The organism is Streptomyces sp. NPDC005374, from assembly GCF_042872225.1.
Classification (GTDB): Bacteria; Actinomycetota; Actinomycetes; order Streptomycetales; family Streptomycetaceae; genus Streptomyces.
Map to the genome: position 1 here is coordinate 220076 of NZ_JBIAKA010000006.1, position 115343 is coordinate 335418.

A 115343-nucleotide genomic window follows, 5' to 3' on the forward strand; every position below is an offset into this window, starting at 1 on the left:
GTTGATGCCGCCGGCCGCCAGTGCCGTATGGGCGTCCTCCTTGGGACGCTTGCCGACGGCGAGGACGTCGATGCCGGCCTCGGCCAGTTCGATCGCCGCGCGCAGACCGGCACCTCCGGTGCCGATCACCAGCACCATGGTGGCGAGACGTTGTTCGGTGACAGCCACGGTCCCACTCCGATCGCTTGGGTCTTCATCAAGTACGACCGGGCAGTCCCGCGATCTGTGACACCCCTGCCGTGGCTTCAGGGGGCCGACGTGATGGTGGTCGGGGTGCCGTGCCGGGCCGTCCTCGCGCAGGGGCACAGTGCGTCGGCCCGCTGCGGGAGAGGAGTGGCGACGTCGGGGGTGGCGCCCGGCCGGCCGACGACCAGGTCGCTGTGCAGGACGTATCCGCCGTCCTGCGGACTTCGGCCCCCACGTCACGGTCGCCTCGACGGGATATCGCGGCGGGGTCGAGCGCGGCCTGTCGTGCGACGAGGCTCGGCGCGCCGTGGAAACAGGCCACGAACCCGGCGGCGAACAGCTGTCAGTTGCCCTGCGATGCCACGTAACGTGCCAGTTTCTCCGGGTTCATGACCCACAGGGCCCGCTCGATGCCGCGCTCCGAGATGTCGAGGGTCAGCAGGACCACGGGCGTCCCGCCGTCCGAGACGAGGGCGGCCGGTCCGCCGTTGGCCTCGACCCACTCGATCTCCTTGTGCGGCCAGAAGCGCGGGCCGAAGGCGGCGAGGTACCTGGAGACGTGCACCGGGCCGGCGACCGGAATCCGGGACGCCCCGCGCAGCCCGTTCCCGTCGGTGTAGCTGATGACGTCCTCGGTGAGAATGTCCTCCAGCACAGCCAGATCGCCGGTCTGTGCCGCGGTGAGGAACACCTCCATCAGCCGTCGGTGCTCGGTGGCGTCGACGGGCTTGCGGCGCTCCGAGGAGATGCGCTTGCGCGCGCGGCTCACCAGCTGGCGCGTGTTGGTCTCGCTGGTCTCCAGCATGTCCGCGATCTGCCGGTAGGGGTAGTCGAAGGCTTCCCGCAGCACATAGGCGGCCCGTTCCACGGGGTTCAGTCTCTCCAGGAGGAAGAGCACCGCCAGGTCGAGCGCCTCGGCCCGCTCGGCGCCCAACTGCGGATCCGCGCGCGTGTCGATCGGCTCCGGCAGCCAGGGACCGGTGTACGACTCGCGCCGCACCCTGGCGGACCGGGCGAGGTTGATCGCCAGGCGGGCGGTGACGGTGGCCAGGAACGCCTTCGGCTCGCGGACCGCGCCACGGTCGGTGTGCTGCCAGCGCAGCCACGCCTCCTGGAGGACGTCCTCGGCCTCCGCGGTGCTGCCGAGCACGCGGTAGGCGATGCCGAAGAGCCGGGGCCGCACCGCCATGAACACCCTCGTCGCCTCGTCGAGGGAGTCCGTACCGGTGAGGGAATCCGTGCCGTCATGGAACTCCGTACCGTCGAGGGAGTCCCTGCCGTCCCCCATACCCATGCGTGCCGCCTTCAGTTCCGACCGTTCGCGCAAGCGCTCGCCCATGGTACGCAGGCGGGTCACGACCGGGCGGAGCACGTCATGGGCGGGCCAGTCGTACGGCCAGAACGGACGCGTCCGGCCGTTCGGGCAGTGCGAGGAAACCCTCCTCCTCCAGTTCCGCGATCAGCTCCGCACGGGAGGCGGGCCACATCCAGAACGTCTCGGCGTGCCGACGCAGCACCCGCCCGTCGCCGCGCACCCAGTAGTCGAACCGTGCCCGGATCCGGTCCTCGTCGGCCGACGTCACCATGCGGCCGCCGTACTCGTGCCGGCCGACCGTCCGGGTCGGTAGCGCATGGGTGGTTCTGTGACGCGGCAGGCGGGCCGGTGGGAGCTGGACGAGCAGTACCCCGGTGGGCACGAGTGCCTCGGCGACGGCCGGCCACAGCGCCCGGCGCGACGTCGGATGCAGACAGGCGACGGTGTTGTGGCACACGGCCACGTCGGCGACCCTGCGCAGCCCTGTCTCGTCGAGGCCCTGCGGGTGCACGGTCACCCGCGCCGTGAACTCCGCACCCAGGGAGGTCAGGCGCGTCATCAGCGGGGTGCGCATGGAGCGGGCGGGCTCCACGGCGTGCACGGGGACCCGCGACTCCAGGAGGCTCATCAGCGTGACCCGCCCGGTGCCCGCGCCCACGTCGAGCACACCGACCAGGGCCCTGCGGACATCGTCGCCATAGAGCGTGCGCACCCGGACCTCGTCCCGCTCCCCCTGCAGGACGTCGTAGAACTCCGCACTGATCGCATAGGCGTCCTGATGCTGCCGGCCGGGCGGATCGACCGACGGCGCGTTCACGACGGTCACCCGCGCCATCCGTACCACTCGCGTGCCTGTCCGACCGCCTCCGAACTGACCGCGCCGACGCGCGCCAGCCGGTCCAGGGCGGCGACGACGATCGACTCGGCGTCCACGCGGAAGTAGCGCCTTACGGCGTCCCGGGTGTCGGACAGTCCGAAGCCGTCCGTGCCCAGCGACGAGTAGTCGTGATCGACCCACTGGCTGATCTGGTCGGGTACCTGACGCATCCAGTCGCTGACCGCCAGCACCGGTCCGGGCGCGTCCACCAGCGCTGCCGTCACGTAGGGGACGCGTTCCTCGCCCCGGAGCATCGCCCGGTCGGCGTCCAGCGCGTCGCGGCGCAGTTCCGTCCAGGAGGTCACCGACCAGACGTCGGCGTGGACGCCCCACTGGGACAGCAGCAACTCCTGGGCGGTCAGCGCCCAGTGGATGGCCGTACCGGAGGCCAGCAGCTGGATCCGTGGTTCCGTACCGGCGGGCTCGGCCGCCTGCCGGAACCGGTAGATGCCCCGCAGGATGCCTTCCTCGACGCCGGGTCCGGTGGGCATCGCCGGCTGCTCCTTGGGTTCGTTGTAGACCGTCAGGTAGTAGAAGACGTCCTCGGGCCGGTCGCCGTACATGCGGCGCAGCCCCTCCCGCACGATCACCGCGATCTCGTACCCGAACGCCGGGTCGTACGACACGGCGGCGGGGTTCGTGGAGGCCAGCAAGTGGGAGTGCCCGTCGGCGTGTTGGAGGCCCTCCCCCGTCATCGTCGTACGGCCCGCCGTCGCCCCGATGACGAACCCGCGCCCCATCTGGTCGGCGAGCGCCCAGAACTGGTCGCCGGTGCGCTGGAAGCCGAACATGGCGTAGAAGATGTAGAACGGGATCATGGGTTCGCCGTGGGTGGCGTACGAAGTCGCAGCGGCGGTGAACTCGGCCATGGAACCGGCTTCGGTGATGCCTTCGTCGATCAACTGGCCGTTCCTGGCCTCCCGGTAGTAGAGCAGCTGGTCCGCGTCCACCGGTTCGTAGGTCTGGCCGTCGGCCGAGTAGATCCCGGCCGACGGGAACAGGGACTCCATGCCGAACGTGCGGGCCTCGTCCGGGATGATCGGCACCCAGCGCGGTCCTGTCTCCTGGTCGCGCATCAGGTCCTTGACCAGGCGGACAAGGGCCATGGTGGTCGCCACTTCCTGAAGACCGAAGCCCTTCTCCAGGGTTTCGAAGGGGCGGGCCGGCGGCTGCTTCAGGGGTTTCGAAACAACCCTGCGCACCGGGGCCGGGCCGCCCAGCGCCGCCCTCCGCTCACGCAGGTACCGCACCTCCTCCGAGTTCTCGCCCGGGTGCCAGTACGGCACCAGATCGCCACTCAACGCGCTGTCGGGTATGGGGAGTTCGAGCAGGTCACGCATCTCGCGGAACTGCCCCATCGTCAGCTTCTTCATCTGGTGGTTGGCGTTGCGCGACTCGAAGGCCGAGCCGAGCGTGTGGCCCTTCACCGTCTGGGCGAGGACGACCGTGGGCGTGCCCCGGTGCTCGACGGCGGCCCGGTAGGCGGCGTAGACCTTGAGCGGTTCGTGGCCGCCCCGGGAGTTCCCGAACAACTCGGTCAGTCGGCTGTCGCCCAGCCCGGCGGCGAGAGCGGAGAGCGCGTCGCCTGTGAAGAAGTGTTCGCGGAGGTACGTGGCGTCCCGGGCGGCGTACGTCTGCAGCTGGGCGTCGGGGATTTGGCCAAGGCGGCGGACCAGGGCGCCGGTGGTGTCCTGCCGCAGGACCGGGTCCCAGGCCTCGCCCCAGAGGGACTTGACCACGTTCCAGCCCGCACCGCGGAACCTGGCCTCCAGTTCCTGCACGATCTTGGAGTTCGACCGCACGGGCCCGTCCAGGCGCTGCAGGTTGCAGTTGACGACGAAGGTGAGATTGTCGAGACGCTCACGGGCGGCGAGCGCCAGCGCGGCCGTCGCTTCCGGCTCGTCCGTCTCGCCGTCCCCGAGGAAGGCCCACACGCGCGATGCAGAGGTGTCCTTGATGCCCCGGGCATGCAGATACCGGTTGAAACGGGCCTGGTAGACGGCGGCGAGCGGGCCGAGGCCCATGGACACGGTCGGGAACTCCCACAGCCACGGCAGCCGTCGGGGGTGCGGGTAGGAGGGCAGTCCATGGCCGTCGGCCTCCCGCCGGAAACCGTCCAACTGCGCCTCACTCAGGCGCCCTTCGAGGAACACGCGGGCGTAGATGCCCGGTGAGGCATGCCCCTGGAAGTACAGCTGGTCGCCCGAACCCTGCCCGTCCTTGCCCTGGAAGAAGTGGTGGAACCCGATCTCGTACAGCCAGGCCGCCGAGGCGTAGGTGGATATGTGGCCGCCCAACCCGAAACGGGAGCCACGGGTCACCATCGCCGCCGCGTTCCACCGGTTCAGAGCGGTGATCCTGGACTCCATGGCGACGTCACCGGGAAAGGCCGGCTGCTCCGACGCCGGGATCGTGTTGATGTAGTCGGAGGTCAGGAGCCCTGGCAGGGACACACCGGACCGGGCGGCGAACTCGTGCACACGTCGCAGCAGGTACCCGGCCCGTTCCGGGCCCGCGTGCCGCACCACGGCGTCGAGCGACGCCTGCCATTCGGCGGTCTCTTCGCTGTCCTGGTCGGGCAGTTGGTCGAGCTCACTCATGACTGTGTCCTGTCGGGGCGTGGCACGGGAAGGCGGTCGGGTGCCGACGAGGTCATCACCGCGCGAGCCACTCGGAGAAGGTCTCGTGCCCCAGGTGGGCGTCAACCCCGGGCAGCAGCGCCCGCTGCCCGAGCGTGGCCCCGAAGAACGGGGTGTGGGCGTCGGAGACCACGGCCCGCAGGTAGCCGCGCGCGGCCAGCAGCTTCGCCGTGAGGTCGTCGAGGCGGTGCTCCTCGGGTCCTGCGACCTCCAGAACACCGAACAGCGGTACTCCTACGGCGACATGGGCCACCGCGGCGGCGACGTCGTCCGTCGACACGGGACGGATCAGGACCGGCGCGACATGGACGACGTCTCCGTACGTCGCCGCGCGCGACATGTACTCCACCGACTCGAAGAACGGCGTGGCACGCACGATGGAGTAGGGCATGGGCGAGCGTCGCACCTGCTCCTCCTGCAGCGCCTTCGCGCGGAAGTAGCCCGCCCGCAGATGCCCGGCCCCCACGATTGACAGGATCACGTGATGTTCGGCGCCCGCCCTCGCCGCGGCCTCCAGCAGGTTGTGGGTCGCCGTACCGAAGAACTCCAGGCTCTCCAACTCTCCGCGGGAGGGCGTGTCGGTGACATCCACGACCACATCGGCACCGCGCAGGGCCTCGTCGAGACCCTTCCCGGTCGTGACGTCGACGCCCTCACCGCGTGACAGCCGCACGACCTCCACGCCGTGGTCCCGAAGCCTTGCGACCGTCCTGGAACCGATCAGACCGCTGGCTCCTGCTACGACGACTCGCATTCCGGGCCCCTTTCCGTCGAGGGGTCGGTGACCCCGCTGTCGGCTTGGTGAGGTGGCGGTGATGCCGGGCCTCACACCACCTAGGACAGGGCTCGTACCCATGTTGTGACACTGATGTGGCCGCGGGTGTCACAGATTCGCCCGGAGCCCGGTCATCACTGGAGACGGTCATGGCAGCCATGGCCGGGTGCAGATCCGAGGGAGGCCGACACATGCCGGACAAGGACTCAGCGCAAGGGACCGGAGTACAGACCCGGTCGGAGGGATGGAAGACGGCGGCGAAGATGCTGCAGGACACCGCTCCGCTCACCGTCCCGGAGGGCGCTTCGGCGATGACCATCTGCGTCGAGTGGGAGCCGGGCGACCCGGGATCCCCGCCGCACCGTCACTCGGGACCGGCGTTCGGCTACGTCCTGGAGGGCGCCGTCCGTTTCGAGATGGAAGGCGAGCCCGAGCGTGTGATCGAGGCGGGCGGGACGTTCTGGGAGCCGGGCGGCGACCCGATCCACTACCAGGACGGCAACGCGCTGCCCGACGCCCGCACCCGGTTCGTCGTGACGATGCTGTGTGCGCCGGGCAAGCCCATGCTCGAACTGGTCGAGGAGGAGGAACTGGCCAAGCGGGCTCATCTTCGCGCCCCACGGCCCACCGACTGACCGACGGACGGTACCGACTGACCGCCGGACGGTTGCGCAGGGGCTCGTCCGCTCCCTGGGAGGGCGTGGTGAGGCATGAGCGCCACTGATGTCATGCACGCCATGCTGACAGCGCTGTTCGCGGCCGCGGCCGTTCACGCGCTGCGGCAGGCCGTGCTGACACGAGGCGCCGGATGGCGCGGCCGGGGCGACGGTCTCCTGCACACCGTCATGGCAGCGGCCATGACGGTGATGCCGTGGCACGGCATGGGCGACGGGCCGATGCCGGGGCAGACGGCCTTCTTCTTCGCCGCGGCGGCCCTGTGGTTCCCGTTGACCGCGGTTCCCGGGCTGAGTGGCCCCGGATCGGCCGACCTCGTGCGCAGGTCGCCGCACGCGGTCGGCATGGCCGCCATGGCGTGGATGCCGGTGCGGCACGGCGGCGTCACGGACGCGCGGACCAGCGACCTGGTCACCGCCGTGCTGACGCTCTGTCTGCTGGCCCACGCTCTCCGGTCGCTGACCCGGGACATGCCCACGCTGCGTGGTGCTCCGCGCAGCGTGGGCGTCCCCGGGGACCTCGGCGGTACCTGCGACCGCTTCTGGCAGGGATCGACGGCCATGGGCACCGCCCTCATGCTGCTCATGCACCACTGACGATCCGACACCCGGCAACCGTTTGTCCCGCAAGCCGGCACCCAACGGTGTCACACATCGTGTGGCAGCCCGGTCCTAGTGGGAGAACGAGTCCGATTCCGTGTCCATGGTGAAAAAGGTGGATCATGAGGGGAAACCCGGGAAACCCCACAGCGGCGGGTCTGGGCAGCCTTCCGCGTCCCGTGGCCGTGGTGGTGGGCGCCGGTGGCGTGCTCGGAGCGGCGCACATCGGTGCCGGGTACGCGCTGGAACGCCGCGGATTCGTCCCGGACATGATCATCGGGACCTCGGTGGGTGCCCTCAACGGGGCCATCGCGGCCGCCCACCCCCGCAGGGCCGCGCCGTGGCTGGACCACGTGTGGACCCAACTGCGGCGCCGTGACGTGTATCCGCTCGGCTGCCTGACCTCACGGAGCAGCGTCTTCACCGACCGCGGTCTGCGCCGACTGATCGCCCGAGCCGGACTCCCCTCGCGGATCGAGGAGTTGGCGGTCCCGTTCATCGCGGTGGCCACCGATCTGGTCACCGGTACCCCGGTGCTGCTCGACCGGGGAGACCTCGAGTCCGCGCTGCTGGCCAGCGCGGCCATCCCCGGGATGCTGCCCCCGGTGGTCCGTGCGGGCCGGACGCTCGTCGACGGCGGGCTGCTCGCCTACGTCCCGGTACTGGCGGCCCTCCAGGCCGGGGCGGCCAGCGTGGTCGTGGTGGCGACCGGGCCAGAGAGCTCGCCGTTGCGCCCCACCCTTGTGCGCCGACGCGCCGGCGCGATCGCCGCCAGGGCCGGAGTGCTGCTGTTTCACCATCAGATCGAGCGCGATCTGCACGAGGTGTCCCGGCACATCCCGACCGTCGTACTGCCGACCGGCATCGAAGCCTGGCCCGCACCGTGGGACTTCGGCCAGACCCAGCGGCTGATCAGCACGACTTGCCTGACGGCGGAGCGCTTTCTGGACGGACTGCGCATCAACGGCCCGGGGCTGTATCGGGTCGACGACGCCTCGACGGCCCCGGGGAGCCCGGGCGAGACATCCATTTCATCCATGACGGAGGCCGGCCTGTGAGCACCATCGCGTTCCTCGGTATCGGCATGCACGGGCACATCAATCCGACGCTGCCGGTCGTCGCCGAGCTCGTCCGCCGCGGCCACGCCGTCACGTACCACACCTCACCCGCGTTCCGTGAGGAGATCGAGGCGACCGGCGCGACCGTCCGCCTCTACCCCGGGGGCGACCGACCGCTCCCCGATCCACCCACGCCGGTCAGCTGGATGGAGTCGCTCGCGAGCACCGCCGTCCAGTTGCTGCCCCCGGTACTCACCGACCTGCGCCGCGACCGACCCGACCTGATCGTCCACGACAGTGCCTGTCTGTGGGGTGCGGTGGCCGCCCGCGAACTCGGAGTGCCGGCAGCCTCCTCGTTCACCACCTTCGCCCTGGACCGGCATGTCCCCAGCCCTACCCGGGGCTCCTGGGACCTGCTGACCGCGGCGACGGCTCAACCTCGCAGCGTCCAGGACTACTTGCGGTCCCGCTGGGCGCTGCACCGCCGCTTCGACGCGCGCGGGCTGCCCCTGCTCGACCTGGCGAACATCCGCCAGCCGCTCAACCTGGTCTACACCTCACGGGCGTTCCAACCTGCCGTCGAGGGTTTCGACGAGTCCTACCGGTTCGTCGGACCGAGCATCGGCGCCCGGCCGCCCGACCCTTCGTTCCCCGCCGACCGACTGCGGGACCCGGTGCTGTTCGCCTCGCTGGGTACGGTGTTCAACGCCGACCCCAAGTTGTTGCGCGCCCTGGCCACCGGACTCGCCCCGCTGGGCGGCACCGTGATCGTCTCCACCGGGCAGACCGATCCCGAAGCGCTGGGTCCGCTGCCGGCCAACGTGCTCGCCCGCCGTTTCGTGCCCCAGCCCGAAGTGCTGGCCCGCGCGGCGCTGTTCGTCACCCACGGCGGAATGAACAGCGTCAACGAGGCCATGTACGCCGGGGTTCCCCTGCTGGTGGTCCCCCAGGGTGCCGACCAGCCGATGGTGGCCCGGCGCGTCGTCGAGCTCGGCGCCGGCCTGTCGATACGTACCCAGGACGTCGCAAGGGGCTCGGTGCGTGTCCTCGCCCAACGGCTGCTCGACGACCCCGGGTTCCGGACGGCCGCACACACCCTGCAGGCCGCCCAGCGCGAGGCAGGCGGATACGAGCGCGCGGCCGACGAACTCGAGCGGTACCTGCACGCGGCCGGCTCGAACGGTCAACCGTCCCCGTCGGTCCGACACACCGGAGCCGAGTGATGTCCCCCACCGTGGTCGTCCTGTTGCTGTTCGCCGGGCTGTCGGAGGCCGCTGGGCGCATCCTGCCGCTCGTAGCGCGTCGCCCCGGTATGTCCAGGACCCTCGTGGCCGGATTGCTGCTGCCCGCGGGCCTGGTCGAGGGGGCGGTGTTCGCACTGTGGCCGCTGACCGCGTGGACCATGACCGAGTTGGTGGTGTCCTCTCCCGCGCCAGGAACCGGCCTGGTGTGGACACCGGGCATGGTCGCCCCGCTGGTGCTCGCCGCCATCCTCGCGTTCCCGTTGCTCGGACCTCTGCTCCACTTCTTTCTCTTCGTCGGGGTCGGGGCAGGTCTGGTCGGCCCGCTCGCCGAGGCGAGCGGGACGGGCTGGTGGAGCGCCGCCGGTTGCACAGCCGTCGCCGGGGCCGGGCTCGGTCTCGCGGTGGAGACCGTCCGACGGCTTGTCGTGAGGATCAGCGCCACCCGAGCACAGGAGGCGGCCGCATGAACGGGTTCGTGCTCTGGGCCTGCCTGGTCGGGCCCGCTCTGCTGGCCGAAGCACTGTTGGCCCGCTACGAGGTTCTGGCGTACGGCGCCGGCTGGCGGGTTCCTGCCACCGAACTCCCGGAGGGCGTTCCCTACGCCCGAGGTGCGGCCGCCGACAGTCCCCCGGGTGCCTACCTGGTCTACCTCGACGGCATCGGCAAACGCCGCGTACGTGACAGCCGGGACGGCGGCCAGCTGGTCGAGGCCCTGATCACCAGAGCACCGGAGCTGCGGGTACTGGGACAGGTGCAGCCCTATTCACCACTGGCCGACCCACTCGCCGACCGGCCGGTGTGGGCGTGGCTGCGCCGGCACATCGGGCTGCTGCTGTTCCTGCACAACGTCGTGCAGACCTTTGTGGCCGCCGACCATCGCTACCGGCCCCTGTACAACCGGGCCGTCGGCTCCCAGACAGCCACCCAGCTCCGGCTCGCGGGCTACCGGCCCGACAGCGGTACGCCGGTGGTACTGCTCAGCTACAGCGGCGGCGCCCAAGTCGCCACGGGCGCGGTCGACGAGCTGCACACCCAGCTGCGCTGCCCGCTCCTGCTGATCACACTCGGCGGGTTCCACAACGGAGCCAACGACCTCACCCACGCCGAGCACCTGCATCAACTCACCAGCGCGAACGACCGGATCGAGCAGATCGGCGCCTGGATCTTCCCTCAGCGCTGGCGACTCCTGCGTCGTAGCGGATGGAACCGGGCCGTTCGCGCGGGGAAGATCACCGTGCATCGGCTCGACCCGGCCACTCATTTCGGCCCGCAGAGCTACATCAGCCCAACGGCTCAACTGCCCGACGGCCGCAGCCACCTTGCCCGCACCGCCGACACCGTGATCGCGGTCATCCGCGCCCACCACGGCTCCAACCTCGCGCAAGGCAACCCGCTCCCGTGAGGGTACGACCGACCTCTGGGTTACCGCCGCCGCAGCTCAGTCGAGCGGCGCGTGGACAGGTGGACCGGGTTTTGTCGAAGACTGGAGACCGGCCTACGACGGCCGCGGCGCTTGCGGTGGGCAGGCTGCTCATCGGGCCGCGCGATGGTGACCTCGATCCCGTGTCGCCGCGACCCGGTCCGGCCCGAGGGAGCGCACCACCCACGTTGCAGACTCGATATCGAAGGGGCGGTGGTCAGGATCCGCCTCTTCCCAGCTCAGATGACCAGGGGCCGGCTCAGGAATCACCGCGACAGCCTGCGTGCCTACCTGTCACCCGTTTCAATCGAACTGCCGCGGGCACTGGCTGAGCCGACAGTTCCCGGTTGTTGGAACCACGGGGTCATACTTCTCGCAACCATTCGCGAGTTGTCCGTGCCTCCGCGGACAGCTGCTGGTCGATATCGACGTGAACCCCGCGCACCTGCAGCCGAGCCTTGAGGAACTCCATCTCCGACAAGGTCCCCACCAGGCCATCGCTGCTCAGCTCCCCAGCCAGCTCACGAGCACGCGACAACGAAGCCGCCGAAAGCTCCCGAAGGACTTTCAGAGCCGGGACAAGACTGGCGACCGGACCGACCAGCCGAAGCCTGACGGGTCCGTGCGCTGCGAGCAGGGCCTCCCGGACATAACCAGGTGCTGGTCCCTGACAAGCTTGTTCGCACAAGTAGGCGCCGCAGGACCCGCAAGAGAACTCCGAGTCCCAACACAGCTCATCGTGAAGGATGAACTGGTTCACCTGGCGCACCGCTGTGCCGCCGCACTCGCACCGCGATGTGATCTTTGCTGTCTCACCAGTCACTCGGACTCCCCTCCATTCCACTGTTCCACTCCTGCGGCAGACTCCTCCACGGTCAGACCAGAGACCCACTCTGCGCAGTCCGCTGCCGAGCGGATGCCCCGATCCTCACCAGCCACCTGGACGAGCGCCTTCAGCTCCGCTGGACCCACCTACCGATGAGTCCGCCCCCGCGTCTCCACACACACCAATGCAGCTGAGGACTGTCCGTATTGATCATCGCGGTGGTCGGGGCGTGGGGGATCTGGGGGCCGGTCGTGCGCTCCGGGTGGGCTGTGGCTAGTGCTCTGACCACATACCTTCGCCGGGGTGAGCGGATGTGTGTCGGCGTACACAAGTAGGTGCTCAGGCGGGTACACGTGAACGTGCCCGGGCGGATGGGAGGTAGCCGGGTGGCAGGGCCAACCTATTGGGGTGACAGGTCTCGACCTGCCGGGCATAATCGGTCAGTTGTTCCGTCATGTCTGACTATCGGGGGTCCGCCGCGTCCATCCACATCGAACGAGTCTGGTCGCTCCCTTGGAGCGCCGCCGATCCCAGCCGGAACCCTTTCGGCTGGGACGATGATGAGGCGGTACGGCTGACGGCGCTTGTCGTCCCGATGGTGCCTTCCGAGGCCGACAGAGCGGCTGATCCCGACCGGTTGGCGGGCTATCGGTTCATGGACAAGGTGACCGTGCTCCTGGTGTCCCGTTATGGCCGGTGGGCCTGCGGTTGGGAACGCTCGGTTCACTACGGTGGACCCGTCGAAGCCTGGTGCTGCGAGTCGCACTCGGTCACAGGTGCGCAGGAGACCGCCGAACGCGTCGTGACCTGCCTGCTGGAGTGGCGTGACTGGCTGGAGGACATGGCCGAGCGGTTCGAGCAACTTACACCGCACCCCGATGCGGACGCCGAGGACCGGAGCTGGCATCTGGAACGCGCGGTGACCCGACTGGTCACCGCGGTCGTCAGCAGCACCCACGCCGAGTCGTCCTGGTACGGACTCTGTGAGACGACGCTGACCTGGTTCCTCAATTCCACCGGCCTGGGGTCGGAAGAGGCGCAGAAGGCGGTGGAAGCCGCGATCGGCGGCCGGTTCAAGAGCCACGTTGCGCCCGCCCCAACCCTGGTCGACACGGTTGGAGAGGACTTGGCGATTCGCCTGACCGGTCGCGGGTTCTATCGTGAGCGATGACGCGCTGGCGGCGTGGTGCAAGGTCAGGGAGCAGGTCGACTGGTCCTCGGCCGCGGGCGTGGGCTCGGCACCGGTGTGCCCGGCCGTCGACGGACTCGCTGCCTGGTTCGACGGTCCGGTCCGCGTTCGCGACCGGGATCGTGCCGATCGACTGCTCGCTGCGATGGTCCTGTCCCGTGTCGCGGCCTCACAGGGAGAGCCGCTCACGCCGACCCTTCTCACCGGCTGGCAGAGGCTGGTCCTCGGTGTGAACGAGGTGGGTCTGCGTCAGAGCGATGCCTTCGCGAAGGGCGGCCGGGAACAATACGGGCTCACGCCCCATACATGGCAGGACTTCGCCGCCTGCCTGCACCAGAGCGCCGACCCGTCGGTTCCCCTGACCGCCCGCGCGGCCAGGGCATACCTCGACATCGCCTTCTTCCACCCGTACCCGGACGGCAACGCCCGCCTGGCACTACTGGTCCTCGCCCACGTCCTGGAGAGGGAAGGAGTACGCCTAGATGAAGTGGGGCCGCTCCAGACCACACGCTACGCGGACGACCCTGACGGCGCTCTCGACTTGGCGGCCCTGGTCGCTGTGCTGATCCGTGCCACTAGCCGTCGGGCGACTGCACGGTGAGTGAAGGCTCCCGCCAAAGCCAGCAGGTGAGTACGTTCAGCAGTACGCGGCTGAGCACTTACCCGTGTACGCCGACAATGTGGGACCGTTGATGGCGGCTACCTGGCCGAGGCATCCGCCTATGCTCGGCTCGTGCAGCCGCTTTCTGACAGCAGCAATCCGTTGATCACGGCGTTCCCAGCCGAGCTTGCAAGCGATGCCGAGGCAGTCCTGGCGGTGATGCCTGATTCTCGGCTCAAGCCGCATGCCTCGTTCTCAGTCGCTGTAGAGGGCCAGCAGGTTTTGATCCCCGAGCGCCTCTACAACGACGAGCCGTCAACTGATGCGGTGGCGTCGCTTTCGTGGCGCCAACAACAGCTTCTGCACTGCCTGTACTCAAGGCACTGCGACGGGGTGGTCAGACAGCGTCACCTGGAGAAGGTCGTTGGTTCCACGGACCCATGGGTCGTCCCCTTCGTCGTGCAGCTGGTTGGCGAGTACGTCTTGGAGATCCTGGTCGCCATCTGCGATGAGCTCCGTGATCTCGCCACGCCCGGCACATGCGGCCACCTCGCTTACGGGCAGTTCATCGTGGACAATCCGGCCTTCTTCGCGCGCACTCAACGGCGGGTCGTGAGCTACTGGAGCTGCTACTACCGGGGCACCTACGCGAGTTTTCAGGGCTACCCGGGGTGCGCTCTTCTTGACCTCCTACGATCCGCTGCCTCCGACAGAGCAGGGCATCCCTGGCCCAACCTCGCTCCAGCCGGCGCCAGGGTGGACGGCTACTGCTAGGACCGGCCGGGCAAGGTCGCCCGGGCCGGTCAAGCGGCATCGGCGAGGGGACGTCCGCCCCAACGGATGCCCTTCTCGCTGCGGATGCGAGCGCGCTCGCGGCGCTGGGCTGCCAGCACGTCGGGGTGACGGGCATTCGCGTTGCGCCAGCGCAGATAGGCGTGCAGGGCCCGGGTCTGCACGGGGTGGTTGCGGTGGTTGGAGTTGGCGATGGTGAACTGCCGCAGCGGCCCGAAGTGCGCCTCGATTGGGTTGGCTGGGCGGCCCAGACCGAGATCGGCGCCGTAGCGGTGGAACGGGGCGCGGGCCTGCACCTCGCCGCTTGCCGCGCTGCCGAGGTCGCCGAGGTCGCCGAGGTCGCCGAGGTCGCCGCCGAACGTCTCTTCCCCCGCATGACACGGTGAGCCGTCCCGCCCTGTGCGCGCGTCCACGACGGCGGGCGCTCGGCGGTGACAACCGCGCTCAGAAGCACGGCTGCTCGCGTGCTCGTCCGGACGGCGGACGAGCGGGCCGGGGCAATGCAGAGTGCGCCACGTTGGCGCGGAGGATCCCTTCGCCTCGAAAGGCCGCTCCCAGCACAACGGGGTCTCCTCGACCGTGATGGGAAAGGGCCCTCACTCAGCAGGGGTGCGTCTCTGACTCCAAGGGAGTTCCCACGGTGTTGGAGATCGTTTCCCTTGAGGTACTGGTGGGCCACGCGGGTACCGGATCACGTCATGCGGTGTCCGCCATCGACGTGCAGCACGGTTCCGGTGATGAATCCGTTGCGCATCACCGACGAGAACGCCTGGGCGATGTCGTCGGGTGTGCCGACACGTCGGGCCGGGAGCCGCTCGGCCAGGTGGGCGAAGGCCGCCTGTTTGTCCATGCCGAGTTGGTCCCAGATGGGGGTGTCCACCCAGCCGGGGGAGATCACGTTCACTCGCACGGGCGCCAGTTCGATCGCCAGCCCGTAGGCCAAGGACGCGAGCGCGCCGTTGGCCGCGGCCATGATCGTGTTCGATCCGTTCGGCCGGTACGCATTGATGCCCGAGGTGTAGGTGATCGAGCCGGTGACCCGCCCGGCCGCGTGCTTTCCGACCAGCCAGGCACCGAGCAGTTTGGTGTCCACGACGGCCCGTGCGGTCGCTGTGGCGACGTCTGAGGTTCGACCGTACGCACCGGTCGCGTCCGCCGCGGTGACCACCACATGATCCACTCGCGCCACTTGGGCGAACAGTTCGGTCACGTCCTCCTCCCGCCCCATGTCGGCCACGATCGTGCTGATCTTCCCGTGCGTGCGCTCCAGTTCGGCCCGGGCCTGCGCGAGCCGGTCCTCGGACCGGCCGACGATCGTTACATCCATGCCCTCGGCGAGCAGGGTCCGGGCCAGGGCAAGGCCCATGCCGGAGCTGCCACCGATGATCATTGCGTCAGTCATGATTCGAGGCTGCGCCGCCGGAGCGGCTCCGGGAAGGCCGTCTGGTTCCTAGGTGTGCCACGGCCACCCAGGAACCGATCGACTGATGGCAGACTCGAAGCCGTGAATGCGATGGCCGAGTTCCTCAAGATCCGGCGCGGGCGGATCGGCCCTGCCGAGGTCGGCCTGCCCACCGGGCCGGGCGCACGGCGCACACCCGGGCTGCGCCGAGAGGAGCTGGCCGCGCTGGCCGGCGTGAGCGTGGACTACTACACCCGGATCGAGCAGGGCCGGGAAACCGCGCCCAGCGACGCCGTACTGAGCGCGTTGGCCCGGGCCCTGCGGCTCACTGCCGACGAGCACGCCCACCTGCTCGGCCTCGCCGACCAGGTCTCCGGGCGGGCACCGCGCCGCCGGCCCGCCGACCCGAGACCGGCCGACCCTGGCCTGCGGTTGCTTCTGGAGTCGGTACGGCCCAGCCCGGCGTACGTACTCGACGAGGTCAACGACGTGCTGGCCGCCAACCCGGAGGGCCTTGCGCTGTTAGCCGGGCTCAGCGACTGGCCGCCCAGCCGGCGCAACACGATCCGGTACACGTTCCTGCACTCGGCCGCACGGACCCTTTTCGCCGACTGGGACCGGGTGGCCCGCAACAGCGTCGCGCACTTGCACACCGCCGAACTGACCGCCCCGGCGCAGACCGCCGCGCTGATCGCCGAACTGTCGGCGGCCAGCAGCGAGTTCGCCGCGCTATGGCGGCGGCACGAGGTATGGGTCAAGCGCGCCGGCGAGACGGCGTTCCGGCATCCGGCGATCGGCCCGATCACCCTCGCCAATGAGGTGCTCAGCTCCGCCGGCGGCAGCCAGCGCATACTCATCTACCAGGCCCCGCCCGGGACGGCCGAGCACGATGCTCTGATCCTGCTGGCGATGACCACCGAGGACGCGGGAACCCCGTGAAGTCGAGGACGCGATCCCTGACGGTCCGCATCCGCTGAACTTCGGCGGACCGATCGTCTGGTATCGCAGGTGAACCGGCGGTGCAGCCGACTGCCCGCCTTCACCGCGTGGACGACCGTGTCGCGGGGGTTCACCTGTGCCGCCGTCTTGTCGACAGGTCAGACGATGCAGAGAATTCTGAATGGAGATGCACGTAATTGTTGATTTATAGATGAAAAGGTACTGAAATATGCAGTGGAAGCCACGACGGGCGACCCCGTCCGTGGTTTCATGGGCACGCATACCACCGACAGAGAGCGACGGAGATGGCGACACCGCAGGCCAGGTGGAGCGCGCTGCTGGAGATGCTGACGCGGGACGGGCGTATCGAGGTCGAGGCGGCCGCAGCCGAACTCGCGGTGTCCGCTGCCACGATCCGGCGTGACCTCGACGAGCTGGCTCGCCAGCAGATGGTCACGCGCACCCACGGTGGCGCCGTGATCAACGCGATCGCCTACGACCTGCCGCTCCGCTACAAGGCGGCACGCCACGCCCCCGAGAAGGAGCGGATAGCGCACGCGGCAGCCGGCCTGGTCAAGGCCGGAGCGGTGGTGGGCCTCAACGGCGGCACCACGACCACCGAGGTCGCTCGGGCGCTGGCGACCAGGAGCGACCTGGGCTCCGAGGGCGGTGCCGAGCCGTCGCTGACGGTTGTCACCAATGCCCTGAACATCGCCAACGAGCTGGTCGTACGCCGCCATGTGAAGCTCGTCGTCACCGGCGGGGTGGCCCGCCCGGCCTCGTACGAACTGATCGGGCCCCTGGCCACTGAGCTGCTCGCCGAGATCACGCTGGACCACGTGTTCATCGGAGTGGACGCGATCGACGCCGTGCACGGCGCGACCGCCCATCACGAAGGTGAGGCCAGCATCAACCGGACACTTGCGCGCCGCGCCCAGCAGGTTGTCGTGGTCGCCGACTCCTCCAAGCTGGGCAAGCGGGCGTTCGCCCGGATCTGCCCGTTGGAGGACATCCATGTGCTGGTCACGGACAAGGACGCTCCCGCCGGACTAATCGAGCCGTTCGTCGCCGCCGGAGTGGAGATCGTCCGCGCCTGAACCGGCCTGTGCCGCACGGAGGTTGAGGGTCCCGCAGGGCGTCCGCGCGGACGGGCCGGCGGTGCGTCTGTGCGGCAAGGCCCTCCGGGGCGAGGTCCGGCCCCCGGCCACTCGACGGCGCCCCGCTCTCCGACAGTGCCCGCCCCGGTGAACCCGCTGTCTCACCCCTTGACGCCACCGGCTGTCAGACCGCTGACCAGATGGCGTTCCACGAAGATGAACAGCACCACGACCGGAACGACGGCGATCAGCGATGCCGCGAAGAGGTACTGCCACTGCTCCTGGTAGGCGGTGACGAACCCGGGGATGGCCTTGGTCAGCGTCGTGCGGTCCTTCGAGGACGTGATGGTGAGTGCGACGACGTACTCGTTCCAGGCGGCGATGAACGTGTACACCGCCGCCGTCACCACACCGGGCATGGCCAGCGGCAGGGTGATCCGGGCCAGCGCTCCCAGCCGGCCGGCCCCGTCCAGGTACGCCGCCTCCTCCAACTCCTTGGGGACACTGGCGAAGTACGCGTTGAGGATCCACACACAGAACGGCAGATTGAACGCCGCGTTGACCAGGATCAGCGCCTCGCCGGTGTCGGTCAGGTCGAGGCTGACCATTTCCCGGTAGATGCCGACCAGCAGTGCGGTGGGCGCGAACATCTGGGTGACCAGGACCAGCAGCAGGAACGCGCCCCGGCCGCGGAAACGGTGCCGTGCGGTGTAGTACGCGGCGGGCAGTCCGACGAGCAGCGCGAGCAGCGTCGACATGCCGGCGACGTACAGCGAGAAGCCCAGTGAGCCGGTGACCGGCGGGTCGTCGAGGGACCACACGTCGGCGAAGTTCGACCACTGCCAGTGCGACGGCAGATACGTGGGCGGGGACTTCATGAGTTCCGGCGTCGGTTTCAGCGCCGTCAACAGCATCTGGAGGTACGGGGAGAGGAAGACGAGGGCGACCAGCCAGCCGGCCCCGGTGAGCAGCACGGTGCGCGCTGTGCGTCCGGCCCGGGGTCCGGCGTGCGCGGCGGTCGTTGTCATCGGATCTCCTCCCGCCATCGCACGACCCGCAGATACGCGAGCACCACGACGAGGATCAGTGCGAAGTTCACGACGGCCATCGCCGCCGATTCGCCGACGGCCTGGTTGTCGAAGGCGAGCTTGTACATGAAGGTCGTCGTCGTGTCGGTGGCGAAGCCGGGGCCGCCGCGCGTCATCGACCAGATGATCGGGAACGAGTTGAACACGTTGATGATGTTGATGATCGCGGCCACCAGCAGCGAGGGCCGCAGCAGCGGCAGCGTGACGGAGAGGTACGTCCTGAGCGTTCCTGCGCCGTCCATGCGGGCCGCCTCGTAGACGTCCGCCGGGATGGTCTGGAGTCCGGAGAGGATGACGAACGCGGTGAACGGCAGGGAGACGAACACCGCCACGGCCATCATCGCCGCGAATCCGAGGACCGGGTCGGCCAGCCAGTTCACCGGCTTGTCCAGGAGGCCTACGTCCATCAGCAGGCGGTTGACGACGCCGTAGAAGTTGTTGAGCATCCAGCGCCAGATGAGCGCGGTCATCAGTACGGATGCCGCCCAGGGCACGATGAGCGCCCAGCGGACCACCCGCTGCCCGGGGAAGCGGGTGTTGAGCAACTGGGCGAGCCCCAGGGACAGGAGAAGTGTGACCGCGACGACGCCGACAACCCAGATCAGGGTGCGCAGCAGTACGCCCGGCAGGTCCTCCTCGGCGAACAGGTCGGTGTAGTTGTCGAGGCCCGCGGAGCCGAGGGACAGGCCGGTCGAGCTGATCCTGGTCAGGGACGTGCGGACCATTTCGACGACCGGCCAGATCACCATGGCCAGGATGAGGACGACGGCGGGGCCGAGCCAGAGCAGCGGTTCGAGGGCCCGCAGTCCCCGCCGCTGCTTGCGGACGGGGGCGACAGGCGGTGCCGCCGCCTCCGGGGCCGGCTCTCGCCGGTCCCCGGAGGCGCGTACGGAGATGTCGTGGACGGCCATGCGTCAGCCGGTCTTCTGCGCGGTCTTCTGGATCTTCGCCAGGACCTTCTCGGGATCGCCGCTCGCCACGGCGGTGCCTATCTGCTGCTTCACCGCGCCGTCGACGGCCGCCCAGCCCGGGTTGTCGGCCGGGGCGAACTTGGCGCCGGCCAGCGCGTCGACGAACGGCTTGTAGTAGGCGGTGTCCGAACTGAGCGCGTCACCGGCCGACTTGGTCACCGAGAGGAACCCCTCCGTGGACAGGAACCTGGAGGCGTTCTCCTTCTGGTAGACGAAGTCCAGGAACTTGTTGACGCCCTCACGGTTCTTGCCGCCGTCCTTCTTGAACGCCACCAAGTAGTCCTGCACCCCCAGGGTGTTGTGGGTGGTGCCGTCCTTGCCGGGCAGCGGCGCGACGCCGTAGTCGAGCTTCTTGTCGACGGGGTCGATGAAGCCCTTGCGCATGAAGACGGCGCCGTTGATCATGCCGATCCGGCCCTGCGCGAACTGGTTGAAGACGTCCTTGCGGTTGGTGGTCTCCGGGTTGGGCTGGGTCAGCCCTTCCTTCGTCAGCTTCCTGAGGTAGGTCAGGGTCTCCACGTTCGCCGGCTGGTCTACGGCCCACTTCCCGGAGTCGTCGACCCAGCCGCCGCCGTTGTTCATCGACCAGATGCCGAACTCGCCCTGGGCTTCCTCGGGTCCGAGCGGCAGGCCCAGGGGGATGACCCCGGTCTTCTTGACGTTCTTGATCTTCTTGGCGACTGCCTCGACCTCGGCCCAGCTCTTCGGCGGCGCCGTGACACCCGCCTGCTTGAAGATCGCCTTGTTGTAGAAGAACAGCCGCGCACTGGAGATGAAGGGCAGGCCGTACTGGACTCCTTGGTACTTGGCCTGGTCGGCGAAGAGGGGCAGGAAGTCGTCGAGCACCGTCGGCGACACCGCCTCGTCCGCCTTGTAGATCAGGTCGTCGCGGGCGAAGTCGGAGAACTTGTTGTAGTTGAGGATGTCCGGCTGCTGCTTGGTCTGGATGTACGTCTTGGCCTTGGAGTCCATCTGCTCCCAGTCGACGACTTCCAGGTTGACCTTGTAGCCGGGGGTCCGGGCCTCGAAGTCCTTGATGAGTTTCTCCCAGTAGGGCTGGGTGTCCTCGTCGTACTTCGCGGCCACGAAGGTGATCGTCCGGCCGTCCGAGGCGCCGCTGTCGGAGGAGCCCCCCTTGCCGCATCCAGTGAGCGCCAAGGCCAGAACGAGGCCTGCGGCCGTGCCTGCGAGGTGCTGTTTCACTCCGGTACCACCCTCTCTTCGTACCACTGTGCAGTGACGGCGGGTGCGGCTCGATGCTTGTTTATGCTCGAATCGAGCTCGAATCAAGCAGTAAACGTCATCATGCTCAATCGATCGCGCATAGTGTCAAGAGGCCGCCGGATCACGACTCGGTCAAGCCGCGTCCGCCGGCCTGGGGTAGCGGCGCGACGCATGACTGTCGTCGGCTGCGGCACGTCGTGATTGCGCGGGGCGTTGAGCGGGGTGATTGAGCGGAGTGATTGAGCGGAGTGACTGGCACCATCGCGGTCACCGCCGATCGGGCGAGCCCCGTCCTGGACCTCACGGACGCCGCCGTCGCGCCGGAGTTCATCGGCCGGACGTCGGTCGCGCAGAGCTGCCTCGCCATCGCCGAGCTGGCGCTTCCGCGTGCGCTGCCAGGCAGGGACCTGAGCGCTCTGGCCGCACAGCGGACGGCAACCATCGTCGAAGCGCTGACCGAAGAGCCCCTCGAGTCAGAGCAGTTCACGTCCCCGGCGGCGACTGGGCCCACGGCCTGGCGCAGGAGACGGCGCTGAAGATGCGCGGCTGCAGGCGCTGGGACGAAGGCGTATCCGGTCACGGAGTACCGGATACGGGCACGACGGTCCGGGCGACCCGTCCGGCATTGCGCAGGGACTGTCCGGCGAGATCGGCCGTACCGGCGGCCGGCTGGTGACCTTCGGCCTCGATCGGGTGGCAGTCCTCGTCATGCTGCAGCGGCTCGCCGCGACGCCTGGCACCACGGGCCGGACCCAGGACCGAACAAACCCCGCCATCCCGCGCGTTCAGCACTTCTCGCCCGACGCACTTCACACAGAATTAGCGCCCTTCTGAAGCCGGGCCGCCGTCCACGGCTGATGCCCGTGAGCAGCGGGCCACCCGTTGTCGGCCGCACCAGGGGCCAGCACGGCCCCACAGGAATCAAGGAACGCATCGTTGACAGATGAAATTTACTGCAAGATTATGTGCGGAAAACTACAAGATCTTGCATCACTCATCAAAGACTCCCGGCCTCTGTCCGTTGGAGGACAACAGTGCGTGCACAGCCCCGCAGACTCGGCGTCGTACTTGCCGCCGCCCTGACCCTGACACTCGCCTCGCTCGGCATGGAACCCCCGGCCCTGGCCCAGTCCTCACCGGCCGGTACGGCCCCGGGGCCGAAGGTGACCGAAACCGCGGACGGTCTCACCCTGTCCGTACCGGCCACCGGAAAGAGCCCCGGCTACGACGTCGCCATACCCACCGACGGCGATCTGGCGCTCCGCACCGAACGCGCCGGCACTCCCGTCCTGACCACCGCGGGCGGCGACACGGGCGCCTTACGGTTCCGTTCCGGCGGTGCGTGGCAGCACGCCACCGACCTCACCGGCTGGCGTTGGAAGGGCGGCGTCCTGACCCTGACCGCCGGCTCCACGCTCGCCGGGGCCAGCGTCCAGGCGCGTCTCACCCCGGCCGCCGACCGCTACCAACTCGACTGGAACGTCGAGGGAGTCGAGCCGGACCGGCTGGGACTCGCCTACGACCTCAGCTCCGCCGGTCACTGGTACGGGCACGGCGAGGCCGAGACCCCGCAGGGCGGCCCCGGCACCGACCAGCCCTGGCCGCTGGACAGCGGCGAGGTCGAACACCCCGGCTTCTCCCCCGCGTCGTACCACATGATCGATCCGTTCTGGTACACCTCCAGCTCGACCGGACTCCGCGTCGACACCGGGCATGTCATGGACGTGGCGATCAATGAGGGCAAGGACGGACTCGGACGCTTCGACATCGAGTCCGGCGACCCCTACAAGGCCACCGTCTTTGTCGAGTCGACGCCGCTGGAGGTCTACCGCGACTACGTCGGCATCGTCGGGAAACCGGCGAAGAGCGACGCCACGTACGAGCAGTACGCCAAGCCGGTCTGGAACTCCTGGGCGCAGTTCTACACCCACGTCGACCAGGAGAAGGTCCTCGACTACGCCACCGATCTGAAGGACAACGGGCTCGAAGGGCACGCCCTCCAGCTCGACGACAAGTGGGAGTCGAACTACGGCAACCTGACCTTCGACGCCAAGGCCTATCCCGACCCGAAGGCCATGTCGAAGAAGATCCACGACCTCGGTTTCGACTTCGGGCTCTGGACGACCCTGTGGATCAACCTCGACTCCGACAACTACCAATTCGCCGTCGACAAGGGCTACTTGCTCAAGGACGCCGCCGACACCGCCAAGCCCTGCACCGTGACCTGGTGGAACGGCACGGCGGGCATCATCGACCTCGCCAACCCCGAGGCCAAGGCCTGGTACACCGGCCGCATCAAGACGCTGATGAGCGACTACGACATCGACGGCCTGAAGTTCGACACCCGTTTCTTCGACGACAAGTGCGCCCCGCGCGACGGGTTCAAGCCCACCGACTACCAGCGTCTCGGTACCGAACTCGCCGACGAGTTCGACCTCCAGGGCGTGGGTATTCGCGTGCACTGGGACTCCACCGCCCATCAGGCCGGGTTCGTCACCCGGCAGGTCGACAAGGGCACCGGCTGGGACTCGGTCCGCGCCTCCGTCAGCCAGAACCTGGCGATCTCCACGATCGGCTACCCGTTCGTCACCACCGACATGATCGGCGGCTCCGGAGGCCAACCCGCCCCCGAGAAAGACGTGTTGATCCGTTCGGCCCAGATCGCCTCGCTGATGCCGCTGATGTACTCCTCCACCTCGCCCGTCGACACGATCGACGTGACAACCGGTCAGAAGGTCGTCTACGACCAGCAGACCATCGATCTCTACCGGGCGGCGATCAAGCGGCACGAGCGTCTCGCGCCGCACATCTGGGACCAGGTGCAGCAGACCCTGAAGACCGGTGACCCGATCGTCCGGCCGCTGTTCTTCGACTACCCGAAGGACAAGGCCGGTTACACGGTCTCCGACGAGTGGATGCTCGGCCCCGCCGTCCTCGCCGCACCGCAGGTCGCCGACCGGGCCACCCGGACCGTGCACCTGCCCCCGGGCACCTGGTACGACGTCAACCAGGGCACCGTGATCCGCGGCCCGAAGGACCTCAAGGGCTACGGCGCTCCCCTGGGCGTCACCCCCGCCTTCGTGAACCTCAAGGCCAAGGGCGCCGACAAGGCGCTGCGTGCCCTGCGGAGCGCCAAGGCCCCCGCCGCCTCCGTACTGCTCTCCCCCGACGCGCCGGAGACCGGGAACGGTGAGGCCTTCGAGATCACCACCACGGCCACCAACTGGGGCTCCCAGCCGCTGAAGCGGGTCACGGCCGCGCTGAAGGCACCCGACGGTTGGCGCGCCGAGGCCATCACGGCCGCGACGACCCGGTCGCTCGCCGCCAGTGCCACGCTCACCACCAAGTGGACCGTCACCCCGCCCGCCGACGCGGCCTGGGGCAGCCACACCCTCACCGGGACGGTGACCTACGACGGCAGCCCGCCGGTCTCCGACCGCGTCCCCGTGAAGGTGAAGCCGCAGCCGGGCGCGGTCTCGGCGCCGTACCGCACCGCCGACACCGCGGGCGACGCCCAGTTCGCCCAGGCCGGTGACCAGTTCGCGCTCTGGGCGGGCGGCCAGGACGTGTCCGGCTGGAAGGACGAGAAGGCCACCGTCTACGAGAAGTCAGTGGTCGCGGACAAGGCCACCGTGCGGGCACGGCTCGTCTCCCAGGAGTCCGCCAGTCCCGTCGGCAAGGCCGGCATCGCCGTCGCCAACGACCTGACCGCGCCCGAGAAGGGCGGCTACGCGGTCCTCGTCATGACGGACAAGTACGGCCTGGAGTTCATGACCGACAGCGACGGCGACGGAAAGCTCGACACCTGGGCGGGCGGCGGCCAGACGTACCACCCCGCCTACCTGAAGCTGGTGCGCGACGGCACGACGTACACCGCGTACGCGAGCAAGGACGGCACCACCTGGTCCACCGTCGGGTCTGCCACGGTGGCCTCGGCCTCCGGCACCGGCGACGCGGGCCTGGTTGCCTCAGGCGCCAACGTCAACTACCCCGGTGAACGGATCCAGGCCGTCTTCGACGGCTTCTCGGTCACCGCGCCCTGAACAGTGACCACCTCCCGAACAGTGACCGCCTCCCGAACAGTCACCGCGTCCTGAACGGACGCCGCGTCGGGGGCGCCTCGGCCGACGCAGCCCGCAAGCGCCCCCGACAGCCAGGCGTCACCCGACAGCTCGGCAGTACCCGACGGCCCTTTCCCGACAGGGGTTCACCCATGCCACGGCTCGCCCGTACACCTGCCCTCATCGCGTCCTTCCTCGCCGGCGCGCTCGTCGCGACCACCACCACCGTGATCGCGGCCACCGACGACGACCAGCACAAGCCCACCACCACCTGGCTGACCGTGAAGGTCGCCGACGCCATGGGCACCAGGGACACCGTCACCTGGGTCCCCACCGGCTCCTTCGCGAGCTCCGCGGAGGTCCGCGTCCCGCGCTATCCGATGACCGCCATCGAGGGCAAGGACACCAAGGACCTGTCCCTGGACGCCGTACGCGGCGAGCAGGTCTCCGCGCAGCTCGCCATCGCCTCCGGCACCAGTCTCAACGACGTGCACGCGAAGGTCGGCGACCTGACCGGGCCGGGCGGCGCAAGGCTCGACGGCGACAGCGCCCAGGTGCGGTTCGTGAAGTACGTCCCCGTGCAGCGCTCCAAGAGCGAGGTCGACTGGTCGGCCACCATCGACCAGGTCAGCTCCGCCAAGGAGGTCTCCGGCGACCGCAACCCGGACGTCGTCGGCGACCCGCTGGAGGAACGCGACTCGGTCGACGTCCCCGCGTACGCCGCCCAGCCGCTCTGGTTCACCTTCCACATCCCGAAGAACGCCAGGCCCGGCACGTACAAGGGAACGGTCCGCGTCGACGTCGGCGACGACACGCAGGCCACGTATCCGCTCACCGTGAAGGTCGCCGACGCCACCGTGCCGGCCCCCGCCGACTACAAGTTCTTCCTCGACGTCTGGGCGCAGCCGGAGACCATCGCACAGGCCCACAAGGTCACGCTGTGGTCGAAGGAGCACTGGAAGCTCATCGAGGCGTACAACCGCGATCTGGCCTCGCGCGGGCAGAAGGTCATCAACACCACGATCGTCGACAACCCCTGGCACCACCAGTGGTCCCTCGGCACCCGGGAGTCGCAGACCGCGACGCCGTACACCAGCATGGTCGGCTGGACGTGGAACGGAACGAAGTTCGCCTTCGACTTCGCCCGTTGGGACAAGTACGTCGAGACCGCCAGGAAGGCCGGGCTCGGCCCCGAGATCGGCGCCTTCTCGATGCTGGCGTTCCAGGACCAGGAGCACCTCACCTACACCGACACGCGGACCCGCAAGACCGTCTACGAGAACGTCGATCTGGGCGGAACCCGCTGGCGGGAGGCCTGGGGCGCCTATCTGCCCGCCTTCGAGGCCCACTTGAAGAAGAAGGGCTGGCTGAACGACACCTGGCTGTCCTTCGACGAGCGGCCGATCAGCACCATGACGGTGGTCAAGGACTTCGTCCACGAGGTGGCGCCGGTCTTCGACGACCGGATCTCCGTCGCCGGATCGATCACCACGGAGGGCGTCGCGTCGAACCTGTCCGTCGACTGGGGCGGCATCGACGCGATGACGAAGGAGAAGGCGGCGCAGCGGCGCGCGGCCGGAAAGATCACCACGTTCTACGTGTACGGCGCGCCGGCCCACCCCAACACCCTGTCGTACTCCCCCGCCGTCGAGGCACGGATGCTGCCGTGGATCTCCGCCGAGCGTGATCTCGACGGGTTCCTGCGCTGGTCGTACAACAGCTGGACCAGCGACCCCTTCAAGCAGCCCGTGCACATCTTCACCCAGGGCGACGAGTACCTGGTCTACCCCGGGAAGAACGGGCCGATGTCCAGCATCCGCTGGGAGCAACTCAAGGAAGGCATCGAGGACTTCGAGTTGATCGGGCAGCTGCGCGCGAAGGACGGCGGTGACAGCGCCGCCCTCACCGAGGCCCTCACCACGGCCACCCGGGATCTGGACGGTCGAACAAAGAACGTGAGCGACATCGAGACCGCGCGGGCGGCCGTGGTGAAGGGGCTGACGTCATGAGAAGGCGCGGGAGAACCCTGCTGCTCACCTCCCTGTTGACCGCCCTGTCCCTTACCGTCCCCACCGCAACCGCGGCGACGGCACCGGCCGAGGCGGAGGCCCAGGTGGTGCCCGCGGCGGGACAGAAGCACACGGTCACCTATGACCAGTACTCCGTGCGGGTCGACGGCAAGCCCCTCTACATCTGGGGCGCCGAGCTGCACTACTTCCGGCTGCCCAGCCCGGACGCCTGGCGTGACGTGCTGCAGAAGATCAAGGCGGGCGGCTTCAACGCGGTCTCCCTGTACTTCGACTGGGGCTACCACTCCGCCAAGCCGGGCAGTTACGACTTCACCGGCATCCGTGACGTGGAGCGGCTGCTCGACGAGGCCGAGCGGGCAGGTCTGTACGTGATCGCCCGTCCTGGCCCCTACATCAACGCCGAGGTGTCCGGCGGCGGCATGCCCGCCTGGCGCTCCATCCAGGCGGGCGTGAACCGCACCTCCGAGCCGGAGTACCTGAAGGCGGCGCGGGAGTGGATGAGCCGGATCAACCCGATCATCGCGCGGCACCAATTCACCCGCGGTACAGGCTCAGTGATCCTGTATCAGGTCGAGAACGAGTACCAGGGCGGGCGCCACGACGCCGACTACATGCAGACGCTCATCGACTGGGCGAAGCATGACGGCATCGACGTGCCGACCTTCGTCAACGACGGCGGCGCCAACCAGAACTGGGTGAGCGGCAAGGGCGCCCCCGACATCTACGGTTTCGACGCCTATCCGCAGGGCTTCGACTGCAAGGACCCCGACAACTGGAAGAACCTCCCGGACTATTCCTACGTCAACGAGTGGAAGCCCGAGTCGCCGCTGCTCATCCCGGAGGCGCAGGGCGGCGCCTTCGACCCGTGGGGCGGCACCGGCTACCAGGACTGCGCAAAACTCACCGGCACCGACTTCACGCGGGTCTTCGGCAAGATGAACATCGCCGCCGGCGTCACCGGTCAGTCCTTCTACATGACGTACGGCGGCACCAACTGGGGCTGGCTCGCCGACCCGAACGCCGTCTACACGTCGTACGACTACGGGGCCCCGATCAACGAGTCCCGCCAACTCACCGACAAGTACCAGGAGTTCAAGCGCCTCGGCTACTTCGTGAACTCGGTCGGCTCGCTGGCACGGACCGACAAGGCCGAGGCGCCCACGCCCTCCGACGAGGCGCTGCGCATCGACCGGCGCGTCAACCCGGATGACGGCACCCAGTTCTTCACCGTCCGGCACGCCGACACCCGGGTGAAGGACAAGGACGAGACGACGCTGTCCCTGTCGGGTGCGGACGGCGACTATCCGCGTGTGCCGCAGCAGGGCGCGGTCACCGTCGACGGCCGGGACGCCAAACTCCTCGTCGCCGGTTATGACCTGGGCGACCAGCGGCTCGTCTACTCCACCTCGGAGATCATGACGCACGCCGCCATCGGCGACCGCGAGGTGGCCCTGCTGTACGGGCGTGCGGGCGAGGCCGGCGAGACCGTGCTGCGGTACGCGAAACGGCCGCAGGTGAACGTGCTCGACGGCGACGTCACCACCACCTGGGACGCCGCACGCGGCGACCTGCGCCTGAACTACACCCACAAGGGCTTGATCCGGGTTCAGGTGAACGGCCTGGAGCTGCTGATCGCCGACGTCGCCGAGACCGCCCACTGGTGGCGGCAGGACACCTCCGCCGGGCCGGTTCTGGTACGCGGCCCGTCCCTGGTCCGTACGGCCGAAGTCGCGCGCGGCACACTCAAGTTGACCGGCGACTCCGCCAAAGCCGCGAAGATCGAGGTCATCGCGGACGCGAAGAAGGTCACCTGGAACGGCCGCAGGACCACCGTCACCGCAGCGCCGAGCCCGGTCCGGCTGCCCACGCTGTCGGCATGGAAGTACAGGGAGGAAGCTCCGGAATCCGCCCCGGACTTCGACGACTCCTCCTGGACCACGGCCGCCCACCTCACCGCCAACAACCCGGCGCTGAACGGCTCGTTGCCGGTGCTCGCGATGGACGAGTACGGCTACCACCACGGCGACGTCTGGTACCGGGGCCGGTTCAAGACCACCGGTGCGGCCACCGCGCTCGCGCTGAACGCCGACACCGGCCCGACCGGCCAGTACGCGGTCTGGCTCAACGGCCGCTACCTCGGCACCTCCGGCGACGGCGCGCACACCTTCGACATCCCGACGGGCACACTCAAGGCCGGCGGGGACAACGTGCTCGCCGTCCTGGCCGAGAACGCGGGCCACAACGAGGAATGGGGCCACGACTACTCCAAGGAGCCGCGCGGTCTGCTCGGCGCCGAGGTCATCGGCGGGGCCTCCACCCTCACCTGGAAGATCCAGGGCAGCCGTGGCGGCGAGAACCCGGCCGACCCCGCACGCGGCCCGTACAACAACGGCGGTCTGTACGGGGAGCGGGCCGGCTGGTCGCTGCCCGGTTACCCGGACGGCGACTGGAAGCGCACCACACTCGCCACCCGGTCCGCGGCGACGGAGCCCGGCGTGCGGTGGTACCGCACCAGCGCGAAGCTCGACCTGCCGAAGGGCCAGGACAACGCGATCGCGCTGGACCTGGCGGAGGCCGAGGGCGGCAGCACGGCCTACCGGGCCCAGATCTTCGTCAACGGCTGGCTGATCGGACGCTATCTGCCCGCCACCGGACCCCAGACCCGGTTCGTCATCCCCAAGGGCATCCTGCGCGAGCAGGGCGACAACAGCATCGCCCTGGCGGTGTGGTCCAACGGCAAGGCGGCGGGCCCGGGTTCGGCGAAACTCGTTGACCTCGGCGCGACGGCCGGCGGCATCAAGGTGAACCCGGTGGCCGCGCCCTCGTACGACCCGACGACGTACGCCATGCCGGACGCCGGGGCCCGGGTCTCCGTGGACGCCGAGCCGTTCCTGAGCACCGGCGTGGCCACCAAGGTCCCCGTCACGCTCACCGTTCCGAAGGACGCCCCCACCACCCGTGACGTCCATCTGTCGCTGACCGTCCCGGACGGCTGGACCGCGACCGCCGACGGGGCCACCGGCTTCGCCCGGGTCAGGCCCGGCGCGTCGGTGACCGCCGCGTACACCGTGACCCCGCCCGCCGACCCGGTTCACTACGCCGTACTGTCCGCGACCGCTGCGCTTCAGCAGAAGGGCCACCCGTCCACGGTGACCGGCGAGCGGGCCGTGCAGGTGCCGCCGCCGGGGCTCTCCAAGGACGCGTACGTCAGCGATCTGACCCTGGTCAAGGCGGTCAACGGCTGGGGCCCCGTCGAGAAGGACCTGTCCAACGGCGAGGCGGCCGCCGGTGACGGACGCACCCTCGCCATCGCCGGCACGTCCTACGACAAGGGTCTGGGCGTCCACGCGAACAGTCAGGTCCGGGTCTATCTCGGGGGCGGCTGCACCCGGTTCACCGCGGTCGCCGGGGTGGACGACGAGGTCGGTGACGGCGGCAGCGTCTCCTTCCAGGTGGTCGCCGACGGTCGCACCCTCGTCACCACCCCGGTCGTGTCCGGCTCCGGCGGCGGCACCGCCGTCGACGTGGACGTGACCGGTGCCCGCTGGCTGGACCTGCTGGTCGACGGGGGCGGCGACGTCTCCAGCGATCACGCCGACTGGGCCGACGCCAAGCTGACCTGTGCGGGCGGTTCCTGATGGCCGTCCGGACGCGCGCGATACGCGGCGGGCCCATCGCCCTGCTGCTGGCGCTCATCGCGGTCCTGGCGGGGCCGGTTGCGCCCGCCGGGGCCGGCCAGCAGGTCACAGGGCACGGTTGGACCGGCACATGGGCGACGGCTCCGAGTGAGCACTACGAGGTCTCGGGCATGTCCGAGGTCACGGTGCGGATGCCGGTGCGCACCAGCGTCGGCGGCTCCCGGGTACGCGTAAGGCTGTCCAACGCGTACGCCACCCAGCCGGTGACGATCGGTCACGCGACCGTGGGGCTGCGCGACGGCGGCTCCGCCGTCAAGCTCCCGCATGAGGTGCGGTTCGGCGGGAAGCGGCAGGTGACGATCCCGGCGGGCGGCACAGCGGTCAGCGACCCGGTCGGGTTCCCGCTGCCCGCCGGTGCCGACCTGGTGGTCAGCCTCTATCTGTCCGGTCAGGTCTCGCACATCACCGACCACTGGTGGGCGCAGCAGACCGTGTACTGGACGGACTACCAGGCCGGTGACCATGCCGCCGACCCCGGCGGTGACGCCTTCACCTGGACCACCACCAGCTGGCCGTTCCTCTCCGGCGTCGACGTGAGCGCGCCCGGGGCGGGGGCGGTGGTGGCGCTCGGCGACTCGATCACCGACGGGTCCTATTCGACGGCCGACACCAACCGGCGCTGGCCCGACCTGCTGTCCGCACGGCTGAACGCCTGCCGGCCCGGCGCCGGGGTGCTCAACGCGGGCATCACCAGCAACCGGATCACCGCCGGGACCGACACCAACCCCTCCGCGCTGGACCGTCTCGAACGGGATGTGCTCTCCCAACCGGGGGCCAGGACCCTGATCCTCTTCGAAGGGATCAACGACCTCGGCGGGGCCACTGCCGAACAGATCATCGCCGGGATGAAGACCATCGCGAGCCGGGCCCACCAGCGCGGGATGCGGGTCGTCGGCGCCACCATCACCCCGTACAAGGGCTTCACCGTGGGCGGCTGGAGCGAGGAGACGGAGGCCCGGCGCCAGCAGGTCAACGCCTTCGTACGGCACTCCGGCCACGTCTTCGACGACTACGCCGACTTCGACCGGGCCGTACGCGATCCGGCCGACCCGCAGCGACTCGGCGAGGCGTACGACTCCGGTGACCATCTGCATCCCAACGATGCCGGCATGAAGGCCTTCGCCGACTCCATCGACCTGACCTCGCTCGGCCTCGGCCGCGGCTGTCCCTGAGGAGGACCGTAGTGCTCCGAGTTCTCGGACACCGAAGAAGACTGGCTGCCACCGTTGCCGCGCTGGCAGGGCTGCTGCTCCCGGCGGCCCCCACGGCACAAGCGGCACCGGTAGAGCAGACACAGACGGCGACCCACGGGTGGACCGGGACCTGGGCCACCGCCCAGCACGCCGCCTACGACCCGGGCACCTCCGAGGTGACCGTACGCATCCCGGTGCGGGTGAGCGCGGGCGGGTCCAGCGTGCGCATCCGGCTCACCAACGACTTCACCACCGAGCCGGTGACGATCGGGCACGCGACCGTCGGACTGCGTGAGGGCGGCAGCGCTGTCACCCAGCCGCGCAAGCTGAGCTTCGGCGGGAAGAGCGACGTGACGATCCCGGCGGGTGGGCAGGCGGCCAGTGACCAGGTCCGGCTCACCGTGCCCGCCCTGAGCGACGTGGTGGTCAGCCTGTACTTCCCGGGCCGGCTGACCCACATCAGCCAGCACTGGATGGGCCTGCAGACCGTCTACTGGTCATCCGACGGCGGCGGCGACCACGCCGGGGACGCCGACGGAGGGGCCTTCACCAGGACCGACTCCACCTTCCCGTTCCTGACCGGGGTCGATGTCCGGGGCGGCAACGCGGCGGGCTCCGTCGTGGCACTCGGCGACTCCATCACCGACGGGGCGTCCTCCACGTCGAACGCCAACCGGCGCTGGCCGGACTACCTGGCCACCCGGCTGTCCGCCTGCACGACCACCGCCGGCGTACTGAACGAGGGCATCAGCGGCAACCGGATCACCGCAGGAACGGACGGCAACCCCTCGGCGCTCGAACGGCTGGAGCGCGATGTGCTGACCCAGCCGAACGCCCGCACAGTGGTCCTCTTCGAGGGCGTCAACGACCTCAGCTGGGGCGGCGCCACCGGCGACCAGGTGATCGACGGCATGAAGGAGATCGCCCGGCGCGTGCACGCCCGCGGCATGCGGCTGATCGGCGCGACCGTCGTCCCGTACCGGGGCTGGGGCGACTGGTGGACCGAGGCCAAGGAGGCCGACCGGCAGAAGGTCAACGCGTTCGTCCGGGACTCCGGCGGAATCCTCGACGGGTACGCCGACTTCGACCGGGCGGTACGCGACCCGGACGATCCCACCCGCTATGCCGCCGCGTTCGACTCCGGCGATCATCTGCACCCCAACGACACCGGGATGAAGGCGTTCGCCGACGCCATCGACCTCCCCGGCCTGCGCGTGGCGCGCGACTGCCCCTCGACCCGCGTCCGCCTCACCCCGTACCGGCCGAGTCTGGGGACCGGCGGCCAGGGCACGAAGATCACGGCGACGCTGACCAACGACGGCCGCACGGCCGCCACCGGCCTCCGCACCCGGCTGGACCTCCCGGCCGGCTGGACCGCCGAACCGGCGGGCGGCGCACGGGTGCGTACCCTCGGCCCCGGGCAGAGCGCCACCGTCAGCTGGACCGTCACCCCCGGCTCCGACACCACTTGGGGCACCCACCCGTTGGGGGTTCGCACCTCCTACCACCAGAACGGCCGGCCGCGGACCGACGCCGACGAGGTGGACGCGACGGTCACCCCCGTCCCTTCCGGCGTGCGGGCGCCGTACCGGACCACCGCGAGCACCGACGACGCCCAATTCGCGCAGAACGGAGACCAGTTCGCCATCTGGGCGGGCGGCCAGGACCTGTCCGGCTGGAAGGACGAGAAGGCCGCCGTCTACCTGCCCGGAGCCGCACCCGCCGTCGGCTCCGTATCGGCCCGCGTCGTCGGGCAGACCGGCAGCGGGCCCTCCGCCAAGGCCGGGATCGCCGTCGCCAACGACCTGACCACGCCCGAGAAGGGCGGCTACGCCGTCCTGACCATGTCCGCGCAGTTCGGCCTGGAGTTCCTGACCGACAGCGACGGCGACGGAAAACTCGACACCTGGGCCGGCGGCGGCTCCTCCTACCACCCCGCCTGGCTGAAGCTCGTCCGCGACGGCGCCACGTACACGGCCTACGCCAGTGCCGACGGAACCGCCTGGCAGCAGGTCGCCGCCGCCACCGTGCCGTCCGCGAACGGCGACGGCGACGCGGGCCTGGTCGCGAGCGCCGTCAACCTCAACTACCCCGGCCAGACCACCACCGCGGTCTTCGACTCCTTCTCCACGACCCAGTGAGAGGCACCCAAATGGCAGTCAATCGCAGGCACTTCATGACCACGGCTGCCGCTGTCGGCGGCGCCGTGCTCCTCGCCCCGCCCGGCACCGCCCAGGCCCTCACCGGCACGGCGCTGACCAGCGGCACGGGCATTCCCGACTACCAGCCGACCAAGGCGTCGCTCGACACCCATCCGGTGCCGCGCTGGTACAAGGACGCCAAGTTCGGCATCTTCGTCCACTGGGGCATCTACTCGGCGATCGGCGGAGCGACGCCGAGAAGCGCCTCCGAGTGGTACCTGTGGTACCAGAGCTTCAAGGACAGCGCGGAGTGGAAGTACCACCGCGATACGTACGGGGAGAACGTCACCTACGACGATTTCATCCCGCAGTTCACCGCGCAGAACTACGACCCGGACTCCTGGGTGCGGCTGTTCGAGCAGGCGGGCGCCGAGTACTTCGCGCTCACCAGCAAGCACCACGACGGATTCGCCCTGTACCCCAGCAAGGTGACGAACCGTCACTCCCTGGCGTACGGCCCCAAGCGTGACCTCGTCGGCGAGCTGATGACGGCGGCCCGTAAGCGCGGCACCGTACGGCCGGGCCTGTACTACTCGCTCGGCGAGTTCTTCAACCCGTCGATCGGTCGGCCCATGCGCAACTTCTACACCGACAAGGAGATCCCGCTGACCGGCTACAAGCCGGTGACGGACTACGTCGGCGACTACGAGCTCAAGCAGCTGCACGAGATCATCGACCGCTACGACCCGGAACTGCTGTGGGCGGACGGACAGTGGTTCCGGCCCACCGACAACCCGCCCTGGCGCAGCGAGGAAGCCATGGCCCACTACTACAACCGGGCCAAGAACCGTAAGCACCCCAAGGGTGTGGTGATCAACGACCGGTTCGACACCCACTTCGACTTCGCGACGTACGAGCAACGCACCAACCCCACGATGGACCCGCAGAAGTGGGAGTGCTGCATGACCATCGGCTACTCCTGGGGCTACAACAAGCACGAGCCGGACGAGGACTACAAGACCTCCGAGTTCCTGATCCAGCTGCTCGCCGACGTGGTCAGCAAGAACGGCAACCTGCTGCTCAACATCGGACCGAAGGCGGACGGCACGATCCCCGGCATCATGCAGGAACGTCTGCGGGACATCGGCGCCTGGCTGAAGGTCAACGGGTCCGCGATCTACGGATCGGCGCCCTGGGTGCGGGCGGAGGAGGAAGGCGGCCCGCTCGGCATCCGCTACACCGTCTCCCCCGGCAAGTTCAACATCATCGTCCTGGGTGCGCCCAGCGGCACCCTGACCGTGCCCGGCGACATCCCGATCAGCGCCACCTCGCGGATCAAGCTCCTCGGCACGAGCGGCAACTTGAGGTGGACCCGCCGCGACGGAAAGATCCACATCAGCGTTCCGTCGTCCCTTCCCAGCCGCATCGCCAACGTCTTCACCGTCGACTGGAACCGGTGAGCCGCATGGGAATCCGCAACGCGACCGAGTACGACACCCTGGGGCCCACGCTCACCGTCACCACCGAGCCGGCCGAGCCCACCAGCGGCGACACGGTGACCGCTACGGCGGTCCTCACCAACGACTGTCCCTTCCCGCTCCGCAACGCCGTGCTCCATCTGATCGGTCCCGGCGCCGTCACCGCGGCGAAGACCGTCCCGCTCGGCGATCTGCGGCGCGGCGCGCGGACCACCCGCCGCTGGGAGACGACCATGCCGGCCGACGTGGCCGGGGACGTGGCGTTCACCGCGCACCTCGTCTTCGACGTCGACGGCCGCAGCACCGACTCCGCACGGTCCGCGAAGACGTTCACGGTGCCCTACGAGCCCAATGGGGTGCGGGACCCGTACCGCACGTTCACCACCGCCGAAGGTGCCGAATTCGCCCAGTACGGCAGCCAGTTGGTGATCTGGGCGGGCGGCCGGGACCTGTCCGGCGGCACCGACGAGAAGGGCGTCATCCACCTCCCCGGCTCCGTCACCGAGTCGAGCGTGGTGCAGGTCGAGGCGGTCGGCCTCACCGGGACCGACAACCCCACCGCGAAGTACGGCATCGCCGTCGCCAACGACCTGACCGCGCCCGAGAAGGGCGGCTACGCCGTGCTGACGATGTCGCTGCGGTACGGCCTGGAGTTCATGACCGACAGCGACGGCGACGGGAGGCTCGACACCTGGGCCGGCGGCGGCGGTTCGGCCCACCCGTCCTGGCTGCGGCTGGTCCGCTCCGGCACGACGTACACGGCGTACAGCACCACCAACCTGCTGTCCTGGACCGAGGTCGCGAGCGTCACGGTGCCCTCGGCGAGCGGGGCCATGGACGCCGGCGTGGTCGCCAGCGCGGTCAACACCAACTATCCCGGCACGACCGTCCGCGCGGTCTTCGACCGTTTCACCGTGGAGGAAGCGTGAGCCGCTACCGCCCCGAGGAGGACTTCCTCACGCCGCCCGTCTCGCTCTCCCTCGAGCCGGCCGCGCCCGGTCCCGGTGAGGCGGTGACCCTGACGGCCGAACTCACCAACACCACCCGGATCGCGCTGCGCGGCACAGTGCTGTGCTTCTCCGCCGACGGCGGCACCGGCCGCACGGTCTCCCTCGGCACGGTGGCGACCGGCCGGTCGGTGACCCGGACCTGGAAGACCCGGCTGTCCGACGACGCCGAGGGCGTGGTCCCGTTCGTCGCCCACGCGGTCTTCGACGTGCACGAGCACGGATCCGACTGCGCCCGCGCGACCTCGCTGCTCCACCTCCCCTACCGGTCGCTGGCCGGCGCCTTCGACAACGCCGGGATCTCCTCCGACACCGCCACCACAACTGCCGACATCGACGGCTCGCGCTCCAGCCTGTCCGCCGAGGCGCTCGCGTCGGCGGGGCTCACTCCCGGCGCCAGGGTCACCTACGACGGAACCGCCTTCACCTGGCCGGACACCGAGCCGGGCAGCAAGGACAACGTGGTGTCGCTCGGCCAGAGCGTACGGCTGTCCGGCACCGGCAGGCGGCTGGCCTTCCTCGGCACCAGCACCTGGGGCGCGGGCCGGGGCACCGGGAAGGTCGTGTACACGGACGGCACCGAGCAGGACTTCTCCGTCGACGTCCCCGACTGGTACGGGGCGTACGCCTCGGCGGCGGTCGTGCTGCCGTACCGCAATCTTCCGTCGGGCCGCGACGACAGCGCGGTCAGCCTCTTCACCTTCGGTGTCGACCTGCAGGACAGGGAGCTGCACTCCGTCGTGCTGCCGAAGGTCGGCGACGGCGTGGGCAGCGGTGGTCCCGCGCTGCACATCTTCGCGATGACCGTCGCCTGATCCGAACTGTGGCGACTCGATCTTCAAAGAGCCTGAAAGCCCTGAGAGGAACCTCCATGACAGGCAATCATCCCCTCAGCCGCAGAGGTCTGTTGACGGGAGCGGCCGCGTTCGGCGGTGTGGTGCTGCTGTCCCCGCCGCAGGGTGCCCACGCGGCACCGGGGGCGGTCGGCCAGGCCGCGAAGCCGTTCGACACCACCCCCGCGTCGGTGGCGCTGCGCCGCCTGCTGCCCGATCACCACCGGCAGGTCACGCTCCGCGCGCTGGCCCCCGGCGGCGCCGACCGGTTCCGCGTCACCGGCCGGGCCGGTGCGATCACCGTGCAGGGCTCCAGCCCGGCGGTGCTGCTCACCGGCCTGAACACCTATCTCGCGCGGGCGGCGAAGGCCGACATCTCCTGGAACGGCGAACAGCTGGACCTGCCCCGGCTGCTGCCCGCCCCCGGCGGGGAGATCGCCGCGACGGCCAACGTGCCGCACCGGTTCGCCCTCAACGACACCAACGACGGCTACACCGGGCCGTATCGCGACTGGGACGCGTGGGAACGCGAACTGGACGTCCTCGCCCTGCACGGTGTCAACGAGGTCCTCGTCTACACCGGCGCCGACGCCGTCTACTACGACACCTTCCGCCAATTCGGCTACTCCGACGCGGAGTTGCGGGCGTGGATACCGGCCCCCGCCCATCAGCCGTGGTGGCTGCTGCAGAACATGTCGGGGTTCGGCGGACCGGTGTCCCGGCGGCTCATCGAGAAGCGCGCCGACCTCGCCGCGAAGATCACCGACCGGCTGCGGGACCTGGGCATGACCCCGGTACTGCCCGGCTACTTCGGGACCGTGCCCGACGGGTTCGTGGCGAGGAACGGCGGTGACGCGCGGGTCGTGCCCCAGGGCGACTGGGGCGCCTTCAAACGGCCCGACTGGCTCGATCCGCGCACGACGGCGTTCGCGGAGGTCGCCGCAGCCTTCTACCGCGCCCAGTCGGGACGCCTCGGCGACAGCTCGATGTACAAGATGGACCTGCTGCACGAAGGCGGAAACCCGGGCGACGTGCCCGTGGGAGAGGCCGCGAAGGCCGTGGAGGCGGCGCTGCGCAAGGCCCACCCCGGCGCCGTCTGGGCCATCCTCGGCTGGCAGAACAACCCGAGCAAGGACATCCTCGACGCCGTCGACAAGTCCGGGATGTTCGTCGTCGACGGCCTCTCGGACCGCTACACCACGGTCACCGACCGGGAGAGCGACTGGGGCGGCACGCCGTACGCGTTCGGCAGCATCTGGAACTTCGGCGGCCACACCCCGATGGGCGCCAACGCCCCCGACTGGGTGGAGCAGTACCCGAAGTGGCGGGACAAGGACAACAGTGCTCTGGCCGGTATCGCCGCGATGCCGGAGGGCGCCGACAACAACCACGCCGCGCTGGCCCTGCTCACCGACCTGGCCTGGACATCCGGCACGATCGACCTCGACGACTGGTTCGCCTCGTACGCGGTGTCCCGGTACGGGGCCGAGGACCCGCACGCCCTCGCCGCCTGGCAGACCATCCGCGACACGGCGTACGGCATGACCCGCGCCGACGCCTGGAGCGAGGCACCCGACGGGCTGTTCGGGGCCCGCCCGAGTCTGGGCGCGAACAAGGCCGCCGCCTGGGGTCCGGAGGCGGACCGCTACGACACCACCGTCTTCGACCGGGCGCTGACCGAACTGCTGCAGGTGGCGCCCGCGTTGCGCGACAGCTCGGCCTACCGGTACGACCTTGCCGACGTGGCCCGGCAGGTGCTCTCCAACCGGAGCCGGATGCTGCTGCCGCAGATCAAGGCCGCCTACGACACCGCCGACCGCGCCCGCTTCGACGAGCTCACCGGCGTCTGGCTGGACTGGATGAAGCTCATGGACAAGGTGCTCGCCACCAGCGGACAGCACCTGCTCGGCCGGTGGCTGGCCGACGCCCGCTCCTGGGGCGGAACAAGGGCCGAGAAGGACCAACTGGAGTACGACGCACGGTCGATCATCACCACCTGGGGCGGCCGGGCCAGCAGCGAGGAGGGGCTGCACGACTACGCAAACCGGGAGTGGTCCGGGCTGGTCGGCGGCCTCTATCTGACCCGCTGGAAGACGTACTTCCGGGAACTTTCCCGGGCCCTGAAGGAGAACCGCGCCCCGAAGGCGACCGATTGGTTCGTGCTGGAGGACAACTGGGCGCACGGGCACGACACTTACCCGACGAAGACCTCCGGTGACGTGTACAAGCTGGCGCGGCGGGTCCACGACGCCCTGGCCGCCGACCCGCACCAGGCCACGTTGACCGCGTCCTCGCCCAGGGGCGCGGTGACGGAGGGCGGTGCGGTCACCGTCACGGTGGCGTTCACCAACCGCAACGGGTTCGCGCCGGCCACCGCGGTGACGCTGTCCGTCCAGGCGCCCAAGGGGATGACCGCCAAGCCGGTCGGGGCGGTGACCTCCGCTTCAGTCGCGCCGGGCGAGACGTTCTCGGCGGACTTCGAGCTGACGCTCACCGGCACCGTCGCCGACCTGGTGACCCGCGTCCCGGCCACGGCCACCTACCGCAGCGGTGCTTCGGCGGGCTCGCCGAGGGGGACGGCCACGGCCTCGGTGCGGCTCATGGCAGCGACGGGAGTGCAGGACCCCTACCGGACCGTGAGCTTCAACGACGCCGTCTTCGGCCAGTCGGGCACGGCGCTGGCCATCGAGGGTGCCGGCGCCGACCTGTGGGCCGGCACCAACCAGTTCGGTGCCATCCACCGCGCGGGCGCGTTCGGGGCCGCTTCCACCGCCACGGTGAAGGTGGTCTCGCAGGACAGCACCGGCGGCTGGGCCCGCGCCGGACTGATCGTGCGCAACGACCTGTCGGCCGACGGCTCGCCCGGGTACGTCAACCTGGCCGTGACGCCGTCCAACGGATGCGTGCTGTCCTGGGACTCCGGTGAGGACGGGAGGTTCGACTCGATCAAGATGGCCGGCTCCTTCACCGCACCCGTCTTCCTGCGCTTGACCCGCACAGGCTCCACCTACACGGGTGAGGCCAGCACCGACGGCACGACGTGGACCACCATCGGCACAGCCACCCCGGGCGGCGCCGCCGGCACCCAGGACGTGGGGGTCTTCATGACGGCGGCGAACGGCTGGACCAGCACCCGCGGGATCGCGGAGTTCCAGGACTTCACGGTCTCCTGACCGCGGGCCTGCCCCCCCGGCCCCCGTTGTCCGTCGTCCGCGACGGCATCGGGGGCCCCGTCGAGAGGGGACCCGGCTGGGCAGAACCGGGTTGAGACCGACACCTGCCGCAGGGACACTCACACGATGGGACAGAGCACGCGGGCCACCGGGGCAGTGGAACAAGCCTGGGACGAACCCCGGTACCGGGTCCGCACGCAGGCATTCGAGGCGTCATTCCTGCCCCACCCGGACGAGGACTTGGACTCGATCTGCAACGTCGATGTCTACCGAGGGCGTTGGTGACCAGTTCGGCGGTTCCGGACGCGCATGGCAGTTGGCTCCGCCATCCAAAGGGATCACCCGTACTATGCACGGCAGCCCCGGATGTGAAGATCCGGTGTGCCAGTATCACCGACATGACCGAGGGAACGATGGCGGATTCCGAACAAGCCGAGCAGCCGGGCCAGTTGTCGGTCATTCCCACCGTCAGCGAAGGCATCCGGGTGCTGACTCTCAGCGGAGAGGTCGACCACCAGACGGGCCCGACACTGCGCCAGGCCCTGGACATCAACGGCACCGCCGGCCCTCGTGTCGTGATCGACATGCGCGGCGTCGGCTTCATGGACTCCACCGGCATCAACATCCTCATCGCCGCCCACCGCGACCTCACCGAGGCCGGCGGCTGGCTGCGCCTGGCCGGACCGACCCGGGCCGTGCTGCGCACCATCCAGATCGTCGGCCTCGACACCGTCATCGCCTGCCACACCACCCTGCGCGAGGCCCTCAACACCTGACCGAAAGGTCGGCACGATGCTGTGGCGGCGTGACGTCGCCTTGCGCAGGCTCACGCACTTCAGGGGTGATCGCTCCTTCCGGACAGGCGGATTGCGCCCTATCGCCGTGCAGTTGAAGGGCTCACAGTTCCTCACGCACGCGCCGGTCTCGGCGCGCAAGGTGGCTGCCGTGGCACCCGACGGTCTGCCGGGATGACAGCAGCGGGTGAAGGTGTACTGGGCCGCGGGGCCGGTCGGGGGTGCACTTCGGTGGCCCCCTGCGGGGTTTGTTCGGGCCGGCTGGTGGTGCCAGGTGCGGCTACCAGGCGGCCAGTGAGCCGTCGGTGTTGCGCCAGACGGGATTGCGCCAGCGGTGGCCGCGTTCGGCGGCGGCGCGCACCGCGTCCTCGTCGATGGTGATGCCGAGACCGGGCGCGGTCGGGCGGTCGATGTAGCCGTCGCGGAACGTGAAGGGTGTGGTGTCGGCGAGGTAGTCCAGCAGGCCGCTGCTGTCGCCGTAGCCGATGCCCAGTGCCTGTTCCTGGATGAGGAAGTTGGGGATGGCGAAGTCGAGTTGGAGGCTGGCGGCGAGGGCGATCGGGCCGAGCGGGCAGTGCGGGGCCACCAGGACGTCGTACGCCTCCGCCATCGCGGCGATGCGACGGGTCTCGGAGATGCCGCCGGCGTGGCTGATGTCGGGCTGGGCCACGGCGATGCCGTCGGCGAGCACCGAGCGGAAGTCCCAGCGGGAGTAGAGCCGTTCGCCGGTGGCGATGGGGATGGACGTGGAACGCACCACGGCGCCGAGATCCCGGGAGAACTCCGGCAGTACGGGCTCTTCGACGAAGAGCGGCAGGAGCGGCTCCAGGAAGGGCAGGACGCGGCGGGACATCGCCCCGCTGAACCGGCCGTGGAAGTCCAGCGCCAGGTCGCGGTCCGGCCCGATGGCCTCGCGGACCGCGCTCACCCCGGCCACGATGGCATCGATCGCGGCGGGCGTGGCGAGCGGTTCCAGCTGGCCGCAGGGGTTGAGCTTGACCGCGGTCATGCCCTTGGCGACCTGCGCGGCGGCCGACTCGGCCAGCTCCTCGGGGGTTTCGCCGCCGACCCAGCCGTAGACCCGCACCCGGTCGCGCACATGGCCGCCGAGCAGCTGGTGGACCGGGACGCCGTGGGTCTTGCCGGCGATGTCCCACAACGCCTGGTCGATTCCGGCCAGGGCGCTGTTCAGGACCACTCCGCCCCGGTAGAAGCCGCTCTTGGCGAGCACCTGCCAGTGCTCCTCGATGCGGGCCGGATCCTGGCCGAGGAGGTAGTCGAACATCTCCTCGACGCAGCGGGCGACGGTGTGGGCCTTGCCCTCGACTATGGGCTCACCCCAGCCGGAGATGCCTTCGTCGGTGTCGACGCGCAGGAAGAGCCAACGGGGTTCGACGAGGAAGATTTCGTATCCAGTGATCTTCATGGGAGGGACCTCCGGGTCCTGTGCTGTGTACGGCCTGATGCGGGGCCGGGGCTCGGTGAGGGGTGAGTCGGGCATGGTCGCAGCGGGCAGGGCGGGTTTCGCCCGGCCCGGGTGAGGCGGGGGCCTACTCCTGGGAGCTGATGCTGCGGCCACCGTCCACGAGCAGGTTCTGGCCGGTGACGAAAGCCGCGTCCTCGGAGGCGAGGAAGGCCACGGCGGCGGCGATGTCCTCGGGGACCCCGAGCCTGCCGACGGGGGTGCGCGCGGCGGTCTGCGCCTTGTACTCCTCGGGCGTGTCGGCCCACAGGGCGGTGACCACGGCTCCGGGAAGGACGGAGTTGAACCTGATCCGGCCTCCGTACTCGACGGCCAGCTGGCGCACGAGGGCGTCGATCCCGCCCTTGGCGGCCGCGTACGCGGGGAAGCCCTTGAAGCCGATGGCCGCGTGCACGGACGAGGTGATCACCACCGCGCCCCTGGCCGTTCTCAGCAGGGGCACAGCGGCCCGGACTCCGTAGAACACGGAGTCGAGGGAGAGCCGTAGCTGATCGTGCCAGCAGGTGTCGTCCAGTTCGTGTGCCGCCGCGGGCAGGTTCCGGCCGGCGTTGAGATGGAGCACGTCCAGGCGCCCCGTCCAGGACTCCGTCTCGGCGACGGCCGCGGCCCACTCCCCCGGCGAGGTGACGTCGAGGCGCCGGTCCCGCGCCCGTCCGCCCCCGACGCGGATCTCCTCGGCCACGCGCCGGGCGCCTTCGGCGTCCACGTCGGTGACCATGACGGTCGCGCCCTCCGCCGCCAGCCGGTGGGCGGTGGCCGCCCCGATACCGGAGGCGGCCGCGGTGAGCAGGGCCGTACGGCCGGTGAAGCGGGCCGGTGCGGCGACGGTCATGGGGTTCCTCCTGGTTCTGCCGGTCCGGCCGTGGAGCCGCGCACCACGAGCAGCGGCTCGGTCGGTACGAGGACGTCTCCTGTCGGCTTGCCCTCGATGGTGGCCACCAGGGCGTCCACCGCGGCGGTTCCCAGTTCGTGCAGGGGCATCGCGACGGTGGTCAGCGGGGGGTGGAGGTGCGCGGCCACGGGGAGGTCGTCGTTGCCGACCACGGAGACGTCTTCTGGGATCCTGAGGCCGAGGTCCCTGATCGCGGCCATGGCGCCTATCGCCTGCGCGAGCGAGCTGGTGTAGAGCGCGGTGACGGGTGGCCGCCCGTCACCGTCGGCGGGGCGCAGCAGTTCCCGCGCGGCGGACCCGCCGCCGTCCTCGGTGAATTCGCCGGACGCTACGGGCGCCGCGTCCAGCCCGAGTGTGTCGGCGTACTGGAGAAACGCCTGCTTGCGGACCTCGCTGGGGGTGATGCCGGGGGGACCCGCGATGTGGCCGATCGCGCGGTGACCGAGGCCGTGCAGGTGGTCGAGTGCCGTCTTGCTGGAGCGTGCGACGTCCATGGTGACGTTGCGGCCGGATCCCTCGACCGCGCGGTTGAGGAAGACATGGGGGACCGCGCTGCGGCCCAGTGCGTCCAGCAGGGGGTGGCCCGGGCGGGCCGAGGCGATGAGCAGTCCGTCGACCCTGCCTTCCTGGACCAGGTCGTGGAAGGACTCGTCGGCCTCCTGCCCGTCGAAGTCCTCGGCGAGCAGGGAGAGGTAGCCCAGTTCGCGGGCCCGCTGGTAGGCGCCGCGGGCGATGGTGACGTACGTGGGGTTGGCGAGAGCGGGGATCAGCAGGGCCAGCGCGTGTGTGTTGGCTCCGGCCAGTGCCCGGGCCCCGGAGTGCGGACGGTAGCCGAGCGCCTCGGCGGCCTCGTGGACGCGCCGGCGCGTCTCCGGCCGTACGGACAGGTCCTGGCGGCCGTTGAGCACCTTGGACACGGTGGCCTTGGAGACCCCGGCCGCGTGTGCCACATCCACGAGCTTGGCCCGGACGGGCTGTTCCGGCACGTGCTCCCCCTCTTCGGTGGGCGTTGCCCTGGTCCGCCGTGCGGGACCCGGAGTGACGCGTTCTGGCCTCTTGACATCTTCTGGAAACGCAACTTAACGTTCGCGAAAGTTTCAGTCAACCGGTTTCCTCAGACGGAAATAAGCCGTAAGTCTGAGCAGAAGCCCCTAAACCGGTCATATCGATTTGGCTAGATATCGGCCACAGTTGACTCCTCGTCAGCCGTGGCCGAGGAGTCACCCTCGGGCCTCACCGTGCACGCGACCACCGTCGCACTCACGGTCCCCTGACAACCGTGCCCGCACTGTCCACGCAGACAGCTGCGCCCGGCTCAGGGCATCTCGCACCACCCCCGAGCATGCCGGTGCACCACCGGCAGCCGTGCTCGTCCGCTCGCTTCACGCGGCAGCCCCTCATGCCGCCATGGACTTCGCCCTACGTCCCACGGCCGCTCTGCGTGCCGTCACCGCGCGTCTCGCAACCGCGCGTGTCCCCGCCACGAAAGGCAATCACCATGCCCATGTCCACGTCCCTCGACAGACGGCGCTTCCTCGCCCTCTCCGCCGGAACCGCGCTCGCCGCCACCGGTCTGTCCGCCTGCGCCGGCTCCGTCAGCAACGGCACGGGGGGATCCGGGAGCGGCAAGACGACGCTCACCGTGATGACGGTGCAGAACGAGTGGGACAAGAAGACCCTCGCGGCTGCCGAAGCGGCGCTGGGGATGAACCTCAACGTCATCACCTGGGACCCCACCAAGCTCAACTCCATGCTGGCCGCCAAGAACCCGCCGGACGTGGTCCGCGGTTTCGGCGCGACCGAGACCCCGTACTTCGCCGCCCGCGGCCTGATGACGGACCTGGACCCGTACTTCGCCAAGAGCTCGGCACTGAAGGCCTCCGACCTCGACCCCGTCAACGACGTGTGGCGCTACGACGGCAAGAAGCAGGGCGCCGGACCCCGCTACGGCATGGCCAAGGACTACTCCCAGGACTCCATGTTCTGGTACCGCACCGACCTGTTCGAGGCCGCCAAGCTGGACGCGCCCAGCGCGACCGAACCGGTCTCCTACGACGAGTGGCTGGACCTGGGCAAGAAGCTGGTCAAGCGCCGCCTTGGCAAGGTGAAGGTGTACGGCCTGAATGCCACCGGCATGGGTGTCTTCCCCCAGCTCATGGGCATGACCGCCTCCGCCGGCGGCAGTCTCTTCGCCGAGGACCTGGCCACGGTGGACTTCTCCTCCCCGGAGGCGCTCAAGGCGCTGCGGTGGTACCTGGACTACGCCAAGGCCGACATAGGCCCGAACGTCGTCAACCCCAACCCGGACGGCTGGGACGGCCCCACCTACGGGGCCGGGCGCATGGCCATGAGCTGCAACGGCTACTGGTTCGGCGGACAGATCGGCTCCGACCCCAAGCTCGCCGAGGTCTCCCGCTTCGCGCCCGCCCCGCAGTTCGGCGGCCACCGCGTCAGTTCCTGCTTCGGCGCCACCGGCTTCTGGATCCCGAAGGACGCCAAGAACAAGGACGCGTCCTGGAAGTTCTTCGAGTGGTACTTCGGCGGCAAGCCCGCCCAGGAGCGCGCGGCCAGCGGCTGGGGCATCCCCTCGCTGAAGTCGCTGCGCGCGAACATGCCGCAGACCAACGCCTTCCAGAAGCAGGCCTTCCAGGTGCAGGAGCAGGAGCTGCCGCACTTCTCCGTCCTCAGCTTCACCCCGTACGCCCAGCAGGCCGCCCTGGAGGGTGTGCTCAACAAGGTCCTGCCGGATGCCGTGAAGTCCGGGACGTCGGCGGGCAAGGTCGCCGACACGCTCAACTCCCGGATGAACCAGGCGCTCGCCCAGGGCAAGGAGCTCGTGGGGTGAGCACCGGACAGATCACCGCGCCGGGCGCGCCGTCCCCCTCCGGGGAGACGCCCGCCCGGCCCGGGCCCCGCACCCACGCGCGCCCCGGACGCCGGCGCACCTCACTGACCACCCGCCGGGCCATCTCCTTCTACGTGTTCGCCGGACCCTGGGTGCTGGGCTTCCTCACCCTGACGGCCTTCCCGCTCGGCTACGCGCTGTGGCTGAGCCTGACCAACTCCGACGGACTGTCGAACAACTCCCGCTTCGTCGGCCTGGACAACTACCGGGAGGTCCTGACCGACCCGGAGACGCTGTCCTCCCTGGCCCGCACCGGCGTCTTCACCGCGATCACCGTGCCGCTGAGCATCGCGGCGGGACTGTTCCTCGCGGTGCTGGTCAACCAGCCGATCCGGGCCCGCGGGCTGTTCCGCACCCTGCTGTACCTGCCCGCGGTCGTGCCGCCGGTCGGCGCCGCCCTCACCTTCAAGCTGATCTTCGACCGGGACTCGGGCGCCGCCAACGGCGTCCTGGACGCCCTGGACATCAACGGCGTTGCCTGGCTGATGGACCCCTACGCCCGCTGGGTCCTGGTCACCCTGATGCTGTGGGGCTGCGGCAACGCCATGATCATCTCGCTGGCGGGGCTCCAGGACATCCCCAAGGAGCTCCACGAGGCCGCCCGCATGGACGGGGCGAACGCCTGGCAGTCCTTCTACAAGATCACCGTCCCGATGCTGTCCCCGGTGCTGTTCTTCCAGGTCATCACCGGCATCATCGCCGCCGTACAGAGCTTCCTGCCGCTGCTCATCTCCCTCGACCCCACCCCCAGGGGCGTCACGGCCGTCCCCGAGGGCAACTACCTGTTCATGATCCACGTGTTCGCCCAGTACTTCGCCAACGGCCGCTACGGATACGCCTCGGCGATGCTCTGGGTGCTGTTCCTGATCATCGTCGCGATCACCTTCCTCGTCTTCAGGCTCAGCAAGGGCGCGGTCTTCTACTCCGTCGCCCCGGAGGCGGACAAGGCCTCCCGGCCGCGCACGATCGGAGGCAAGTGATGGTGTTCCCCCGCAGAAGTGCCGTCTACGTATTGCTGGTCGGCGCCCTCGTCCTGTTCCTCGGCCCGTTCGCCTGGCTGCTGGAAACCGCTCTGAAGGATCCCTCCGAGCTGCGCGCGCTGCCCATCCACTGGTGGCCGCACCACCCCAGCCTGAGCAACTTCCGGGGTGCCCTGACCGAGATCGACTACCTCGGCTATGCCCGCAACTCCCTGACGATCGCCACCATTTACGCCGTCCTGGTCACCCTGGCCTCGGCGTGGGCCGGCTACGGCTTCGCCCGTCTCCAGGCGCCCGGCAAGCGACTGATCTTCTCCGTGCTGCTGTCGACGATGATGCTGCCGCAGGTCCTCACCCTCATCCCGACCTATCTGCTGTTCGCCAAGATCCATCTCACCAACACCTACGTGCCGTGGGTGCTGTGGGGCCTGTGCGGCGCCCCGTATCTGATCTTCCTGTTCCGGCAGTTCTTCTCGAACATGCCCAAGGAACTCGAGGAGGCAGCGATCGTGGACGGCTGCGGGCAGATCCGCATCTTCTGGCGGATCTTCCTGCCGCAGTCCTGGCCGGTCATCGCCACCAGCCTGATCCTGTCCTTCAGCTGGACCTGGGGCGACTACATCGCGCCCGCCCTGCTGCTGGACGACGCCCACACCACGCTCGCGGTCAAGCTCGCCTACGGCTACGTGAACCAGCACGGCTCACCGCTGCAGAACCTGGTCGCCGCCGGCGCCGTGATGTACGTCGTTCCGGTGCTGGCGTTGTTCCTCATCCTGCAGCGGGGCTTCGTCACCAGCTCCGCCACCTCCGGACTCAAGTGATCGCCCCGCACCGCCGCACGCGCTGATCCGCCCCTGCGCAGCACCTCAGATCCGCGTCGCCGACGCTCCTCCCCTCCGCGTCACCGACGCACCCGCCAGCAAAGGAACCCGCATGACCGACACCCAGGGAAGCCTCAACTCCCCCACGGCGGTGGGGTCATGACCGAGCGTCCCGCACTCACCCCGCAGCTCGGCCGGACACGGGTCATGGCCATCCTGAGGTCGGCCGACGCCTCCGGGCTGCCCGCGGTGGCCCGGGCCCTGGCGTCCGGCGGGGTCACCTGCCTGGAGATCACCCTGACCACCCCCGGAGCGCTCGACGCGCTGGCCGCCGTCCGCGCGGAACTCGGCCCGGACGTCGCGGTGGGTGCCGGCACCGTGATCACCGGCGACCAGGCCAGGGACGCCCTGGCGGCGGGTGCGGAGTTCCTGGTCGCCCCCGTCGTGGACACCGCCGTCGTCCGCAACGCGGCCGACCGGGGCATCCCGTGCTACCCGGGCGCCTGGACACCGACCGAGGTGTCCCAGGCGTGGCAGGCCGGTGCCGCCGCCGTCAAGCTGTTCCCCGCGGGCACGGGCGGCCCCGCCCATCTGCGCCAACTGCGAGCCCCACTGCCCGACATCCCCCTCGTCGCCGTCGGCGGCGTCGGCGTCGACCAGGCGCGGGACTACCTGGACGCGGGCGCCTGCGCGGTCGGTATCGGCTCCCCGCTGCTGCGCGGGGCGGACCGGGACCCGACCGCGCAGGCACTGGACGCCCTCACCACGAGGACGCGCACCCTGCTGGACACCGTCCGGGCCACCGCGCGGGCCGGGGAGGCGAGCACGTGAACACCTCCTCACCCCCGCCCGGCGAGCTCTACCTCGTCACCCTCGGCGACGTGCTCGCCGTCATGGCGGCCCGCGAACCCGGCCCGCTCTCGCTCGGCACGAGCCTCCGCCTGGGGATCGCCGGCGCGGAGTCCAACGTCGCCATCGGGGTCAGCCGGCTCGGCGGAGCCGCGACCTGGATCGGCCGGGTGGGCGACGACGAACTCGGCGGACTCGTCCTGCGGGAACTCCAGGCCGAAGGGGTCACCACCGTCGCCACGCGCGACACCGCCCCCACCTCCCTGCTCCTGAAGGAACGCCGTACCTCCACGCACAGCCGTACGCGCTACTACCGCGCCCACACGGCCGGAGCCCGGCTGACCGCCGACGACATCCCCGAGCACGTCGTCGCCGGGGCCGCGGTCCTGCACATCACGGGCGTCACCCCGGCGCTCGGGGAGGGCCCCGCCGCGGCCGTGACCCGGGCCGTGGACATCGCCGCCGACGCCGGCGTGACCATCTCGCTGGACATCAACTTCCGATCACTGCTGTGGAACGAGGCCGAGGCCCAGGCGTTTCTGCTGCCCCTGGTGCGCAGGAGCGACCTGGTCTTCGCCGGACCGCACGAGGCCGCGCTCGTGGTGCCCGGAGCCGACGGACCGGAGGAACTCGCCAAGAACATCTGCGACCTGGGACCCGGCGGAGCCGTGATCAAACTCGGCGCCGACGGGGCGTACGCCCTCCTCGACGGACTTCCCCACCGGCAGCCCGCCGTACCGGTCCAGGTGCACGACACGGTGGGCGCGGGAGACGCGTTCGCCGCCGGGTACCTCGCCGAACTGCTCGCGGGCGAGCCCCCTGAACGGCGGCTGAGGACAGCGGCCCTGCTCGGCGCCTTCGCGGTGAGCACCGCCGGCGACTGGGAGGGCCTGCCCCGGCGCTCCGAACTGGAACTGCTCGACCACCACGACGACATCGTCCGCTGAGACCTTCTCCACCCGCCCCGCCCCATGAACCTCCCAGGACACCCATGCGCACCAACTCCCTCACCGTCCTCACCGGCTCCTACACCCCCGACTCCGGCGGCGACGGCCCCGGCATCGCCGCGCTGCGGCTCGCTCCCGCGACCGGAGAGCTCTCGTACGACGAGGTGGAGCCGCTGCCCGTGAGCGGTGCCTCGTTCCTGGCGGCGCACCCGTCGCTCGCCGTCGTCTACAGCACCAACGAGACCGAGGCCGGAACCGTCAGCGCCGTCGCCCGCGCCGACGACGGCACCCTGTCCCCGCTGGGCTCCCCGATGAGCAGCGGCGGCGCGAACCCGTGCCACCTCACCGTCCACCCGGACGGCGAGTGGCTGCTCACCGCGAACTACGGCAGCGACACCGCGCCGGGCAAGGTCGCGGTGCACCGGCTCGGCACGGACGGGCAACTGCTGGAGCCGACCGATCTCGTCATCCATGAGGGGTCGGGACCGGTCGCCGGGCGGCAGGAGGGCAGCCACGCCCACCAGGTACTCGTCGATCCGGCGGGCCGTTTCGTACTGGCCACCGACCTGGGCGCGGACACGGTCCTCACCTACCGGCTCGACACCCGCACCGGCACCCTGGAACGGGTCGCGGTGAACCCGATGCGCGCCGGATCCGGCCCCCGCCACCTCGCCTTCTCCCCCGACGGTGACCTGGTGTTCAGCGCCGACGAACTGTCCTCGACCGTGACCTGCCACCGCTATCACGCCGCGACGGGCATCCTGACGGCCCTCTCCTCCGTACCCGCCACGACAGCCGAGGACGTCGCCAACCAGCCCGGGGGAATCGTGGCCTCGCCCTGCGGACGCTTCGTGTGGGTGACCAACCGCGGCGCCGACACGGTCGCCGCGTTCCGACGAACGGGCAGCACCCTGGAGCCGCTCGGCGAGATCCCGGCCGGCGGCACCTGGCCGCGCGGCCTCGCTCTGGTGGAGGGTCATCTGCTCGTCGCCAACCAGCACAGCGGCTCGCTCGCCGTCCTGCGTGTCCTGGACGACGGAACCCTGACCCAGCCCCACCCGCCGGTCCCCGTCCCATCAGTGGTCTGTGCCCTGGCGCTCTGACCCTCCCGTCCCCTCCCGCTCTCCCCCTTGTCACGTCCGAAGTGACGTCCGAAAGGCAGTCATGTCCGAGCCCACCCCCTCCCCCGCCGCCGGCTTCACCCTCGACTCGGCGTTCGACGTCGGCAGTGTCAACCCGCGCCTGTACGGATCGTTCGTCGAGCACATGGGCCGCTGCGTCTACACCGGCATCTACGAGCCCGGCCACCCCGCCGCCGACTCGGACGGCCTGCGCCAGGACGTCCTGGAACTGGTCCGGGAACTCGGCGTCACCACCGTCCGCTACCCCGGCGGCAACTTCGTCTCGGGCTACCGCTGGGAGGACAGCGTGGGCCCGCGCGAGGAGCGCCCGAGCCGGCTGGACCTGGCCTGGAAGTCCACCGAGACCAACGAGTTCGGCCTCGGCGAGTTCATGGAGTTCTGCGGCAGGACCGGCATGGAGCCCATGATGGCCGTCAACCTCGGCACGCGGGGTGTGGAGGACGCGGTACGTCTGCTGGAGTACGCGAACCACCCGGGCGGCACCGAGCTCTCCGACCGGCGCATCGTCCACGGCGGCAAGGAGCCGTACGGCATCCGGATGTGGTGCCTGGGCAACGAGATGGACGGTCCCTGGCAGACCGGGCACAAGACGCCCGAGGAGTACGGCCGCCTCGCCGCCGAGACCGCCCGCGCCATGCGGCAGGTCGACCCCGGTCTGGAACTGGTCGCCTGCGGCAGCTCCAGCTCCTCCATGCCGACCTTCGCGTCCTGGGAGTCGACGGTCCTGCAGGAGACGTACGACCTGGTCGACTACGTCTCCCTGCACGCCTACTACGAGGAGATCGACGGCGACCGCGACTCCTTCCTGGCGTCCGCCGTGGACATGGAGCACTTCATCGAGTCGGTCGTCGCCACCTGCGACCACGTCCGCGCCCGTCTGAAGGCGGACAAGCGCATCAACCTCTCCTTCGACGAGTGGAACGTCTGGTACCAGCAGCGGCCCAACCCGCACGCCGTGCAGGAGTGGCAGCAGGCGCCGCGCATTCTGGAGGACGTCTACACCGTCACCGACGCCGTGGTCTTCGGCTCGCTGCTCATCGCGCTGCTGCGGCACGCCGACCGGGTCACGTCGGCCTCCCTGGCCCAGCTCGTCAACGTCATCGCGCCGATCATGACCGAGCCCGGCGGCGCGGCGTGGCGGCAGACCACGTTCTACCCCTTCGCCCAGGCGTCGGCGTACGGCCGCGGCCGGGTCCTGCGCGTCGAGGTGGACAGCCCGACGTACACCACCGCCCGCTTCGGTGAGGTACCGCTGCTGCACGCCACCGCGGTCATCGACGACGAGACCGGCGACATCACCGTCTTCACGGTCAACCGCAGCCAGACGGACGCCCTCCCCCTGAAGGTCGACCTGCGCGGCGTCGACGCCCACACCCTCGTGGAGCACCTCGTCCTGACCGACGAAGACCCGGAGGCCGTCAACACCGCGGACCGGCCCGACCGTGTCACCCCGCAGCCCGTCACGGGCACGGCGGTCACCGACGGTGTCCTGCACGCCGAACTCGCGCCGCTCTCCTGGAACATGATCCGCCTGACGAACCGGTCCGCCTGACGACGCCGACGAGCCGACCGCCCATGGGCCATCGCCGACACCGGCCCATGGGCGTGCCGGACCATCCGGATCACCACCGCACACCGGTGTCCTGGGACACCGTCGTACTCACTCCTGGGATGAACCGATGACAGCCGTTGCCCGACCCCTGTTCCGAGACCCCGATCGGCGGTGGACCGTCCGGCGGCCCGCGGCCGAGTGCTCCGAGCACGAAGGTCTCAACGTCCGTGAGTTGGGCGGCAGTTGCTGGATGCTCGTCGATGCATGGCATGGCCTGCGCGTTCTTCACTCACCGGACTTGGAAGCGCCCGTCCTGCCTCTGGAAGGACCGGTCCGGTGACCGCGATACGAAGGGTGACCCTGAGGGCTCGTCGCACGGGGATGATCCCGTTCGTCGCAGCGCTCCTGCTCGCCACCGCATGCCGGGCCGAAGTGCCGGAAGACTCCCGTGTGACCCTGCTCGACGGTGACCGGATCTCCCTCGCCGGCCCGACCGTCGTCTCGGCCCTTCCCGTCGACGACCAGGGCAACGTCGACGCGGCGGCAGCGCGGAGCCAGATCCCCTCGCTCAAGAGCGTGGCGCTTCAGTACCCCGACGTCCGGGTCCTCGTCACCGACTCGGACGGGCCCACGACCGACGCCGCCCTCCAGAACCTCGCGGCGAACTGGGCCCTCCCGCCCGCACTCGTCGTCGCCGCGGACTCCGCCTCCGTGGACGCCCAACTGCCCATGGACGGACAGCTCCACACCCTGCTGATCGGAGCCGACGGACACGTCGTCGCCACCTGGTCGAACCAGGCCGCTCCGACGCAGGCCATCGTCGCCGCACTCCGCAAGGTCACGGCGAGCCCCTCCACCCCTTCCGACAACGTCGTACGGAAAGAAGCACCATGAGACACGTCGCAGAGATACGACGGCTGTTCGCAGGCGCGGTCGTCACCATGCTGCTCGCCTGCGCCGCAGTGGCCCTCACACCGGCCGCACCGGCCCACGCAGCAGGCTCGGCCTACTACGTGGACTGCTCGGCGGCATCCAACGGGACCGGAACCTCCTCCTCGCCGTGGAACTCACTGGCGGGCCCGAATGCCACGACGTTCGCCCCCGGCGACCAGTTGCTGTTCAAGCGGGGGACGACCTGCACCGGCCTGCTCCACCCGCTCGGCTCGGGCAGCGCGGCAGGCGGATCGATCACCATGAGCGCCTACGGCACCGGCGCCCTGCCGGTCATAGCCGGGGGCGGCGGCACGGACGCGATCTACCTGTACAACCAGGAGTACTGGGAGATCTCCAACCTGGAGGTGACCAACACCGGCGCCGTGAAGGGCGCGAACGCACGGCGAGGCGTCTACGTGGTCCTGGAGAACTACGGCACCGGAGACCACTACAAGATCAGCAACCTCAACATCCACGACGTCAACGGAAACCAGTCGAAGGAAGTCGACGGTAGCGCCGGCATCCTCTTCGCCGTCCTCGGGACCACAACTCCCAGTGTCTTCAACGACGTCGACATCGACGGCAACACGGTGGCCAACGTCGCCCGCAGTGGCATCAACATGTCCAGCACCTGGCTCTGCCGGCCGTCCATCGGCTGCAACAACCCTGTCTGGACTCCCTGGAGCGGTGTCGTCGTCCAGAACAACACCGTCCACGACACGGACGGCGACGGCATCGTCGTCCAGATGTCGCAGAACGCCCTCATCGACCACAACGTCGTCTACAACGCGGCGAAGGCCCCCAACGCGGCGAACGCCGGCATCTGGGCCTGGGACTCCGACGGCACCGTGATCCAGTACAACGAGGCGTACGGAACCCAGAAGAACACCGGGAACTCCGACGGCCAGGGCTTCGACGTCGACTACGGGCAGGACGGCACCGTCGTCCAGTACAACTACAGCCACGACAACGCGGGAGGGTTCATCCTCTTCTGCGGCTGCGGCGGCGGTTCGCACCTCGCGACCAACGCGGTGGTCCGCTACAACGTCAGCGAGGACGACCTTCTTCGCGCCATCACCATGGACGGCTCGCAGGACTCCGCGTTCTACAACAACACCATTTACCTGCCGTCGGGTTCCACCGCCAACGTCCTCGAGGTCACCGGCGCCTGGAACGACCTCACGCTCGCCAACAACATCATCTACAACCTGGGCAGCGGCGGTTACGTCTACACATCCGGCCAGCCCGCCTCGAACTTCGCCTGGCGCAACAACCTCTTCTACGGCAACCACCCGGCCAGTGAGCCCACCGACCCGGGGAAGATCACGGCGGATCCGCTGCTCGCCTCGCCCAACAGCGGCGGCACGGGCATCGGCAGCGTCGCGGGCTACCAGCTGACCGCGTCCTCCCCCGCCATCGGCGCGGGTGTCGTCGTCCCCAACAACGGTGGCAAGGACTACTGGGGCTCGGCCGTTCCCGCGACCTGCGCGCCCGACATCGGCGCCGACCAGTTCAGCACGCCCTCCGACGCGACCTGCCTCGCCAACGAGAACCTCGGCTTCGAGAAGGGGTCGACCTCGGGGTGGAGTGCGTGGAACTCCGCCTCGGTGGTGAACTCGGGGGCCCACTCCGGGACTTACGCGGCGCGCGTCGGGCCGTCGCCCGCCTCGCTCGAACAGTCCGTCCCGGTCGCGCCCCGGACGACGTATCGCGTCTCGGGCTGGGTGAAGTCGACCGTCGCCGGCGAGGTCATGAACGTCGGCGTCAAGAACACCGGTGGTCTGGAAACGGTGGCGAGCTCCAGCGGCACCGCGTGGACGTTCGTCTCCGCCGACTTCACCACCGGGGCGACAAACAACACCGTACGGCTGTACTGCTACAAGAGTTCGGGTACGGGGAACGGCTACTGCGACGACATGGCCGTCACCCCCGTCAGGAACTACGCGATCAACGGCAACTTCGAGTCGGGCCACATCGTGCCCTGGCGCAACGGCGACTTCTCGCTCACGAGCACGGCGGCCAACGGCAACGCCGCCGGGCTGGCCAACGCGTCGCTGAGCTCGGCCTCTCTGTTCCAGATCGTCACCGGCCTCACGCCGAACACCACCTATCGGCTGACCGGCTCCCTCGCGAGCCAGACCGCCGGCACTACGACGGCACTGGAGGCCAAGCTCTACAACGGCAGCGCCGTCACGAGTGCGTCGACCACGTCGAGCACTTACTCGAAGCAGTCGACGACCTTCACCACGGGTACGGGCGTGACCTCCGCCCGCATCTACTGCCACCTCGTCTCCGGAAGCGGCGACGGCTACTGCGACGAGGTCACCCTGACCCAGCAGTGATGGGCAGCGAGTGGGAGTCCCGCGCGGTCAGGCACGTGCGGGACTCCCACTCGCTACAGCTCACGGTGTCGCTACGGCGCGTCGCACGAGGCCGAATACCGGAGCGATCGCGAGGAGGATGGCGAGTGCCGCGTAACCGTGGGTGAGGGTGGTGAGCGTGGCGATCGCCGCTACCAGCAACGGACCGCCTGCGTCACCGAGTTCACGGCCCAGTTCGGCGGCGCCCATGGTCTGGCCGAGCCGTTCGGCCGGAGTGGAGGCGGCCAGCGCGGCGAAGCCCAGCGGGGTGATCAGGCCCGTTCCGGCACCGATCAGGGCCGCGCCGGACAGCACGCCGAGCAGGCCCGGCAGCATCGCACAGCCCAGGCCGGCGGCGGTGAGCAGCAGTCCTGTGGTGATGCCGCAGCGCGCGGTGAGGCGTCCGGCGTCCAGAGCCCGTCCGGCGCGCGGCTGGACGACGGCGGCGCAAGCGGCGAGCACCGACACGGCGGCGCCGGTGGCGACCGTACCCAGTCCGGCCGCCCGGCCGGAGACGGGCAGGAAGCCGACGCCGACCGAGAGCGCCGCCGTCGCGGCGGCCAGCGCGGCCGTCGGGCGGAGGAAGTCCGGGTGAACCAGCCGCCGCGCCAGGTCGAGCACCGTCTGCCGGGTCTTGGGCAGCGGGGCTACGACGGGGACGGCGAGCGCGGCCCACCCGGCGACCGCCGCGCCGAGCACCGCCAGCACCGTGAACAACAGCCGTATGCCACCGGCCCACACCAACACCCCGCCGAGCAGCGGGCCGACGGTGTAGCCGACGGACTTGCAGAAGCCGTACGAGCCGAACGCCCGGCCGTGCTTGGCCGCGGGGTTGAGCCGGGCGACCAGCGCGGAGGCCGAGGGGGAGAACGCGGAGGCCGCCGCGCCCTGGCCGAGGCGGGCCGCCCACAGCCAGCCCGGGCTGTCCGCCACCGCGTACACGGCGGAGGCGGCGGCGAAGGCCATGAGCCCGCCCAGCAGCACCGGGCGGGCGCCGATGCGGTCGGCGAGGGTGCCGAAGACGGGTTTGAGGAGTACTTCGGCCCCGTCGTACAGGGCGAGCAGCCCGCCGAGCACCATCAGCGAGGTGACCGCGTCGTCGGAGAAGCCGCCGAGGTTGGCGGCGATGCCGTGTGCGCCGAAGGCGGTGGTGAACCCGGCCGCGTACAGCGGCCACATCTGCCGGGCGGGCGCCGCCCGTACCGGTGTCGCCCGGGTCATTCGCTCTGCTCCGGTGTCCGGTGGAGGGCGGCGAAGACGCGCTCGGCGTAGTCCTCGCAGGCGGAGGTGCACTGCTTGAGGCGTTCGCCGGCCTGGGCCGACTCCGGGGTGCCGAACACGTCCCGGGCGGTCAGGTCGCGGTGCCATCGCCGCAACCGCTCCAGGGACTGCTCCTCTTCTTCCAGTTCGGCCAGGGTGAACTTGGCGATGCAAATCTCCTTGGCCAGCTCCGCCTCGAACTTGCCGCAGTCGGCAAGGAATTCCGCCCAGTCCGCGGACCGCGCGGCGGTGAACAACGCCCGGAGGTGTGCCGAATCGGCGGGCGTGCGGCCGGCCGCGTCGAGGGTGACGACCTCCCCGTCGGCCCGGGCGGCCAGTTCCACCGCGCGCGCCAACCCGTCGGCGAACACCGGCACATCGGGGACGGCCCAGGTGCCCTGCCCGAGAGACAGTGCGCCGACCCGACGCAGTTCCCGCCAGACCGCGACCCGGTGGCGGGAGGGACCGGCGGGCAGGCGCACCAACAGCACCACCCAGCGTATGGCAGCTCCCTCGATAGTCACATCCGCGAATGTAGCACTCGTTACATTCATCATGGTCTGCCGCTACCCCGCCCCAATTGCCGCAGATCGACCCCCGTGGCTCGTCGGTCAGTCGGGGGTGTCGCCCGTTTGGGCGGGCTGGGAGTCGTTTGGCGACGCGGACCGCTCGATGTCGCCGTTGGTCGCGGCCCAGCTGGCCAGCAGGTTCAGAGCGTCCTGCGAGGGCGAGTGGGGCTCGGCGGTGTAGGTGAGGAGGAACTGACTGGGGCCGTCGGGGAGCGGGAAGGTTTCGAAGGGCAGGTCGAGGTCGCCGACGACCGGGTGGTGGAGGAGCTTCACGCCGGTGGTGTGCATGCGGACGTTGTGGGCCGCCCAGCGGTGACGGAATTCCTCGCTGCGGGTGGACAGCTCCCCGATCAGGTCCGTCAGCCGTCGGTCGTAGAGGTCGCGGCCGGCCTCGGCGCGCAGCATGGCCACCGTGTCGTTGGCGACTTCGTCCCAGTGGCGGAAGAACTCGGTCGCGTGCGGGCTGAGGAAGACGAACCGGGCGTTGTTCGGCGGCCGTACCGGGTCGGCGTAGACGGGGGAGAACAGGGCGCGTCCGAGGTGGTTGGCGGCCAGGATGTCCCCACGGCCGCTGAGGATGAACGCGGGTGTGCCGGCCATCGAGTCGAGGACGCGCTGTACCGCGGGCCGTACCCGCTGCTGGGTGGGGCGGCGGCGTGGCGGGCGGGTCGTGCCGGCGCCGCGCAGGAGGTCGAGGAGGTGGACGCGTTCGGCCTCGTCGAGTTGCAGTGCTTGTGCGATGCCTTCGATGACGCTCTCGGAGACTCCGGTGGCGTTGCCGCGCTCCAGCCGGGTGTAGTACTCGCTGGAGATGCCCGCGAGGAGGGCGACCTCCTCGCGGCGCAGCCCGGTGACCCGGCGGCGTTCTCCGCCGTACAGGGGCAGTCCGGCCTGCTCGGGGGTGACCTTGGCGCGTCGCGTGCCGAGGAATTCCCGGATCTCCGCGCGGAAGTCGTCGCGGATGTCGCGGTTGCTGCCGTTGGGGTCGTTTCTGCCTGCCATGCGCTTCACTCTACGAGCGCGTCCGCCGGGTCGGGGGTCCCTGTCAGTGACCCCCTCATCAGGGACTCCCTCCCCCGTGTGCCAGCCGGTTTTGTTGGTGGTGCATCGCCCACGGCGGTGTGAACCGTCCGGGCAGACGGCGCTCGTGCCGCCGGTCCCAGCCCCCTCTGGGGCGCTGTCCGCGCCGCGCGGGCATCACCCCCGCACACAGCGGGCGCCGGATCACGGCGCCTGAAAGGAACCCCCCATGAGCAAGGTCATTCTCGTCACCGGTGCCGGACGCGGTCTGGGCACGGACATCGCCCGCGAGGCCCTCGCCGCCGGCCACCAGGTCGTGGCCACCGGCCGCCGTCCCGACGAGGTCGAGAAGGCCCTGGGCCGGCCGCAGGACGATCTGCTGGTCACCAGGCTCGACGTCACCATCCTGGAGGATGCCGAGGCCGCCGCGCAGGCAGCCGTCGACCGCTTCGGCCGCATCGACGTCCTGATCAACAACGCCGGCAACCTCTTCACCGGCTACTTCGAGGAGATCTCGCCCGTGCAGATGCGCCGGCAGTTCGAGACCAACCTCTTCGGCCCGATGAACGTCACCCGCGCTGTCCTGCCCGTCCTGCGCAAGCAGCGCGCCGGGCACATCATCACCATCACCTCGACCGCCGGGCTGGTCGGCATGGAGTTCACCTCCGCCTACGCCGCCTCCAAGTTCGCCGAAGAGGGCTGGATGGAGTCCCTGCGCCACGACGTGGAGCCGTACAACATCCACACCACGATCGTGGAGCCCGGCTACTTCCGCACCGAACTCCTCGTGGACGGCTCCACCACCTGGCCCGAACTGTCCATCGACGACTACGCCCCGCGCACTGCCCCGCGGATCGAGGGCATGAAGAGCATGAACGGCCGGCAGCCCGGCGACCCCGCCAAGCTCGCCCGCGCCCTGCTCACCATCGCCCAGCAGGAGAAGCCGCTGCTGCGATTCGTCGCCGGCTCGGACGCCATCGAGGCCGCAGAGGCCAAGGCGAAGGAACTCCTCGCCCAGGCCGAAGCCTCCCGTGAACTGGGCGACAGCCTGGCCTACGACGACTCCCACGCCTGAGAGGGACGACATGCCCCTCAAAGGCGAGTACGAGCCGAGCAAGGCGCAGTTCGTGCGTGACCAGGTGGAGCTGTACGAAAGCTCCGGCGGTACGCAGGGAACGACGCTGAGTGTCCTGGTCGCACAGGAAGAGGACGAGAGGCTCCGGGACCTGCCCGTCGTCATCCTGACCACCCTGGGCGCGAAGAGCGGCAAGATCCGCAAGACGCCGGTCATGCGGGTGGAGCACGACGGCTCCTACGCCGTCGTCGCCTCCATGGCGGGAGCCCCCACCCATCCGGTCTGGTACCACAACGCGGTGGCGGACCCCCGGGTCGAGCTGCAGGACGGCCCGGTGCGCCAGGACATGTCGGCACGCGAGGTGACCGGGGACGAGAAGGCCCTGTGGTGGGCCCGAGCCGTCGAGGCGTTCCCCGACTACGCCACGTACCAGAAGAACACGGACCGTGAGATCCCGGTCCTCGTTCTGGAGCCGACGGCCCACGAGCACTGACGCGGCGCTACCGGTTCAGCCGCGGATCCCCGACGCCTGGCCCCGGCAACACCAGCGGCTCTGCCCACTCCCCAGGACGCGGCGCCCACGCCGACAGCGGCGGATCACCCCAGCACGGTCCGTCAACCGATGGCGAACCCCACTCCACACGACCACCGACCGGCCTGACGGCCGTCACAACAAGGAGTACCTGATGAGGCACGTATCACTGGGCGGGCTCGAAGTCTCCCGCATCGGCCTTGGGGCCATGACCATGGCCGGCACCTACACCACGGGCGGGGGCCTCGATGACGCAGAGTCGATCCGCACCATCCACCGGGCCCTGGACCTCGGCGTCACCCACATCGACACCGCCGAGATCTACGGCCCCTTCCACAGCGAGGAAGTCGTCGGCAAGGCCATCAAGGGCCGCCGGGACGACGCCGTCGTGGCGACGAAGTTCGGTCTCGTCTCCCACGCCGGCGGCGGTCCCGGCGTCATCGACAGCGGCGCCCACAACGTGAAAACCGCGGTGGAAGGCTCGCTCCTGCGGCTCGGCACCGACCACATCGACCTCTACTACCAGCACCGCGTCGACCCGAACACCCCCATCGAGGAGACCGTGGGCGCGCTGGCCGAACTGGTCACCGAGGGCAAGGTGCGCCACATCGGCCTCTCCGAAGCCGGCCCCGAGACGATCCGCCGGGCACACGCCGTGCACCCGGTGGCCGCGCTGCAGACCGAATACTCCCTGTGGACCCGGGACGTAGAGGCCGAAATCCTCCCGCTGCTGCGCGAACTCGGCATCGGATTCGTGCCCTACTCACCGCTCGGCCACGGCCTGCTGACCGGGCAGATCCGCACCGTCGACGACTTCACCGACGACGACTGGCGCAAGACCAACCCGCGCTTCACCGGCGAGAACTTCCGGCGCAACCTGCGCATCGTCGACGAAGTGCAGGCCATCGGTGCCGAGATCGGAGCCACCCCGGCCCAGACCGCACTGGCCTGGCTGCTGACCCGCGGCGACGACATCGCCCCCATCCCCGGCACCCGCCGCGTCACCCGTGTCGAAGAGAACACCGCCGCCGACGGCATCGAACTCAGCGCCGCTCAACTCGACCGACTGAACAACCTCACACCGGCCGCGGGCGAACGCCACGACGAGGCCAACATGGCCTCCATCGACCGGTGATATCCCCGTTCACCCGTATCACTGACCACTGAAAAGGTTCCTCATCATGTCCAAGGTTCTCCTCGTCGTCGCTCACCCCGACCTGTCCCGGTCGAAGGCCAACAAAGCCCTGGTGGACGCCGTCCGCGAGCTGGCCCATGTCACCGTGCACGACCTCTATGCCACCTACCCCGACTTCCAGATCGACGCCGCCGCCGAGCAGGCACTGCTGGCCGACCACGACGTGATCGTCTTCCAGCACCCGGTGTTCTGGTACAACACCACCCCTCTGTTCAAGCAGTGGCAGGACAAGGTCTTCACCCTCGGCTGGGCCTTCACCATGGACGGCTCCGCCTCCCAGCTGGCCGGCAAGAAGGCCGTCGTCGCCGTCACCACCGGCGTCCCCGCCGACCACTACACCCCCGAAGGCTCGAACCAAGCCACCATCGAGACGCTTCTCAGCAGCTGGCACGCCACCCTGCGGCTCTGCCAGTTCGACATCCAGCCGATGGTCAAGCTGTACGGCACCGCCTTCGGCCTCTCCGACCAGGACCTGAACACCGCCGCCAAGCAGTACAACGAACTGCTCGCCTCCTTCACCGCCTGACCCCGGCGAAGTCTGTGACGACCGGCCACCAGGGGACCACGACCATGGTGTGGCCGTGGTCATGGGTGGATGTCGGCCTGCCGCTCCTTGTGCGGGCCGACATCCACCGGCATCGGAGTCAGCAGTTGTACGCGTACCAGACCGGCGAGAAGTTGTAGCTGGAGAATCCGTGGATCGTTCCGTTCACCTCACGGCCCGGGATCGTGTCGATGACGGTGAACTGCCGGTTCTTGAACGCGGCGACCGTGCCTACGGTTTGGGCGTTCCAGGCCGACCCCGCGCCGTTCCACTGGACCAGGCGGTAGTCGTTGCAGACGTAGAGATCGAAGCGGGTGCCCTTGAAGTTCGGCTGGGTGTAGAGGCAGAGCCGCCCGTAAGCGCAGTCGCCGCCGTCACCCCGCGCCGGCACACCGTCCACACCGTCCACGCTCGCTTGCGAGTTGTCGTTGGAGCCCGCCGGCGCGGACCAGGCGGGGCCGGCGAGAGTACCGGTGGTGAGCGCCAAGGACGCTACGACGAGTGCCGCGCCTTTGCTGAATCTCATGGTGATGCCCCCTTGTTGGCTGTAGTGCGGTCCACACGATCGTCACCCGCCGGGCGCATCGGCCACAAACAATTCAACGAGTATGGAAATGGGGCGGACCGGACAGACGAGAACGCGTCAACCTCCGGAAGACGGTGTCCCGCCTTTGCGTGAGGATCTCGCGCCTGTTCCGCCGCGCGGGCAGTGTTCTCCCGGCGGACTCCGGCCGACGTGGACGATCCTCACTCCTGGCAACAACCACCCCACCACCAAGCGAACTCGCCCCGGTGACGGGGTCTTCTGGAAGGGTGGGCCGCATGGACGACGGAGCCCTCCCGTTTCTTCACGTCGAGAACGAGTCCGGTGCGGTCGCGCGGTGCGGCCGACCGGGCTCCGGCAAGCATGTGAAGGGATGCATGGTTGCCCTTCTGGTTGTTCCGTTGCTGCTGGTGTCCGGGTGCAAAGGCAGATACCAGCAGCAGTACGAGGAGGGCTACAGAGCCGGCCAAGATGAATCAACTGTGTGCGAGGAGTACGTCACACGAAGCGGAAGGGAACCATCCCGGCAGTGGATGGCAGGCTGCTCCGACGCCGCCGCGGGCCGACCGGCCGATCCACCGACTTCCCGGTGACTCACCGGCCCTACGGCACCGTGACGCCGAGTCGCTCGGCAAGTTCGTCGGCGCTGACGCCGTACGTCTCGCGGATCCGTACGCCCTCGGCGCCGACGTCGAACACGCCGTGGTCCGTGTAGACGCGGCTGACGCAGCCGAGGCCGGTGAGCGGGTAGGTGCACTGCGGCACGAGCTTGGGCTCACCGGAGCGGGTGAAGAGCGTCATCATCACGTAGACGTCCTTGGCGCCGATGGCCAGGTCCATGGCGCCGCCGACGGCAGGGATGTCCTCGGGTCTGCCGGTGGTCCAGTTGGCGAGGTCGCCGGTGAAGGCGACCTGGTAGGCGCCGAGGACGCAGACGTCGAGGTGCCCGCCGCGCATCATGGCGAAGGAGTCGGCGTGGTGGAAGTACGCGGCACCGGGCAACTCGGTCACCAGGACCTTGCCGGCGTTGGTCAGGTCGGGGTCGACCGCATCCCCCTCGGCCTTGGGACCCATGTTGAGCATGCCGTTCTCGGTGTGCAGCACCACCCCGGACCCGTCCGGCAGATGGTCGGCGATCTTGGTTGGCTGTCCGATGCCGAGGTTGACGAAGGAGCCGGCCGGGATGTCGCGTGCGATCACGGCGGCCAGTTCGTCCATCGAGAGGCGATGATCGGCGGACGTGGTGGTCATCGTGCCCCCTGGACGGTGTAGTGACGCGCCTCGACCTGCACGATGCGGTCGACGTAGATGGATGGGGTGACGACGGCCTCGGGATCGAGCTTCCCGGGCTCTACGACCTCGTCGACCTGGACGATGGTCGTGGACGCGGCCGTGGCCATGACCGGTCCGAAGTTGCGGGCCGTCTTTCGGTAGACGAGGTTGCCCATCGTGTCCGCGACATGCGCTCCGATCAGCGCGTAGTCGCCCTTGATGGGGTACTCCAGCAGGTATGCGCGGCCGTCGATCTCCCGCACCTCCTTGCCCTCGGCCAGCGGTGTACCCACCGCGGTCGGGCAGTAGAAGGCGCCGATGCCGGCACCGGCCGCGCGCATCCGCTCGGCGAGGTTGCCCTGCGGGACGACCTCCAGCTCGATCCTCCCCTCGCGGTAGAGGCCGTCGAAGACCCACGAGTCGGCCTGGCGCGGAAAGGAGCACAGCACCTTGCGCACCCGCCCTGCGGCCAGCAGCGCGGCCAGCCCGACGTCACCGTTCCCGGCGTTGTTGGACACGATGGTGAGGTCCTTCGCGCCCTGCCGGATGAGCGCGTCGATCAGATCGAACGGCATCCCGGCCAAGCCGAATCCGCCGACCAGAACGGTCGCCCCGTCCTCGATGCCCGCGACCGCCGCGTCGGCGCTCTCGACGACCTCCGCCCGGCTCACCGGGCCACCTCCGTGACGTCGCAGTTCTCCAGTACGACGGCCAGCCCCTGGCCGACCCCGATGCAGATCGCGGCGACGCCGTAGCGCTGACGCGTCTCGCGCAGCACCTTGGCCAGCGTGGCGAGGATGCGGCCGCCCGAGGCACCGAGCGGGTGGCCGATCGCGATGGCGCCGCCCTTCTGGTTGACGATGGCGGGATCGATCTTCCACGCGTCGAGGCAGGCGAGGGACTGTACGGCGAAGGCCTCGTTGAGTTCGACCGCGCCCACCTGGTCCCAACCGATACCCGCCCGGGCCAGCGCACGGTTCGCGGCCTCGACCGGGGCGTAACCGAAGGCCTGCGGCTCCAGCGCCATCACCCCACGGCCTGCGATGCGGGCAAGCGGTTCGGCCCCGATCGTGGACGCGGCCTTCTCGCTGCCCAGCAGCACCGCGGAGGCACCGTCGTTGAGCGGGCTGGCGTTGCCCGCGGTGATGGTGCCGCCCTGTTCCGGTGTACGGAAGACCGGCTTGAGCTTGCCGAGCACCTCGGGGGTGGATCCGGGCCGGATGCCCTCGTCGCGGGTGAGGTCGATGCCGTCGACCGGCGCCACCAGGTCGTCGTAGAAGCCTGAGTCCCAGGCGGCGTGGGCGAGTTGGTGGGAGCGTGCGGCGAACTCGTCCTGGCGCTCGCGGGAGATCCCGAAGCGTTCGTGGAGCTGCTCGTTGGACTCGCCGAGGCTGACGGTCCACTCCTTCGGCATCCGCGGGTTGACCAGCCGCCAGCCGAGGGTGGTGGAGACGGCGGTGACGTCGCCGGCCGGGAAGGGCTTCGCCGACTTGGGCAGGACCCACGGCGCCCGCGTCATCGACTCGACGCCGCCGGTGAGCACCACCTCGGCGTCCCCGGACTCGATCGTGCGGCTGGCCGTCATCGCCGCGTCGAGGCTCGATCCGCACAGCCGGTTGATGGTGGTGCCGGGGACGCTCACCGGGAGGCCGGCGAGGAGGGCGGCCATGCGGCCTACGTTGCGGTTCTCCTCGCCGGCGCCGTTGGCGTTGCCCCACACGACGTCGCCGATGGCGGCGGGGTCGAGATCCGGCACCCGGGCGAGCGTCGAGGTGATCGCGGCTGCGGCGAGGTCGTCGGGGCGGACGCCGGCCAGCGCGCCGTTGAAGCGGCCGAACGGCGTGCGTGTCGCGGCGTAGAGGAAAGCACTCATGGCACCGACGCTAATCCCGGGCCGCGATATTCTGAAGTACTCATATCCTGGCTGATTGATATGGACAGCGTATGGATCTGCGACACCTGCGGTACTTCGTGGCGGTGGCCGAGGAGCGGCACTTCGGTCGCGCCGCCGAGCGGCTCCACATGGCCCAACCCCCGCTGTCCCAGCAGATCCGGCAGCTGGAGGCGGAGCTCGGTGTCGAGCTGCTGCACCGCACCACACGGCGCGTGGATCTGACCGAGGCCGGCCGGACGTACCTGGAGCGGGCACGCGCGATCCTCGCCGACGTCGACGAAGCCGCCCATCACGCACGGCTTGTCGCGGCCGGCTCGGTAGGGCACCTCGCGATCGGGTGCGTGGGCTCGGCGACGTACAGCCTCCTGCCCGCGCTCTCGCGGCGGCTCACGGCGGAACTGCCCGGCGTCGACTTCTCCTTCCGCGGTGAGATGCTCGCACCCGACCAGGTCGAGGCATTGCGCACCGGCGCGATCGACGTCGCACTGCTCAGACCACCGGCGGCCGACCTGTCCCTCACGGTGCACGCCCTGCGACGGGACCGACTCGTCGTCGCCGTACCGGTCGACCACCCGCTCGCCCGGCGCAAGCGGCTGCGGGCAGCGGACCTGGCCGGAACCGACCTGATCGTGCACTCCGCCGACCGCCGGTCCGTGATGTACGACGTCGTCCTGGGCCTGCTGCGCGACGCCGGTGTCGAACCGCGCATCCGCCACGAGGTCGGCGAGACCTCGACCCTGGTCACCCTCGTGGCCGGCGGCCTCGGCGTCGCGGTCGTACCCGAACCCGTGACCGCACTGGCGCTCGACGGAGTGGCCTACCTCCCCCTGGCAGGGGCCGACGCCCGCGTAGAGCTGGCCGTCGCCCACAGAGCCGACCGCGCCGAGCCGCACCTGGCACGCACCGTGGGGATCATCCGGACGGTGATCTGAGGGCCGGGGACCGCGGTACTCCGGCGGCGAGTCCCCCAGGTGCCTCTCTGACTCCCCAGCCGAAGGTTGGCGTCGACCACCTTCGGCGAGCAAGCGCCCGGTTCCACAACTCCGGGCGGAGTCAGCCGCCGCGGCCGTCGCCATGTGCGGCGTATCCGTGACCGGTTTCGGCACCCTTGCGGGCGGCTCGTGGCCCGCGGTGGGCGGATGGGCGGATGGTGTCCGGATGGATCGCGCTCTTGAAGGTCCGTAGCCGCTTCCGTGTTCGCCGGCGGAGGTGAGATAGCGGGGCCATCGGCGCCGGCGGGGTGAGGAAATCGCTGTCTCCGCAGGTGGTAGCACGTCTAGCGTGTAGCCCGTGCATCAGGCCAGAAGGCGCGACCGACGGCCGGCGCGCCACCCCGCGCTGAGGCGGGCCCGGTCCCAGGACATCGCTTCGGCCTGGACAGTCGAGGGGGCCGATGTCGCGATCGTCGGCTACTTCTCCGGCCGGCAGAAAGACTTCGTGGCGCTCATGGATTCGGCAGCGCAGGACATGACGAGGCGTGGCGCACGGGTCGTGGGCCGGATCGTGCAACGGCGCGGCGTCTCGGACGGCGGGGCCAAGAAGATGGCTCTGCCGTACTCGTCACAGACTCTTCTGAGCTACGGGAAGGTTCACGAAACAGTCCAGCTCTGTGAACGGGCCAACGCCGACGCAGCGGTCTTCTTGACGCCACTGACCAGACGTCAGCGACACGCGCTGACACGGATTCTCGGCCGTCCCGCCGTGAGTCTCGTCGACGCCCCGACAGAAGACACCTGCCGTGACGCTGCAGCACTTGATCGAGTGATGTCAGGACGGTTCGCTTGACGGCGGCTGTCCGGTCGGTCTGGGGCATGAGATACGCGCAGGGTGGTGGACCGACCGACGCCGAGAGGGCCACGTGGGAGGGGATCCGGTTGCAGGCTGTCGTCTGCTTCGAGGGCGGGAGGGGGGACGAACCGCGAGGTCGCCGCTGCCTGCGGGTGAGCGAGCGGTCGGTGGAGCGGTGACGCCGGGCCTGGAGCGAGCACGGCGAGGCCGGGTTCCTGTCGCAGGGCTCGCAGGGCCCGGCTCCGGCTGGCCACGACGGTCCCCGGGTAAGGCCAGGTGCTGAGCCGGGCGCCTTTCTGGCTAGCGGCCACCATTCTGCGGGTGTAGCGTCATCCTCCAGCAGTCGTGGTTCCGAAGTCCCGTTCGCCCGTGATCGCCATCACGGGCGTTCTTGCGTTGCAACGCCTCTCCGGACCAGGGCGATCACCTCCCGCGCACGCACGGTGCGTGTCCGGTTTCCCTCGAAGGAGACGGTTATGGCCAAGGGCACTGTCAAGTGGTTCAACAGCGAAAAGGGCTTCGGCTTCATCGAGCAGGAGGGCGGCGGTCCTGACGTGTTCGCCCACTACTCCAACATCGCCGCCCAGGGCTTCCGCGAGCTGCTGGAAGGCCAGAAGGTCGAGTTCGACGTCACCCAGGGCCAGAAGGGCCCCCAGGCGGAGAACATCCGCCCTGTCTGATCCCGCCGCTTCGACTCGGCGTCGTGGCGCACACGATGAGCCGAAGAAGCAACGGCAGGACCACGGGGTTGCGTTGAGGGAGCGGCACACGATGGCCAGTCAGGCCATCGAGCAGTTGCTCCCGCACCCTGAGGCGACGTAGCTGGTCGTCAGTCGAGCGCCCCGGCCTGTTCGGGGCGCTCGTCGGGATCCGCACCGCGAACCTGTGCGCCGATATGGCGTCCCCGGTGCCGTAGTGGCGCAGCAGCCACATCCCGTACGCGACGTGGAAGACGTACACGCACACCTGTCACCATTCAGGCGCCGCACCCGGCGAGCGGATCTGGAAGAAGTCGTCCGGGCCGTGCACCATCACCATCGGCCAGACCGAGCCGATCGCGAAGCGCAGCACCGCGCAGACGAAGCCGAACAGGCCGGCCGACAGCATCTGCCACAGCGTGTCGTCCAACGGCACGCCGAAGAACAGGTAGTTCTGGAAGTGGCCGACGCCGAACAGGGAACCGACACCGACCGCCGACCGCCGACCGCACCGGACCGAGCGGTGTGGGGACCTGCTGCACCAGGCCGCGACTGTCGATCTCCTCGTTGATGCCCACCCTCAACAGCGAGACCAGACCGCTCACCAGCAGAGTCGCGCTTCTCTCAGCTTGTCGTTTCAGGGCCGAGCCGCCCTGGGGTGGATCAATCGATCCAGATCGAGCGAACCCATCCGATGCCTCAAACGCTACGTTGCCCGCGAGATCTACCAAGTCCTCCTCACATCCAGGAGACGATCCCCGGCACCAGCCCCTGTCGATTGACATCCATAGGGGCATCAAGCTCGCCGTCCGCTACGAAGCGGCCGTCCTCGTCGCGGCCATCAACGAGTGGCTGTAATCGAAGTGTTCGACATGCGTGCCGGGCATTACGATGCGGACCATGGAGTGTTTACCCGCCTCTCGTACCCGTCACTGAGGGCCCTGCTCACCGCCAATCCTGTGGCCGGGAGCGGGCCGACCGATGCCCTTGTTCCCGCCCGGGTATCAAGCCCTCAGCCTGAGAGGCACACTTCCATGCTCATCCGCGCGTTCACCCAGCAGGACCTGGTACGACTCACTGAACTGACCATCGACACGTTCCGGCCGTTCTACGAGGATTCCTTCCGCCCATTGATGGGCGAGGCCGTGTTCGCCGTTCAGCACGGCAACTGGCGCGACGACTACCGCAAACAGGTCGCCGAGCTCCACGCCCCCGAACGGCACGCGTACGTCGCCGTCGCCGAAGCTGACGGCACCATCGCGGGCTACGTGGCATGGAGTGTCGCCACGGTCCATAAGAAGGGTGAGATCACGATCCTCGCCGTCTCTGCCCGGCACCGACGACACCACGTGGGCCGTGCACTGTGCGAGTACGCCTTCGAAGAGATGCGGGCCCTCGGTGCCGGGGTCGTCGAGATCGACACCGGAGGAGACCAGTTCCACGCTCCGGCCCGAGCTCTCTATGAGGCGCTCGGATGCACACCCCTCCCACTCACTGTCTACTTCCGCCACCTCTGACACCTCCCGGATGGGCGCCTCCGGGCGCCCATCCGGGTTCGGCAGTCGGCTACAGCCCACTTTCGATACACGGCCTACAGTAGTAACGGTACATCTGACCGGCTCGAATGATAGCGATATCCACTGTCATGGAGGCCACGCCACACAGCCCTGACCTGCAAGAAAATCCGATCAGTGTTCTGCCGCAGGCGGGAGCAGCGGTCGAACTTTCTTCTCAGGTGTCCGCCAGGCGGGAAGCGGCTCCGGCTGGCCTGACAGTGTCAACGCTCTCCGGATCGTCGTTACATGACAGTACGACTCCGGGTCATGTCCCGCTGGGTGGTGTTGTCACTGCAGCTGTTTCGATTCCGGTTGCGGGGTGATCTGCGGTTCGGGCGTAGTTGGCTGAGCGGTAAATAGTTCGGCCATGGAGTCTTCGGAGCGGTGGCGGCGTCGAAGACCTGCCATTCCTTGTGGAGTTCGGCCAGGACAGCCGCGGCGAGTCGCTCCAGGGCGGCAGGGTGAGGCGGCCGGGGATCTGCCCTAACAGCGACTCTGCGTCACGACGCAGAAGAGCAGCGCCCCTGTGGATGGGCAGCCCACGGTCGCTCTGCTCGATGGCCAAGATCCCGGCCTCGTACACCAGCCGCTAATAGCACAGTCCGTCACAGGTGTACTCCCACAGAGACCCGCAGCCACTGGACACCAGAGTGCAGCAGCAGCCGCAACCGCTAGGGCAACCGAGCTGGAAGTAGCAGCATGAGTGGCAGGTGCGGCCGCACCAGCTCGGATCGCCCAGGGCACACCCGCACTCGCCGGCGAGCGTCTCTTGTGAGGAGTCGGGCCCCAGTTGAGCCATCAGGGCGCGCGCCTCTTGCTGGCCGAACGCCTCGATCGCAGCGGTCCTGAGCGGGTCGAGGGCCTGGTGGTGGGTGTCACCCGAAGCAACCGGCGCGGTGAACAAGCTTGCGGACCCCCGGACGAATGCCTCGAGTTGCGTGATCGCGGTCCGCTGGTCTCTAGTGAGCACCCCCCGTGTCTTCCTGTAGTCATCAAAGTGCGCCAGCCACAGAGCCTTCTTCACCTCGGGGGCGGAAGCACCATAGATGGCCTTCCGGATTGCGAGGGGCTGAGCAGTCACCGCAGCGTATTCGGTGGGCAGCGCGTCCTTGTTCTGCTCCAGCCACTCGCGAACCTCAGACCGTCCGTCCGCCGCGAGCGCCGGGGTGCGGCCGGCAAGGACCAGTGCTCCCGCAACGACACCGCCGGTCACTAGACGCAGGAATCCCTTGCGTGGCAGCACTCCGGATTCCTCCGGGCACGGCGAGGCAGCGTCCGCGTGGGCGGCCTTGCGGACACCCGCATCGCTGCGGGCGGTCAGATCCCCGAGCGCCCGCAGCACACGCACCGTGCCGCGCGCCCCCAGCCGTCGGGTAAGCGGTAAGCCCATTCGCACACCGGTCCAAGCGTGTGCCTGCGCGCCGCGTGCTTTGATGAGGGTGGGCAGCCAGGGTGCGTCTTCGCCCAGGGCGGCAGCGCGCCATGCAACTACCTCGGGCCGGTCCAGTGGCACGATCTCCAACCGCCCCCTCGATGACTGCTCGACCGTCGCAGCCACCTTCCGGCAGGTTCCGCACGACGCGTCGAAGGCAAGCACCCAGCGTGTCTCATGGCCCGTCATTTTCGGACCTCCTGCGCACAGTGCATGGTGTTTCCCCTATTCGTGGAGGGTGAGGGAGCACCGTGCCACGGGCTTGGCAGTCAGGCCATGCTTTCGATTCCCTTCGAAACGTCCATCACGGGTCAGGCCCTTAGCTTGGCGTTTATGCAGCTGTGCTGCCTGTGCTGGCTGCCGCGAGGTTTGGCTTGTCCTGTTTCCCGACGGGGTGCTCCCGTGCACGGTGCTTGTTCTTCATGCCGGTTGGTCGGCCGGGGCCTGCGGTGGTGGGTTTCGGTGCACTGGCCGGCTGAGGGGTTTTCCCGTGGAGGCGGCGAAATCCTCGGCGGACACGTGCGGGTGTGAGGCGCCCTTGACTCGCGGGCCGCTCCCAGGGCTTGCGGAGGTCTTCTGCGAGGGGCCGGGCCAGGCGGAGTTGAGTGTGGGCGGCAATGACGAGCCAGGTCCATCGGTCGGCGGCGGCCGGCTCGCGGAGTTTGGGAGCGGTCCATCCCAGCGTCTGCTTGAACATTCTGAAGGTGTGCTCAAGATCGAATCTGCGCAGGAATGCCTGCCAGAGCCGGTCCACATCCCCAGCAGAAGCGGCGGTGGCCGACCACCACAGCCAGATGGGCCTGGGGCTGCGGTCTCCGCGGAGGTGGTCGACCTGGAGACGAATGACGGTGCCTTCAATGACCGGCAGCTCGCCTGGGGACGGGTCTCGGCGGCGATCCGGGCGTTGCCCCGGCCGCGTGCTGCCAGAAGGACGACGGTTGCCCGTTTCCGGGCCTGGTGTCCGGTCTTGTGGCCGTAGGCCATCTTCTTCAGTCTCTTGCGCTCGGCGGCGGTCAGCGGCACGGGGCGGGCGCAGGGTACGGGCAGGGCAGGAGGAAGGGCCGATCTCGCGAAGTTGATCACTGGCGGGTTGTGCAGCCTGCCGCGCCGCGGTGGCCTCGCCGGCCCGCCCAACGACGTCCTGGACTGTGCCTTCGCCCTGCACCGTGCCGGACCGGCCCTGTTGTCCGAGTCGTGGGTGGGGTGCAGGCGAGGGGCGGTCAGTCGGCCTTGGCCGTCTGCTTTGCCTCCAGTTCCTCCCGCTCGGCCAGCAGTGCGTCGAGGACGTTCAGTGCGCGCCAGGTCCGGGTCATCCCGGACGTCGCGGTGGCGCGGACGGCGGCGCGGACCTCGGCGGGCGTCGCCCCTGCGCCCAGTGCACGGCCGACGTGGGCTCGGAAGCTCTCCTGGAGGGTCTGGTAGAGGACATCCACCGTCATCGTGGCGAACGCCCGCTCGCGAACGCTGATCCGGGACAGGTCGGCGCGCATCCGCGACTGCAGGTCCATGTAGTCGGCGAAGCCCGGGTCAAGGGCGTGCACCTCGGCGCGCATGGCCGCGGGGATGGGGCTTCCCGTGCCGTCCGCGTTCAGTTGGTGGCCCTGGCCGGTCGGCCCGGGTAAACCGTGCTCGCGCTCGATCTCAGCCAGCCGCTCCAGGGCGGCCAGCGCCGCCGGGTAGCCGCTGTCGTAGGCGATGAAGCGGAGCAGTTCGCGCAGGTCGTCGGCGTCCAGGCCGTTGTCCAGGGCGGCTCGCACGTGCAGTTCGTACGGCATCCCGAAGACCTGTCCGCAGACGTCGGCAACAAGGCTGAGAAGGATCTGCTCACGCGGCGTCAGCTCCGAGCCTTCCCCGTTTCGTTGGAAGCTTGCGGCGGCCATCCCCGCGAACACCGGGTCCAGTTCCTGGACTGCGGTCTGGGTCGGCAGTGTCATGGTGACTCCCTTTAAGTGAACGCCTGTAGGGCTACGACTGTAGCCCTACAGGCCGTCCCATACAATGGCGGATCATGGCTGCAACCCCCCCGGCTCGAAAGCCCGCCCGCACCGCACCGCGTGACCGCAACCCGCGCGGCCAGGGCGAGCGGCTGCGCGCCGAGATCATCGACGCGGCCCTGCGACTGCTGGACGAACTCGCCGACGACCAGGCGCTGTCGCTGCGCGCGGTCGCCCGCGAGGCCGGTATCGCCGCGACCTCCGTCTACATCCACTTCGCCGACCGCGACGCACTGGTACTAGCCGCGCTGGAGCACTGCCACACAGACCTGCTGCACGCGGTGGACCAGGCAGAGTCGGGCGCCATCGACCCGGTGGCCGCGCTCCGCGCCCGAACGGCACTGCTCGGCGCGTGGTCCCGCGAACACCCGGGGCTGTACAAAGTGCTGCACGAGAGCACCCTCAACCAGCGCACGGACATGCCCTTCAAGGAGGAGATGGCCAAGCGCACAACCGCGGCGATCCGCCGCTGCATGGACGCCGGACTGGCACCGCGCGGCGACGCGGAGACCGTCTCCCTGGACCTGCGCACGGCCGTCCACGGCGCGGTCTCGCTGCGCGTCAACCAACCCGAGCTGCCCTGGCCCCCGCTGGCGGAACAGGTGGACCGGTTCCTGACGAAACTGGTCGGCGTCCCGCCCGCAGAGGGGTGACGCCGGTGGTGATGTGCGACGGTCCAAACCGATGCCGCTACCTCGCCGGCCTGAACCTGCGGCCCACGCCCCGCACACCGCCGGACCTCACGCCAACCCCCGAAAGACTTCGGGCGCAGACCACTTGGTCATTGGCTGAATGTGTGGTGTCGCGGGCCCGTGGCCGGTCGCTGGGCCGGGGCCGTGCTGAGGAAGACAGCAAGGGCCGCACGAGGCGATGGCCGACGCAGACGGGTGCGGCTGCGGCCCCCAGTTCGGATCGCGCCGTGGTGGTGATGCTACGGAACCCGGCTTCGGTGTAACTGCAGGTAGACGTATCGGACTTGGGCCGCCTAGGTGCGCCCGCCAATGGCTGCGATGGTGATGTAAGGCGCTATGGAAAGTCCTAGTTTCTAGGACCAGATTCGTCCATGCCGGCACTGCGTTCTCGTCCTCGGGGCGGGGAAGTCGGCGGCGCCGGCCAGGCCGAAGTGGTTGTCGAAGAACTCGGGGGTGGCGCTTTCGCACACCACGACCTGGATGTCCGGGTCGGTGGCCAGCTCCTCGACGATCTGGATGAGGCGCAGGACGGTCTCGCCGACCATGGGGTTGACGGGCGGGTCGGAGAAGATGATCTTCGCGACCTGGGGTGCGGTGGGCTCGTAGTGGATGGCGCTTTGCTCGCTCTTGGTCCCGCTCCAGATGTGTGAGGGGTATCGGCGGCGACGCGACGTCAGTGGGACGGGACGACTGGGGCGGATGGGTTACTGAGCAGGTCCGGCGGTTCTGCTCCCGGCCGTTGCCGCTCACTCCTCGTAGTGCGGGAGGATCTCGCCGTTCTTGACGTAGGTGAGGGCGGCGGTGACGTCGTAGGCGTGGATCGCGGAGACCAGCGGTGCCAGCTGAGCGGACAGGTCCTGGATCACGTTGCCGGTGAAGAAGGCGTCCCGTGCTGCGGTGTCGGTGAATCCGAGGATGAGGGAGGCGTGGAAGCGCTGGTCGTGGGGGTTGTCGTGGGCGACGTTCGGGGTGTCCCAGAGCTTTTCGATCCAGGGCAGGAACGTCTGCGTGCGCAGCTCCTTCAGCATTCCGGTGCCGGCGAGTACGGGGACGAGCTGCTTGTTGATCAACTTCCGGAACTCGGATGCGCCGGCCTCGTCTCTGCGGCGCAGGTAGACCAGAGCGCGGGCACCGACCTTCTCGCCCGGGCCTGCGACGTCATACCAGCGGGAGGAGTTCGGCTGGCCGGTGTAGAGCAGGGTGCGGCGGAACAGGTTGACCTCGTCGGCGAAGGCCAGCTTCGTCTGCTTGCGCCCCTGCGGGAGCGCGAGCGCCGATCGGAAGGTGGCTTCCGCGACGCCGTCGATCTTCCGGTCGACGGGGATCGAGGTCTCCACTCCGCCGGTCGCCGGCCACCGGCCGGGGTTGTGCTCGGCGAGGTGGATCTGGCGGTACTCCTCCAGGCCGGGGATGGCGGAGATGATTTTTGAGTGCGGGCCCTTCCAGTAGTCCATACCGGTCTGGCGGGGCTGGTCGGTGCGCACCCACAACAGGATCGAGGAGGTGAAGTGCTTCTTTACGTCCAGTTGCACAGCGGCCGGTTGCATACTCATGGTGTTGCCTTTCTCTTCCTGGTCAGGTGGTGGTCATCGGGCGAGGAAACCCGACTGCGACCGTCAACGAGGTCACCGGCCCTCACTGGGCCAGATGCTCCCGCGTCAAGCTGAAACGCCTCGTCAGGCCCGCCGAGGCCGACGCCGGCAGCTTCACGAGGGAGCAGTGGCCGCGCAAAACCCGCGACCAGCGGTTCTGCCTCAACGTCATCGAGGAACGGACACCACCCCACGAACTGCCCTCCAAGGCAACCTCCTCGGCCCGAGCGCTGATCACACCGCGGCCCTACGGCCGGGCGAAGAACTCGAGAGCCGTCGGTACGAACTGCTCGTGGTACTGGAAGATCCCGCCGTGGCCGCCGTCGGGGTAGATCACCAGCTCGGCGTTGGGCAGTCGCCGGGCCAGGTCGTGCGAGTTCGGCGTCGGAACCATCCTGTCGTCGTCGCCGTTGGCGACGAGCACGGGCTGCTTGATGACGGACAGATCCTGCGGCTGTGCCAGCCCCCAGCGGTGGATGGCCTTGAGCTGGGAGAAGTAGGACTTGAGGGCGATCGCCTTGTCCCGGTCCTGCGTGCGCTCCTTCAGGCGGGCCAGGAACTCCTTGCCGGCCCGAATCCCGTTCGGGGTGCGGGTGAAGAACAGGAACTGCTTCACGTCCTGGAAGGTGAGCAGTGCCCGGAGGGTGTCGTAGTGGGAGATCCGGGTCACGTTCTTGATGCCCTCGCCTCCGGCCGGACCGGTGCCCGCGAGGATCAGCCTGCGGATGAGCTGCGGGTCGGTCTCGGCGATCACCTGGGCGACCATGGCGCCCATCGAGAAGCTGAGGATGTCCACCTGCTCGAACCCCAGCGCCCGGATGAAGGTGACGGCGTCCTTGGCCATCTCCTCGATGGTCTTCGGCGTCTCACCGCTGGACGCGCCCACGCCCCTGTTGTCGAACGTGATCACCCGGTGCTTGGCGGCGATGCCGTCGACGACCCGGGGGTCCCAGTTGTCCAGAACCGCGGCGAGGTGGGTGATGAAGATGACCGGCATGCCGGTCCGGGGACCGAGGTCGCGGTAGGCGTAGGTCACTCCGTCGGCGGTGACGGTGCGGGTCTGCGCGTTCTTGTACGACGTCACCACGTCACCTCGTGTTTCGCGTGCGTTCACGGTCGTGCCCTTCAATGTGAGGGTTACCGCCAGTACGCTCCGACTCCTGCCTCCTCGCAGGTGGGCGTCGAGCGGTTCCCATATGTCTCCCGGCCGCGGCTGCAGTCCGGATTCGACGGCCAGAGGAGGGCGTGGGAGAACTCCCTGAATCGGGCCCCTGAGCAACCCGTCGACCATTGAAGTGTGACCATACTTTCATCAAGGTGCAAGTGGGCGGGCCGAACGAACCCTGGGCCCGCGCCGACAACGGCAGCACCCGCACACCTCAGCGCCCCCGGTCGGGCTCACCGGCTGACCGGCGCGATCTGGTCCAGTTCGTCGGCTCAACAACGATGCATTCGCCCTCGGCGACTTCGTAGCCCTTGACGATCTTCTCGGACGGTATTTCCCTGCCGGTGCGTTCGTTCACGCGTCGGTTGCGGATCCGGTCGGCGGTGGCGCGCTGCAACTGGTGGGAGTGGACCGTGTGATCCTTGGCCGCCGCGTACGACCCCACGGGCGGGCTGATCCAGAGGCGGTTTCCCGACACATGACGTCAGCCAGGCCGGCACCGCAGGCATCAAGGCCGACCTGACCGTGGCTCACGAAGAGATCAAAGCCCTCCGCAGCGAACGAGGCCGCTTGCCAGAAGGCCTGCAGCAACGGCTGGGCAACCAGCGCGACCGGATCAACGACCGGCAACTGACCGAGCGCATCAGCGAATTCACCGACGCCAACAGGCGACTGAATACGAAGTGACCCAACTCAGACCGCTGCAAAATCAGGTCCATCGACTCCAGAGTGATCTAGACGCGGCCCTTTCCAGTCTGCGGCAGATCATCCGAGCGCAGAACCGGATTGGCCCCTCGGGTCGGCTCCCCCGCCACGCCTATATCGGTTCGATCAGGACGTGCGAGCGTCGCAGTTCTCGTGGTTTGCGAGGACCTCGGCCATGTGTGTCTGCGCCCAGTTCCTGAGCCCGCGCGTCATGTGGTGGAGCGAGAGGCCGAGGTCGGTCAGCTCGTAGGAGACGGTGACGGGGACGGTTGGCGTCACCGTGCGGGTGAGCAGACCATCGTGTTCCAGCGACCGTAGCGTCTGGGTCAGCATCTTCTGGCTGACCCCCGCCAGAAGGCGAGCGATCTGGGAGTAACGCATCGCCTTCGGAACGTCTGCGGGTGCTGCACCGGGAGGTCCGGGATTGTGGTCGCCGCCCAGCGCACACAGGACCAGGACGACCCACTTGTCCGAGATTCGGTCGAGCAGTTGCCGACTGGGGCATTCTGCGAGGAAGGCGTTGTACTCCACCTTGGCCTGAGCCCGCTTCTGGGCCGCCTTCATCGTCGTCACTGATCGCACCTCTCACCGATGGGTGGGTTACGCACTCCGAAGTGCCTACTTCCCGACAGGAAGTTTCTCTCCAATGCTGGTGCAGGGAGGCAGCAGGCGCCACCCCCAAGCAGGACGAAAGGCAACATGATGAGCACACCCTCCCTCGCTCTTCCCGGCGGCACCTGGGCCCTGGGTGACCTGACCGTCACCCGGTTCGGCTACGGTGCCATGCAACTGGCCGGACCGTGGGTGATGGGGCCGCCAGCCGATCGCGAGGGTGCCCTGGCCGTTCTGCGTGAGGCGGTCGGACTCGGTGTCACCCACATCGACACCAGCGACGCCTATGGGCCGCGCGTCACCAACGAGTTGATCCGCGAGGCACTGCACCCCTACTCCGAGACGCTCCACATCGTGACCAAGGTGGGCGCCACCCGCGACGCACAGGGCGACTGGCCCGTAGCCCGGCGGCCCGAGGACCTGCGCCGCCAGGTCCACGAGAACCTCAAGTCCCTCGGCCTCGACGTACTCGACCTGGTCGACCTGCGACTCGGCAACGCCGAAGGCCCCCAGCCCGGCTCGCTCGCCGAGGCGTTGGAGACGCTCGTCGAACTCCAGCAGCAGGGCCTGATCCGCCACCTCGGGGTCAGCAACGCCACCGAGGAGCAGGTCGCCGAGGCACAGGGCATCGCACCGATCGTGTGCGTGCAGAACCTGTACAACCTCGCCCACCGCCACGACGACAAGCTCATCGACCGGCTCGCCACCGACGGCGTCGCCTACGTGCCCTTCTTCCCCCTCGGGGGCTTCACCCCGCTCCAGTCCTCGGCGCTCTCGGCGGTCGCCGTCCGCCTGGAGTCGACCCCGATGTCCGTCGCACTGGCCTGGCTGCTGCAGCGATCACCGAACATCCTGCTCATCCCCGGCACGTCATCGACGGCCCACCTACGCGAGAACATGGCCGGCGCGGGACTCGCCCTCTCTCATGAGGACCTGACCGAACTGGACGACATCGGCCGCTGAACGGCCCAGAGCTGATCGCTTGCTCGTTGCCGATCGGGAACTGCGGGCTGTGGGTACCGGTGGCCGCCGCGAAGTTGACCGCCCGGGTTGACGGGACACCTCACGTCCCTCGGTCAGCGACATCCGGTCCAGATGGAGCGTGCCATGGCCGTTCACTCCCGTGCCTGCTGGTGCGCCCAGCGGGGTGCACCGGCTGACCACGGTGCCACCCCTGCACCGGCAGCGCGTGCCGGACGGCGGCGTGTTGGCCATGTCGATGACTTCGGCCTCTGGGCCACTTCTTGCTCGGCCCGCTACACGGCGTGGCTGCTCGGCCCACCCGCCCGACTCGATGCCGCACGAAGCAGCCTGGCCCGCTGCACGAGAGAGGCCGCGGCCCTCTCCCACTCGGAATACGCAAAGGCGAACCCGGCGGCATGCAGCCGACCCGGCACCACTCGACGGCTCTTGAGCAGCAGCTCAGTGTCCGAGCGCAGCGCGTACGCTCCCACCTCGGCCATCCAGCGCGTGGCCGGCAGCCCCACCGGGACGCCCCAGGCCGTGCGCAACGCCCGCATGAAGTCACGGTGCGGGAGGGGGCCGGGCGAGGCAAGGTTCACCGGCCCTTCGAGGTCGTCCCGGGAGATCAGGAACTCCACCGCTCGCACGAAGTCCTCGTCATGGATCCAGGAGACGTACTGCGCGCCGCCGGCCACCGGACCGCCCAGACCGAATCGCGCCAGTCGCGACAGTACATCGAACACGCCGCCCCGGTCCGGGCTCATGACCATCGCCGAGCGCAGCGCCACCTTGCGAGTGGCGGGAGTCGGCGCCTCGGCCTGCGCCCGCTCCCAGTTCTTCGCGATCTCGACGCTGTACGCCCAGTAGTCCGGCACCCCCGCCTCCGAGCCCCCGATCATCCCGGTCGCCTCGTCGTGTGCCGCGTCGAAGCGGTGGGCGTAGACCGTCGCCGTACTCATCTGCAGCCAGACGCGCGGTGGCCGCGCGGCGGCTGCGATCGCCTCACCGACCACCCGCGCCGAGTCCACCCGGGAGTCCATCATGGCTTGCAGGTTCTCGGCGGTGTAACGGCAGGACACGCTGCGTCCAGCCAGGTTGATCACGACATCGCAGCCGTCGATCGCCGCGGCCCAGTGGCCGAGTGTGGCCCCGTCCCATCCGATGTCGTGCGCCCGCACGGGACGTCGGGTCACTACCGTGACCTCGTGTCCGGCCGCCGTCAGTGCACGGTCGAGAATCATGCCCACCTGTCCGGTTCCCCCGGGCAGCACTACCTTCATCGAACCCCCTCGGCTTCGCTCGGCATCAGCGTAGCTCTTCTTTTTGAACGCGTTCAACACGAGGACTGCTGTACGTCAGGGCGATTCAGCTCATGCAGTTGCACCCGACTTCCTTTCCGCCGTACTGAGCTGCCGCAGACCGCCTCTGCCCGCTTCGGCGGCCCTTTCAGCCGGCGGACACCGGCAAGCGCGACGTGGCGGAGGCGTAAGGGCACAAGGGAGACCGGCCGTGATCGGGGAGCGGGCTCGTCACCCGCGCCGCCGTGCCCGCCGTGCGGTGGTGGAGCTGTCCGCCGGGATGCATGGGCTGACCACAACGCAGGCTGAGGAAGTGGGCCGCCGCTACTGCGAGCGGCGCATGTGGCTCACCCGGCCCACGTCCAGCGCCCAGATGAACTGCGGCAAGAGTACGAGAGCGGTGATCAGGAATTGCGCCAAGTACTGCTCGGGCGGCATGCGACATGGGCGTCGGCGGATATGGCCTGCGCCGCCGGGGAAGGTGCCGCGATGGACACGCCGACACGGTAATCAGCCCACAACCACTGGTGGTGGACACCCCGCATGGGCTGATCCGCCGGCGGTTGGTGTCCTGATGGTGCCGCAGCAGCGCCTTGAGCTGGCGGACGTGGACAGACGCAGCTTGTCCAGGACGCAGCGGGCTGTCAGGTCGATCGGCCCCATGTTCGCCGCGCGCGGCCGGCCCCGCTCGCCCAGCACGATGCGTCGGAGGTTGCCCCGGCCGACCAGGGCCGGGCAGCGGCCGAACATTCCGAGAGGCCGCCCGCGACGGACGACCTGCCCGAGGCGCTGTTGCCGCGCAAGACGATCAGCCGGGTTTCTTTGGTTCCCACCTGTACGGCGATCACGCTACCGGCAGCCAGTCACAGCGCCTGCGGGTCACTCCCACATCACACTTGGCGCACGGCGTCGGTCAGTAGCGATCCGCGGCGATCAGGGGCCCGTAGTAGCGGTCGGACAGAGGGCGGCGCGGGTCGCCGAGGAAGCCGTAGCCAGGGTTCCTCTTGTTGTAGGCGTGAGCGTCCTGGACGAGCGTCCTGAGATTCCGGGCCGGTGTGGAGTGCCCGCAGCGGCCGGCGTGGATGCACAGGGCAAGGACGCCAGAGACGGCGGGTGCGGCGAAGCTGGTGCCGTCGCCGACTGCGTGATGAGCGGGAAGGGGGAAGGTGCTCTCCACGCACACGCCGGGGGCGGCCAGGGTGTGGCGGCGGTCGGACGCGGAGCGGGCGAAGTTGCTGAACTCCAGACTCGCCTGGTCATCTGCCTGCCCGAAGAAGCCGTAGTCGTCCCCGTAACAGACCGGGGCCACTCTGCTGCCGGGCCGGCCGTCGAAGTCGGCCATAGCGGTGGCGGTGACGACTTCGTCATAGGCGGCCGGGGCGGTGATAGCGATGTCGTAGCGGTCGTTGCCAGCAGCTGCGACGGGGGTGATACCAGCAGCCACGACGTTGCAGACGGCCATGTGCAGCGGGTCATGGTTGACGGTTCCGCACTGGTGGTCGTCGCGGTCCTCGGGCGTGAAGTCGATGCTGGCCAGACTCATGTTCGCGATGGCGATGTCGTTGTGCGGGTCGGTGTCGGTCCGCGTGGAGATGACCGAGTCGAGTCCGCACAGCAGGGCGGCGTCCGTGATGTCGCCGTTTTCGTCGGCGACTCGGACCGCCCACTGAGGCGTGGCGGGTGCGATGCCGACCAGGCCCTGCTGGTCGTCGCGCGCGCCGATGATCCCGGCGACCATGGTCCCGTGCCCGCCCGGGCCGATCATGCTGAGGCCCGGCACGACGGGGCTTCCGCTGAGACAGTCCACACCGCCGCGGACGTTCAGGTCCGGCACGTCGGCCGCGATGCCGTCGTCGATCACGGCGACGTTCACGTCGACGGTCCCTGCTCCGTCACCGGAGTGGGTGGAGGAACGGTCGGCACGGATTCGGTCGATGAAGACCGGCCGGCACTGCCGGTCGACGGGCGAGATGCGGCAGTCAGGCGTCGGTTCCGGCTTACGGGGCGGAGAAGCCCGGTAGGTGCGCTGCTCGGCGACGAACCGTACCCGGGAATCCTTCGCCAGCGATGCGGCCTGACCTGCTGTCAGGGTGGCCGCGTAGCCGTTCAGCGCGCGCCCGAACGACGCCTTGCGGGTTCCGCCGACTGTGCGCATCTGCTGACGCGCCACAGCCGTTGGACTCTTGACCGCGTCCTTGAGGACAACGATGTAGCCGTGCTGCTCATCGGCGGCCACAGCCCTCGCCGGCAGGGCGGACAAGCTGAGCGACAACAGCGCTGCAACGCCGGTTACCCAGCGGCGGTGACGAGTCATCAGGCGGCCTTTCCGTTGGTCTCGGGGCTCGGAGATTGCACAGCCGCATCGTTCCGGTTCGCGGCATACGAAAGGGCGCTCCGTCACCCGGCCGTGGCGAGCCGATGAGACCGAATGGTCTCCGTCCCTGGTGCTCATCGCCGCTCCGTTCGCGGAGCCGCACAGGGCGCAAAGGGTGAAAGCCGTCGCGGGGGTCGAGACTTCGGGACGCCTTTCGTACGCTCGCGGTCGCCGCCACGCCGCCCTCAACGGCGACTGCCTGTACCGGTGGAACGGCAACGGCGGTTGGGGGCTTCGGCACCGCCCACGTCGGCCGCACCAGCGGTCTGTGAAGCGCGTCGGCGGTGCGACTCGCCGTGGTCGGGGTCGTAGCCGAGGTCTCCCCCGCTGTGGTCGGTCCCCGCCCCTGTGTCGAGGGTGGTCGGGGCCTGGTCCGTGCCGACCACGGCAGTCGGGAGTGTCTGTGTCGCGTGTCGGCAGTCCGGCCTGCGCCCGGACATCATGGCGTTGAGGCCCGGGTGTCAACCGTGCCGCCCGAGTGGGAGGTTGAGGGGGCAGAGGCGCCGTATGACGGACATGCCATGCAAGATGAACTCGTAGCGGCTCCCGTGTCCGTCCTGAAGGTTCGCCGGCGTTCGAGGATCTGGGCCTCGACCGCCAGGTGCAGTGCGCTGACACGGTCTCAGCCACCGTGACATGGTGGAATGATCGGCTCAGCAGGCGAAGGGGGCTTCCGTGGAAGCACAGATGTGGGACGCGCTGGTCGGCGTGATGAAGGACGCTTACACCGCCGGGGTGGGTGAGGGCACGGTCCCGCGCCCGCTCATCATGCCGCTGGTGCGCGGCGAACTGGTCGGGATGATCTGGGCCCGCCCGACCAAGTCCGGCCACGACGCGCTCACCGGGATCGCGGAACTCGCGAACATCGCCGCAGCGGCCGGTGCGGACGAGGTCGTCCTGGCCTGGGAGACCCACGACGTCGCCACCGCCTGCGAGTTGCCCGTCATCGGCCCGGCGCCGTGTCTGAACATGGTGCTCGCCACGCACGACGGCCATGTCCTGCACCGGTTCCCCTACACCGAGCAACTCCAGGCGCGCAGTCCTGAGGACTGGGCATCGGCAGCCCCCGACTGGGGCCCGGTCCCCGCGCCACAGCCCGGCGGTGAACTGGTGCCACCGATCCGCGCTGCGGTGGACTTCTCCTTCACCCCGCTCGAGCTGGACCATCCCTCCCCGTTCGGCGTCACCGTCGTGCTGATGGAAGAGGACGGATACCGGGTACGCCTGACCGAAGCGTTCGCCTTCTGACCCGGTATGACATCCCGAGACATACAAGGCCCTCGCTCACCTCATCAGCCTGGAAGCAGTGGCGAGCCGACCTCGGGCGTCGCGGATGTTCGTGCTCGCGGGCGGAATCAACGTTCAGTAGGTGTCGAAGGCGCCGCTGCCTCGGCGACCGACGATTCTCGATGGGCTGCGCCGGTCGGACGCACTGGCCATGTCCTCCTCCTCCGGCGCACTGTTCCGTCCGCGCCACTCGCGCAGGGGTCGCCGCTCACCCCGTGAGAGGTTGCTGCATCAGTTGATGAGCGGGTCGCACCGCCCGTAGGTGGCGAGTCCCCCGAGCCCACGTCATCATCACCGGCATCCGGTGGGACATGCCCCCACACGGTGGGCTGTCCACGGTCTGCGGGCCCCTTCCCCGCCGGCGTCTGCGAGCCGGCCGCCGAGGAGTTCACCTCCACGTGCCCGCCGACCTGCCGAAAGCCCGGTACATGGCACCCCGGCAGGCATGTTGCATCGTCGCCGCACTCAGGCCGGGTAAGGGGCAGCCTCGCGTGCCGACTTGAGCGCACCCGCCCACCAGGCCAGCTGGTTCAGCAGTGACTTGGCGTACCCGGGGGCCTCGGGGTCGAGCGGACGGCCGTCCTGCCACGCCGTGAAGTAGTTGGGAAAGGCGAGACCGTCGCGGATCGTGACCGCATGCAGTTCGGTCAGCACGTTCTCCAGGTGCAGGACAGCGTGGCGGCCGCCCGCCGCGCCCCCGTAGCTGACGAAGGCGGCAGGCTTGGCCGTCCACTGGGTGAAGTGCCAGTCGATGGCCGCTTTCAAGGAGGCGGGGTAGCTGTGGTTGTACTCGGGTGTGATCACGACGAACGCGTCCGCGCTTTCCAGCGCGGCGGTCAGGTGCCGCATCCCGGCCGGGCGAGGGTAGTCGTCGCCGGCGTACTTCGGCGATGCCGCGGGCAGGGACAGCGGGATCTCGACGTCGGCCAGATCAACGACATCGACGTCGAAACCGCCGTGCGAGTCGGCTTGTTCAGCCAGCCAGGACGCCACCACCGGACCGAACCGCCCTTCCCGGACGCTCGCCACGATGACCACCAGCTTGAGTGTGTTGTTCTCCATGTCCACCACCATCTGGCCGCCCCTCGGCCACAGCCAGGCCGAGCTCAGGCTGGCCCCAGCAGGGCCCCCTTGAGCTCCCCGCGACCGGTCCGGCCGGCCCTATCCTCAGGACATGGGTACGCCGCTGGGGGACTTCATCCGGAGCAAGCGCGACAGTGTCCAGCCGGAGACACTCGGCCTGCCGGACCGGGGCCGCCGCCGTTCACCGGGGCTACGCCGCACGGATCTCGCGGTGCGCGCCGGCATCAGTGTCGAATACCTCACCCGGATCGAGCAGGGCCGTGACCGCAATCCCTCGGTGGCGGTGGTGAACGCTCTCGCCGACGCCCTCAGCCTCTCCCCCACCGAGCGCACCCACCTGCGCTACCTGACGAAGATCACCGGCGGGGAATGCACCGCGCACACCCGGCCGTCACCCCCGCCCCGGCAAGTGCGAGACGCCGTTCAGCGGACACTCCACCTCCTCGAACCAGGCATTGCCGTGCTGACCAACCGGCTGGGTGACATCCTCGCCCACACCTCCGCGTACCAGTCGGTGACGAACGGCAGCGGACTGCTCGACACAGAAACCCCGAACCTCACCCGCTACGTCTTCGCCGACCCCCGCGCCCGTACCTTCTTCGCCGACTGGGACGACGTCGCCGACGAGCAGGCATTCGACCTGTGGCTCGCCCCCTCCGTGGAGGACTCCGAGTGGTTCACCACAGAACTCGCACGCCTTGCCGGGCCCGACCTGACCCGGCGCCTGAACCGGCACGTCGTTCCGCAACGCGGAGTCCTCCGACTCAGCCATCCAGCCGGACACGGACTCCGGCTGATCCGGGAGACACTTGAACTCCCCACTGATGCACAGCAGTTGACTGTCTTTTTCCCCGCGGACGGCGAGACCGCCGAGGCTGTCGAGCAACTCCGCAGCAGGTGCCGGCACAGCACGCTGCGGGCCATCTCCTGACGTGTGCCGGGCAAGCTGCTCGCACCGCACGCGCTGTCACTCTGGGAAAACGCTGGTTGACGCTGTGGGCGGGGTGGACGCCCTTCTGCACTCTCCCGCATCTTCCACGGCAAAGGGGCCGACAACTGGGGCCGTACGGCCATCAAGACCCGCACCAGAAAGAACGTCGCCCGGGCGGTGCTGACTCCCGCAGCCCGCAGCCACATCTGCGACGAAGCCCGCCCGCTGCCGACGCCGTATGCCCACCCACTGCCGCACGAGCAGCACAGCACCGTCGACGGCACCGGCCTCACCCGTGGAGAGCGCATGAGTCGGCGGATCGCACCGAGGACGAGGCAGGATTTTGGGACCGCTCGCGGACACGGTCACGGTCGCGCCCGGTCGACGAAAACGTCAGCTGACCCCGAGACCGACCGCCAGTGTCAGCTCAAGGACCCGGTGCGGCGACCCGAGATCCGGAAACAGCTCCCGCAGCTGCGACATCCGGTACCGGACGGTCTGGGGATGGACGAACAACGCCGCCGCCACCTCGTCCCGTCTGCCCTGGTGCAGCAGCCACGCCCGCAGCGTCTCCTCCAGCCGCCTCGCGGTCGCGGCAGGCAAGGTGCGCAACGGTGCGAGGGCCCGGGCGCGCAGGTCCGCGAACGCGTCCACGTCGGCGCTCAGCACCAGTTCGGGCAGGTGGTCCTCGGTGTCGCGAATATCGGAGGAGAGGGAGCGCGCGCGTACGGCTCGTGCGTACGAGGCGTACGCACGTGTCCATGGCCGGGCCGGGCCGACCACGGCGGTGCGGTCGGTCAGCTGCCTCAAGAGATGTGGTCGGTCGGCATCGGGGACGAGGAGGACGCCGGAGGCGTCCGGCAGATCGTCGAGGACGAGGGTGCTCGGGTCGAGCGTGCGGTAGGCGGGCCGGGCCTGGTCGGCGGGCAGCAGGACCGCGGTCAGTGAAACCGGAGGCTGCCACCCCGCCCGTTGAGCGGAGGCCAGCAGCACGTCCGGGCTCGCCTCGGTGAGGAGGGCGCGGGCCAGTTGTTCCAGGTGGCGCTCATGAGCACGGCCCCGGGCGGCCAGTTCGTCGGCGTGGCCCGCGGCGCTCGCGGCGGAGAGCTCGTCGATGTAGGCGAAGGTCAGCTCGGCGAACTTGGCGACCTCGGCGGCGGGCAGACCTGCGGGTACGGCACCTGCGGCCAGGCATCGCCAGGCCACGCGGGCACCGACCCGGTAGGCGCTGAGCAAGGCGTCCATCGAACGGCCGTCGCGCACCTCGCCACGGCCCAGCTCGTAAGCGGCGTCACCGGCGTCGGCGCCCGTGGCGTTCCCGCTCGCGAGGTCCAGGTAGTGTCCCAGCGCGGTGCGGACGGCTCGGCGGATGGTGGCGCCCATGCGGCCCGAGAGGGCGTGGGCGTAGGGAGGGACCTCGTCGATGATCGCCTGGACGATCTCGTCGGCGGTGGTCCTCAGAGCGGCCCGAAGTACGGTGACCGTCGTCTCATCCAGGGCCAGTTCGGTGGCCTTGCGGATTGCATGGCTCATGTTTTGTTCCCTGCGAACAATTCAGTCGACCAGATTTACGTCCTACGGACAGGACTTTACGCCCTGGGGCGCATCAAGCTGGAGTCATGACGAGTACAGCCCTCCGCAGCAGGGCGTGGAAACTGCTGGAGATGGTCACGACGCCGCTGCTGCCGTCGGACTACCTCGACCTGGTCAGCCCGCTGCGTGCGGGCGCCGACCTGCGTGGGCGCATCGAGGCCGTGCACCCCGAGACGGGTGACGCCGCGACCATCGTGATCAGGCCGGGACGGGGCTGGCGCGGCCACAGAGCCGGTCAGTACGTGCGGATCGGGGTCGATGTCGACGGGGTGCGCCTGTGGCGTGCCTACTCGGTCACCTCTCCGACGGACCGCCAGGACGGCCGCGTCACGATCACCGTGAAGGCGATCCCGGACGGCAAGGTCAGCAACCACCTGGTCCGCAGGGCGAAGCCGGGCACGCTGATCCAGCTCGACCAGGCGACCGGTGAGTTCGTGCTGCCGGAGGCCAAGCCCGCCAAGGTGCTCTACCTGACGGCCGGCAGCGGCATCACGCCGGTGATGGGCATGCTGCGCGACACCGAGTTCGACGACGTGGTCATGGTCCACTCCGCGCCACGGCCGCAGGACGTGATCTTCCGCAACGATCTCCACACCCTGGTCGCGGACAAGAAGCTGCGTCTCACCGAGCTGCACACCGACACGGACGGCACGCTCGACATCGCCCGTCTCGGCGAACTCGTGCCCGACTGGGCCGAGCGCGAGACCTGGGCCTGCGGGCCCTCGGGCCTGCTCGACGCCGCCGAAAAGCACTGGAGCGAGCACGGCGTCCCGGAGCGCCTGCACACCGAACGCTTCCGTCCCAGCGTCGTCGTCGCCGGCGACGGTGGCGAGGTCACGTTCAGCACCACCGGCAAGACCGTCGACGCGGACGGCGCCACGCCGCTGCTGGACGTCGGCGAGGAAGCCGGCGTGCTCATGCCGTCCGGGTGCCGCATGGGCATCTGCTTCGGCTGCGTCACACCGCTCAAGGCGGGCGCCGTCCGTGACCTGCGCACCGGTGAGATCACCGAGGCCGAGCCGGGCGTCCTCATCCAGACCTGCGTGTCCGCCGCGGCGGGCCCCTGCGACATCGAACGGTAGGAGCACCTTGACCGCCATCGACCCCACCGCCCATCTGACCGCGGAGCAGATCGAGGAGCTCGGCCGCGAGCTGGACGCGATCCGCGACGAGGTGATCGCCGGCCGCGGTGAGAAGGACGCCGCCTACATCCGCAAGGTCATCTCGGCGCAGCGCAAGCTCGAGCTGGCCAGCAGGGGCGTGCTGCTGTTCTCGCTCTTCCCGCCCGCATGGCTGATCGGCACCGCCGGTCTGTCCGTGGCGAAGATCATGGACAACATGGAGATCGGCCACAACATCCTGCACGGCCAGTGGGACTGGATGCGGGACCCGAAGATCCACTCCACCACCTGGGACTGGGACCACGTCTCGCCGGCCGACCAGTGGAAGCACTCGCACAACGAGCTGCACCACACGTACACCAACGTGATCGGCAAGGACAACGACCTCGGCTACGGCATCATGCGCGTTGACGAGGACCAGAAGTGGCACCCGTTCCACCTCGGCCAGCCGCTGTGGAACTTCATCAACGCCTGTTTCTTCGAGTACGGCATCGCCGCGTACGACCTGGAGCTCGGCAAGAACCTGAACAAGCGCCGCCGCAAGAACCCGGAGTTCCGCGCGCAGGCCAGGGCCGTGGGCCGCAAGATCCGCAAGCAGGTGCTCAAGGACTACGTGATCCACCCGCTGCTGTCGGGCCCGTCGTTCCTCACCACGCTCGCCGCCACGTTCACCGCGAACCTGGTCCGCAACGTCTGGACCCACTCGGTGATCATGTGCGGGCACTTCCCCGAGGGCGTGCAGGTCTTCGAGCGCCGGTCGATCAAGGGCGAGACGCGCGGCCAGTGGTACCTGCGCCAGATGATGGGCTCGGCGAACATCAGCGGCAGCAAGGCCATGCACTTCATGACCGGCAATCTGTCGCACCAGATCGAGCACCACCTGTTCCCGGACCTGCCGAGCAACCGGTACGCCGAGGTCGCGGTGAAGGTGCGCGCACTGTTCGAGAAGTACGAGCTGGAGTACGTCACCGGGCCGCTGCCCAAGCAGGTGTTCTCCGCATGGCACAAGGTCTTCCGGCTCTCCCTGCCGAACAAGAAGCCCAAGGTCAGCACGCCTGAGCGCGAACGGGAACTCGTCGCGGCCTGATTCCCGACAGCGGTTCGGATCATTCGGCCGTACCGGGGGCACCGCCGGTGTCGGTGAGTTCCGTCGGAAGGGCCCGGGTCGCCCCCCCCCGCTGGTGAACGGGCCCTCCGACGGAGGTGCTCACACCCTCCATGGGCGCGTCCGGACACCGCGTGGACGACCCGACGAGGTATCGGCGACGGCCTGACGACGGTATGTGCCCGCCGCCAGGCCGAAGTCCCGCCTGAACGCCTTGGCGAAGGCGAACTCCGAGGTGTACCCGACCTGTTGGGCCACACCGGCGAGTGACCTGCCGTCCGCACGGAGGAGACGAGCGGCCGTGGTCATGCGCCAGTGGGCCAGGTAGGTGAGCGGGGGTCCGCTGACGGCTTCGGTGAAGCGGCTGGCGAACGTCGCCCGGGACACCCCCCCCCTCGGCAGCCGAAGAGGCCGGGTCCGGGCAGTTGCCCTGATCCTCCAGCCAGGCTCGCAGGATCAGGACCAGCACGGCGTCACCAGCGATGGGCTCACCGCGCCGGAACCGGGCGGCCCGGCGTCGATCTCCTCGCGGAGCAGCGTGATCGCCGTCTGCGGGGTGCGGTGCCTGCCTGGGCTCGGCGTTCGCGCATGGATGAGGCCGGGATGCCGCTGTGTACGGCCTCGGGCCCGCGCCGTCGGCCCAACCGCCCTGGTCGCGCCGGCCGGTAACGGCACTGGCCCGGAGGAAGGAGCGCGTGCGCAGGCGCTGTTCCAGAGTGATCTGTGACACCGCTGTGACCGGAGGTGTGGGCTCCACCACAGCCCATGAAGGCGTCCCCCTGGTGGGGTGGGCGGATGCCGACCGTCTCCCGCACAGCCCCCGCCGTTCTCGCCGCTGGACTGCTGCTCACCGCCTGCGGTTCCCAGAGCGTCTCGCCGGGCGGGGGTACCGATGGCGGCGGCTCGGTCCTGGCCGAGACACTGTGCCCGTCGGACTTCTCCCGGTACGGCAGCCCGCCGTCCTCAGAACCTTCCGTTCGCCCCTCCGGCACACCGACGGCACTGCCCCTGCCCTCCGTCGGAGGTACCGCCGCGGACGAGGACGCCGTCAAGATCACCACGTTGTACGCCTGGGGCCGGCGGAGCGGCTGCGCGGGAGTCGCCTACAGCGCGGACTTCGAGCTGACCAACCAGCAGACGGAGAGCGCCACGTACACGCTGACCTTCGGGTTCCTCTCAGCGACCGGAGGCTCGGTTGACAACGTGAAACGGACCGTCGAGGCAGTCGGACCCGGGCGGACCGTCAAGGGCACCGTCGTCATGGGAGAGCCGGTCGGGAACGCACCCGAGGTGACGGGAGTGGAGGTGATCAAGATTCGTAGTGTCCCGGAAGCCGAGGCGTCGTCCGCCTCGGGGACCTGCCCGAAGTCGGGCATGCGTCTCTACGCCGACGAGGGCGACGCGGCCATGGGGCTGCGCGTCGTCGGCTTGCACCTGGTCAACTGCGGTGCTCGGCCTGTTCGGCTCAACGGCTACCCGAAGCTCACGATCCAGGACGAGGACCATCACACCGTGGACGGCATACGGATCCTGCAAGGGACCGGCCAGATCAGTACCGGCATCGGTGGGGACAGCGGACCGCAACCGGTGGTCCTGCGTCCGGGTGAGGCCGCGGTGTCCGAACTGGCCTGGCGGAACACCACCCAGGCGGGCGAACCGGTGAACGCGCCGTACGCCCGCGTATGGGCCACACCCGCAGCCGACCCCGTGATGGTGGTGCCGGAACTCGACCTGGGGACGACCGGAAAGCTCGGCGTCGGTCCGTGGCGGAAGGACGCGACGTACCGCGAGCCCGCCCCCGCCACCACTGCCGCCCCGCGACCGTGATCGCGCTGCTCATCCTGATCGCGTGCGCACTCGCCGTGTACCTGCTCGCGCACCCGCGTACGCCATCCGGGATCAAGGTCGTCCTTCTCACGGCACCACCGGTGGCCGGAGTCGTCTGGCTTCTGGAAGAGGTGTTCGAGCGGACGTTCACCGCCGTGGCCGTGACCGCGGTCTTCGTGATCGTGCTCATCGCGCTGATCGGGCTCCTCGCCCACCCTCGCCTGCCGATCTGGACGAAGATGATCGTGTTCGGCACGGTTCCGGTGGCGGCGCTGGCCTGGCTGCTGGTGGTCACGGCGGACGACACCATCAAGGATCCCGGCGAGGACCCGTGCTCCATGTACTACGGAGGCGTCGGCGTCTCGAAAGCGTTCCCTCCACAGGCGTACTGCCGCTATGAGGACGGCAGCACCCACGACCTCGCGACCGGCACCCAGTTCGTGTTCTGGGTCTGCTTCGCCACCAGCTTGGCGCTGCTGTCGACGGGCCTGTGGCACGCCGTACGGAACCCGGGAACGCTCATGCGGCAGTTCCGAGCCGGGGTGAGTCCGCCCGCCCGATGAGGTCGCGCCGGCCGGAGCCCAGTGGTCGAACGCCCCGAGCCGAAACGACTATTGCCCGTGAGGCACCGCCCTACGGCGCTACCCTGCTGTGTCGTGCAGGAGACACGCCTCGATACTGCTCGGATCCGGTCGGCTCGCCAGGTGATCGACCCGATCTTTCTCGACTCTCCGCTGTACCGCTGCGAGGCGCTGGAGCCCGACCTCGGGTGCAGGGTGAGCATCAAACTCGAGACGGCGAACCCGGTCCGCAGCTTCAAGGCCCGCGGCACCGAGGTCGTCGCGAGCCTGCTCGCCGGCAACGGCTCGCGAGCCGCGGTGTGCGCCAGCGCGGGCAACCTTGGCCAAGCCCTCGCCTGGTCCGGTCGCGGCCGCGGGATCGACGTGACCGTCGTGGCATCGCGCTTCGCGACTGCGGCCAAGCTTGACCGCATCCGTGCGCTGGGTGCCAGGCTGGAACTGGTGGACGGCGACCACGAGACGGCTCGAGAGCGGGCTGCGGCCATCGCGCGGTACGACGGCATCCGGCTGGTCGAGGACAGCCTGGACATCGAGACCTGCGAGGGCGCGGCGACCATCGGCCTGGAGCTCATGGACACCGAGCCGTCGTTCGACGCAGTTCTGATCGCTCTCGGCGGCGGGGCGCTGGCCACCGGTGTTGGTCATGTGGTGAAGGCCATGGCACCCGAAACCCAGGTGATCTGCGTCCAGCCGCTGGGCGCACCGGCGATGACACGCTCATGGCGCGAGCGGCGCGTCGTCACCACCGACTCGACCGACACCATCGCCGACGGTGTTGCCGGGCGGTACCCCATCCCGGCGGTCCTGGACGACCTCCTCCTGGTCGCTGACGACGCTGTCCTGGTTCAGGAGGCATCGATCATCGCCGGTATGCGGATGCTTCTCGAACACGCCGGCCTGGTCGTCGAACCATCGGCCGCACTCGGCATCGCGGCGATCCTCGAAGACCGTGACCGCTTCGCCGGCCGACACGTGGTCACCATCGTGTGCGGCAGCAACGTCGACATGGACACCTATCGCCGCTGGGTCGGTACGGCTCCCACCCACAGGTCCTGACAATCGCTCACTCCTCTCCGGTCTCTCCGGTCTCTCCGGGATCGAGTGACGCCGGGCTGGTCACGGCTGTGCGATGGTGAGCGGCAGATCTCGGTGGAAGACGGCCATGGTCCGGCCAGGGCCGTTGTAGTCGTCGACGATCTTCATGTCGAAGCCGAGGCTGCGGTGGAAGTCGATCGAGCCGGTGTTCTCGACCGACGTGATCGCCTTCAGCCGCCGTGCACCATGACGTTCCGCCGCCTCGGCAAATGCCGCGTACAGACGACGCCCGAGACCAATGCCACGAGCGTCGTCCCGTGTGGCGATCAGGTGCACGTACCCGGTTCCGTCTGGGGTGACGAACCCGAAGACGTACCCACGGATTCCGTCCTCGGCCCGGGCAATCAAGCAAGTGGAACCGAACTCCTGCACCAGTGCGAGAAGGTGCAGTGACCGAAGATCGCGTTCCCCCCAGTAACGGGAGTGATCAGTCACAACCTGGTGGAAGTCGGCCACCCCAGCCGGTGCGATGTGTATGTCCATGACGGCGATCATGGCAGGCACCTCGGACGTACCAGGCGAAGGTCCGCAGGAATTGGGCGAGTTGCGGCGACCGCTCGCTCTTCTGCTCAGGAACTCCAGACCCGGCTACGTCAGTTTTCGGTTCCACGGAGAGGAACAGTGTCGATGCGGGACATGCCTGAGGCTGGACTCCAGCGCGACAAGAGGCGTTCGTTCAGTCCGCGGAGGCGTTCGGCTGCCAGACCGTCGGAGACGGTGTCCCGGCACGTCGACTGCCGCCGCCTGCACCGCCGCTATGAGCGCGAGGCCGAGCAGTTCCTCGCCTTCGTCGGCATGGCCGCATCCCTCATTGGTTGCCGTCGCCTTGCGCGGTGACGTCACTACGAGGTGGTGGAGTGGTTCCGGTCCCGGCTGTGCCGCGTCGCAGCAGGGTGATGACCCGACGCAGCCGTCCCCCGCGCGGCTCGTCGTTCCTCTCGATCAAGATCCGCCGCGCTGTCTGCAGCGGGTCACGCGTGGGCTGACCTGCGTGGTGGCGGCGCCAGTAGCGGGCCACCCTCCGCTCCAGATCGCCCAGGTCCACGCTGCCCGTCCTGGCCAGCACGACCGATCCGTCCGGGCCTTCGGGAGAAGTCAGCGCCCACACGCCACCGTCCGGTGAGTACGCCGCCGTGTACTCACCCTCATCGACGTCAATCGCCTCAATCCAGTTCGTAGCGTGGACGAAGGATTCGAAGACCAGCAGGTCCTCGTCGCGATCAAAAACAAGCACGGTGTCGGGAGAAGGTTCCATACGGATCACTGTGGCAGCCCCGTTCGTCATGCCGCGACCAAAATTGACGACGCCCAAGAAGGGCGGGGCGCCGGAGGTGCGGTTCACCGGTGAGGATGGACGCGAGTGCTTGTTCCGGTTCGAGGAGTTGCCGCGCCGGCGAGTGCGGGGGCGTAGGCCTTCGGATGAAGACATCTGTGATCCAGCCGTACCCGAACCCGTCGCGCGCCGCGTCTGCCACCATCGAGTCCCGGGCCAACTGCTCGCGCCGGCCCGACAGATGGCCTGTCATCCACTTCTGTCGCACCATGTGGGAGTTACGCCTCCTCCGGGTCGGCCAGAAGGGAGATCACGGAACAGCTGCGCGCCATAGTGTCCGTAGCGAACCAGGCGGCCTGCACATGCGTCGGCCCCGGCATCTCAAAACCGTGGTCAACAGGCGACGTTGCAGGGAAAATGGACGTCATGACGTACGAAGGCTCCTCGATCGACCCGGCCAAGCCCAGCATTGCCCGCGTCTACGACTACCTGCTCGGCGGCAAGGACAACTACGCCGTGGACCGAGAGATCGGTGACGTGTTCAAACGGGACCTGCCCGGCTCGGTGGCCATCGCCTACGCCAACCGCGCAGCCCTGACCCGCGCGGTCGGGGAGATCGTGAAGACCACCGGTATCCGGCAGTTCATCGACCTGGGCAGCGGCCTGCCGACCGCCGACAACGTCCATCAGGTCGCCCAACGGCACGCCCCCGAGTCCAGGGTCGTATACGTGGACACCGATCCCCAAGTCCTGGTCCACGGAAGGGCGTTGCTGGAGAAGGACGACCGCACCCGGGTCGTCGGCGTCGATGTCCGCAACCCCGAAGCCATCCGCACCCATCCCGACGTTCTCGACATGATCGACTTCACTCGACCCGTCGCCGTCATTTTCAGCGCCATCCTCCACCACGTCAACGACGACGAGGACCCGGCCGGCATCGTCCGCTACTGGCGCGACTCGGTGCCCTCCGGAAGCCACTTCTTCATCAGCCACTTCCGCTCGGGCAACAACCCGGAGACACAGGAGGCGGAGAAGGTCCTCCAGCAGACGTTCGGTCGCGGCCGATGGCGTACGGACGCGGAACTCGCCTCCCTCCTCGACGGCTTGGAGATCCTCGACCCCGGCATCGTCCCCGCTCCCCTGTGGCGCCCTGACCAGAGCGCCACCCCCTGGAGCAGCAGTGGACAACTGCAACTCACGGTCTGGGAACACCTCATCGCCGCCACCCTCGCCCGCAAACCCTGACCGTCGACAGGGAAACGGCGTCTCGATCGCCCGCACCGGATGAGATCGGCTGTGAGCTGTCCGAGGGGGCCTGGGATTCCGGTTGGGGTCGACGACTTCTCACCGGTTCGTCAACGCCGTAGCAGCAGTCGACCACTCACCCGGGATCCAGCCTGTGGGCGAGGTCGTGAGCGGAATCGCTGGTGAGGTCCCCGAGGTAGGACCTGGCGATTTCGACTCGACCACCGGTGATCGAGCCTCTCACGTAGGGCGTGCCCCACAACTTGTTGTCGATGACGATGGCGAATTCATTGCGCGGGAGCGGGGCCGACGCGATGGAGCCGGTAAGGGCTGCGAAACGTGTCCGGTCCGTGGGGCTGAGGGTCATCTCGACCAGCCACGCGCCGCCGTCGGCGGGGTCTTGCTTGGCTTTCGCGGAGGTGACACGGACGTCGGTCATGCCCTTGGCCCGGTCGACTTGGACGCACACCGCCGGCACGTACACGGTCGCGTTCATGGTGTAGCCGTCGTCGGCATCGGTGCATGCCTGCTCCTTGGCCGAGGTGACCGGCAGGAGAGAGACCAGGGTCGCCTTCCCGGTGTCACCCCTGGCGGCGGGCCGAACCACGTGCGCGCTCGAGGTCGCGCCGTCCGCGACGGCCATCCAGGCGGTGGCGACCACGGCCGCGGTGACGACACCGACCCCCACGCGGGCCAGCCGCTGCCGCCGCCGGGCGACCCGCAACGCGCCGTCGGCCAGGCCGACCAGATGGGCACCGGCGTCATCGCCGCTGTCCAGGACATGGGCGTGCAAGGCATCGTGCAGCGGCTGTTCGATCGAGTCGTTCACGCGATGACGCCCCTTCCGGAGGCAGTGGAGGAAGAGGTCGTCGGCCCTGCCTCGGCCAGAGTGGCACGCAGAGAGACGAGGGCCTTGTGGGTCTGGCTGCGCACCGTCCCCTGGGCGACGCCCAGAATCGTGGCGATCTCGTTGTCCGGCCGGTCCTCGAAGTAACGCAGCACGATCACCGCACGCTGACGCTTGGGCAGCCGCCGTAGCGCGGCCATGATGTCCTGCCGCTGGACTACGCCCTCAGCCCAGTCGGCGCCCTGCCCGGCTGGCTGGTCCGGCAGCATGTCCGTGACCGTCTCCCGTCCCCAGCTGAGGAGTCGGAAGCGGTCCACCTGGGCGTGGTAGAGCGCCCGGCGCACATAGATCTCCGGCTGCTCCCGGTCACGCAGCTTCGACCAACGCCGAGCGGTGGAGGCAAGCGCGGTCTGGAGCAGGTCCCGGCCCTGCTCCCAGTCCCCGGTCAGCAGGTATGCCGTGTGCAGCAGCGATCTCGACCGCGCCGCCACGAACTCGCGGAACTGGCGTTCCTCGTCGGCGTTCAATATGCCCTCCCTCGTTCCCCTGTAGAGACGGGTGCAGCAGGAGGTTCGACTGCCCTGCCGATCAGACTTTTTCGCTCACGACGCCGCCAGGCTGGTACGACCCCCGTTCGTGGACGTCGCAATGATGCCCGCCGATGGCCGCGAACGCCGACGGAGGGTCCTGCGGTTTCGGCTTCTCCACAAGACCGGTGACGCGGAGAAGGCCGTCCCTGAAGTTTCCCTCCGTCACTGGCAGTCTCGCCCTGGCTGACCAGCAGTCGGGATCGGCCGGGACGGGCAACCGCGGGCAGGCGCGTGCAGTGCTCGCCGGGGCACAGACCTCAGCCGCGGGTCGAGCGTCCTCACCGCGCGGCGAGAGTGGTGCCCGTCTCCTCGGCCAGCGTCTGCAGGAGCCGGCCCTGGAACGCCTCATCGTGTACGGCGGGGTGCGGCTGCTGCCGTTGCTGGTGGTACCAGTAGCCGCCGGTGGCCAGAGCCCGGGGATCATCGCCGACGGCCAGCCACTGCTGGGTCCGGTGACCGAGCTCGAGGTCGTCCGGTGCGTCGGGCCCGCCCATCTTGGTGGGTACCCAGCCCGGATCCACGGCATTGCTCAGCACGTCGGGACACAGGCGGGCCGTCGCGGTGGCGAGGGTGGTGACGAACAGTTTGCTGTCCGCGTACGATCCGGGGCGCTCTCCTCGCCAGTCGGTGCCGTCCAGCGAGGGGCGGCCGTCGAAGTGCGAACCGCTGCTCAGGTAGATCAGGCGGCGGGGCCGGTGCAGCAGAGCCGTGAGGAGGTACGGGGCGATGACGTTGACCGGCATGACGGCCGCTCCGCTCCAGACTCCCGCGTTGTGGATGACCGCGTCGAAGGGCTCGGTGTCGTTCAGCTCCGCGGCGATGCGCTCGACGGCATCGCGGTCGGTGAAGTCGGCTACGACGACGCCGGCACCGTGAGCGACGAGTGGATCGAGGGCGGTGACACGCTCAGGGGTGCGGGCGTGCGCCACGACATCATGGCCGGCGGACAACAGCGCGGCGGCCGCGGCGTATCCGAGGCCGTCCGCGGAACCCGTGATCAGGATCCGGCTCATGATCGCGCTGCTTGCTGCACGGAGGGCTCCTTGCGCTGGTGCTCCGGACGGCGGGGGTGAAGGGCTGTCAGTTCGGTGCGGACTGCTGCGTGGGCGGGTGAGCGGCCCAGGAGGCGAGCCAGCGCAGGCCGTCTTCGGAGGGTGAGCCGGGTTCGCCGGTGCAGATGGTCAAGGAGTGCGCCTCTCGGGCGGACACGGGCAGGTCCTCGTCGGGTACCGCCGCAGGTTCAGGTCGATTCACGGACGACGAGGTGGCAGGGAACGGTGTGCAGGCCGGGTTCCGGCTCCGAGCCGATGGCGTCCAGCAGGCGCAGGGCGGCCTGTCGGCCGATCTCGGCGAGGTCCGTGTCGATCGTGGTGAGGGGTGGGCGGCAGGCCAGGGCCATGATGTCCCAGTTGTCGTAGCCCACGATCGCGACCTGTCCGGGGACGTCCAGCGCCTTCTCGCGCAGGGTGTCGGCGACCCCCCTCGCGATCTGGTCGTTGCCGCAGAAGAAGGCATCCGTGTCCGGCGCGGTGCGCAGGACCGCTTCGGCGGCGCGGCGCCCCCATGCCTCGCTCCACTCGCCGAAGTGGACCCGGCCGGTGGCGAGTTCGAGCGAGGAGCGTTCGAGCAGCTCGACGGTGTGGCGGGCGCGGTCGCGGGCGGCGGCGTGGTGGGCCGGGCCGGTGACGTGCGCGATCCGGGTGCGGCCGGTCGCCAGCAGATGCTCGATGGCCAGCTGTGCTCCGCTGCGGTCGTCGGAGACCACGGAGATGTCGTCCGGGTCCGTGGACGGTGACAGCGCGTAGACCGTCGGGATCGGCTCTATCCCCTTCAGGGGCGGCCGTGGGTCGGTGCGCCGGCCGGTGACGATGATGCCGTCCACGCGTCGGTCCATGAGGTTGCTCAGATGGTGCTGCTCGCGGATGGCGTCTCCGCGGGTGTCGCACAGCAGGACGGAGATCTTCCCGGCGCCGAGCGCGTCCTCGGCGCCGAGGAGGACGGGAGTGCTGAAGCGGCCGATCCCGTCGGTCGTCATCAGCCCGACGGTCCAGCTGCGGCCGGTGTGCAGGCTCTGCGCATGCTGGTTGGGGCGGAAGTCGAGCGCCTCGACGGCGGCCAGCACCCGCTGCCGGGTCTCGGGCCGCATCCTGCCGCTGCCGTTCAGTGCTTTCGAGGCCGTCCCGACACTGACACCGGCCATCTTGGCGACGTCGGCGAGCTTTGCCCGCCCGGTGGGGAGAGAACCGGGAACAGCGGTCACGCGCAACCCTTTTCCTAGATGGTGTCGGCGCGTCCATCGTGACATTGTTCGCCGCGACTGACCAGTCCCGTTGCAGGCACCGAAAATACTTGGGCGTACCTCTTGACTCAGGCGCCTCACCTTTCTACGTTTCCGGACAGAAAAACGTTTGCTCAAGCGGGTCCAAGAGGCGGAGCACCGCCTCGCTCGATTCCGGGACGCCGCTACCCGTGCCTGCGGTGGACCCACGTTCCGCTTCCCCACCTACCTCTCCGGAGAGCCATGCACCGCCCACGTTCCGCCGTGCCCTCCTCCACGCTCTCGGCCCCGGCCGAGCAGCGGGGCACCCCCACAGGCCCGGTCCGCCAGGGCCCGGACGCCAAGGCCGCACTCGCTCCCGCCACCGCCGAGGTGCGTGGCGGTTTCTGGGAAACCCGCCGGACGGTGAACGCGCACACGTCCATCCCACAGGGCCCCGGCCTGCTGGAATCGGCGGGAAATCTGCAGAATCTCCGGATCGCGGCGGGCACGGCCGAGGGCGAGTTCCAGGGCGGGTACCCGTTCGTGGACTCGGACGTCTACAAGTGGCTGGAGGCCGCCTCCTGGCAACTCGCCCAGGGGACGCCCGAGAGCGACAGCGGGCTCGCGGCCGACGTGGAGCGCGTCGTCTCCCTCGTCGCCGGCGCACAGCAGCCCGACGGCTACCTCAACACCTGGTTCCACCTGCTCAAGGGCGGCGAGCGCTACAAGGATCTGCGCTGGGGTCACGAGCTGTACTGCGCCGGGCACCTGATCCAGGCCGCGGTGGCCCACCACCGGGCCACCGGGGGTAGCGAACTCCTCGACGTCGCGGTCAAGTTCGCCGACCAGATCGACTCGGTCTTCGGCCTGCCCGAGAGCGGCAGGCCCATCGACGGCATCGACGGCCACCCCGAGATCGAGACCGCTCTCGTGGAGCTGTACCGGGAGACCGGGGAGCGCCGCTACCTGGACCTCGCCGGCTACTTCGTCGACCGCTTCGGCCACGGCCTGCTGGGCGGTGAGGCGTACTGCCAGGACCGGGTGCCGCTGCGCGAGGCGATCGATGTCGAGGGCCACGCCGTGCGCCAGCTGTATCTGCTGGCCGCCGCGGCCGACCTGGCCACCGAGACCGGCGACGCCGAACTGCGGGCGGCCGCCGAGCGGTTGTGGGCGGCGATGACCGCCACCAAGACCCACATCACCGGCGGGCTCGGCGCGCACCACGACGAGGAGGACTTCGGCGACCCGTACGAGCTGCCGAACGAGCGCGCGTACTGCGAGACCTGCGCCGCCATCGCCTCCGTCCAGTGGAGCTGGCGCATGGCCCTGCTCACCGGCGAGGCACGCTACTCCGACCTGATCGAGCGCACCCTCTACAACGGCTTCCTGGCCGGCGTCTCCCTGGACGGCGAGAGCTGGCTGTACGTCAACCCGCTCCAGGTGCGCGACGGCCACACCGACCCCGGCGGCGACCAGTCCGCCCGCCGCACCCGCTGGTTCCGCTGCGCCTGCTGCCCGCCCAACGTCATGCGGCTGCTGGCCTCCCTCGAGCACTACCTCGCCAGCGGCGACGCGGGCGGTCTGCAGATCCACCAGTACGCCACGGGCCGCTACACCGCCGGCGACATCACCGTCCGCTGCGAGACCGACTACCCCTGGCAGGGCTCGATCGGCGTGACCGTCGAGAAGGCCCCGTCCGACCGGCCCTGGACCCTGTCGCTGCGGGTCCCGCAGTGGTGCAGCGAGTACCGGGTGCGGTGCGGGGACACGGTGTACGACCAGAGCGACGCGCCCGTCACCGACGGCTGGCTGCGGCTGGAGCGCACCTGGGCGCCCGGCGACCGGATCGTCCTGGAGCTCGCCCTGGAGCCCCGCCTCACCGCGGCGGACCCGCGGGTGGACGCCGTCCGGGGCTGTGTCGCCATCGAGCGCGGACCGCTCGTGTACTGCCTGGAGCAGGCCGACCATCCCGGCGGCGGCCTGGACGACATCGTGCTCGACACCACTCGCCCGCTCACCGTGGAACACCGTCCCGACCTGCTCGGCGGCGTCACCACAGTCGTGGCCGCCGGGCATCGCCGGCACATTCCGGACGCGGGCTGGTGGCCGTACCGGACCGCCGACACCGCCGACATCCCGCCGGCCGGCGGGCCCGTCGAACTGACGGCGATCCCCTACTACGCGTGGGCCAACCGCCAGGACGGCAGCATGCGCGTCTGGCTGCCCACCTCCTGAACCCCCTGCACGTCCCCTGCATCCCCCTCTCCTGCCGCGCCCCATGAACCGCCCAAGACAATGAGGTCACCCGTGAGAAACACCCGCCGCACCCTGATCGCCGCGATAGCCGCCGTCGGCGCGCTCACCTCCGTAGCAGCCTGCGGCGGTGGTTCCGACTCCTCCGCCTCCGGGTCCGGCAGCACGGGCGGGACGTACGCCTTCTGGGACCCGTACCCGCAGTTCGACGCGTCCTCGGCGTGGGGCAAGCTCGTCTCCAAGTGCGGTACCGAGGCCGGGGTCAAGATCAAGCGCACCGGTATGGACACCACGGACCTGGGCAACAAGGCGCTGCTGGCCGCACAGCAGGGCAACGCCCCCGACGTGATGCTCGTGGACAACCCGGTGGTCTCCACGCTGGTGGAGGCGGGGATCGTCAACAAGACGAGCGACCTCGGCCTGGACACCAAGTCGATCCAGAAGAACATCCTCGGCGCGGGCGAGATCGACGGCTCCTCCTACGGTGTGCCCATCGGCGCCAACACGCTCGCCCTCTACTACAACAAGAAGGTCCTGTCCGCCGCGGGCGTCGACCCGGCCTCCATCAAGGACTGGGCCTCGCTGACGGCGGCGCTGAAGAAGGTCAAGGGCGCGGGCAAGAAGGGCATCACGTTCTCCGCGATCAACACGGAGGAGGGCAGCTTCCAGTTCCTGCCGTGGTTCTGGGGCTCCGGCGGTGACCTCACCGAGCTCGACTCGGCGAAGGGCGTCGCCGCGCTGACCCTGTGGAAGCAGTGGGTCGACGAGGGCTACGCGCCCAAGGACGTCCTGCAGAACACCCAGACCACCAGCTGGCAGGAGTTCGCCACCGGCGACTACGCGTTCGGTGAGAACGGCACCTGGCAGCTCGGCAACGCGGCGAAGGCCGGGTTCGAGTACGGCGTCATCAGCATCCCGGGACAGAACGGCGGATCGGCACCGGTACCGACGGGCGGCGAGTTCGTCACCGTCCCCGTGCAGAAGGACACCGCGCGCTACGACGTCAGCAAGAAGATCGTCACCTGTCTGACCAGCTCCGCCAACCTGCTGGCCACGGACACGACCCTGGCGTACGTGGCCCCCACGGCGGCGGTCCAGGCCGAGCAGGTCAAGGCGAACCCCGAGCTCAAGCCGTGGGTCGACGCGGTGGCCGCGGCGCGCGGCCGCACCAGTGGCGGACTGGGCACCAAGTACCCGACCATCTCCCAGCCGATGTGGACCGCCGTCCAGGCCGCCCTGTCCGGCAGCCAGAGCCCCCAGGCCGCTCTCGACGCCGCGCAGAAGGCCGCAGGCAAGGGCAACTGACCCCCGACGCGTTCGCGGCGCGCCCCGGGGCCACGCCCCGGGTGCCCGCACGGCATCCGCAACCGCCCGGACACCGCACCGCCCCGGGCAGGCCACCCGAGCCCAGGAGTTCGCATGACCACCGCCCGCGTCGACCGCCGCTCACAGCGGTCCCCGGCCAGGTCCGGGGCGACCGGCACCGACGACCGGACGAACGCCTCGGCGCTCCGGCGCCGCGAGCGCCGAAAGAGCCGGCTGACCGCACTGGCGTTCCTCGCCCCCCTGGCCGTCTACCTCGCCGCGTTCTACGTGTATCCCCTCTACCGCAACCTCGATCTGAGCCTGCGCAACTACACCGTCCGGTCGTTCGTGGCGGGCGACGCGCCGTTCTCCGGGCTGGACAACTTCCGGACCGTTCTGGACGATCCCACGTTCGGTCCGGCGCTGCGCCACACCATGGTCTTCACCTTCGCGTCGATCGCCTTCCAGTACGCCGCCGGACTCGCCCTGGCCGTCTTCTTCAACCGCCACTTCCGCCTCGCCGGCACCCTCAGGGCGCTGTTCCTGATCCCCTGGCTGCTGCCGCTCATCGTGTCGGCGTCGACCTGGTCGTGGATGTTCAACAGCGAGTCCGGCGTCCTCAACTACGCCCTCCACCTGGTGGGCGTGGCCCCGGTCGACTGGCTCACCTCGCCCGACTGGGCGCTGACGTCGGTCATCATCGCCAACATCTGGATCGGCATCCCCTTCAACCTGGTCATCCTCTACAGCGGACTGCAGAACATCCCCGGCGAGCTGTACGAGGCCGCCTCGCTGGACGGGGCGAGCGCCTGGCAGCAGTTCCGGCGGATCACCTTCCCGCTGCTGCGCCCGGTCTCGGCGATCACGCTGCTGCTCGGACTCGTCTACACGCTCAAGGTGTTCGACCTGATCTGGATCATGACCAAGGGCGGTCCCGGCGACGCCTCCTCCACCCTGGCGACCTGGTCCTACCAACTCGGGTTCGGCACCCTGCTGCCGAAGTTCGGGCCCGGGGCCGCCGTCGGCAACATCCTCATCCTCATCGCCCTCGCCTTCGGGCTGTTGTACATCCGCGTCCAGAGGAGGCAGGAAGCATGAAGTCCCGTACGGGAAAGCGCCGTTACACCGTCATCGGGCTCATCCTCACTGCCGTCATGCTGTTCCCGGTGTACTGGATGGTCAACGTCTCCCTCACCCCGCAGCAGGACATGCGCAAGAGCCCGCCCGACCTGCTGCCCCTGCATCCCACCTTCGAGGGCTACCGCGCCGTCCTGAACGACCAGATGCCCTACCTCGGCACCAGCCTGCTCATCGGCCTCGGGACGGTCGCCCTCACCCTCCTGCTCGCCGCCCCGGCCGGCTACTCGCTGGCGAAGCTCCGACCGCGCGGCGGCGGCGCCCTCGGCCTGTTCCTGCTGGTCGCCCAGATGATCCCCGGCATCGTCATGGCGATGGGCTTCTACGGCATCTTCCTCGACCTGGGCATCCTGAACTCCTGGTGGGGGCTGATCGTCGCCGACTCCACCATCGCCGTGCCGTTCGGCGTCATGATCTTCACGGCGTTCATGTCGGGCATCCCCGGCGAGCTGATCGCCGCCTCCCGCATCGACGGCGCCGGCACCTTCCGCACCTTCTGGTCCATCGTCCTGCCGGTCAGCCGCAACGCGCTCGTGACCGTCTCGCTCTTCACCTTCCTGTGGGCCTGGTCGGACTTCGTCTTCGCCAACACCCTCGACAGCGGCGGCGACTGGCGGCCGATCACCCTCGGCATCTACCACTACATCGGCAACAACAACCAGGAATGGAACGCGATCATGGCCACCGCCGTCGTCGCGTCCCTGCCCGCCGCGGTGCTGCTCGTCCTCGCCCAGCGCTATGTGGCCGCGGGCGTGACCGCGGGCGCCGTCAAGGACTGAACCACGATGTCCACCACCCCGGGCCCACCGCCCGGGCGGGGCCGAGCTCCGCCGTCACCTCGGCCGAAGACCCCACAGGACCGCCCCGCGTCACAAGGGTTCAGGTCCCCGCGCCCTCGTCCGGCCCGTTCCCGAGCCACCCCCGCACCTGCGCCACTGGCACGCCCCATCCCTCCCTCAGGAGAGCCGCCGATGTCACACCTGAGTTCCCGTCACCGCTACAGAGTCCGTCTCGGCCGCGCCACCGCCGCCGCTCTCGCCACCGGCCTGGCCGGCACCGCCGTCGTCATGACGGGCACGTCCGCCCAGGCCACCCCCACCTCGGCCACCACCCTGGTCGTCAACGCCGCGCAGACCCTGCGGTCCGTCACCCACGTCGGCACGGGCAGCCTCTACGGCCTCGCCGACGACGCCACCCCCTCCGACAGCCTGGTCAGCGCCCTGAAGCCGAACACCTTCGTGCAGATGGCCCCCGGCGGATCCCAACTGCCCAACGGCGAGCCGAAGCCGGCGGGTGACGCCCTGGTCGTGGCACCGAAGGCAGCTCGCGCCGGCGCCAAGGTGGTCGCACGGATGCCGGACTGGTACCCGGACTTCCCCTACAAGTGGGTCAGCATGAGCGACTGGCTGTCCGCCGTGGACCAGCAGATCGCCGCGGTGAAGGCCTCCGGCGTCACCAACATCTCCGCCTGGGCGATCTGGAACGAGCCCGACCTGAACTGGGACACCGCCAAAGCCGGCGCCTTCAACACCGCCTGGAACACCACCTACAAGGAGATCCGCTCCAAGGACACCACCACGCCCATCCAGGGCCCCAGCTACTCCAGCTGGAAGCAGAGCGACATGGACACCTTCCTCACCCAGGCGAAGGCCAACAACACGGTGCCGGACGTGATCGCCTGGCACGAGCTCCAGGGCAGCGCGAACATCGCCGCCGACGTCTCCGCCTACCGTGCCCTGGAGTCCAGCCTCGGCATCAGCCCCCGCCCGATCGACATCGAGGAGTACGGCACCCCTGCCGAGATGGGCAACTCCGGTGCGCTCATCGGCTATGCCGCCAAGTTCGAGCGGGCCGGTGTCCGCGACGCCGAGCTCGCCTTCTGGAACCACTACGGCACCCTCGGCGACACCCTGACCGACACCGGCGGCTCGCCCAACGGCTCGTACTGGACGTACAAGTGGTACGGCGACATGTCCGGGAACATGCTCACCACCACGCCTCCCGCCCAGACCGGCATCGACGGTCTCGCCTCCCGCAACGGCGCCGGGAACCAGATCAGCGTCATCGCCGGCGGCTGCAGCGGCTCCTGCGCCGTGACCGTCAACGGGCTGAGCTCACTGCCGGCCTTCGGCAGCACGGTCCACGTCAAGCTGGAGTACAGCCCCGACACCGGCCGCACCACCGCCTCCCCCGGCCCGATCACCGTCTCCGACACCGACTACGCGGTCTCCGGCGGATCCATCACCGTGCCGGTCACGATGAACGCCTCCGACGGCTACCACCTGGTCATCACCCCCAGCGGCACGAACACCTCGCTGGCCGGCCGCTACCAGATCACCAACAAGAACAGCGGCCTCGCCCTCGACACCCTGAACGCGGGTACCGCTCAGGGCACCTCGGTCGTCCAGGCCGCTTCCACCACCGGCACCGACCAGAACTGGACCCTGGTGGCCGCGGGCTCCGGCCTCTACAAGATCGTCAACCAGAAGAGCGGTCTGCCGCTCGGCATCAACAACATGAGCACCAGCAACGGCGGTACGGCTCTGATCTGGGGCGACAACGGCACCGCCGACCACCTCTGGCAGGTCATACCGGCCCGTGACGGCTACTCCAAGATCGCCAACTACAACAGCGGTCTGCTGCTCGGCGTGGACAGCATGAGTACCTCCTCGGGCGCGCAGGTCCTGCAATGGTCGGACAACGGCACCGCCGACCACCTGTGGAAACTGACTTCCCGCTGAGGCAACCGTCCTCGTTGACCCCCGCCCCGGAAGGGGTCAACGAGGACGCCGCTCACTGCCTGACGGCGCCGGTGCCGGCGGCCGCGCCCCGTCGCGCGCGATCGATCGACCCCGATCCGCCGCGATCACTGGAGGCACTTCTCCCGAGGCTGACCAACACCCCGCACACGTTGCCGATGCACTCCGTCGTCTCGCACGGGGATCCCCGGGTCGGCGACCGGGCCGTGGCCGACGTCGTCTGGTTCGACTGCGGCCGACGACGAGTTCCTGGCGTGACCTGATTCAGTCGTCCACCCGCCGCCCTCCCGGCTACTGCGATCCGTGATCCCGATCCCCGGGCAACGGATCCAACGCCGTCCAGATCCTGACCGCAGTGGCAGGCGCCACCCTGGTTCCGGGCGGGGGCTCTTGATAAGCGATCACCTTGCCCTGGGGCAGCTGCTGATCCATGTTGTAGTAGCCCAGGAACAGCCCCAGACCACGGCAAACAACGTGTGCTTCGCGCCCCGTCATCCCGACCACGTCAGGGATTTCGATGCTTGCCGGCCCGTCACTCATGCCCGCACCATACGGGCGACCGCGCCGCAGCGGCGAGGCTTTCACACTCCGGCTGAGGCCCACCGGCGAAATCTGATGCGGGCCGACGACGACTCGACGAAGCGGGCCCTCATCGGGCAGCCGGACCTGCGAATACCGGGGCAGAACACACAACCCAGGTCCAGCATTGTTGTGCTGAACTGGTGAAATATTGACGGACCTTGTGAAGAGCGACAAGAATGCGGCTCACTCACTGTGACTCAAGTGAGCGAAGTGACGCGAGTGGCTTTGCCACGGCTTTCATTTGAACTGTTCCCGCCCGCAGCGGCTGCTCGTGTCCTGCCACCTCCCACACTCTCGAATCCGCTAGGGCATATCTTGACGCGTCTCTCACGCTCCAGAACGTCGGCCACTATCGCCGCAACCGCCTTCATCGCCACTGTAACCCCCCTGTTCGGGGCAGCCGCCGCGAGCGCCACCCCCGCGGGTGGCTGCCAGACGGCCACTGTTCAGTACCGTCTCGTCGATGCCGCCGGAAAGCCGGTCGGTGCCGACTGGACCTCACAGGGTGGCTTCCACCAGTGGGCCGCCGCCCCCGGCACCGTCGAGGTGCGCCTGGCTCCGGGGCAGACGGTCGGCGAGGGCTGCAAGTACCCGGTCTCACTGGCCGAGTACACCACCGAGGGCCCCAACTGGAACAACTCCGGTCTCCAGACATTCGTCGACCACGCCACGGTCTATCTCGGCGCCTCGGACCTTCCCGGCGCCGACGACACCAAGCAGACCTGGCAGAAGCTCACGGTGAAGACACCCGACTGCTACGGACAGATCGACCTGTACGGCGACGACGTCATCTACGACGGCAAGTCAGAGGACGGGCACGGGCCCGCCCCCTACCAGCCCGACAACGTCGTCACGCCCTACCACCTCATCGCGGCGTGGAACGGCGGCGACAAGCCGTGCACCCCCGAGCAGCCCGGCTCCCCCACTCCCACTCCCCCGCCCTCGCCGTCCACGCCGGGCAGTCCGCCGGTCAGCGAGCCGCCCGCCGAGCAGACGACTCCGCCGGCCACTCCCACGCCTCCGCCCGCCACCTCCACCACTCCGCCGACCACCCCGGACGTCCCGCCCCTGGAGTCGGTGCCTCCCACCACCCCGGCGCCCTCGCCCAGCGAGAGCACCCCGCCGCTGGCCGAGACCGGTTCGAGCGCACCGGTCGGCCTGATAGCCGGCGGCGCCGCCACGGTGATCGCCCTCGGTGCCGCCGCCCTCTACACCACCCGCCGCACACGTCGCTCCTGACCACGAGCACAGCCGACACCGCCGTGCGGTGAGAGGCAGACGCGGTTTCGTCCCAGGCAACGGTCTGGGGCGAAACCGCCGTCACGGTCCCTTTGGGCCGCCTGATCCTGACGTGGTGAAGGGCAGTGAGGGCGGCGGCGCCGGCCGCGTACGACCGGCGTCACCATGATCTGCGGCCTACTTCGTCAGCTGGGGGTAGAGCCCTGCGAGGTCTCCGGCCAGGCCTGCCTTGACCTGCCGTGTGATGTCGTCGGCGAGCACCTCGTACGCTCCCGCCTCGATGCCGTCCAGAGCCTGCACGGCAACGTCACGCGGGGCGGCCTTGGGGCCCTCGGCGCCCGCCGCCAAGTCCGTGTCCACGTACCCCACATGCAGCCCCGTCACCGTGATACCGCGCGGCTGCAGCTCCAGGCGCAGCGAGTTGCTCTGCGACCACAGGGCCGCCTTGGAGGCGCTGTAGGAGCCGCCGAGGGCGATCCAGGACAGCACGGAGTGCACGTTGAGGATGTGGCCGCCGCCGTTGCCCTCGATGACCGGCGCGAAGGCCCGGGTGAGCAGCAGGGGGCCGTAGAAGTTGGTCTCGAACTCCCGGCGTATGTCCTCGACCGGGGAGTCGAGGAAGGACGCGCCGACCGAGGCACCGGCGTTGTTGATCAGCACGGTGACATCCTGCGCCTGCGCGGCCGCCGCCACCACGGAAGCCGGGTCGGTGACCTCCAGAGCCACCGCAACGGCGTCGGGATGCGACACCGTGCGCGGGTCACGGGCCGAGGCGTACACCTTCCCGGCACCCCGCACATAGAGCTCCTCCACCAGAGCCTTGCCGATGCCCCGGCTGCCGCCGGTGACGAAGACGGTGGCGCCCTTGAGTGCGGTCATGACTGCCTCCACAAAGTGAAACTGGTCGGTTTCCACCCACCTTAAACCGATCAGTTTCTCCATGCAAGTGCAAGTTTCTGTCCCCGTCCCTCGGCATCACCGAGAGGGGCCAGGGAGAGGGTCCAGGAGTGACCCACGTCGCATCGGAGTGGATGGCACTTGCTATGCAACGAGTTGCATAGCACGATCGTCGTCATGGCGCTCGAACACGCGATCCTGGTGTCGCTCCTGGAGAAGCCGGGATCCGGCTATGAGCTGGCCCGGCGTTTCGAGCGGTCCATCGGCTACTTCTGGACCGCCACCCATCAGCAGATCTACCGGGTGCTCAAGCGCATGGAGAACGACGGCTGGGTAGCGGCCCGGGACGTGCCGCAGCAAGGCCGGCCGGACAAGAAGGAGTACTCCGTCGCCGGCCTGGGCCGGGCCGCGCTGTCCTCGTGGCTGCACGATCCGATCGAGCCGGAGAGCGTCCGCCACGACCTGGCGGTGAAGATCCGCGGTGCCGCCTTCGACGACCCGGCCGCCCTGATCCGCGAGGTGGAGCGGCACCGGCAGGCACACCAGGACCGGCTGGCGCACTATCTCGCGGGCCAGGAGCGGGACTTCACGGGGCCCGAGGCCGGCGCGGCCGCCGCGGACGTGCCGCTCGACGCCGAGCGGGAGCTCCAGCACGCCGTACTGCGCGGCGGCATCGCGTACGAGCGGATGATGATCGGCTGGCTGGCCGACGTGCTCGCCACACTGGCCCGATTCGGCCCGGGCCACTGACCGCCACCGCACCCGCCGACCGCGCCTGTCCTGCGAATCCCCAAGCCCACATCCCGCGACTCCCATCCGTCCACCTGCCGAAAGGGACCCCTCACCATGGCGGACCAACTGCTCTTCAACCCGCGCACCTACGACCCCGCGCACTTCGACCCCGAGACGCGCCGCTTGCTGCGTGCCACGGTCGACTGGTTCGAGGAGCGGGGGAAGCGACAGCTGATCGAGGACTACCGCACCCGCGCGTGGCTCGGCGACTTCCTGGTCTTTGCCGCGAAGGAGAACCTGTTCGCCACCTTCCTGACCCCTTCCTCCGCCGCCGGAGAGCAGGAGCCGGACAAGCGGTGGGACACCGCACGTATCGCCGCGCTCAACGAGATCCTCGGCTTCTACGGCCTGGACTACTGGTATGCCTGGCAGGTCACCGTCCTCGGTCTCGGCCCGGTCTGGCAGAGCGACAACACCGCCGCCCGCGCCCGCGCCGCGGAACTCCTCGCGCAGGGTGAGGTGTTCGCGTTCGGCCTGTCCGAGAAGACCCACGGCGCCGACATCTACTCCACCGACATGCTGCTCGAGCCCGACGGCGACGGCGGGTTCCGCGCGACCGGTTCCAAGTACTACATAGGCAACGGCAACGCCGCCGCACTCGTCTCCGTCTTCGGCCGCCGCAGCGACGTCGAAGGCCCCGACGGCTACGTGTTCTTCGCCGCCGACAGCCGCCATCCGGCCTACCACCTGGTCAAGAACGTCGTCGACTCGTCCAAGTTCGTCAGCGAGTTCCGCCTGGAGGACTACCCGGTAGCCGCCCAGGACGTCCTGCACACCGGCCGCGCCGCCTTCGACGCCGCCCTCAACACGGTCAACGTCGGCAAGTTCAACCTGTGCACCGCCTCGATCGGCATCTGCGAACACGCGATGTACGAGGCCGTCGCCCACGCCCACAACCGCGTCCTCTACGGCCGCCCCGTCACCGCCTTCCCGCACGTGCGGCGCGAGCTGACCGACGCATACGTCAGGCTCGTCGGCATGAAGCTGTTCAGCGACCGCGCAGTGGACTACTTCCGCTCCGCCGGCCCCGACGACCGTCGCTACCTGCTCTTCAACCCGATGACGAAGATGAAGGTGACCACGGAGGGCGAGAAGGTCATCGACCTGATGTGGGACGTCATCGCCGCCAAGGGCTTCGAGAAGGACAACTACTTCAGCCAGGCCGCCGTCGAGATCCGCGGCCTGCCGAAGCTGGAGGGCACGGTCCACGTCAACCTGGCGCTGATCCTGAAGTTCATGCGCAGCCACCTCCTCGACCCGGCCGAGTACCCCCGTGTGCCGACCCGCCTCGACGCGGCCGACGACGACTTCCTGTTCCGGCAGGGGCCGGCCCGCGGCCTGGGCTCGGTCCGCTTCCACGACTGGCGACCGGCCTTCGAGGCGTACGCACATCTGCCCAACGTCGCTCGCCTGCGCGAACAGGCCGACGCGCTCTGTGAGTTCGTCGCCACAGCCGCCCCCGACGCGGAGCAGAGCCGCGACCTCGACCTCCTCCTCGCGATCGGCCAGCTGTTCGCCCTCGTGGTGCACGGGCAGCTGGTCCTGGAGCAGGCTGCCCTGACCGGGCTCGACGAGGACGTACTCGACGAACTCTTCGCCGTCCTCGTACGGGACTTCTCCGGGCACGCCGTCGAACTGCACGGCAAGGACTCGGCGACCGAGCAGCAGCAGGCGTGGGCGCTCGGCTCACTCCGACGGCCGGTCGTCGACGAGACGCGCACGGGGCGAGTCTGGGAGCGGGTCGAGGCGTTGTCGGGCGCGTACGAGATGGCCCCGTAGACAAGCCGTAGGTCTCGGCGGTGAGGTGGCCGGGCTGCAAAGGCCTGGCCACCGGTCGGTCAGGGTCGGGTTCGACTCCGCGTGCGGATGCTGAAAGGTGACCCTTGGTGCATCTGGCATCTGGCGTCCGCGTGGAGTTACGTGGTTTCACGGATGGCTCATGGCCGTACGGCTGGGACGCTGGTCTCACAGAACATGCCGTAGGGCGGTGGCGATGGGGGGACGTGTGCGGGAGCGTCACGTGCGGCGGCGTCGCACTGGCGATGGGGACGTACTTCCTTGTGGTCGTTCCTCTCCCCCTGTACCTGCGGCGACCGCACGGCCGCGCGCCTCACCGTGAGGCGGGACGCTCCGGCGGACACCCGGAGCCGCGTCGGCTCGCCCTCGCCCTCTCCGTCGTAGCCGACGCGGCTCTCCGCGGCGAGGACCTTCAGCGGACCGTGGACAGGGGCGAACCATGCCTCCGTTGCCGCAGCGACCAACCCGGGACGCCTTCCGCCCAGGCCGAGGGCGCCGATGACCTTGGGGAATTTGATGCGCATCCTGAATGCTTCCCGCACGCTTGCCGCCGCCGCGGCGATCACCGTGGGCCTGCTGATGGTGTCCGGGTGCGCAGGCGACAGCAGCAACGACAAGAAACCGTCGCCGGCACCGGTGATGAAGGCCGCCGAGATCACCGCCGCGCTCAAGGCCTATGCGAAGTCCTTCGACGAGGCTCCCGCGACCAAGATCTGCGGGAAGTTGTTCCCGACCGCGCCCACCGCACTCGACCCGAGTTCCGACGGGCCCACTGTGACCGTCACCCCGCTGTCCCTGACCTGCGAGTTCTACGGCACCGACTGCGACGCCGCCTTCGACGTTTCGGCGACCTCCAGCGGCCGCGACGACCCCGAGGGCCTGACCCCGTACAACGGCCACTTCACCGATGGCGGCGTCGACCACGGCATCTTGATCAGCGAGTCCGTGGGATCGGACACCACCTCGACCAACGGCTGCAAGGTCTCGATCCCCACCGCCAAAACGTCGATCCCCTACCTCAACGCCGCCCTCGCCCGCATCTCTTGAGACTGATGCCGGCCTTTCGAGGCTCGTCGGACGAGGCCAACGTCCTTGTAGCCCGGCGCGTGCGGACAACTCACGTCGCTCTTCGGTTCCCACCGCGCGAACGGGTCAGCGGCTCAGTGGTTCGGCCTGTCAGCGGGCCACGAACGTCGTCACGCTTCGAGCGGGGAGGGTGGTGGTGAAGGAGCCGTTCGACACGCCGGTCATGCCTTGTGACGCCACGTTTCTGCTCGCGTCGGTCAGCCAGGACGAGACAGTGGACGCGGAAGTGTTCACCAGCGTGAACTGCTGGCTCACCGCGGAAGTCGCCTTGTTGACGGCGACGACGACCGTGGCGCCGCCGCCCCGGTACGCCGAGACGTAGACATTCGTCGCCGGCGTCGCCGTTGCCTGCACCCGTACGTAGCCGGGTCGGACGAACCTGGCGAAGTGCGCCATGGCGGCACCACGTTTGCTGATCTTGCCGTCCTCGCGCATCGGGCCGTAGCTGCGCCGTATGTACCACCAGATGTAGGCCTGGAACTCGGCCTCCACCATGGCGCGGTGGAGGTGCTCCCCCACGTCGAGCGCCTGGGGCCAGAGGTCCGCCGAATCCGAGCTGTTGGGGTAGTAGACCTCCGTCATCCAGAGTTCTTTGCCCGCGCCCTTCTGCTTGAAGAGGGGGTACGGGAAGTTCGCGAACGGCGTGCCGTAGAGGTGGGCCCCGATGATGTCGACGTTGGCGAGGGCCACCGGGTCGTTGAGGATCGGGTCGGACATGTTCTTCAGGTACTGGAAGGACTCCGGCGCGATGACCCTGGTGCTGATCGAGCCGGCGTTCTCCCGCAGGAACCGGACTATTTCGGCGGGGGTCCACCACGTCCAGTCCTGCGCGTAGTCGGGCTCGTTCTGCACCGAAATGCCGTACAGATTGACACCGTTGTTGCGCAGGTACGTGGTGAAGTCGTTCAGGTGCTGGGCGTACGCGCCGTACATGCCGTACCTGAGCCGTCGGGCGTTGGTCTGGCTGCCGTGGACGAAGGTCTCGACCATGGAGGCGGGGGGATTCCACGGTGACGCGATGACCGCAACCCCGAGTTCGGCCGCACGCTTCGCCGTCGCGAGGTCACGGCTCCAGTTCGCCCGGTCCTCGGGAACGGGGATCCTCAACAGAGAGAACCCCAGCTGTCCGTCGCCGGTACCGAAAGCGGTGTCCCGCTGGGCGGCTGTGAGATCGCCGATCCAGGCCGCGTGACTCATGCCGCCGAAGCCTCGGATCGTCTGCCGAGTGACCGACGTGTCGATGACCGCCGTGGCGGCAGCTGTCGCGGCCGCGGCATCAGAGGCCCCCGCGGCCGACGCCGCGGCGGTGAGGACGGGTAAGGCCCCCATCGTCGCCAGGACGGCCCTCCGGCTCGGCGATCCACGCTCCCCGCTTGCGGGTTCGTTCCGACTCTGTGTCATGCCCTCTCCTCTTGGCTGCTGGTCCTGCTCCGAACCCAAAACCCTTGTCCGGTCTGGGCAGTTACGGCCCCTTCAGGAGCTATGGGAGCGCTCCCACATGTGGAACACGGCGGGCGGCGCTGCTGAATCGGAGGTCCTGTTGCATGTCGCCCCGGCCGCCCTTGGCAACTCGGGCGGACACCAAAGCTGTTCGACATCGTGAACGGTGTCCAAGTGACGGACTTGACGCAAGTTAATGATGCCGCTCACCACGGTCAAGCCCTTCGACGGCGATCGACGCATATCGACAGTTCC

General features: G+C 69.2%; 103 protein-coding genes and 4 pseudogenes (1 of these 107 cut by a window edge). 62 read left to right on the top strand and 45 right to left on the bottom strand.

Annotated features, from left to right (window positions below):
- From ACFYRX_RS17255 to ACFYRX_RS17275, 5 genes are all read right to left on the bottom strand, one after another.
- Positions 1–138 carry the beginning of an FAD-dependent oxidoreductase gene (locus ACFYRX_RS17255; RefSeq protein WP_389100837.1) on the bottom strand. The gene continues 1563 nt to the left of window position 1, outside the view, so only the first 138 of its 1701 coding nucleotides appear in the window; the start codon lies at positions 136–138; its stop codon lies off the left edge, out of view.
- 391 nt (positions 139–529) lie between these two features.
- A complete protein-coding gene (locus ACFYRX_RS17260) occupies positions 530–1375 on the bottom strand; it encodes an RNA polymerase sigma-70 factor (protein ID WP_389100839.1) in 846 nt (281 codons plus the stop codon).
- 184 nt (positions 1376–1559) lie between these two features.
- Positions 1560–2327 carry a methyltransferase gene (locus tag ACFYRX_RS17265; protein WP_389100334.1) on the bottom strand — a complete coding sequence of 256 codons (768 nt, stop codon included), beginning with the start codon at positions 2325–2327 and terminating at the stop codon, positions 1560–1562.
- A complete protein-coding gene (aceE, locus tag ACFYRX_RS17270) occupies positions 2324–4978 on the bottom strand; it encodes a pyruvate dehydrogenase (acetyl-transferring), homodimeric type (RefSeq protein ID WP_389100336.1) in 2655 nt (884 codons plus the stop codon). The genes ACFYRX_RS17265 and aceE overlap by 4 nt, the downstream gene beginning before the upstream one ends.
- Positions 4979–5033: 55 nt before the next feature.
- Positions 5034–5771 carry an SDR family oxidoreductase gene (locus ACFYRX_RS17275; protein ID WP_389100338.1) on the bottom strand — a complete coding sequence of 246 codons (738 nt, stop codon included), beginning with the start codon at positions 5769–5771 and terminating at the stop codon, positions 5034–5036.
- A gap of 212 nt (positions 5772–5983) precedes the next feature.
- Here ACFYRX_RS17275 and ACFYRX_RS17280 point away from each other — a divergent pair, with 212 nt between their 5' ends.
- From ACFYRX_RS17280 to ACFYRX_RS17320, 9 genes are all read left to right on the top strand, one after another.
- The gene (locus ACFYRX_RS17280) at positions 5984–6427 is read left to right on the top strand and encodes a cupin domain-containing protein (protein WP_389100340.1); all 444 of its coding nucleotides are present in this window, start codon (positions 5984–5986) and stop codon (positions 6425–6427) included.
- A gap of 75 nt (positions 6428–6502) precedes the next feature.
- Positions 6503–7063 (top strand): DUF5134 domain-containing protein, encoded by a 561-nt coding sequence (locus ACFYRX_RS17285; protein WP_389100342.1) that lies wholly within the window; start codon positions 6503–6505, stop codon positions 7061–7063.
- A gap of 125 nt (positions 7064–7188) precedes the next feature.
- Positions 7189–8124: a patatin-like phospholipase family protein gene (locus tag ACFYRX_RS17290; RefSeq protein WP_389100344.1), complete on the top strand. Its 936-nt coding sequence runs from the start codon at positions 7189–7191 to the stop codon at positions 8122–8124.
- Positions 8121–9347, top strand: coding sequence for a macrolide family glycosyltransferase (locus ACFYRX_RS17295; protein WP_389100346.1), 1227 nt, complete (start codon positions 8121–8123; stop codon positions 9345–9347). The genes ACFYRX_RS17290 and ACFYRX_RS17295 overlap by 4 nt, the downstream gene beginning before the upstream one ends.
- Positions 9347–9835, top strand: a complete 489-nt coding sequence (locus tag ACFYRX_RS17300) for a hypothetical protein (RefSeq protein ID WP_389100348.1) — start codon at positions 9347–9349, stop codon at positions 9833–9835. Before ACFYRX_RS17295 ends, ACFYRX_RS17300 begins: the two co-directional genes overlap by 1 nt.
- Complete coding sequence (locus tag ACFYRX_RS17305) at positions 9832–10770, top strand: hypothetical protein (RefSeq protein WP_389100350.1); 939 nt, start codon at positions 9832–9834, stop codon at positions 10768–10770. The genes ACFYRX_RS17300 and ACFYRX_RS17305 overlap by 4 nt, the downstream gene beginning before the upstream one ends.
- Positions 10771–12068: 1298 nt before the next feature.
- Positions 12069–12785 (top strand): hypothetical protein, encoded by a 717-nt coding sequence (locus ACFYRX_RS17310; protein WP_389100351.1) that lies wholly within the window; start codon positions 12069–12071, stop codon positions 12783–12785.
- Positions 12775–13404 (top strand): Fic family protein, encoded by a 630-nt coding sequence (locus ACFYRX_RS17315; RefSeq protein WP_389100353.1) that lies wholly within the window; start codon positions 12775–12777, stop codon positions 13402–13404. Before ACFYRX_RS17310 ends, ACFYRX_RS17315 begins: the two co-directional genes overlap by 11 nt.
- A 132-nt stretch (positions 13405–13536) precedes the next feature.
- A complete protein-coding gene (locus ACFYRX_RS17320) occupies positions 13537–14178 on the top strand; it encodes a hypothetical protein (protein ID WP_389100355.1) in 642 nt (213 codons plus the stop codon).
- A 29-nt stretch (positions 14179–14207) separates the two neighbouring features.
- On the opposite strand, the pseudogene ACFYRX_RS17325 reads toward ACFYRX_RS17320, so the two are convergent.
- Positions 14208–14435, bottom strand: a pseudogene (locus ACFYRX_RS17325) (IS630 family transposase); the annotation flags it as partial.
- 452 nt (positions 14436–14887) lie between these two features.
- Entirely contained in the window at positions 14888–15598 is a 711-nt protein-coding gene (locus tag ACFYRX_RS17330) for an SDR family oxidoreductase (RefSeq protein WP_389100357.1), read from the bottom strand.
- 111 nt (positions 15599–15709) lie between these two features.
- Here ACFYRX_RS17330 and ACFYRX_RS17335 point away from each other — a divergent pair, with 111 nt between their 5' ends.
- Entirely contained in the window at positions 15710–16537 is an 828-nt protein-coding gene (locus ACFYRX_RS17335) for a helix-turn-helix domain-containing protein (protein ID WP_389100841.1), read from the top strand.
- Between the two features lie 305 nt (positions 16538–16842).
- Positions 16843–17634: a DeoR/GlpR family DNA-binding transcription regulator gene (locus ACFYRX_RS17340; protein ID WP_389100359.1), complete on the top strand. Its 792-nt coding sequence runs from the start codon at positions 16843–16845 to the stop codon at positions 17632–17634.
- A 161-nt stretch (positions 17635–17795) separates the two neighbouring features.
- Here the strand turns inward: ACFYRX_RS17340 and ACFYRX_RS17345 are convergent, their stop codons facing one another.
- The 3 genes from ACFYRX_RS17345 to ACFYRX_RS17355 are packed head-to-tail and all read right to left on the bottom strand — an operon-like array spanning position 17796 to position 20896.
- Positions 17796–18662, bottom strand: coding sequence for a carbohydrate ABC transporter permease (locus ACFYRX_RS17345; protein ID WP_389100361.1), 867 nt, complete (start codon positions 18660–18662; stop codon positions 17796–17798).
- The gene (locus tag ACFYRX_RS17350) at positions 18659–19633 is read right to left on the bottom strand and encodes a carbohydrate ABC transporter permease (protein WP_389100363.1); all 975 of its coding nucleotides are present in this window, start codon (positions 19631–19633) and stop codon (positions 18659–18661) included. The genes ACFYRX_RS17345 and ACFYRX_RS17350 overlap by 4 nt, the downstream gene beginning before the upstream one ends.
- Before the next feature lie 3 nt (positions 19634–19636).
- Positions 19637–20896, bottom strand: coding sequence for an extracellular solute-binding protein (locus ACFYRX_RS17355; RefSeq protein WP_389100365.1), 1260 nt, complete (start codon positions 20894–20896; stop codon positions 19637–19639).
- Between the two features lie 260 nt (positions 20897–21156).
- Between ACFYRX_RS17355 and ACFYRX_RS17360 the strand changes: the two genes are divergently transcribed.
- From ACFYRX_RS17360 to ACFYRX_RS17415, 12 genes are all read left to right on the top strand, one after another.
- The gene (locus ACFYRX_RS17360) at positions 21157–21453 is read left to right on the top strand and encodes a hypothetical protein (RefSeq protein ID WP_389100367.1); all 297 of its coding nucleotides are present in this window, start codon (positions 21157–21159) and stop codon (positions 21451–21453) included.
- Between the two features lie 498 nt (positions 21454–21951).
- Positions 21952–24960, top strand: coding sequence for a TIM-barrel domain-containing protein (locus ACFYRX_RS17365; protein WP_389100369.1), 3009 nt, complete (start codon positions 21952–21954; stop codon positions 24958–24960).
- 170 nt (positions 24961–25130) lie between these two features.
- Positions 25131–26987: a glycoside hydrolase domain-containing protein gene (locus tag ACFYRX_RS17370; RefSeq protein ID WP_389100371.1), complete on the top strand. Its 1857-nt coding sequence runs from the start codon at positions 25131–25133 to the stop codon at positions 26985–26987.
- Positions 26984–30646 (top strand): beta-galactosidase, encoded by a 3663-nt coding sequence (locus ACFYRX_RS17375; protein WP_389100373.1) that lies wholly within the window; start codon positions 26984–26986, stop codon positions 30644–30646. The genes ACFYRX_RS17370 and ACFYRX_RS17375 overlap by 4 nt, the downstream gene beginning before the upstream one ends.
- Complete coding sequence (locus ACFYRX_RS17380) at positions 30646–31878, top strand: SGNH/GDSL hydrolase family protein (protein ID WP_389100375.1); 1233 nt, start codon at positions 30646–30648, stop codon at positions 31876–31878. Before ACFYRX_RS17375 ends, ACFYRX_RS17380 begins: the two co-directional genes overlap by 1 nt.
- A gap of 11 nt (positions 31879–31889) precedes the next feature.
- A complete protein-coding gene (locus tag ACFYRX_RS17385) occupies positions 31890–34040 on the top strand; it encodes a GDSL-type esterase/lipase family protein (RefSeq protein ID WP_389100377.1) in 2151 nt (716 codons plus the stop codon).
- A gap of 11 nt (positions 34041–34051) precedes the next feature.
- Positions 34052–35500, top strand: coding sequence for an alpha-L-fucosidase (locus ACFYRX_RS17390; RefSeq protein WP_389100379.1), 1449 nt, complete (start codon positions 34052–34054; stop codon positions 35498–35500).
- 5 nt (positions 35501–35505) lie between these two features.
- Positions 35506–36447, top strand: a complete 942-nt coding sequence (locus ACFYRX_RS17395; RefSeq protein WP_389100843.1) for a hypothetical protein — start codon at positions 35506–35508, stop codon at positions 36445–36447.
- Positions 36444–37340 carry a beta-glucosidase gene (locus ACFYRX_RS17400; RefSeq protein ID WP_389100381.1) on the top strand — a complete coding sequence of 299 codons (897 nt, stop codon included), beginning with the start codon at positions 36444–36446 and terminating at the stop codon, positions 37338–37340. Before ACFYRX_RS17395 ends, ACFYRX_RS17400 begins: the two co-directional genes overlap by 4 nt.
- A 56-nt stretch (positions 37341–37396) precedes the next feature.
- On the top strand, positions 37397–40531 hold the full coding sequence (locus tag ACFYRX_RS17405) for an alpha-N-acetylglucosaminidase TIM-barrel domain-containing protein (RefSeq protein ID WP_389100383.1): 3135 nt from the start codon (positions 37397–37399) through the stop codon (positions 40529–40531).
- A gap of 126 nt (positions 40532–40657) precedes the next feature.
- Entirely contained in the window at positions 40658–40816 is a 159-nt protein-coding gene (locus ACFYRX_RS17410) for a hypothetical protein (RefSeq protein WP_389100878.1), read from the top strand.
- A gap of 113 nt (positions 40817–40929) precedes the next feature.
- Positions 40930–41307, top strand: a complete 378-nt coding sequence (locus ACFYRX_RS17415) for an STAS domain-containing protein (protein ID WP_389100385.1) — start codon at positions 40930–40932, stop codon at positions 41305–41307.
- 298 nt (positions 41308–41605) lie between these two features.
- On the opposite strand, the gene dgoD is transcribed toward ACFYRX_RS17415, so the two are convergent.
- The 3 genes from dgoD to ACFYRX_RS17430 form a co-directional block, all read right to left on the bottom strand.
- Positions 41606–42751 carry a galactonate dehydratase gene (gene dgoD / locus ACFYRX_RS17420; RefSeq protein WP_389100387.1) on the bottom strand — a complete coding sequence of 382 codons (1146 nt, stop codon included), beginning with the start codon at positions 42749–42751 and terminating at the stop codon, positions 41606–41608.
- A 124-nt stretch (positions 42752–42875) separates the two neighbouring features.
- Positions 42876–43640 carry an SDR family NAD(P)-dependent oxidoreductase gene (locus ACFYRX_RS17425; RefSeq protein ID WP_389100389.1) on the bottom strand — a complete coding sequence of 255 codons (765 nt, stop codon included), beginning with the start codon at positions 43638–43640 and terminating at the stop codon, positions 42876–42878.
- Positions 43637–44686, bottom strand: a complete 1050-nt coding sequence (locus ACFYRX_RS17430) for a LacI family DNA-binding transcriptional regulator (RefSeq protein WP_389100391.1) — start codon at positions 44684–44686, stop codon at positions 43637–43639. The genes ACFYRX_RS17425 and ACFYRX_RS17430 overlap by 4 nt, the downstream gene beginning before the upstream one ends.
- Before the next feature lie 512 nt (positions 44687–45198).
- Here ACFYRX_RS17430 and ACFYRX_RS17435 point away from each other — a divergent pair.
- The 9 genes from ACFYRX_RS17435 (at position 45199) to ACFYRX_RS17475 (ending at position 56171) form a co-directional block, all read left to right on the top strand.
- On the top strand, positions 45199–46545 hold the full coding sequence (locus ACFYRX_RS17435) for an extracellular solute-binding protein (protein WP_389100393.1): 1347 nt from the start codon (positions 45199–45201) through the stop codon (positions 46543–46545).
- On the top strand, positions 46542–47585 hold the full coding sequence (locus ACFYRX_RS17440) for a carbohydrate ABC transporter permease (protein ID WP_389100395.1): 1044 nt from the start codon (positions 46542–46544) through the stop codon (positions 47583–47585). The genes ACFYRX_RS17435 and ACFYRX_RS17440 overlap by 4 nt, the downstream gene beginning before the upstream one ends.
- Positions 47585–48406, top strand: a complete 822-nt coding sequence (locus tag ACFYRX_RS17445) for a carbohydrate ABC transporter permease (protein WP_389100397.1) — start codon at positions 47585–47587, stop codon at positions 48404–48406. Before ACFYRX_RS17440 ends, ACFYRX_RS17445 begins: the two co-directional genes overlap by 1 nt.
- A 159-nt stretch (positions 48407–48565) precedes the next feature.
- Entirely contained in the window at positions 48566–49237 is a 672-nt protein-coding gene (locus ACFYRX_RS17450; protein WP_389100399.1) for a bifunctional 4-hydroxy-2-oxoglutarate aldolase/2-dehydro-3-deoxy-phosphogluconate aldolase, read from the top strand.
- The gene (locus ACFYRX_RS17455) at positions 49234–50202 is read left to right on the top strand and encodes a sugar kinase (RefSeq protein ID WP_389100401.1); all 969 of its coding nucleotides are present in this window, start codon (positions 49234–49236) and stop codon (positions 50200–50202) included. The genes ACFYRX_RS17450 and ACFYRX_RS17455 overlap by 4 nt, the downstream gene beginning before the upstream one ends.
- 44 nt (positions 50203–50246) lie before the next feature.
- Complete coding sequence (locus ACFYRX_RS17460; RefSeq protein ID WP_389100403.1) at positions 50247–51305, top strand: lactonase family protein; 1059 nt, start codon at positions 50247–50249, stop codon at positions 51303–51305.
- Positions 51306–51366: 61 nt separating this feature from the next.
- A complete protein-coding gene (locus ACFYRX_RS17465) occupies positions 51367–52896 on the top strand; it encodes an alpha-N-arabinofuranosidase (RefSeq protein WP_389100405.1) in 1530 nt (509 codons plus the stop codon).
- 336 nt (positions 52897–53232) lie between these two features.
- A complete protein-coding gene (locus ACFYRX_RS17470) occupies positions 53233–53790 on the top strand; it encodes a hypothetical protein (protein ID WP_389100407.1) in 558 nt (185 codons plus the stop codon).
- Positions 53787–56171, top strand: coding sequence for a carbohydrate binding domain-containing protein (locus ACFYRX_RS17475; RefSeq protein ID WP_389100409.1), 2385 nt, complete (start codon positions 53787–53789; stop codon positions 56169–56171). Before ACFYRX_RS17470 ends, ACFYRX_RS17475 begins: the two co-directional genes overlap by 4 nt.
- A gap of 60 nt (positions 56172–56231) precedes the next feature.
- Here ACFYRX_RS17475 and ACFYRX_RS17480 read toward each other — a convergent pair whose 3' ends face one another.
- The 3 genes from ACFYRX_RS17480 to ACFYRX_RS17490 are packed head-to-tail and all read right to left on the bottom strand — an operon-like array spanning position 56232 to position 59020.
- Positions 56232–57410, bottom strand: coding sequence for an MFS transporter (locus ACFYRX_RS17480; protein ID WP_389100411.1), 1179 nt, complete (start codon positions 57408–57410; stop codon positions 56232–56234).
- Positions 57407–58003, bottom strand: coding sequence for a Chromate resistance protein ChrB (locus ACFYRX_RS17485; protein ID WP_389100845.1), 597 nt, complete (start codon positions 58001–58003; stop codon positions 57407–57409). Before ACFYRX_RS17485 ends, ACFYRX_RS17480 begins: the two co-directional genes overlap by 4 nt.
- 57 nt (positions 58004–58060) lie before the next feature.
- Positions 58061–59020, bottom strand: coding sequence for a helix-turn-helix transcriptional regulator (locus ACFYRX_RS17490; protein WP_389100413.1), 960 nt, complete (start codon positions 59018–59020; stop codon positions 58061–58063).
- Between the two features lie 247 nt (positions 59021–59267).
- On the opposite strand from ACFYRX_RS17490, the gene ACFYRX_RS17495 reads away from it, so the two are divergent.
- The 4 genes from ACFYRX_RS17495 to ACFYRX_RS17510 all read left to right on the top strand — a co-directional run bounded on the left by ACFYRX_RS17495 (position 59268) and on the right by ACFYRX_RS17510 (position 62366).
- Positions 59268–60113: an SDR family oxidoreductase gene (locus ACFYRX_RS17495; protein ID WP_389100415.1), complete on the top strand. Its 846-nt coding sequence runs from the start codon at positions 59268–59270 to the stop codon at positions 60111–60113.
- 10 nt (positions 60114–60123) lie between these two features.
- On the top strand, positions 60124–60606 hold the full coding sequence (locus ACFYRX_RS17500) for a nitroreductase family deazaflavin-dependent oxidoreductase (RefSeq protein ID WP_389100417.1): 483 nt from the start codon (positions 60124–60126) through the stop codon (positions 60604–60606).
- A gap of 193 nt (positions 60607–60799) precedes the next feature.
- The gene (locus tag ACFYRX_RS17505; protein ID WP_389100419.1) at positions 60800–61780 is read left to right on the top strand and encodes an aldo/keto reductase; all 981 of its coding nucleotides are present in this window, start codon (positions 60800–60802) and stop codon (positions 61778–61780) included.
- A 46-nt stretch (positions 61781–61826) separates the two neighbouring features.
- The gene (locus tag ACFYRX_RS17510; RefSeq protein WP_389100421.1) at positions 61827–62366 is read left to right on the top strand and encodes an NAD(P)H-dependent oxidoreductase; all 540 of its coding nucleotides are present in this window, start codon (positions 61827–61829) and stop codon (positions 62364–62366) included.
- Between the two features lie 118 nt (positions 62367–62484).
- Here the strand turns inward: ACFYRX_RS17510 and ACFYRX_RS17515 are convergent, their stop codons facing one another.
- Positions 62485–62910 carry a peptidase inhibitor family I36 protein gene (locus tag ACFYRX_RS17515; protein WP_389100423.1) on the bottom strand — a complete coding sequence of 142 codons (426 nt, stop codon included), beginning with the start codon at positions 62908–62910 and terminating at the stop codon, positions 62485–62487.
- A 296-nt stretch (positions 62911–63206) separates the two neighbouring features.
- Between ACFYRX_RS17515 and ACFYRX_RS17520 the strand changes: the two genes are divergently transcribed.
- Entirely contained in the window at positions 63207–63521 is a 315-nt protein-coding gene (locus tag ACFYRX_RS17520; RefSeq protein WP_389100424.1) for a hypothetical protein, read from the top strand.
- A gap of 10 nt (positions 63522–63531) precedes the next feature.
- Here ACFYRX_RS17520 and ACFYRX_RS17525 read toward each other — a convergent pair whose 3' ends face one another.
- The 3 genes from ACFYRX_RS17525 to ACFYRX_RS17535 are packed head-to-tail and all read right to left on the bottom strand — an operon-like array spanning position 63532 to position 66073.
- Complete coding sequence (locus ACFYRX_RS17525) at positions 63532–64179, bottom strand: 3-oxoacid CoA-transferase subunit B (protein ID WP_389100426.1); 648 nt, start codon at positions 64177–64179, stop codon at positions 63532–63534.
- Positions 64176–64871, bottom strand: coding sequence for a 3-oxoacid CoA-transferase subunit A (locus ACFYRX_RS17530; protein ID WP_389100428.1), 696 nt, complete (start codon positions 64869–64871; stop codon positions 64176–64178). Before ACFYRX_RS17530 ends, ACFYRX_RS17525 begins: the two co-directional genes overlap by 4 nt.
- A complete protein-coding gene (locus ACFYRX_RS17535) occupies positions 64868–66073 on the bottom strand; it encodes a thiolase family protein (RefSeq protein ID WP_389100429.1) in 1206 nt (401 codons plus the stop codon). Before ACFYRX_RS17535 ends, ACFYRX_RS17530 begins: the two co-directional genes overlap by 4 nt.
- A gap of 71 nt (positions 66074–66144) precedes the next feature.
- On the opposite strand from ACFYRX_RS17535, the gene ACFYRX_RS17540 reads away from it, so the two are divergent.
- The 3 genes from ACFYRX_RS17540 (at position 66145) to ACFYRX_RS17550 (ending at position 68562) form a co-directional block, all read left to right on the top strand.
- Positions 66145–67026: a LysR substrate-binding domain-containing protein gene (locus tag ACFYRX_RS17540; RefSeq protein ID WP_389100431.1), complete on the top strand. Its 882-nt coding sequence runs from the start codon at positions 66145–66147 to the stop codon at positions 67024–67026.
- 358 nt (positions 67027–67384) lie between these two features.
- Positions 67385–67879, top strand: a complete 495-nt coding sequence (locus ACFYRX_RS17545; RefSeq protein WP_389100433.1) for a hypothetical protein — start codon at positions 67385–67387, stop codon at positions 67877–67879.
- A 479-nt stretch (positions 67880–68358) separates the two neighbouring features.
- A complete protein-coding gene (locus ACFYRX_RS17550) occupies positions 68359–68562 on the top strand; it encodes a cold-shock protein (protein ID WP_328744186.1) in 204 nt (67 codons plus the stop codon).
- A gap of 289 nt (positions 68563–68851) precedes the next feature.
- On the opposite strand, the gene ACFYRX_RS17555 is transcribed toward ACFYRX_RS17550, so the two are convergent.
- Positions 68852–69058, bottom strand: coding sequence for a type II CAAX prenyl endopeptidase Rce1 family protein (locus tag ACFYRX_RS17555; RefSeq protein WP_389100847.1), 207 nt, complete (start codon positions 69056–69058; stop codon positions 68852–68854).
- A 556-nt stretch (positions 69059–69614) separates the two neighbouring features.
- On the opposite strand from ACFYRX_RS17555, the gene ACFYRX_RS17560 reads away from it, so the two are divergent.
- Positions 69615–70097 carry a GNAT family N-acetyltransferase gene (locus ACFYRX_RS17560; protein WP_389100435.1) on the top strand — a complete coding sequence of 161 codons (483 nt, stop codon included), beginning with the start codon at positions 69615–69617 and terminating at the stop codon, positions 70095–70097.
- Between the two features lie 628 nt (positions 70098–70725).
- On the opposite strand, the gene ACFYRX_RS17565 is transcribed toward ACFYRX_RS17560, so the two are convergent.
- The 3 genes and pseudogenes from ACFYRX_RS17565 to ACFYRX_RS17575 all read right to left on the bottom strand — a co-directional run bounded on the left by ACFYRX_RS17565 (position 70726) and on the right by ACFYRX_RS17575 (position 73502).
- Positions 70726–71757: a bacteriocin fulvocin C-related protein gene (locus ACFYRX_RS17565; RefSeq protein WP_389100437.1), complete on the bottom strand. Its 1032-nt coding sequence runs from the start codon at positions 71755–71757 to the stop codon at positions 70726–70728.
- Positions 71758–71899: 142 nt separating this feature from the next.
- A pseudogene (locus tag ACFYRX_RS17570) lies at positions 71900–72442 on the bottom strand (transposase); the annotation flags it as partial.
- A gap of 346 nt (positions 72443–72788) precedes the next feature.
- The gene (locus tag ACFYRX_RS17575; protein WP_389100439.1) at positions 72789–73502 is read right to left on the bottom strand and encodes a carboxymuconolactone decarboxylase family protein; all 714 of its coding nucleotides are present in this window, start codon (positions 73500–73502) and stop codon (positions 72789–72791) included.
- Positions 73503–73576: 74 nt separating this feature from the next.
- On the opposite strand from ACFYRX_RS17575, the gene ACFYRX_RS17580 reads away from it, so the two are divergent.
- The gene (locus ACFYRX_RS17580) at positions 73577–74215 is read left to right on the top strand and encodes a TetR/AcrR family transcriptional regulator (RefSeq protein WP_389100441.1); all 639 of its coding nucleotides are present in this window, start codon (positions 73577–73579) and stop codon (positions 74213–74215) included.
- Positions 74216–74607: 392 nt separating this feature from the next.
- Here ACFYRX_RS17580 and ACFYRX_RS17585 read toward each other — a convergent pair whose 3' ends face one another.
- The 4 genes from ACFYRX_RS17585 to ACFYRX_RS17600 form a co-directional block, all read right to left on the bottom strand.
- The gene (locus ACFYRX_RS17585; RefSeq protein ID WP_389100443.1) at positions 74608–74799 is read right to left on the bottom strand and encodes a hypothetical protein; all 192 of its coding nucleotides are present in this window, start codon (positions 74797–74799) and stop codon (positions 74608–74610) included.
- Positions 74800–75000: 201 nt separating this feature from the next.
- Positions 75001–75807 carry a strictosidine synthase gene (locus ACFYRX_RS17590; protein WP_389100445.1) on the bottom strand — a complete coding sequence of 269 codons (807 nt, stop codon included), beginning with the start codon at positions 75805–75807 and terminating at the stop codon, positions 75001–75003.
- Between the two features lie 286 nt (positions 75808–76093).
- Entirely contained in the window at positions 76094–76960 is an 867-nt protein-coding gene (locus ACFYRX_RS17595; RefSeq protein WP_389100447.1) for an alpha/beta fold hydrolase, read from the bottom strand.
- Between the two features lie 265 nt (positions 76961–77225).
- The gene (locus tag ACFYRX_RS17600) at positions 77226–77456 is read right to left on the bottom strand and encodes a Ku protein (protein WP_389100449.1); all 231 of its coding nucleotides are present in this window, start codon (positions 77454–77456) and stop codon (positions 77226–77228) included.
- Between the two features lie 80 nt (positions 77457–77536).
- Between ACFYRX_RS17600 and ACFYRX_RS17605 the strand changes: the two genes are divergently transcribed.
- Positions 77537–77698, top strand: a complete 162-nt coding sequence (locus ACFYRX_RS17605; RefSeq protein WP_389100451.1) for a hypothetical protein — start codon at positions 77537–77539, stop codon at positions 77696–77698.
- 144 nt (positions 77699–77842) lie between these two features.
- Here the strand turns inward: ACFYRX_RS17605 and ACFYRX_RS17610 are convergent, their stop codons facing one another.
- Positions 77843–78280, bottom strand: coding sequence for a winged helix-turn-helix transcriptional regulator (locus ACFYRX_RS17610; RefSeq protein ID WP_389100849.1), 438 nt, complete (start codon positions 78278–78280; stop codon positions 77843–77845).
- Between the two features lie 138 nt (positions 78281–78418).
- Between ACFYRX_RS17610 and ACFYRX_RS17615 the strand changes: the two genes are divergently transcribed.
- Positions 78419–79291, top strand: a complete 873-nt coding sequence (locus tag ACFYRX_RS17615; RefSeq protein WP_389100851.1) for an aldo/keto reductase family oxidoreductase — start codon at positions 78419–78421, stop codon at positions 79289–79291.
- Between the two features lie 293 nt (positions 79292–79584).
- Here the strand turns inward: ACFYRX_RS17615 and ACFYRX_RS17620 are convergent, their stop codons facing one another.
- From ACFYRX_RS17620 to ACFYRX_RS17630, 3 genes and pseudogenes are all read right to left on the bottom strand, one after another.
- Positions 79585–80571 (bottom strand): TIGR01777 family oxidoreductase, encoded by a 987-nt coding sequence (locus ACFYRX_RS17620; RefSeq protein ID WP_389100453.1) that lies wholly within the window; start codon positions 80569–80571, stop codon positions 79585–79587.
- Positions 80572–81213: 642 nt separating this feature from the next.
- Positions 81214–81437 (bottom strand): annotated as a pseudogene (locus tag ACFYRX_RS17625) (kinase); the annotation flags it as partial.
- Positions 81438–81502: 65 nt separating this feature from the next.
- Complete coding sequence (locus tag ACFYRX_RS17630; protein ID WP_389100455.1) at positions 81503–82825, bottom strand: S8 family serine peptidase; 1323 nt, start codon at positions 82823–82825, stop codon at positions 81503–81505.
- Positions 82826–83650: 825 nt separating this feature from the next.
- On the opposite strand from ACFYRX_RS17630, the gene ACFYRX_RS17635 reads away from it, so the two are divergent.
- A complete protein-coding gene (locus ACFYRX_RS17635) occupies positions 83651–84211 on the top strand; it encodes a hypothetical protein (RefSeq protein ID WP_389100852.1) in 561 nt (186 codons plus the stop codon).
- 504 nt (positions 84212–84715) lie between these two features.
- Here the strand turns inward: ACFYRX_RS17635 and ACFYRX_RS17640 are convergent.
- The gene (locus ACFYRX_RS17640) at positions 84716–85312 is read right to left on the bottom strand and encodes an NADPH-dependent FMN reductase (protein ID WP_389100457.1); all 597 of its coding nucleotides are present in this window, start codon (positions 85310–85312) and stop codon (positions 84716–84718) included.
- A gap of 112 nt (positions 85313–85424) precedes the next feature.
- Here ACFYRX_RS17640 and ACFYRX_RS17645 point away from each other — a divergent pair, with 112 nt between their 5' ends.
- Positions 85425–86264: a helix-turn-helix domain-containing protein gene (locus ACFYRX_RS17645; protein ID WP_389100459.1), complete on the top strand. Its 840-nt coding sequence runs from the start codon at positions 85425–85427 to the stop codon at positions 86262–86264.
- 393 nt (positions 86265–86657) lie between these two features.
- Here ACFYRX_RS17645 and ACFYRX_RS17650 read toward each other — a convergent pair whose 3' ends face one another.
- Positions 86658–87797 (bottom strand): PucR family transcriptional regulator, encoded by a 1140-nt coding sequence (locus tag ACFYRX_RS17650; protein WP_389100461.1) that lies wholly within the window; start codon positions 87795–87797, stop codon positions 86658–86660.
- Positions 87798–87883: 86 nt separating this feature from the next.
- On the opposite strand from ACFYRX_RS17650, the gene ACFYRX_RS17655 reads away from it, so the two are divergent.
- Positions 87884–88939 carry a ferredoxin reductase gene (locus ACFYRX_RS17655; RefSeq protein WP_389100463.1) on the top strand — a complete coding sequence of 352 codons (1056 nt, stop codon included), beginning with the start codon at positions 87884–87886 and terminating at the stop codon, positions 88937–88939.
- Between the two features lie 7 nt (positions 88940–88946).
- Positions 88947–90065, top strand: coding sequence for a fatty acid desaturase family protein (locus tag ACFYRX_RS17660; RefSeq protein WP_389100465.1), 1119 nt, complete (start codon positions 88947–88949; stop codon positions 90063–90065).
- Positions 90066–90185: 120 nt separating this feature from the next.
- Here ACFYRX_RS17660 and ACFYRX_RS17665 read toward each other — a convergent pair whose 3' ends face one another.
- Positions 90186–90470 carry a helix-turn-helix transcriptional regulator gene (locus ACFYRX_RS17665; RefSeq protein WP_389100467.1) on the bottom strand — a complete coding sequence of 95 codons (285 nt, stop codon included), beginning with the start codon at positions 90468–90470 and terminating at the stop codon, positions 90186–90188.
- Positions 90471–90878: 408 nt separating this feature from the next.
- On the opposite strand from ACFYRX_RS17665, the gene ACFYRX_RS17670 reads away from it, so the two are divergent.
- From ACFYRX_RS17670 to ACFYRX_RS17680, 3 genes are all read left to right on the top strand, one after another.
- Positions 90879–91910 carry a DUF4232 domain-containing protein gene (locus tag ACFYRX_RS17670; protein WP_389100469.1) on the top strand — a complete coding sequence of 344 codons (1032 nt, stop codon included), beginning with the start codon at positions 90879–90881 and terminating at the stop codon, positions 91908–91910.
- A complete protein-coding gene (locus ACFYRX_RS17675) occupies positions 91907–92473 on the top strand; it encodes a hypothetical protein (RefSeq protein ID WP_389100471.1) in 567 nt (188 codons plus the stop codon). Before ACFYRX_RS17670 ends, ACFYRX_RS17675 begins: the two co-directional genes overlap by 4 nt.
- Before the next feature lie 93 nt (positions 92474–92566).
- Entirely contained in the window at positions 92567–93547 is a 981-nt protein-coding gene (locus ACFYRX_RS17680; protein WP_389100473.1) for a threonine/serine dehydratase, read from the top strand.
- A gap of 60 nt (positions 93548–93607) precedes the next feature.
- On the opposite strand, the gene ACFYRX_RS17685 is transcribed toward ACFYRX_RS17680, so the two are convergent.
- Positions 93608–94081: a GNAT family N-acetyltransferase gene (locus tag ACFYRX_RS17685; RefSeq protein WP_389100475.1), complete on the bottom strand. Its 474-nt coding sequence runs from the start codon at positions 94079–94081 to the stop codon at positions 93608–93610.
- Positions 94082–94300: 219 nt separating this feature from the next.
- Between ACFYRX_RS17685 and ACFYRX_RS17690 the strand changes: the two are divergent.
- A pseudogene (locus ACFYRX_RS17690) lies at positions 94301–94423 on the top strand (IS5/IS1182 family transposase); the annotation flags it as partial.
- Here the strand turns inward: ACFYRX_RS17690 and ACFYRX_RS17695 are convergent.
- Positions 94395–94928: a hypothetical protein gene (locus tag ACFYRX_RS17695; RefSeq protein ID WP_389100477.1), complete on the bottom strand. Its 534-nt coding sequence runs from the start codon at positions 94926–94928 to the stop codon at positions 94395–94397. The pseudogene ACFYRX_RS17690 and the gene ACFYRX_RS17695 overlap by 29 nt on opposite strands.
- A 357-nt stretch (positions 94929–95285) precedes the next feature.
- Between ACFYRX_RS17695 and ACFYRX_RS17700 the strand changes: the two genes are divergently transcribed.
- Positions 95286–96104, top strand: a complete 819-nt coding sequence (locus ACFYRX_RS17700) for an SAM-dependent methyltransferase (protein ID WP_389100479.1) — start codon at positions 95286–95288, stop codon at positions 96102–96104.
- Positions 96105–96240: 136 nt separating this feature from the next.
- Here the strand turns inward: ACFYRX_RS17700 and ACFYRX_RS17705 are convergent, their stop codons facing one another.
- The 5 genes from ACFYRX_RS17705 to ACFYRX_RS17725 form a co-directional block, all read right to left on the bottom strand.
- On the bottom strand, positions 96241–96933 hold the full coding sequence (locus ACFYRX_RS17705) for a hypothetical protein (protein WP_389100481.1): 693 nt from the start codon (positions 96931–96933) through the stop codon (positions 96241–96243).
- The gene (locus ACFYRX_RS17710; protein WP_389100483.1) at positions 96930–97478 is read right to left on the bottom strand and encodes a SigE family RNA polymerase sigma factor; all 549 of its coding nucleotides are present in this window, start codon (positions 97476–97478) and stop codon (positions 96930–96932) included. The genes ACFYRX_RS17705 and ACFYRX_RS17710 overlap by 4 nt, the downstream gene beginning before the upstream one ends.
- Positions 97479–97819: 341 nt before the next feature.
- Entirely contained in the window at positions 97820–98554 is a 735-nt protein-coding gene (locus tag ACFYRX_RS17715) for an SDR family NAD(P)-dependent oxidoreductase (RefSeq protein WP_389100485.1), read from the bottom strand.
- 67 nt (positions 98555–98621) lie between these two features.
- Positions 98622–98750 (bottom strand): hypothetical protein, encoded by a 129-nt coding sequence (locus tag ACFYRX_RS17720; RefSeq protein ID WP_389100487.1) that lies wholly within the window; start codon positions 98748–98750, stop codon positions 98622–98624.
- Positions 98751–98781: 31 nt separating this feature from the next.
- The gene (locus tag ACFYRX_RS17725; protein ID WP_389100489.1) at positions 98782–99801 is read right to left on the bottom strand and encodes a LacI family DNA-binding transcriptional regulator; all 1020 of its coding nucleotides are present in this window, start codon (positions 99799–99801) and stop codon (positions 98782–98784) included.
- A gap of 261 nt (positions 99802–100062) precedes the next feature.
- Between ACFYRX_RS17725 and ACFYRX_RS17730 the strand changes: the two genes are divergently transcribed.
- From ACFYRX_RS17730 to ACFYRX_RS17750, 5 genes are all read left to right on the top strand, one after another.
- The gene (locus ACFYRX_RS17730) at positions 100063–102036 is read left to right on the top strand and encodes a glycoside hydrolase family 127 protein (protein WP_389100491.1); all 1974 of its coding nucleotides are present in this window, start codon (positions 100063–100065) and stop codon (positions 102034–102036) included.
- 72 nt (positions 102037–102108) lie between these two features.
- A complete protein-coding gene (locus tag ACFYRX_RS17735) occupies positions 102109–103359 on the top strand; it encodes an extracellular solute-binding protein (protein WP_389100493.1) in 1251 nt (416 codons plus the stop codon).
- Positions 103360–103473: 114 nt separating this feature from the next.
- Positions 103474–104457 (top strand): carbohydrate ABC transporter permease, encoded by a 984-nt coding sequence (locus ACFYRX_RS17740; protein ID WP_389100495.1) that lies wholly within the window; start codon positions 103474–103476, stop codon positions 104455–104457.
- Complete coding sequence (locus ACFYRX_RS17745; RefSeq protein WP_389100497.1) at positions 104454–105275, top strand: carbohydrate ABC transporter permease; 822 nt, start codon at positions 104454–104456, stop codon at positions 105273–105275. Before ACFYRX_RS17740 ends, ACFYRX_RS17745 begins: the two co-directional genes overlap by 4 nt.
- A gap of 192 nt (positions 105276–105467) precedes the next feature.
- Complete coding sequence (locus ACFYRX_RS17750; protein ID WP_389100499.1) at positions 105468–107237, top strand: RICIN domain-containing protein; 1770 nt, start codon at positions 105468–105470, stop codon at positions 107235–107237.
- A 309-nt stretch (positions 107238–107546) separates the two neighbouring features.
- Here ACFYRX_RS17750 and ACFYRX_RS17755 read toward each other — a convergent pair whose 3' ends face one another.
- The gene (locus ACFYRX_RS17755) at positions 107547–107795 is read right to left on the bottom strand and encodes a PASTA domain-containing protein (RefSeq protein WP_389100501.1); all 249 of its coding nucleotides are present in this window, start codon (positions 107793–107795) and stop codon (positions 107547–107549) included.
- Between the two features lie 357 nt (positions 107796–108152).
- Between ACFYRX_RS17755 and ACFYRX_RS17760 the strand changes: the two genes are divergently transcribed.
- Positions 108153–109076: a hypothetical protein gene (locus ACFYRX_RS17760; protein WP_389100503.1), complete on the top strand. Its 924-nt coding sequence runs from the start codon at positions 108153–108155 to the stop codon at positions 109074–109076.
- 177 nt (positions 109077–109253) lie between these two features.
- Here the strand turns inward: ACFYRX_RS17760 and ACFYRX_RS17765 are convergent, their stop codons facing one another.
- Positions 109254–109955, bottom strand: coding sequence for an SDR family oxidoreductase (locus tag ACFYRX_RS17765; protein ID WP_389100505.1), 702 nt, complete (start codon positions 109953–109955; stop codon positions 109254–109256).
- 195 nt (positions 109956–110150) lie between these two features.
- Here ACFYRX_RS17765 and ACFYRX_RS17770 point away from each other — a divergent pair, with 195 nt between their 5' ends.
- From ACFYRX_RS17770 to ACFYRX_RS17780, 3 genes are all read left to right on the top strand, one after another.
- Complete coding sequence (locus ACFYRX_RS17770) at positions 110151–110723, top strand: PadR family transcriptional regulator (protein WP_389100507.1); 573 nt, start codon at positions 110151–110153, stop codon at positions 110721–110723.
- A gap of 96 nt (positions 110724–110819) precedes the next feature.
- Positions 110820–112544 carry an acyl-CoA dehydrogenase family protein gene (locus ACFYRX_RS17775; RefSeq protein ID WP_389100509.1) on the top strand — a complete coding sequence of 575 codons (1725 nt, stop codon included), beginning with the start codon at positions 110820–110822 and terminating at the stop codon, positions 112542–112544.
- Between the two features lie 534 nt (positions 112545–113078).
- Positions 113079–113609: a hypothetical protein gene (locus ACFYRX_RS17780; protein ID WP_389100511.1), complete on the top strand. Its 531-nt coding sequence runs from the start codon at positions 113079–113081 to the stop codon at positions 113607–113609.
- A 129-nt stretch (positions 113610–113738) separates the two neighbouring features.
- Here ACFYRX_RS17780 and ACFYRX_RS17785 read toward each other — a convergent pair whose 3' ends face one another.
- Positions 113739–115049, bottom strand: coding sequence for a glucuronoxylanase (locus ACFYRX_RS17785; protein ID WP_389100513.1), 1311 nt, complete (start codon positions 115047–115049; stop codon positions 113739–113741).
- Positions 115050–115343: the final 294 nt, after the last annotated feature.

Bases quoted from the DNA above. Each gene is read 5' to 3' on its own strand.
- ACFYRX_RS17260 (WP_389100839.1), bottom strand. From the start codon at position 1,375: ATGGCGGTGCGGCCCCGGCTCTTCGGCATCGCCTACCGCGTGCTCGGC.
- aceE (WP_389100336.1), bottom strand. From the start codon at position 4,978: ATGAGTGAGCTCGACCAACTGCCCGACCAGGACAGCGAAGAGACCGCC.
- ACFYRX_RS17275 (WP_389100338.1), bottom strand. From the start codon at position 5,771: ATGCGAGTCGTCGTAGCAGGAGCCAGCGGTCTGATCGGTTCCAGGACG.
- ACFYRX_RS17280 (WP_389100340.1), top strand. From the start codon at position 5,984: ATGCCGGACAAGGACTCAGCGCAAGGGACCGGAGTACAGACCCGGTCG.
- ACFYRX_RS17285 (WP_389100342.1), top strand. From the start codon at position 6,503: ATGAGCGCCACTGATGTCATGCACGCCATGCTGACAGCGCTGTTCGCG.
- ACFYRX_RS17290 (WP_389100344.1), top strand. From the start codon at position 7,189: ATGAGGGGAAACCCGGGAAACCCCACAGCGGCGGGTCTGGGCAGCCTT.
- ACFYRX_RS17300 (WP_389100348.1), top strand. From the start codon at position 9,347: ATGTCCCCCACCGTGGTCGTCCTGTTGCTGTTCGCCGGGCTGTCGGAG.
- ACFYRX_RS17305 (WP_389100350.1), top strand. From the start codon at position 9,832: ATGAACGGGTTCGTGCTCTGGGCCTGCCTGGTCGGGCCCGCTCTGCTG.
- ACFYRX_RS17310 (WP_389100351.1), top strand. From the start codon at position 12,069: ATGTCTGACTATCGGGGGTCCGCCGCGTCCATCCACATCGAACGAGTC.
- ACFYRX_RS17330 (WP_389100357.1), bottom strand. From the start codon at position 15,598: ATGACTGACGCAATGATCATCGGTGGCAGCTCCGGCATGGGCCTTGCC.
- ACFYRX_RS17335 (WP_389100841.1), top strand. From the start codon at position 15,710: ATGGCCGAGTTCCTCAAGATCCGGCGCGGGCGGATCGGCCCTGCCGAG.
- ACFYRX_RS17340 (WP_389100359.1), top strand. From the start codon at position 16,843: ATGGCGACACCGCAGGCCAGGTGGAGCGCGCTGCTGGAGATGCTGACG.
- ACFYRX_RS17345 (WP_389100361.1), bottom strand. From the start codon at position 18,662: ATGACAACGACCGCCGCGCACGCCGGACCCCGGGCCGGACGCACAGCG.
- ACFYRX_RS17350 (WP_389100363.1), bottom strand. From the start codon at position 19,633: ATGGCCGTCCACGACATCTCCGTACGCGCCTCCGGGGACCGGCGAGAG.
- ACFYRX_RS17370 (WP_389100371.1), top strand. From the start codon at position 25,131: ATGCCACGGCTCGCCCGTACACCTGCCCTCATCGCGTCCTTCCTCGCC.
- ACFYRX_RS17375 (WP_389100373.1), top strand. From the start codon at position 26,984: ATGAGAAGGCGCGGGAGAACCCTGCTGCTCACCTCCCTGTTGACCGCC.
- ACFYRX_RS17380 (WP_389100375.1), top strand. From the start codon at position 30,646: ATGGCCGTCCGGACGCGCGCGATACGCGGCGGGCCCATCGCCCTGCTG.
- ACFYRX_RS17390 (WP_389100379.1), top strand. From the start codon at position 34,052: ATGGCAGTCAATCGCAGGCACTTCATGACCACGGCTGCCGCTGTCGGC.
- ACFYRX_RS17395 (WP_389100843.1), top strand. From the start codon at position 35,506: ATGGGAATCCGCAACGCGACCGAGTACGACACCCTGGGGCCCACGCTC.
- ACFYRX_RS17405 (WP_389100383.1), top strand. From the start codon at position 37,397: ATGACAGGCAATCATCCCCTCAGCCGCAGAGGTCTGTTGACGGGAGCG.
- ACFYRX_RS17410 (WP_389100878.1), top strand. From the start codon at position 40,658: ATGGGACAGAGCACGCGGGCCACCGGGGCAGTGGAACAAGCCTGGGAC.
- ACFYRX_RS17415 (WP_389100385.1), top strand. From the start codon at position 40,930: ATGACCGAGGGAACGATGGCGGATTCCGAACAAGCCGAGCAGCCGGGC.
- dgoD (WP_389100387.1), bottom strand. From the start codon at position 42,751: ATGAAGATCACTGGATACGAAATCTTCCTCGTCGAACCCCGTTGGCTC.
- ACFYRX_RS17425 (WP_389100389.1), bottom strand. From the start codon at position 43,640: ATGACCGTCGCCGCACCGGCCCGCTTCACCGGCCGTACGGCCCTGCTC.
- ACFYRX_RS17435 (WP_389100393.1), top strand. From the start codon at position 45,199: ATGCCCATGTCCACGTCCCTCGACAGACGGCGCTTCCTCGCCCTCTCC.
- ACFYRX_RS17445 (WP_389100397.1), top strand. From the start codon at position 47,585: ATGGTGTTCCCCCGCAGAAGTGCCGTCTACGTATTGCTGGTCGGCGCC.
- ACFYRX_RS17450 (WP_389100399.1), top strand. From the start codon at position 48,566: ATGACCGAGCGTCCCGCACTCACCCCGCAGCTCGGCCGGACACGGGTC.
- ACFYRX_RS17460 (WP_389100403.1), top strand. From the start codon at position 50,247: ATGCGCACCAACTCCCTCACCGTCCTCACCGGCTCCTACACCCCCGAC.
- ACFYRX_RS17465 (WP_389100405.1), top strand. From the start codon at position 51,367: ATGTCCGAGCCCACCCCCTCCCCCGCCGCCGGCTTCACCCTCGACTCG.
- ACFYRX_RS17475 (WP_389100409.1), top strand. From the start codon at position 53,787: ATGAGACACGTCGCAGAGATACGACGGCTGTTCGCAGGCGCGGTCGTC.
- ACFYRX_RS17480 (WP_389100411.1), bottom strand. From the start codon at position 57,410: ATGACCCGGGCGACACCGGTACGGGCGGCGCCCGCCCGGCAGATGTGG.
- ACFYRX_RS17485 (WP_389100845.1), bottom strand. From the start codon at position 58,003: ATGAATGTAACGAGTGCTACATTCGCGGATGTGACTATCGAGGGAGCT.
- ACFYRX_RS17490 (WP_389100413.1), bottom strand. From the start codon at position 59,020: ATGGCAGGCAGAAACGACCCCAACGGCAGCAACCGCGACATCCGCGAC.
- ACFYRX_RS17495 (WP_389100415.1), top strand. From the start codon at position 59,268: ATGAGCAAGGTCATTCTCGTCACCGGTGCCGGACGCGGTCTGGGCACG.
- ACFYRX_RS17500 (WP_389100417.1), top strand. From the start codon at position 60,124: ATGCCCCTCAAAGGCGAGTACGAGCCGAGCAAGGCGCAGTTCGTGCGT.
- ACFYRX_RS17505 (WP_389100419.1), top strand. From the start codon at position 60,800: ATGAGGCACGTATCACTGGGCGGGCTCGAAGTCTCCCGCATCGGCCTT.
- ACFYRX_RS17510 (WP_389100421.1), top strand. From the start codon at position 61,827: ATGTCCAAGGTTCTCCTCGTCGTCGCTCACCCCGACCTGTCCCGGTCG.
- ACFYRX_RS17515 (WP_389100423.1), bottom strand. From the start codon at position 62,910: ATGAGATTCAGCAAAGGCGCGGCACTCGTCGTAGCGTCCTTGGCGCTC.
- ACFYRX_RS17520 (WP_389100424.1), top strand. From the start codon at position 63,207: ATGGACGACGGAGCCCTCCCGTTTCTTCACGTCGAGAACGAGTCCGGT.
- ACFYRX_RS17525 (WP_389100426.1), bottom strand. From the start codon at position 64,179: ATGACCACCACGTCCGCCGATCATCGCCTCTCGATGGACGAACTGGCC.
- ACFYRX_RS17535 (WP_389100429.1), bottom strand. From the start codon at position 66,073: ATGAGTGCTTTCCTCTACGCCGCGACACGCACGCCGTTCGGCCGCTTC.
- ACFYRX_RS17540 (WP_389100431.1), top strand. From the start codon at position 66,145: ATGGATCTGCGACACCTGCGGTACTTCGTGGCGGTGGCCGAGGAGCGG.
- ACFYRX_RS17550 (WP_328744186.1), top strand. From the start codon at position 68,359: ATGGCCAAGGGCACTGTCAAGTGGTTCAACAGCGAAAAGGGCTTCGGC.
- ACFYRX_RS17560 (WP_389100435.1), top strand. From the start codon at position 69,615: ATGCTCATCCGCGCGTTCACCCAGCAGGACCTGGTACGACTCACTGAA.
- ACFYRX_RS17565 (WP_389100437.1), bottom strand. From the start codon at position 71,757: ATGACGGGCCATGAGACACGCTGGGTGCTTGCCTTCGACGCGTCGTGC.
- ACFYRX_RS17575 (WP_389100439.1), bottom strand. From the start codon at position 73,502: ATGACACTGCCGACCCAGACCGCAGTCCAGGAACTGGACCCGGTGTTC.
- ACFYRX_RS17580 (WP_389100441.1), top strand. From the start codon at position 73,577: ATGGCTGCAACCCCCCCGGCTCGAAAGCCCGCCCGCACCGCACCGCGT.
- ACFYRX_RS17585 (WP_389100443.1), bottom strand. From the start codon at position 74,799: ATGGTCGGCGAGACCGTCCTGCGCCTCATCCAGATCGTCGAGGAGCTG.
- ACFYRX_RS17590 (WP_389100445.1), bottom strand. From the start codon at position 75,807: ATGAGTATGCAACCGGCCGCTGTGCAACTGGACGTAAAGAAGCACTTC.
- ACFYRX_RS17610 (WP_389100849.1), bottom strand. From the start codon at position 78,280: ATGAAGGCGGCCCAGAAGCGGGCTCAGGCCAAGGTGGAGTACAACGCC.
- ACFYRX_RS17615 (WP_389100851.1), top strand. From the start codon at position 78,419: ATGAGCACACCCTCCCTCGCTCTTCCCGGCGGCACCTGGGCCCTGGGT.
- ACFYRX_RS17620 (WP_389100453.1), bottom strand. From the start codon at position 80,571: ATGAAGGTAGTGCTGCCCGGGGGAACCGGACAGGTGGGCATGATTCTC.
- ACFYRX_RS17635 (WP_389100852.1), top strand. From the start codon at position 83,651: ATGTGGGACGCGCTGGTCGGCGTGATGAAGGACGCTTACACCGCCGGG.
- ACFYRX_RS17640 (WP_389100457.1), bottom strand. From the start codon at position 85,312: ATGGAGAACAACACACTCAAGCTGGTGGTCATCGTGGCGAGCGTCCGG.
- ACFYRX_RS17645 (WP_389100459.1), top strand. From the start codon at position 85,425: ATGGGTACGCCGCTGGGGGACTTCATCCGGAGCAAGCGCGACAGTGTC.
- ACFYRX_RS17650 (WP_389100461.1), bottom strand. From the start codon at position 87,797: ATGAGCCATGCAATCCGCAAGGCCACCGAACTGGCCCTGGATGAGACG.
- ACFYRX_RS17655 (WP_389100463.1), top strand. From the start codon at position 87,884: ATGACGAGTACAGCCCTCCGCAGCAGGGCGTGGAAACTGCTGGAGATG.
- ACFYRX_RS17670 (WP_389100469.1), top strand. From the start codon at position 90,879: ATGCCGACCGTCTCCCGCACAGCCCCCGCCGTTCTCGCCGCTGGACTG.
- ACFYRX_RS17685 (WP_389100475.1), bottom strand. From the start codon at position 94,081: ATGATCGCCGTCATGGACATACACATCGCACCGGCTGGGGTGGCCGAC.
- ACFYRX_RS17700 (WP_389100479.1), top strand. From the start codon at position 95,286: ATGACGTACGAAGGCTCCTCGATCGACCCGGCCAAGCCCAGCATTGCC.
- ACFYRX_RS17715 (WP_389100485.1), bottom strand. From the start codon at position 98,554: ATGAGCCGGATCCTGATCACGGGTTCCGCGGACGGCCTCGGATACGCC.
- ACFYRX_RS17730 (WP_389100491.1), top strand. From the start codon at position 100,063: ATGCACCGCCCACGTTCCGCCGTGCCCTCCTCCACGCTCTCGGCCCCG.
- ACFYRX_RS17740 (WP_389100495.1), top strand. From the start codon at position 103,474: ATGACCACCGCCCGCGTCGACCGCCGCTCACAGCGGTCCCCGGCCAGG.
- ACFYRX_RS17745 (WP_389100497.1), top strand. From the start codon at position 104,454: ATGAAGTCCCGTACGGGAAAGCGCCGTTACACCGTCATCGGGCTCATC.
- ACFYRX_RS17750 (WP_389100499.1), top strand. From the start codon at position 105,468: ATGTCACACCTGAGTTCCCGTCACCGCTACAGAGTCCGTCTCGGCCGC.
- ACFYRX_RS17755 (WP_389100501.1), bottom strand. From the start codon at position 107,795: ATGAGTGACGGGCCGGCAAGCATCGAAATCCCTGACGTGGTCGGGATG.
- ACFYRX_RS17765 (WP_389100505.1), bottom strand. From the start codon at position 109,955: ATGACCGCACTCAAGGGCGCCACCGTCTTCGTCACCGGCGGCAGCCGG.
- ACFYRX_RS17770 (WP_389100507.1), top strand. From the start codon at position 110,151: ATGGCGCTCGAACACGCGATCCTGGTGTCGCTCCTGGAGAAGCCGGGA.
- ACFYRX_RS17775 (WP_389100509.1), top strand. From the start codon at position 110,820: ATGGCGGACCAACTGCTCTTCAACCCGCGCACCTACGACCCCGCGCAC.
- ACFYRX_RS17780 (WP_389100511.1), top strand. From the start codon at position 113,079: ATGCGCATCCTGAATGCTTCCCGCACGCTTGCCGCCGCCGCGGCGATC.
- ACFYRX_RS17785 (WP_389100513.1), bottom strand. From the start codon at position 115,049: ATGACACAGAGTCGGAACGAACCCGCAAGCGGGGAGCGTGGATCGCCG.